This is a genomic window from Blautia glucerasea (assembly GCF_013304385.1).
GTDB classification, from domain to species: Bacteria; Bacillota; Clostridia; order Lachnospirales; family Lachnospiraceae; genus Blautia_A; species Blautia_A ammoniilytica.
This window is the reverse complement of sequence record NZ_JAAITU010000011.1, coordinates 1-88921: the sequence shown is the minus strand read 5'-3', so window position 1 is coordinate 88921 and position 88921 is coordinate 1. Positions and strand designations below refer to the sequence as shown.

Annotated in this window: 71 protein-coding genes, 1 tRNA gene, 1 pseudogene and 1 riboswitch; of the genes and pseudogenes, 9 read left to right on the top strand and 64 right to left on the bottom strand. The window is 44.6% G+C overall.

Annotated elements, in window-relative coordinates; all coding sequences use genetic code 11:
- Positions 1-169: 169 nt before the first annotated feature.
- The 3 genes from G5B11_RS06495 (at position 170) to G5B11_RS06485 (ending at position 4219) form a co-directional block, all read left to right on the top strand.
- A complete protein-coding gene (locus tag G5B11_RS06495; protein WP_173727280.1) occupies positions 170-1192 on the top strand; it encodes an ABC transporter substrate-binding protein in 1023 nt (340 codons plus the stop codon).
- Between the two features lie 228 nt (positions 1193-1420).
- Positions 1421-2533 (top strand): ABC transporter ATP-binding protein, encoded by a 1113-nt coding sequence (locus G5B11_RS06490; protein WP_158421442.1) that lies wholly within the window; start codon positions 1421-1423, stop codon positions 2531-2533.
- Between the two features lie 600 nt (positions 2534-3133).
- Positions 3134-4219, top strand: coding sequence for a PucR family transcriptional regulator (locus tag G5B11_RS06485; protein WP_173727279.1), 1086 nt, complete (start codon positions 3134-3136; stop codon positions 4217-4219).
- 36 nt (positions 4220-4255) lie between these two features.
- Here G5B11_RS06485 and G5B11_RS06480 read toward each other — a convergent pair whose 3' ends face one another.
- The 3 genes from G5B11_RS06480 to modA are packed head-to-tail and all read right to left on the bottom strand — an operon-like array spanning position 4256 to position 6794.
- A complete protein-coding gene (locus tag G5B11_RS06480; RefSeq protein ID WP_173727278.1) occupies positions 4256-5311 on the bottom strand; it encodes a sulfate/molybdate ABC transporter ATP-binding protein in 1056 nt (351 codons plus the stop codon).
- A complete protein-coding gene (modB, locus tag G5B11_RS06475) occupies positions 5312-5998 on the bottom strand; it encodes a molybdate ABC transporter permease subunit (RefSeq protein ID WP_330382907.1) in 687 nt (228 codons plus the stop codon).
- Positions 5982-6794: a molybdate ABC transporter substrate-binding protein gene (gene modA, locus G5B11_RS06470; RefSeq protein ID WP_173727277.1), complete on the bottom strand. Its 813-nt coding sequence runs from the start codon at positions 6792-6794 to the stop codon at positions 5982-5984. Before modA ends, modB begins: the two co-directional genes overlap by 17 nt.
- A gap of 127 nt (positions 6795-6921) precedes the next feature.
- Here modA and G5B11_RS06465 point away from each other — a divergent pair, with 127 nt between their 5' ends.
- Together G5B11_RS06465 and G5B11_RS06460 are read left to right on the top strand one after the other, a co-directional pair.
- Positions 6922-7134, top strand: coding sequence for a TOBE domain-containing protein (locus tag G5B11_RS06465; protein ID WP_158421437.1), 213 nt, complete (start codon positions 6922-6924; stop codon positions 7132-7134).
- Positions 7127-8044, top strand: a complete 918-nt coding sequence (locus tag G5B11_RS06460) for a helix-turn-helix transcriptional regulator (RefSeq protein WP_173727276.1) — start codon at positions 7127-7129, stop codon at positions 8042-8044. Before G5B11_RS06465 ends, G5B11_RS06460 begins: the two co-directional genes overlap by 8 nt.
- 127 nt (positions 8045-8171) lie before the next feature.
- On the opposite strand, the gene G5B11_RS18940 is transcribed toward G5B11_RS06460, so the two are convergent.
- The 15 genes from G5B11_RS18940 to G5B11_RS06385 all read right to left on the bottom strand — a co-directional run bounded on the left by G5B11_RS18940 (position 8172) and on the right by G5B11_RS06385 (position 28240).
- Positions 8172-9098, bottom strand: a complete 927-nt coding sequence (locus G5B11_RS18940) for a hypothetical protein (RefSeq protein ID WP_191868068.1) — start codon at positions 9096-9098, stop codon at positions 8172-8174.
- Positions 9099-9143: 45 nt separating this feature from the next.
- Complete coding sequence (gene glpK, locus G5B11_RS06450) at positions 9144-10637, bottom strand: glycerol kinase GlpK (RefSeq protein WP_173727275.1); 1494 nt, start codon at positions 10635-10637, stop codon at positions 9144-9146.
- A gap of 15 nt (positions 10638-10652) precedes the next feature.
- Positions 10653-11555, bottom strand: a complete 903-nt coding sequence (locus tag G5B11_RS06445; RefSeq protein ID WP_173727274.1) for an undecaprenyl-diphosphate phosphatase — start codon at positions 11553-11555, stop codon at positions 10653-10655.
- Between the two features lie 214 nt (positions 11556-11769).
- Positions 11770-14985: a carbamoyl-phosphate synthase large subunit gene (gene carB, locus G5B11_RS06440; RefSeq protein ID WP_173727273.1), complete on the bottom strand. Its 3216-nt coding sequence runs from the start codon at positions 14983-14985 to the stop codon at positions 11770-11772.
- Positions 14985-16061: a carbamoyl phosphate synthase small subunit gene (locus G5B11_RS06435; RefSeq protein ID WP_158421431.1), complete on the bottom strand. Its 1077-nt coding sequence runs from the start codon at positions 16059-16061 to the stop codon at positions 14985-14987. The genes carB and G5B11_RS06435 overlap by 1 nt, the downstream gene beginning before the upstream one ends.
- Positions 16062-16410: 349 nt before the next feature.
- Positions 16411-16494 (bottom strand) — tRNA-Leu (locus G5B11_RS06430).
- Between the two features lie 64 nt (positions 16495-16558).
- Positions 16559-17059 carry a signal peptidase II gene (locus tag G5B11_RS06425; protein ID WP_173727272.1) on the bottom strand — a complete coding sequence of 167 codons (501 nt, stop codon included), beginning with the start codon at positions 17057-17059 and terminating at the stop codon, positions 16559-16561.
- Positions 17060-17116: 57 nt separating this feature from the next.
- Positions 17117-17650: a zinc ribbon domain-containing protein gene (locus G5B11_RS06420; RefSeq protein ID WP_173727271.1), complete on the bottom strand. Its 534-nt coding sequence runs from the start codon at positions 17648-17650 to the stop codon at positions 17117-17119.
- Between the two features lie 81 nt (positions 17651-17731).
- Positions 17732-19225: an ATP-dependent Clp protease ATP-binding subunit ClpX gene (gene clpX / locus G5B11_RS06415; RefSeq protein ID WP_158421428.1), complete on the bottom strand. Its 1494-nt coding sequence runs from the start codon at positions 19223-19225 to the stop codon at positions 17732-17734.
- Between the two features lie 210 nt (positions 19226-19435).
- Positions 19436-20941, bottom strand: coding sequence for a S1C family serine protease (locus G5B11_RS06410; protein WP_158421427.1), 1506 nt, complete (start codon positions 20939-20941; stop codon positions 19436-19438).
- Positions 20942-21124: 183 nt separating this feature from the next.
- Entirely contained in the window at positions 21125-22048 is a 924-nt protein-coding gene (locus tag G5B11_RS06405) for a glycosyltransferase family 2 protein (RefSeq protein ID WP_158421426.1), read from the bottom strand.
- 133 nt (positions 22049-22181) lie between these two features.
- A complete protein-coding gene (locus tag G5B11_RS06400; RefSeq protein ID WP_158421425.1) occupies positions 22182-23783 on the bottom strand; it encodes an LCP family protein in 1602 nt (533 codons plus the stop codon).
- 45 nt (positions 23784-23828) lie between these two features.
- Entirely contained in the window at positions 23829-25232 is a 1404-nt protein-coding gene (locus G5B11_RS06395; RefSeq protein WP_158421424.1) for an undecaprenyl-phosphate glucose phosphotransferase, read from the bottom strand.
- A 169-nt stretch (positions 25233-25401) separates the two neighbouring features.
- The gene (locus G5B11_RS06390; RefSeq protein ID WP_173727270.1) at positions 25402-26364 is read right to left on the bottom strand and encodes a glycosyltransferase family 2 protein; all 963 of its coding nucleotides are present in this window, start codon (positions 26362-26364) and stop codon (positions 25402-25404) included.
- Between the two features lie 10 nt (positions 26365-26374).
- A complete protein-coding gene (locus G5B11_RS06385) occupies positions 26375-28240 on the bottom strand; it encodes a glycosyltransferase family 2 protein (protein WP_173727269.1) in 1866 nt (621 codons plus the stop codon).
- A 185-nt stretch (positions 28241-28425) separates the two neighbouring features.
- Here G5B11_RS06385 and G5B11_RS06380 point away from each other — a divergent pair, with 185 nt between their 5' ends.
- Positions 28426-29697, top strand: a complete 1272-nt coding sequence (locus tag G5B11_RS06380; RefSeq protein WP_173727268.1) for a D-alanyl-D-alanine carboxypeptidase family protein — start codon at positions 28426-28428, stop codon at positions 29695-29697.
- Positions 29698-29839: 142 nt separating this feature from the next.
- Here the strand turns inward: G5B11_RS06380 and G5B11_RS06375 are convergent, their stop codons facing one another.
- The 31 genes from G5B11_RS06375 to gpr all read right to left on the bottom strand — a co-directional run bounded on the left by G5B11_RS06375 (position 29840) and on the right by gpr (position 70692).
- Complete coding sequence (locus G5B11_RS06375) at positions 29840-30415, bottom strand: hypothetical protein (protein ID WP_244092934.1); 576 nt, start codon at positions 30413-30415, stop codon at positions 29840-29842.
- A 50-nt stretch (positions 30416-30465) separates the two neighbouring features.
- Positions 30466-31752: a sirohydrochlorin cobaltochelatase gene (locus tag G5B11_RS06370; protein ID WP_173727267.1), complete on the bottom strand. Its 1287-nt coding sequence runs from the start codon at positions 31750-31752 to the stop codon at positions 30466-30468.
- Positions 31753-31948: 196 nt separating this feature from the next.
- Positions 31949-32123, bottom strand: a riboswitch (cobalamin riboswitch).
- Positions 32124-32152: 29 nt separating this feature from the next.
- The gene (locus G5B11_RS06365) at positions 32153-34615 is read right to left on the bottom strand and encodes a YfhO family protein (protein WP_173727266.1); all 2463 of its coding nucleotides are present in this window, start codon (positions 34613-34615) and stop codon (positions 32153-32155) included.
- Positions 34616-34620: 5 nt separating this feature from the next.
- Positions 34621-37065 carry a glycosyltransferase family 2 protein gene (locus tag G5B11_RS06360; protein ID WP_173727265.1) on the bottom strand — a complete coding sequence of 815 codons (2445 nt, stop codon included), beginning with the start codon at positions 37063-37065 and terminating at the stop codon, positions 34621-34623.
- 1 nt (position 37066) lies between these two features.
- Positions 37067-39589: a glycosyltransferase family 2 protein gene (locus G5B11_RS06355; RefSeq protein ID WP_173727264.1), complete on the bottom strand. Its 2523-nt coding sequence runs from the start codon at positions 39587-39589 to the stop codon at positions 37067-37069.
- Positions 39590-39593: 4 nt separating this feature from the next.
- Positions 39594-41828: a class I SAM-dependent methyltransferase gene (locus G5B11_RS06350; protein ID WP_173727263.1), complete on the bottom strand. Its 2235-nt coding sequence runs from the start codon at positions 41826-41828 to the stop codon at positions 39594-39596.
- Entirely contained in the window at positions 41825-43105 is a 1281-nt protein-coding gene (locus tag G5B11_RS06345; protein WP_158421415.1) for an ABC transporter ATP-binding protein, read from the bottom strand. Before G5B11_RS06345 ends, G5B11_RS06350 begins: the two co-directional genes overlap by 4 nt.
- A 17-nt stretch (positions 43106-43122) precedes the next feature.
- Entirely contained in the window at positions 43123-43938 is an 816-nt protein-coding gene (locus G5B11_RS06340; protein ID WP_158421414.1) for an ABC transporter permease, read from the bottom strand.
- A gap of 10 nt (positions 43939-43948) precedes the next feature.
- Positions 43949-44503 carry a dTDP-4-dehydrorhamnose 3,5-epimerase gene (gene rfbC, locus G5B11_RS06335; RefSeq protein WP_158421413.1) on the bottom strand — a complete coding sequence of 185 codons (555 nt, stop codon included), beginning with the start codon at positions 44501-44503 and terminating at the stop codon, positions 43949-43951.
- A gap of 65 nt (positions 44504-44568) precedes the next feature.
- Positions 44569-45699, bottom strand: coding sequence for a dTDP-4-amino-4,6-dideoxygalactose transaminase (rffA, locus tag G5B11_RS06330; RefSeq protein ID WP_173727282.1), 1131 nt, complete (start codon positions 45697-45699; stop codon positions 44569-44571).
- Positions 45692-46708, bottom strand: a complete 1017-nt coding sequence (locus G5B11_RS06325; protein WP_173727262.1) for a glycosyltransferase family 2 protein — start codon at positions 46706-46708, stop codon at positions 45692-45694. Before G5B11_RS06325 ends, rffA begins: the two co-directional genes overlap by 8 nt.
- An 11-nt stretch (positions 46709-46719) precedes the next feature.
- Entirely contained in the window at positions 46720-47064 is a 345-nt protein-coding gene (locus G5B11_RS06320; protein ID WP_173727261.1) for an EamA family transporter, read from the bottom strand.
- The gene (locus G5B11_RS06315) at positions 47057-47413 is read right to left on the bottom strand and encodes an EamA family transporter (RefSeq protein WP_158421410.1); all 357 of its coding nucleotides are present in this window, start codon (positions 47411-47413) and stop codon (positions 47057-47059) included. The genes G5B11_RS06320 and G5B11_RS06315 overlap by 8 nt, the downstream gene beginning before the upstream one ends.
- 15 nt (positions 47414-47428) lie before the next feature.
- Positions 47429-48616, bottom strand: a complete 1188-nt coding sequence (locus tag G5B11_RS06310) for an ATP-grasp domain-containing protein (protein WP_173727260.1) — start codon at positions 48614-48616, stop codon at positions 47429-47431.
- Between the two features lie 84 nt (positions 48617-48700).
- Positions 48701-49840 carry an ATP-grasp domain-containing protein gene (locus G5B11_RS06305; protein WP_173727259.1) on the bottom strand — a complete coding sequence of 380 codons (1140 nt, stop codon included), beginning with the start codon at positions 49838-49840 and terminating at the stop codon, positions 48701-48703.
- Positions 49841-49913: 73 nt separating this feature from the next.
- Positions 49914-51473 carry a GH25 family lysozyme gene (locus tag G5B11_RS06300; protein ID WP_173727258.1) on the bottom strand — a complete coding sequence of 520 codons (1560 nt, stop codon included), beginning with the start codon at positions 51471-51473 and terminating at the stop codon, positions 49914-49916.
- A gap of 298 nt (positions 51474-51771) precedes the next feature.
- Positions 51772-53880, bottom strand: a complete 2109-nt coding sequence (locus G5B11_RS19400; protein WP_173727257.1) for a L,D-transpeptidase family protein — start codon at positions 53878-53880, stop codon at positions 51772-51774.
- Positions 53881-53891: 11 nt separating this feature from the next.
- On the bottom strand, positions 53892-54155 hold the full coding sequence (locus G5B11_RS06290) for an HPr family phosphocarrier protein (protein ID WP_158421405.1): 264 nt from the start codon (positions 54153-54155) through the stop codon (positions 53892-53894).
- An 11-nt stretch (positions 54156-54166) separates the two neighbouring features.
- Positions 54167-55468, bottom strand: coding sequence for a CdaR family protein (locus tag G5B11_RS06285; protein ID WP_173727256.1), 1302 nt, complete (start codon positions 55466-55468; stop codon positions 54167-54169).
- Positions 55458-56333, bottom strand: a complete 876-nt coding sequence (cdaA, locus tag G5B11_RS06280; RefSeq protein WP_158421403.1) for a diadenylate cyclase CdaA — start codon at positions 56331-56333, stop codon at positions 55458-55460. Before cdaA ends, G5B11_RS06285 begins: the two co-directional genes overlap by 11 nt.
- A 111-nt stretch (positions 56334-56444) precedes the next feature.
- A complete protein-coding gene (locus G5B11_RS06275) occupies positions 56445-57566 on the bottom strand; it encodes a hypothetical protein (RefSeq protein WP_158421402.1) in 1122 nt (373 codons plus the stop codon).
- Positions 57563-57997: a hypothetical protein gene (locus tag G5B11_RS06270; protein WP_173727255.1), complete on the bottom strand. Its 435-nt coding sequence runs from the start codon at positions 57995-57997 to the stop codon at positions 57563-57565. Before G5B11_RS06270 ends, G5B11_RS06275 begins: the two co-directional genes overlap by 4 nt.
- A gap of 97 nt (positions 57998-58094) precedes the next feature.
- A complete protein-coding gene (locus G5B11_RS06265; protein WP_158421400.1) occupies positions 58095-58733 on the bottom strand; it encodes a ComF family protein in 639 nt (212 codons plus the stop codon).
- The gene (gene recD2, locus G5B11_RS06260) at positions 58696-60999 is read right to left on the bottom strand and encodes an SF1B family DNA helicase RecD2 (protein WP_173727254.1); all 2304 of its coding nucleotides are present in this window, start codon (positions 60997-60999) and stop codon (positions 58696-58698) included. The genes G5B11_RS06265 and recD2 overlap by 38 nt, the downstream gene beginning before the upstream one ends.
- Before the next feature lie 5 nt (positions 61000-61004).
- A complete protein-coding gene (locus G5B11_RS06255; RefSeq protein WP_158421398.1) occupies positions 61005-61994 on the bottom strand; it encodes a rod shape-determining protein in 990 nt (329 codons plus the stop codon).
- Between the two features lie 108 nt (positions 61995-62102).
- Positions 62103-64946: an excinuclease ABC subunit UvrA gene (uvrA, locus tag G5B11_RS06250; protein WP_173727253.1), complete on the bottom strand. Its 2844-nt coding sequence runs from the start codon at positions 64944-64946 to the stop codon at positions 62103-62105.
- A gap of 112 nt (positions 64947-65058) precedes the next feature.
- Positions 65059-66198, bottom strand: a complete 1140-nt coding sequence (gene hemW / locus G5B11_RS06245; protein ID WP_173727252.1) for a radical SAM family heme chaperone HemW — start codon at positions 66196-66198, stop codon at positions 65059-65061.
- Positions 66185-66610: a hypothetical protein gene (locus G5B11_RS06240; protein ID WP_173727251.1), complete on the bottom strand. Its 426-nt coding sequence runs from the start codon at positions 66608-66610 to the stop codon at positions 66185-66187. Before G5B11_RS06240 ends, hemW begins: the two co-directional genes overlap by 14 nt.
- 18 nt (positions 66611-66628) lie before the next feature.
- The gene (lepA, locus tag G5B11_RS06235) at positions 66629-68437 is read right to left on the bottom strand and encodes a translation elongation factor 4 (protein WP_158421395.1); all 1809 of its coding nucleotides are present in this window, start codon (positions 68435-68437) and stop codon (positions 66629-66631) included.
- Positions 68438-68492: 55 nt separating this feature from the next.
- Entirely contained in the window at positions 68493-69722 is a 1230-nt protein-coding gene (locus G5B11_RS06230; protein ID WP_330603083.1) for a stage II sporulation protein P, read from the bottom strand.
- Positions 69723-69780: 58 nt separating this feature from the next.
- On the bottom strand, positions 69781-70692 hold the full coding sequence (gene gpr / locus G5B11_RS06225; RefSeq protein WP_158421394.1) for a GPR endopeptidase: 912 nt from the start codon (positions 70690-70692) through the stop codon (positions 69781-69783).
- Positions 70693-70943: 251 nt separating this feature from the next.
- On the opposite strand from gpr, the gene rpsT reads away from it, so the two are divergent.
- A complete protein-coding gene (gene rpsT, locus G5B11_RS06220) occupies positions 70944-71207 on the top strand; it encodes a 30S ribosomal protein S20 (protein ID WP_330382905.1) in 264 nt (87 codons plus the stop codon).
- A 90-nt stretch (positions 71208-71297) separates the two neighbouring features.
- A complete protein-coding gene (gene holA, locus G5B11_RS06215; protein ID WP_173727250.1) occupies positions 71298-72284 on the top strand; it encodes a DNA polymerase III subunit delta in 987 nt (328 codons plus the stop codon).
- Between the two features lie 102 nt (positions 72285-72386).
- On the opposite strand, the gene G5B11_RS06210 is transcribed toward holA, so the two are convergent.
- The 14 genes from G5B11_RS06210 to G5B11_RS06145 form a co-directional block, all read right to left on the bottom strand.
- Positions 72387-74051 (bottom strand): carboxylesterase/lipase family protein, encoded by a 1665-nt coding sequence (locus G5B11_RS06210; RefSeq protein ID WP_158421391.1) that lies wholly within the window; start codon positions 74049-74051, stop codon positions 72387-72389.
- Between the two features lie 198 nt (positions 74052-74249).
- Entirely contained in the window at positions 74250-74525 is a 276-nt protein-coding gene (locus G5B11_RS06205) for a hypothetical protein (RefSeq protein ID WP_173727249.1), read from the bottom strand.
- Positions 74512-75303: a ParA family protein gene (locus G5B11_RS06200; RefSeq protein ID WP_173727248.1), complete on the bottom strand. Its 792-nt coding sequence runs from the start codon at positions 75301-75303 to the stop codon at positions 74512-74514. The genes G5B11_RS06205 and G5B11_RS06200 overlap by 14 nt, the downstream gene beginning before the upstream one ends.
- A gap of 91 nt (positions 75304-75394) precedes the next feature.
- Entirely contained in the window at positions 75395-77860 is a 2466-nt protein-coding gene (locus tag G5B11_RS06195; RefSeq protein WP_173727247.1) for a DNA internalization-related competence protein ComEC/Rec2, read from the bottom strand.
- An 11-nt stretch (positions 77861-77871) separates the two neighbouring features.
- The gene (locus tag G5B11_RS06190; RefSeq protein ID WP_173727246.1) at positions 77872-78810 is read right to left on the bottom strand and encodes a GerMN domain-containing protein; all 939 of its coding nucleotides are present in this window, start codon (positions 78808-78810) and stop codon (positions 77872-77874) included.
- Between the two features lie 10 nt (positions 78811-78820).
- A complete protein-coding gene (locus G5B11_RS06185) occupies positions 78821-80248 on the bottom strand; it encodes a sensor histidine kinase (protein ID WP_158421386.1) in 1428 nt (475 codons plus the stop codon).
- 3 nt (positions 80249-80251) lie between these two features.
- Complete coding sequence (locus tag G5B11_RS06180) at positions 80252-80941, bottom strand: response regulator transcription factor (protein WP_173727245.1); 690 nt, start codon at positions 80939-80941, stop codon at positions 80252-80254.
- Positions 80942-80995: 54 nt separating this feature from the next.
- Positions 80996-81748, bottom strand: a complete 753-nt coding sequence (locus G5B11_RS06175; protein ID WP_173727244.1) for a ComEA family DNA-binding protein — start codon at positions 81746-81748, stop codon at positions 80996-80998.
- Between the two features lie 92 nt (positions 81749-81840).
- Positions 81841-82275, bottom strand: coding sequence for a DMT family transporter (locus tag G5B11_RS06170; protein ID WP_173727243.1), 435 nt, complete (start codon positions 82273-82275; stop codon positions 81841-81843).
- A 135-nt stretch (positions 82276-82410) separates the two neighbouring features.
- Positions 82411-83640: an ABC transporter permease gene (locus tag G5B11_RS06165; RefSeq protein WP_173727242.1), complete on the bottom strand. Its 1230-nt coding sequence runs from the start codon at positions 83638-83640 to the stop codon at positions 82411-82413.
- Positions 83637-84554 (bottom strand): ABC transporter ATP-binding protein, encoded by a 918-nt coding sequence (locus G5B11_RS06160; protein ID WP_173727241.1) that lies wholly within the window; start codon positions 84552-84554, stop codon positions 83637-83639. The genes G5B11_RS06165 and G5B11_RS06160 overlap by 4 nt, the downstream gene beginning before the upstream one ends.
- Positions 84529-85740, bottom strand: a complete 1212-nt coding sequence (locus tag G5B11_RS06155; RefSeq protein WP_173727240.1) for a site-2 protease family protein — start codon at positions 85738-85740, stop codon at positions 84529-84531. The genes G5B11_RS06160 and G5B11_RS06155 overlap by 26 nt, the downstream gene beginning before the upstream one ends.
- A 50-nt stretch (positions 85741-85790) precedes the next feature.
- Positions 85791-86603: a DUF3169 family protein gene (locus tag G5B11_RS06150; RefSeq protein WP_173727239.1), complete on the bottom strand. Its 813-nt coding sequence runs from the start codon at positions 86601-86603 to the stop codon at positions 85791-85793.
- A complete protein-coding gene (locus G5B11_RS06145) occupies positions 86590-86808 on the bottom strand; it encodes a helix-turn-helix transcriptional regulator (RefSeq protein WP_173727238.1) in 219 nt (72 codons plus the stop codon). Before G5B11_RS06145 ends, G5B11_RS06150 begins: the two co-directional genes overlap by 14 nt.
- A 418-nt stretch (positions 86809-87226) precedes the next feature.
- Between G5B11_RS06145 and G5B11_RS06140 the strand changes: the two genes are divergently transcribed.
- Complete coding sequence (locus G5B11_RS06140) at positions 87227-88522, top strand: ATP-binding protein (RefSeq protein ID WP_173727237.1); 1296 nt, start codon at positions 87227-87229, stop codon at positions 88520-88522.
- Positions 88523-88667: 145 nt separating this feature from the next.
- Here G5B11_RS06140 and G5B11_RS06135 read toward each other — a convergent pair.
- Positions 88668-88921, bottom strand: a pseudogene (locus G5B11_RS06135) (RNA-guided endonuclease InsQ/TnpB family protein); the annotation flags it as partial.

The window sequence follows — 88921 nt, the reverse complement described above, 5'->3', positions numbered from 1 at the left end:
CGAGAGATTTTGCTTAAAAATCTCTCGTAAAAACAACAAAATTTAAAGTGCTGTGAAATTTACTTTTGCACTGGAATTTACTTTTTCAAGTCACATTGAATAGTCTGCGCATACACCATTTAAGATTTACGGCATATCTTAACAGCAGAAGTCAAAAAGGAGTATCTGTATGAGAAAATTAAAATGGATCGCACTGGCAGCTGCTGTTATGATGACTATTACTGCACTGCCAGTAACAGCATTAGCAAAGAAAAAAGACAGTACAGAAGATAAAACGCTTAGCAAGGTTACTTTAAATGAAGTAGCACATTCAATCTTTTATGCACCGCAATACGTGGCAATTGAAGAGGGCTATTTTGAAGAAGAAGGGCTGGATCTCACACTTGTCACAGGATTTGGTGCGGATAAGACTATGACTGCTGTCATTTCCGGTGAAGCAGATATTGGCTTTATGGGGGCTGAGGCATCTATCTATACCTATCAGGAAGGAGCTACGGATCCGGTTATGAATTTTGCCCAGCTAACCCAACGGGCTGGAAATTTCCTTGTGGCAAGGAAAGAAATGCCGGATTTTACATGGGATGACCTAAAAGGAAAGAAAGTTCTGGGTGGCCGAAAAGGCGGCATGCCGGAAATGGTATTTGAATATATTCTGAAAAATAACGGTCTTGATCCGGAAACAGATCTTACCATAGACCAAAGTATTGATTTTGGCTCAACAGCAGCTGCCTTCACAGGGGATACCTCTGCGGATTTCACCGTGGAATTTGAACCCTCTGCTACTTTGCTGGAGCAGGAAAGGACCGGATATGTGGTAGCATCCCTTGGTACAGATTCCGGATACGTACCGTATACCTCTTACAGTGCTAAAGCCAGCTTTTTAGAAGATCATCCGAAAACCATACAAAAATTCACAAATGCCCTGCAAAAAGGTATGGATTATGTAAGCACCCATTCACCAGAAGAAATTGCCACTGTGATTGCCCCTCAGTTCCCGGAAACTGACCTTGCAACCGTAACTGCTATCGTAACCCGATACTATCAGCAGGATACCTGGAAAGATAACCTTATTTTTAATGAGGAAAGCTTTCAGCTGCTCCAGGATATCCTTCAGGATGCAGGGGAGCTTTCCTGGCGTACAGAATATACAGATCTTGTAACTACCAGCTTTGCCCAAAAGGCTGCTTCATAAATTACACTGACTTTATTTTCCATTTTGCCGAAACCTTATTAGTTTCTTTTCGTCAGATTGACAAGAAACCGCCAAAAACTTTGTATGATTCTTCCCTAGCCCTTCCAAAAGGTTTTCGCTATACTATCACTATAAAAGAACGCAAATTCATGTAACTAAATAATAAAAACAAAAATAACTGTGAGGATACCAAACAGTTATAAACCAAAGGATGTTGGAGGAAGAATCATGGCAAGCTTATCATTACAGCACATTAACAAAACTTATCCAAACGGCTTTCAGGCTGTTAAGGATTTTAACCTTGAAATCGAAGACAAAGAGTTCATCATCTTTGTAGGACCTTCCGGATGTGGTAAATCTACTACTCTTCGTATGGTTGCAGGCCTTGAGGAGATCACCAGTGGTACATTAAAGATTGGTGATAAGGTTATGAACGATGTTGAGCCTAAAGATCGTGATATCGCAATGGTATTCCAGAACTACGCTCTGTATCCTCACATGACCGTATATGATAACATGGCTTTTGGACTGAAGCTTCGTAAAGTTCCGAAGGATCAGATTGACAAAGCAGTTAAAGAAGCAGCAAGGATCCTTGACCTTGAGAAACTTCTTGACCGTAAACCAAAGGCTCTTTCCGGTGGACAGAGACAGCGTGTTGCTATGGGTCGTGCAATTGTTCGTAATCCTAAGGTATTCCTTATGGATGAGCCTCTTTCCAACCTGGATGCAAAACTTCGTGTACAGATGCGTATCGAGATCTCCAAGATCCATCAGAGACTGGGTGCTACAATCATCTATGTAACACATGACCAGACAGAGGCTATGACTCTTGGTACCAGAATCGTAGTTATGAAAGATGGTGTTGTTCAGCAGGTTGATACACCACAGAACCTGTATGAGAAACCAGGCAACCTGTTCGTAGCAGGATTCATGGGATCCCCGCAGATGAACTTCCTGGACGCACAGATCGTAGAAAAAGGTAATAACCTGATCGCCAAGATCGGTGACAATGATGTTGTTATTCCAGCAGCTAAGGCTAAAGTTCTTAAAGAGAGTGGCTATGTAGGAAAGACTGTTGTACTTGGTATCCGTCCAGAGGATATTCATGATTCCCAGATGTTCATCGAGGCTTCTCCAAGCGCTCCAATGACATCCACAGTTAAAGTATATGAGCTTCTTGGTGCTGAAGTATTCCTGTACTTCGATGTAAACGGCACACAGGTAACAGCACGAGTTGACCCACGTACTACTTCCAAGACAGGCGACGCTATCAAATTTGCATTTGATATGGAGAAATCTCATTTCTTCGATAAAGAGACAGAGCTTGTGATCTGCAACTAATACAATTGATTTAGCTATCAATATAAACCTATGATAAAGGCGGTTGTACCTGTTCGTGACATTCACGAAAAGACAGGTACAGCCGTTTTTTACTATAAAAGTCCCGGACAGCAGTCATGAATGAGCCATGCTCGCATGCGCTCATTCATGGATATTGGACGGGCTAAACTGTATGAGTAAGTAGGGTGACAGCCCGGATTACGAATACAGTGGGCAGCTGTGAGAGCGCCAAAGGCGCGAAGCAGCTGACTTTTAAAAGTCCCGGACAGCAGCCATGAATGAGCCATGCTCGCATGCGCTCATTCATGGATATTGGACGGGCTAAACTGTATGAGTAAGTAGGGTGACAGCCCGGATTACGAATACAGTGGGCAGCTGTGAGAGCGCCAAAGGCGCGAAGCAGCTGACTTTTAAAAGTCCCGGACAGCAGCCATGAATGAGCCATGCTTGCATGTGCGAATTCATGGAAATTGGACGGGCTAAACTGTATGAGCCATAATTCCTGTGTTTTTTCTTTTTTGATCCATTATTTTATGATATACTATGCTCACAAGGTTCAAAACCCTGTATTCAATCCGCTAAAAAGTGAGGACACACCTGATGAAAGTATTTCAAGTTTTACAGAAATGCCTGAATGACTGGAAGAATATTAGCCACCTTGATTTCTGTCTGGTGGATTCAGATGATAAAGTATGTGTGACTACCTGCAGCCGTCAGCTTCCTTCATCCAAAAAATTAGAAGATTTCCGAGAAAGCGATGCGCTTTGTCTTTCCAATACCAGCTGTTCCCTGTACAAAATCATGGATAATCAGCAGTTGGTCTACATCCTGATCCTATGGGGAACAGATCCTTCTGCCTCCACCATTGGAGAACTGGCTGTCTGCCAGATTGAAAGCCTGCTCACCGCATATGCCGAAAAAAGCGACAAAAATGTATTTATGCAGAATCTCCTTCTTGGTAATTACGGCGAGATCGATGCATTTAATAAAGCCAAAAAGCTGCATATCTCCACCTCTGTCAGAAGATGCATTTTCCTTGCAGAAACAAAGCAGAACAAAGACGAGAATGTACTTGCTACCATCCGCAACATTTTTTCTGCACGTACCAGAGATTTTATCACTGCCTTAGATGATTCAGGGATCATTATCATCCATGAGCTGCAGTCCACTGAAGAATTCCAGGATATGCGGCGTGTGGCACATATGCTGGTAGATATGCTGAATACAGAGGCCATGACATCTGCCTGGGTATCCTACAGCAATCTGACAGACAACATCCATCACCTGCCCTCAGCTTACAAAGAAGCCAAAACAGCTTTGGAAGTAGGTAAGATCTTTTATGCCCAGAAAAATGTTTTTGGCTATAACCGTCTTGGGATCGGCCGTCTGATCTATCAGCTTCCTGTAGAAATCTGCGAAATGTTTATAGATGAATTTTTCAAGGAAGAAACCCTGGATTCCATTGATGACGAAACACTTGCTACCATCCGCACTTTTTTTGAAAACAATCTGAATCTTTCTGAAACCTCAAGACAGCTTTACGTCCACAGAAATACTCTGGTCTACCGTTTTGAGAAGCTCCAGAAAAAGTTTGGCCTGGATATCCGCACCTTTGAGGATGCGCTTACCTTTAAGCTGGCCATGATGGTGGTAGATTATATTAAATATTCCCAAAACCTCAAATGATCTTTAAGCAAAAAGGACTGGCAATATACCAGTCCCTTATTTTTTCAGAAGCATCAGATGTTCCGGTGGCAAATATAAATATGTGGGAAGATTCTTTCCTGGGTCCTCTTCAAAAGAATTCTTTGGACGCATCCACCACAGGCTTCCTCCATCTTTCAGCCTAGGATTCTGCACCAGGCACTGATGCTCAAAGGTAGTTTCTATGTATTCTGTTACTTTCACAGGCATGCAGTTCTCGCCGTCTTCTTCTCTTGGCTTGAGCCAGTGCCCACGGATCCCTACCCAGGAAATATCAGTGGGTACCTGCTGCACGGTCCGAAGGCTGATCCCCCAGTCTGCTGCAAAAATATGGTGGCTGTCGATCCTTTCTGCAGCAGAATAATTCTTACATCCTGTAAGCCTGGCTGCTTCTATCAGTCCTGGATCCTCAAAGATCTGACGGGTATTTCCTATTGTGAGAGTCTTCCCATCCTTTAACAGGATCAACTGGTCACAAAATCTAAAAGCCTCATCCCTGCTATGGGTAACAAGAAGCATATCTCCGGGATAATCCTTTAAAAATGTCTGCATATCTCTCTGAAGCACATCCTTTAAATAACCATCCAATGCAGAAAAAGGTTCATCCAGAAGAATCATCTCAGGCTCCCCTGTCATCATCCTGGCAAGTGCCACTCTCTGCTGCTGTCCGCCGGAAAGCTGAGAAGGCAGATGATCCTCCAGTCCTTCCAGATGGTATCTTGTAATATAATCCTGAACCTTTTTATCCCGTTCCTGTTTATCTTTTCCTCTATATCCACAGGCAATATTCTCTTTGACTGTCATAGTTGGAAAAAGGGCATAATTCTGAAATAAATATCCGATTCTGCGCTGCTGGGGCTTCAGATTGATCTTCTGGTCTGAATCGAAGATCGTCCTTCCATTTACAACTATCCTGCCTCTGTCCGGTGTCTCGATCCCGGCAATACAACGCAGCGTTATGCTTTTCCCACTTCCGGACGCTCCCAGGATCCCCATGGTGGCACAGGTGCTGTCAAACTTCACACGCAGGGAAAAGCCTTTAAAGTCTTTTTCGATGTCAATACTTACCGCCATTTATATCCACCTTCTTGTCTGCATTCCCTTACCGGAAATAATATTGATCACTGCAACGATCACAAAGGAAAGTACAAGAATGATCGCTACCCAGAAACCTGCTTTATCGTAATTGCCAGCTGCTGTTTCTGCAGCAATAGCCACAGAAACCGTCCTGGTCTTTCCCAGAATATTCCCTGCCAGCATGGATGTGGCACCATATTCTCCGATAGCTCTCGCAAAAGCCAATACCGTACCGGAAGCGATTCCGGGCCTTGCAGCAGGCATGATCACCTTCCAGAATATCCTACTTTCGCTCATCCCAAGGGTACGGCCTGCATAGATCAGATTTACATCTACCTGTTCAAATGCGGCTCTTGCATTACGGTACATCAAAGGAAAGGCGATCACAGACGCAGCGATCACACATCCGGCCCAGCTCTGTACGATCCGTATATCAAAGCTGTCCATCAGAAACTTTCCAAAAGGACGGCGCAAACTAAAAAGCATCAGCAAAAAGAATCCGGCAACTGTAGGGGGAAGCACCAGTGGCATTGTAAGGATCCCATCCCAGATCCCTTTGGCCGCCGGACGCAGTTTCATGATCTTCCTGGCACAGAATACACCTGCAAAAAAGGCAATCACTGTAGCTGCAAATCCGGTTTTTAAAGAGATCCACAATGGACTCCAGTTAATGTTCTGCAACATATGGGGTAAATCCATACTCTTCAAAAACTTTCAGTGCATTCTCAGTCTGAAGGTATGCATAGAATGCTTCTGCAGCTGCCTTCTCATCATCATCTGCACTTTCGTTCTTGATCAGACCAATAGGATAAAGAACAGGTGTATCCAGACTGTCTTCCGGAGCTTCTGCAATAATCTCTACAGAATCTCCCATAGAAGCAGCATCTGTAGCGTAAACAATGCCTACTTCATTACTTCCCTCGCTAACAGCAGTAAGCACTTCTGTTACGTTCCTGCCTTCATTAATCTCCATCTTCTCCACATCATCCATAATACCCAGATTAGTAAAGATCTCTCTTGCGTACTGGCCTACCGGTACATCCTCTCCTGCAAGTGCAATATTCTCTGCCTGGGTAATATTCTCAAAACCTGTCACCTTAGTCTCGCTGTCCTTAGGTTTGATCAGAACAACTTTATTCTCAAGAAGATCTACAACAGAATCCTTGTCAGCAAGCTCTTCATCCACAAGTGCATTCATCTGCTTGTCTGCTGCTGAAAAGAAAAGATCACAAGGAGCTCCGCTCTCAATCTGAGTCTGAAGTGTGCCTGAACTGTCTGCATTGTACTTAATGGACACCTCCGGATGAAGCTTTTCAAAATCCTTCTGGATCTCTTCCATGGAATTACTCAGGCTGGCTGCTATAAATGCATATACATCTCCCTTCAGTTCATCAGAGTCAGATGCTGCCATTACGTTTCCCGGCATAAGACCTATACACATCACACCTGTCAGCATAGCCGCTATCATCTTTTTTCTCATGTCATTCTCCCTTTGTTGTGTTTTATTTAGTTTAGTTCTGTTTCATTCATTTTAAACAATTATCAAATCCTTGTCAATTCATTTTGACCGTGTTATCATAAAACAAAACAGAAAATGAGGGATCATTATGAAACTTAGTGCACGAAATCAGTTAAAAGGAAAAGTAATCAATATCAACAAGGGAGCTGTAAATTCCATTGTTTCCATCGACATCGGAGGAGGGAATATTATCACAGCTACCATCTCCTGTGCTGCAGTAGAAGAATTAAATCTGAAAGTAGGCTCAGACGCTTATGCGGTGATCAAGGCAACAAATGTAATGGTGGGAATTGATGAGTAAATTCTATACAGCCTTAGAAATTGCAGAAAAGTTAAAAATAAAAAAGACAACCGTATATGAACTGATCAAGAGAGGAGATCTGCAGTCTTCCAAAGTAGGAAAGCAGCTCCGTATCAGTGAAGAACAGCTGGATGAATATTTAAACAGGACAGAAACCAGGGAACCTTTGCATGTTCCCACTTTTCAGCCTGAAAGTTCCGTGCTGAAAAGAGATTACCTTCTCCATTCCAGTGGTCTGATCCTCAGCGGGCAGACAACCCCTGCCTTGGAACTGCTTCTTTCCCGTATGGCAGCCCATCCTCAGGGAATGCCGGTTCTTCAGTCTCACCTGAATTCCTACAATGGACTATATTCCCTGTATTTTGGAAAGGTTCATGCAGCTGCTGTAAGTATGAAGCCAGAAGAAGCTTCCTGCCTTGTTCCCGGAGTCCCGCTGGCCTTTGTATGCCTGTACCATTTTCCGATAGGTTTTTATGTTCTTCAGGATAATCCCAAGGGAATCTTTACCTTTCAGGATCTTGACCGTGAAGATGTGATCCTTGCCAACCGTGAAAAAGGCAGTACCCGCAGGATTTTTCTGGACCATTCCCTTATGGAGGCAGGTGTGGACACTGACAATATTTCAGGATATCTGAATGAACTGGTATCTGATCTTTCCACTGCCTCTGCTGTTCTTTCCAGACGGGCGGATGTAGCACTTGGGGAAGAAGCGGTAGCCAGAACCACTCCCGGCCTTTCCTTCCTGCCCATGGGAATACTGCCTATGTACCTTGTCCTGGAAGCTTCTTCTCTGGATAAACCAGGCTTTACAGCGCTTCTGGAGATCATCCGGTCTGAAAGTTTCCTGTCTGACCTTTTTGGTCAGACAGGCTACGATGTAACTCATACCGGCGAAATTTTATATCTTTAAATCCTATGTGTGAATCATCGATCTGCTGTTCCTGTATTACAGGATATACAGACCATCATTTTGCATATATAGTATTACAGCCCCACACTTCCTGTGTGGGGCTGATTTATACGATCACATCTGTTATTTACTGCCAGTTTCCATCTTCGTCCCAGATAATATTGTCAGTCCAGTTCTCAGATCCGTCACTGCCGTCACCAGGGTCATAATCAATATCACCACCGCCCTGATTAGCGTCACCACCTGTACTGCCACTGTTGTCTGTACCGGTATTACCGCCCTGGCTGTTTCCGCCTGTGGTGCCACTACTGTCCGGTGTATTCTGTCCGCTATTGCCGCTATTATCTGTGGTTCCCTGACTGCCATTACCACTGTTGTCGCCAGACTGGCTGCCACCGCTATTGCTGGAATCCCCACCATTAGAAGAACCATTGCTCTGATTGTAATAATAAATACCTTGTTCCGAAGAACTCACATCCATACCGGAGGTATCTTCAGTACCTGTGCTGGATGAACTGTCCTTTGTATTCTTCTCACTGTTGGAGCTTTTACTTACATAAGTCAGATATACGATCCCCTGATCAGTATCCAGACGCAGGGATGCAGTCTCCATATCAGACAGATCTGCTCCATCAATCTCATATGTATTACCATTCTCATCTGTAAGGCGCATATCATAAGTAACCCCTTCGCCTGTCTGAGGAGCATAATACATCCTTACTTTCTCTGAAGCATGCACAGAAGATTCACTTGGAATCAGACTGTTCCCCCAAACCTCATTGCCGGATACCCGAAGATACAGCTTACGGAACTGTTTATCTGTATTGTTGGAAAGGTAAATAAACTTGGCCTCTGCAGTCTTCTTTCCAATCATTTTAGGTGCCGGTGTAACCGTAGGCGTAGGTGCCGGTGTTGGAGTCGAGGTAGGTGCAGGGGTAGCCGTAGGTGCCGGGGTTGGTGTTGGATCTGCCACAGGCTCACTTTTTCCACAACCTGAAGCCGCCGCCAGCATAGTCCCTACGGTAAGCAGAACAACGATTTTTTTGCGTTTCATTATGATCACTCCTCTTTATATATCCAGGGCTGTCGCATTCAGTCCTTATTCTTTTGCCCATCCTAAAACACAGGAAACCGCCTTTTTCCAGGTCTTAAGAAGCTGTTCTCTTTTTTCTTCGGTAATAGATGGTGAAAAAGTCTTCTCCATATTCCAGTTCTTCTGTATCTCGCTGCTGCCCTTCCAGAATCCGGTGGCAAGGCCTGCCAGATAAGCAGCCCCCAGGGCAGTTGTCTCTATACATCCTGGACGTACTACCTGTGCATCCAGAAGATCTGCCTGAAACTGCATCAGGAAATTGTTGGCGCTGGCCCCGCCATCTACCTTCAATGTATTCAGATGGATCCCGGAATCCTTCTCCATAGCAAGGATCACGTCGTGCACCTGATAGGCCAGGGATTCTACTGTAGCACGGATCAGATGTGCTTTCCCGGCTCCTCTGGTCAGTCCCAGGATCGCACCTCTTGCATACTGGTCCCAGTAAGGAGCTCCAAGTCCTGTAAAAGCAGGAACTACGTACACTCCATTGGTATCTGACACAGACAGACAGTATTTCTCTGAAGCAGCAGCATTCTCCAAAAGCCCTGCTTCATCTCTGAGCCACTGGATAGCAGCCCCTGCTACAAATACACTGCCCTCAAGGGCATATCCTGGCGTACCATCTGCATTCACTGCCATAGTAGTCAGAAGTCCGTGACTAGACTCTACCATCTGATCTCCTGTGTGCATCAGAAGAAAGCATCCTGTGCCATATGTATTCTTAACATCTCCCGGTTTGAAACAGCACTGGCCGAACAAAGCTGCCTGCTGATCTCCTGCGGCTCCTGCAATAGGGATCCTGCCACCGATCAGCTTCTCATTAGTATAACCATAGATACAGCTGCTTGGCCGTACCTGTGGAAGTATGGAAAATGGTATCCTAAAATAATCCAGGATTTCCTGATCCCAGTGCTTCTCATGGATGTTAAACAACATTGTTCTGGAAGCATTGGTGTAATCCGTTACATGTACTTCCCCTTTGGTCAGCTTCCATATCAGCCAGGTATCTACTGTGCCAAACAAAAGATTACCCTTCTGTGCTTCTTCTCTTGCCCCTTCCGTATGATCCAGGATCCAGCAGATCTTGGTAGCAGAAAAATAAGCATCCGGAATCAGTCCTGTCTTATGTCGGATCACATCTGAGAAGCCTTCCTTTTCCAGCTTCTCGATCATATCTGCAGTACGTCTGCACTGCCATACGATTGCCGGATAAACCGGCTTCCCTGTACGTTTGTCCCAAACGATGGTCGTTTCACGCTGATTGGTAATACCAATGGAATGAATATCCTCTGCATCTGCGCCGATCTGCCCCATTGCCTCTATGGCAACCGACAGCTGAGATGACCAGATCTCCATAGGATCATGCTCCACCCAGCCTGGCTGAGGATAATGCTGTGTATATTCTTTCTGGGCAACACTGCACATCCTGCCCTCTCTGTCAAACAGGATACACCGTGAACTGGTCGTTCCCTGATCCAGTGCCATAATATATTTCCCCATTGCAGGATAACCTCCTTATGCCAGAAGTGTTTTACCGATAAAGTAGCCAAGCACCAATACGCCAAGAACGATCCTGTACCAGCCAAAGGCTTTGAAATCGTGGCGTTTGATATATCCCATCAGAAATTTGATAGCCAGAATGGAAACCACAAATGCCACTACCATTCCTGTAAGCAGGATAATTACCTCTGTGGAGGTAAATTCAAAACCAAATTTCACAATTTTCAGAAGGCTGGCTCCAAACATAACTGGTATCCCCAGGAAAAATGTAAACTCAGCAGCTACAGTCCTGGAAGTCCCCAAAAGAATCCCGCCAATAATGGTAGATCCTGATCTGGAAGTACCAGGAATCAGGGACAGCACCTGGAAGCAGCCAATGAGAAAGGCTGTCTTAAAAGACATCTCCTCAAGACTGGTACAGGATGCTTTTCTGTTCTTATTGTAGTTCTCAATTACAATAAAAAGTATACCATACACAATAAGCGCAATGGCTACCACCACATAATTCATAAATTTCTCTTCGATCAGATCATCAAAGGGAAGACCAATGATAATAGCAGGAAGGCAGGCAACAATGATCTTGAACCACAGAACCCATTTTTCCTTGTCACAGAATCTTTCCCTGAAAATAAGAATAGGTTGTGCCCATCCCGGCTTGTGGCTGATAGCTGCCCTGGTTCGCTTTGACAGTGTCTTATTATAAAAAGGCCACAGCTTATGCCAGTACAAAACCACAACAGCAAGAATGGCACCCAGCTGAATCACAACCAGGAAAAGATCCTTAAAATCCTTGGTTACGTTCAGATTAACAAATTCATCTACAAGGATCATGTGCCCGGTACTGCTGATGGGCAGCCACTCTGTGATCCCTTCAACAATCCCAAGGATCACTACTTTGAAAAATTCAATGATATCCATATGCTCCCCTTTCCGTTGTCTTCCTGAAAATAACGATCTGTCAGTTCATGGAAAAACGCCTGTCAAACAGTTATCTTAAAGTACAATAAGGACGGAGATAATTGGTTCCCCGTCCTTTTTGTTTATATTACATCATATTTCTTCTGTAAACCTGTAATTTGGATTTTTCGTAATCGTTTAGTGCCTTTACTGTTGCAATTATCTTTAATCTGCTTTATCTTTTTGCGATAGTAGCGATATCTACCAGGGAAAGATTATGCACATCTGTATTTTCAAGACTGGTTACCAGCGCTTCTGCAGTATCAAGGCTGGTAAGCACATTCACACCTGTTTCAATGGCATTTCGACGGATCACAAATCCGTCTTTCTGATGATCGATACCCTGTGGCGGAATATCAATTACCACATCGATCTTATGGCCCAGGATCAAATCCATCAGGTTGGGTGCCGGCTGCTCCAGCTTGTTGGTACGGATCACACGGATACCATTTTCCTTTAAGGTTCTTGCAGTTCCTCTGGTAGCGTAAATCCTATAGCCTAAAGCTTCAAATCTTCTTGCGATAGGCACTACATCCTGCTGCTCCTCATCCCTGACGGTAATGATCATATTCTTATGCTTCGGAAGGCGGATGCCAGCACCAAGGAATGCTTTGTAAAGCGCCTCATTAAATGTTTCTGCAATTCCCAGACACTCTCCTGTGGATTTCATCTCAGGTCCAAGGCTGATATCTGCACCACGAATCTTTTCAAAGGAAAATACCGGCATCTTGATGGCAATATGTTTTGCCTCAGGCTGCAGACCTGGTGTATATCCCATCTCTTTCAGCTTATATCCAAGGATCACCTTGGTAGCCAGCGGTACGATCGGAATCCCTGTTACCTTGCTGATATAAGGAACTGTACGGCTGGATCTTGGGTTTACCTCGATCACATATACCTCATCCCCCAGTACAATAAACTGGATATTGATCATACCGATCACATGAAGGGCTCTTGCCAGCCGCCTTGTATACTCTGCAATGGTTCCTTTTGCTTTTTCACTGATGGTTCTTGCCGGATACACGGAAATACTGTCACCGGAGTGGATACCTGCACGCTCGATATGCTCCATGATTCCAGGGATCAGAATGTCCTCGCCATCACAAACCGCATCTACCTCGATCTCTTTTCCCATCAGATACTTATCCACCAGGATCGGATGCTCCTGTGCGATCTGGTTGATGATGCCGATGTATTCTTCCACATCCTCATCACTGACTGCAATACGCATACCCTGGCCGCCCAGAACATAGGAAGGACGAACCAGTACCGGATACCCAAGCTGGTTTGCCGCCTTTTTCGCTTCCTCTGCAGTAAATACCGTATGACCCTTTGGTCTTGGGATCTGGCATTTTTCAAGGATCTCATCGAACAGCTCCCTATCCTCTGCAGCATCTACATTCTCTGCAGAAGTTCCCAGGATCTTCACACCCATTTTGGTAAGGGCTTCTGTCAGCTTAATGGCTGTCTGACCACCAAACTGTACCACAGCTCCATCCGGTTTTTCAATGTTTACCACATTCTCCACATCTTCAGGAGTCAGCGGTTCAAAATACAGCTTATCTGCAATATCAAAGTCTGTACTTACTGTTTCCGGATTGTTATTTATAATGATGGTCTCATAGCCTTCTTTTGCAAATGCCCAGGTACAATGTACAGAGCAAAAGTCAAACTCAATACCCTGGCCAATACGGATAGGTCCTGAACCAAGAACAAGGATTTTCTTTTTGTCAGGTGTGGCAACAGCCTCATTCTCTGTGCCTTCATCTCCATACACGGAATAATAATATGGTGTTTCTGCTGCAAACTCCGCTGCACAGGTATCAACCATCTTATAAGCTGCACGGATGCCATATTCTGCACGGAGCTCTTTGATCTGTGCCTCTGTCTTTCCTGTCAGACGGGCAACAATATAGTCCGGAAATTCCAGTCGTTTTGCCTCAAGCAGAAGCTCTTTTGTAAGCTTTCTGGTCTTCAGGGCTGTCTCCATACCTACAAGGATTGCCAGCTTATCAATAAACCAGATATCAATCTGGGTTATATCATGAAGCATGGACTGTGGCATACCACGACGGATTGCTTCTGCCAGCTTCCAGATCCTGCGGTCATCTACGATCTCCAGCTCCTCCAGAAGCTCTTCATCTGTCAGCTGTGTAAAATCGTAAGACATCAGACTATCCACATGCTGCTCCAGGGAACGGATTGCTTTCATCAGGGCGCCTTCAAAATTATGGCAGATACTCATAACCTCTCCGGTGGCTTTCATCTGGGTAGTCAGCGTTCTCTTTGCAGTAATAAATTTATCAAATGGAAGCCTTGGGATCTTAACTACACAGTAATCAAGCATTGGCTCAAAGCTTGCATAGGTTTTGCCAGTAATGGCATTTGGGATCTCATCCAGTGTATATCCAAGGGCGATCTTAGCAGCAACCTTTGCTATGGGATATCCAGTAGCCTTACTTGCAAGTGCTGAAGAACGGCTAACACGTGGATTTACCTCAATAACACAGTATTCAAAGCTGTCTGGCTTCAGAGCATACTGCACATTACATCCGCCGGTAATGCCCAGCTCTGTAATAATATTCAGTGCAGAAGTACGAAGCATCTGATATTCTTTATCTCCCAATGTCTGTGACGGAGCAACTACGATAGAGTCACCTGTATGCACACCAACCGGGTCAATATTCTCCATGTTGCAGACAGTAATGCAGTTCCCTGCACTATCTCTCATTACCTCATACTCGATCTCTTTCCATCCGGCAATGCACCGCTCTACCAGTACCTCACCTACACGGGAAAGACGAAGACCATTCTCAAGAATCTCTCTCAGTTCATACTCATTGTGGGCAATACCGCCGCCACTTCCGCCAAGTGTATATGCTGGACGAAGTACTACCGGATAACCGATGGTATTTGTAAATGCCAGACCATCTTCTACAGTAGTTACCACCTTAGATGCTGCAACCGGCTCCCCGATCTTTTCCATGGTATCTTTAAATTCCTGTCTGTCCTCTGCTTTACGGATCGTCTGGGCAGTAGTTCCGATCAGACGCACATTATGCTCTTTTAAAAAGCCTTTTTCGTCCAGTTCCATTGCAAGGTTCAAGCCTGCCTGGCCTCCCAGTGTAGGCAGCACGCTGTCCGGCTTCTCTTTCAGGATCAGCTGCTCTACCACCTCTACAGTAAGCGGCTCTATATATACACGATCTGCAATGTCCTTATCTGTCATAATAGTAGCTGGATTGGAGTTCAGAAGAACAACCTCCATCCCTTCTTCTTTCAGGGAACGGCATGCCTGGGTTCCGGCGTAGTCAAACTCTGCAGCCTGCCCAATGATGATCGGTCCGGAACCGATTACAAGTACCTTTTTTATGTCTTTGTTTCTTGGCATCAGTCATTTCCTCCCATCATTTTCATAAAACGGTCAAACAGATAACCTGAATCCTGTGGTCCGGGGCAGGCCTCCGGATGGAACTGTACAGTGAAAATATTCTTCCCAACGTATGCCATGCCTTCATTGGTACCGTCATTAACATTGATAAATGCCGGCTGGGCAATATTTTTCTCTTCAAGTCCTTTTGCATCTACCACATATCCATGGTTCTGGGATGAAATATACACTCTGCCAGTTGTCAGATCCTTAACCGGGTGATTACCTCCTCTGTGTCCGTATTTCATCTTGTAGGTATCTCCGCCGGTAGCCAGTGCCATCAGCTGATGTCCCAGGCAGATTGCAAAAATCGGCACATCTGAATCATACAGTTTTTTTACTTCTTTTATAATAGAAGTACATTCCTTTGGATCTCCAGGGCCATTACTGAGCATGATCCCATCTGGCTTAGCAGCCAGAATTTCCTCTGCGCTTGTAAGTGCCGGATAGATCGTCACCTCACAGCCACGCTGGTTCAGTGAACGGGCAATATTTCTTTTTGCGCCAAAATCAAGAAGTGCCACCTTTGGACCGTTTCCTGGCAGGATCTGCTTCTCACGGCATGTTACTTTCTCTACAACCTTACCTGTAGTATATTTTTTTAATCTGGGGAGAATTGTGTCTAGGTCATAATTTTCATTGACTGTGATCATACCGTTCATTGTACCTTTCTCGCGAAGGATCCTGGTCAATGCCCTGGTATCAATTCCGGCTATACCGGGAATATCATGTTTGCTTAAGAAATGCTGTATTGTATCCACGCTTCGGAAATTACTTGGGATACGGGATAATTCACGTACAATAAAACCATCGATCCATGGCTGTCCTGATTCCTGGTCCTCATAGCAGATACCATAATTACCAATCAGGGGATAAGTCATACATACGGCCTGTCCGGCATAGGAAGGATCCGTCATTACTTCCAGATAACCTGTCATGGAAGTGTTGAAGACGATTTCACTGATAACTTCCCGGGTAGAACCAATACTCGTCCCTGTAAAAACATGGCCGTCTTCTAATATCAGAAATGCTTTCATACAATCTCCCTTTCTGTCGTCATACATATTCAAGAATACCTGCGCATTCTTGCTGCTCACCACCTGTAAAGGCGGGCGTCATTTCACATCTGATTTATCCTAAATCTTCAAGATTGTATCATAAGCCTTATCTTTTTTCAACAAAATTCAGGGCTAAAAATAATTCAGCTATGCCCAAAATAATATTGGAAATCCCCTGAAAACTGTACCTGTAGTTTTCAGGGGACACTGGTATCATCTTATTATATTCAAGTCGAGCAGCCGGAGATTGGACTCCCACTGAGACGAACTTGCTGTTACTCACCGCCTGAAAGAGGTGGGAGTCTTCTCGACTGAGATAAAAAAAGAATGCAGGAGATGGGACTTGAACCCACACGATCTTGCGACCACAGGCACCTGAAGCCTGCGCGTCTGCCAATTCCGCCACTCCTGCATTTCATATCTTTCAGTCGCTCTTTGCGACTGCCTGATTATAATACCTCATTCCATTTGGAATGTCAACATCTTTTTTTATTTTTTTTAGATTTTATTGTTTTATTTTTATGGGATGGCAATAAACCAGACAAAAGCCACAGGCCGGTCCCAGCAATAATACAGACATCAGACAGATTAAAGACTATTTTTTGCAATTTCTTATGACTGGTACGAAAGCTGATATAATCTGTCACATACCCTTTTTCGCACCGATCCATATAATTAGACAGACCTCCGCCCATAACCATACCAAGACCAATTCTGCTAATCATAGGCTTCTGCTGAATATTCTGCCGCAGATATTCTCCTGCAGCAGCCCCTAAGGCTGCTGCGGAAATACCCTGACAGTTCTTTTGATCTTTCGGTCCTATACCAAGGGCCATACCTTCATTGTGACAGTTACACAGATATATCCTTCCACCAGGAATTTCCTTTCTGGTGCCCTGAAGGATATTGCTGTCCACCTGTTCCTTTATTTTTTTATCCAGCAGGTAGATCCATGCTGTAAGTCCAAGTCCTGTCATATCTGTCCTCTTCCCCATAACTGTCCATACATCTTATGAAACGAAGGAGTGTATCTCTTACTCCTGGGTATCCTCTGAAGAAGTCTCTGCTTCCGGTGCGCTTTCATCAGTTACATCCTCAGAAGTCACTGCTGCTGGCTCTTCTCCAAGTGTATCATCTTCTGCAACTGTTTCTGTTGCTTCTTCTGCTGTAGCCTCAGCAACAACTTCCTCTTTCGGCTCCGGATTAGGGCATGCAGTTCCACAGAATGGGCAGAAAGACACATCCTTCTCCACTGCCCGCTTACAGGATGGGCAAATCTTGCGTCCTTTCAGATCTGCTGCAGCATCCTTGTACTCTGCGATAGCATCCATATGCTGACGAATCTCCTGACAAAGATTCTGAAGCTCTTCGTCCATCTGGACACCTCCGCTATAACGGCTGAAAACAAGATTACCAATATCACATTTCAGCTTCTCCACCATATGTTCCTCACTGGACACCTTACTCTGAATTTTCTGTGTCTCATAAATCTGTCCAGCCTTCTTGCTAAGATCCTTAGTTGTTCTTGTCAATGTTTCACTTAAACCATCAAAAAAGCCTTTTCTCATAACGCATTTCTCCTTTTCTTTTATTTGCTGCATGAATATATGTTAGATATTGGGGCAAAAAAGCCCCAACCAGTTGCCGTCTCAGGCCAGCAACGGCACTTCCTGCCCTCTTAAGAGGATTCTTGGTCCTCCGTTACCGTCTATATATTCTTTTGTAATGATCACCTGACCAATACTGTCATCCTTAGGGATCTCATACATGATATCCAGCATATATTCTTCAAGAATGGCACGAAGCCCTCTGGCTCCTGTATTACGTTCCATGGCTCTGGCTGCAATAGAATGCAGTGCTCCATCCTCAAACTCCAGACGAACCTCATCCATGGCAAGAAGCTTCTTATACTGCTTCAGTATGGCATTCTTAGGCTCCTGCAGGATCTCTACCAGCATGTCCTCATTCAGTCCATCCAATGTAAAGATTACCGGAAGTCGGCCGATAAATTCAGGGATCATCCCGAAATTGCGAATGTCCTCTACTGTTACTTTTGAAAGTATATGCGGATCTCTATCGTATTTATCCTTCAAATCTGCATAAAATCCAATGGATGCCTGCTTATTCAGCCTTTCCTTGATGATCTCGTCCAGATCTGGAAATGCACCGCCGCATATAAACAGGATATTCCTGGTATCTACAGTCACCATAGGCACCATGGCATTCTTGCTGTTGGCTCCTACCGGCACCTCTACCTGGCTGCCTTCCAGCAGCTTCAGAAGTCCCTGCTGGACAGCCTCTCCGCTTACATCCCTTTGGTTTGCGTTCTTTTTCTTTGCGATCTTGTCTATCTCATCTATAAAAATAATACCATGCTCTGCCCGTTCTACGTCATTGTCTGCTGCTGCCAAAAGCTTGGATACAACGCTCTCAATATCGTCTCCAATATATCCTGCCTCTGTCAAAGATGTAGCGTCTGCAATAGCAAGGGGTACGTCCAGAAGTCTGGCCAGTGTCTTTACAAGATACGTCTTACCACAGCCGGTAGGCCCGATCATCAGCATGTTGGACTTCTCGATCTCCACATCATCTTTCATGTCTGATGCCACTCTTTTATAATGGTTATACACAGCCACTGACATAACTTTCTTTGCTTTTTCCTGGCCGATCACATATTCATCCAGAGTGGCTTTGATCTTATGTGGTGCAGGGATCTTCTTCAGATCCAGCACAGGTTTTGCTTCCTGGGCTGCCTTTTTCTTACGGATCTTTTTTGGCTGTGGTCCCATGTTCAGGTTCCCCAGGTCGATCATACTGACGCCTGGCATATTCAGCAGGTCGCCGTAATTCATGTTGCTGTTGTTGATCTGGCTGTTCATAGTGTTAAAGCTTTTCTGCATACAGTCTGTGCAGATATGTATATCATTCGGAAGTTCGATCATCTTCCCTGCCTGACTTTCCGGACGGCGGCACAGGAAGCAGAAGTGCTCGTATCCGTCTTCCTGGTGGTCTGCATCATCCCCTGCACCAGCTGCAGATGAATCAGCTGTTGTGGATGGATCCGTTGTGTCTGCTGCTGTATCTTTCTCTCCGGCAGTATCTACTTCTCTGAAATCTTCGTAATCGTCAATATGCTGTGACATATTATTTCCTTTCTGTTGTTGTATTCCATTTGGATTATAGCACATATTTTCACACTATTGAAATAAAGTTTTTATAAAGTCTTTTTCATACATTCTACTGCAGGATGCAGGAAGAGCTGCCGTAACGTATCTGAAACTCAGATCCGCCAACGCAGCTCTCATGAAATGTCCTATAGGTAAGATTTTGATGTCAAAACACCAGAGGCCATATCAGGCATTATTATGTCCCTGGTTGTCTCTGGATGCAAGGGTAACGCTGATGGTCTGTTCTTTATATTCGCCATCATCCGGCCGTGCAACCACCACATCTATCGTTTCTCCGGCAGTATAATAAGACAGCTTCTCCACCAGATCTGAGCGTCCGCTCACTGTTTGTCCGTCAAATTTTACAATAATGTCGTTTTTCTGGATACCTGCCTGCTCCGCTGCGCCGCCTGGTGTAACTCTCATAACAAAAGCACCGGATGGCATATTGTACATCTGGATGGCACCTGCAGTAAGATCTGTCACCTCCACATCCAGATATCCGGCTTTGGAGGAACCGGACACCTTATCCCTTGTCTTCCGGTTCATAAGATCTTCTAAGATGGGCTGAGCCTCGGAAATAGGAATAGCGTACCCTGTACCTTCCACATCACTGGATGCATATTTTGCACAGTTGATCCCGATCAGTTCGCCCTTCATATTCAAGAGGGCACCACCGCTGTTACCAGGATTGATAGCTGCATCTGTCTGGATCAAATTGGAAGCGGTGCTTCCTCCTTCCAAGGTAATGGTACGATTCAGGGCACTTACCCATCCGGAAGTGACTGTCTGACCATAACCAAGGGCATTTCCTATGGCAACTACCTGCTCTCCTACCACAAGATCATCAGAACTGCCTAACTGTGCAATCTTGATCTCACTCATAGTATCTTCTGGGATATCCTTTTTCTCTACAGCAATCACTGCCAAGTCATTAGTTTCATCGGTTCCTTTAATCTTTGCAGAGACAGCATCGTCAATATTAATATCTCCGTCACCGCTGGCTACATTCCTTGTCTCTTTTTCTGCATTCACCACATCATCCCCGATAAAGCACACACTCAAGGTAGTAGCCCCCTCGATCACATGATTGTTGGTAGCGATCAGAAGCTCATCATCATTTTCTCCTACAATGATCCCTGACCCACTGCCTGTGCTTGGATATTCCATGCCATATCCAAAAAAGCTGGTAATCTCCTGAATGCTTACAGACGTAATAGCAACCACTGAAGGCATGGTAGCTTTTGCTACGGCTGCCACTGTGCCTTTTTCATTAGCTGTATCCTGCACTGAGGAAGTATCTGTGGTATTGTCTGAAGCTGCCACTGTCTCCGGAACTGATTCTGTAGTGGATACTTTTGTATCTGTGGCAGATGCTGTGCCAAAATATTTCTGAGACAGGATATTGGTTGCCTGAAAAACAGTTCCTGCTACCAGTCCGAATATCACTGCCAGTACTATCGTAGCTGCCAGCTTTTTCTTAAAAGGTACTGGCTTTCTGTCTTTGTCTTCTAACGTAACTTTCACCTTGCTGGTGTCTTCTTCATCCTGATCTTCTCTGGTCGTTTGCTGTTCTTCATGGAACCGATACTGTCCATATTGTGGTCTTGTATAGTGATAGGTTACATCCCCGGAGCTGTCATTTACTGTATTTTCCTGGGAATCTGTCCCCCGGCTTTTCTCCTCGTCCATATCCATCTGCTCCCTTCTGTCTTTCTCGCTATGGTAAAATAATCCCCAAGTCGTTTCCCCGTCCTTGCGTAATCACAAGTGGGTTCAGACCTTTTGACACTGTAATCATTACATAAAAAAAGTGTAACAATGAAATGTGTTTAATTTGTGATGGATATTTAAAAAAACAGTGACAGAAACCAACTATTCTTTTCTTTTCCAATATTCCCGATTCATTGTGCACTTAAGAACCGTTTTGGGCGACAGTTTTATATATCCCTTTCCCATTTTGTACCCCAGGTACTTGCTGCCACTTTGGAGCACCAGCTGCGGAATCAGCCATATATGTCCGCTTTTCAGAAGATAACCCAAAGTCTGCTTTACCAGCTTCATCCCCTCCCCTTCGGAAGGAACAGAGTCGAAGATCTCCGGATGCTCTGCCTGGGACACGCCCAGATCAAAATTTCTATGGAACTGCTGGCTACAGGAATAATTATGAGAATGGTACACACAGGCATCTGCCTGATATGCGATTCCATATCCTTTTTTAGCCATATTGCCTGCATAGATCATATCTTCATTAAAAATGGCCCGATCCACGAATCCACCTACTTCTTTGTAAATCTCCTTATTGTAAGCTGCACATACATTGGAGCAAAAATATGTCTTGATCCCGTATATGCCTGTATCCTTCTCCCATTTTACAGAAGAAACCGATGGATAATTAAAAGATCTGGTATAGCATTCTATAAAGCGGCAGTCCTGTTTGGGCAGCTGTCTTGCATATGCTGCCCCCACCTTTTCATCTGCTTCAAGAGGCTTTAAAAGATGCTCCACCAGGTATTCATCTGCCGGAAGGGCGTCCTGGGTCATAAAGATCATAAAATCAGCCAAAGACAGCTCTGCCGCCTTTTTCCTGGTGCCGCCATGATCAAAGTCAGACTTTTGAAGATGGTAAACCTGCAGCTGGCTGAACTCCTTTTCCCATTCCGGCTTCCAGCCGCTTTCTTCTGTATTCATCACAAGTATTCTGTGAATCGGTCTGGTCTGCTGATCCAGCCTTTTCAGAAGCTGATAAAAATCCTTTCCCGGATGGTACGTGGGAATGATCACATCTACATTTTTCATTCTTTTTCCTTTCCCATTGAATTGAAATAAAAAGGGCTGCTGCATAAATACACTTGTCAGGAATAATATACTGCCTTTTAGGAATATATATTCATTCACTGCAGATGCTTTATGCAACAGCCTACTTTATCTGTTAAGCGCCTTCCACGCTTTCATAATCAACGATCACATCATCCTGGATCACATCACCGCCGCCGGCATCTCCACCGCTGGTATCTCCTCCACCGCTGACATCACCGCCGCCACTGGCATCTCCTCCACCGGTAGTATCTCCGCCGGTGCCAGGATCTACATAGTCACCGCCTGTATTGCCTCCACCGGTAGTATCTCCGCCGCCGGTAGTATCTCCACCGCCGGTTCCAGGATCCACATAATCACCGCCTGTATTACCGCCGCCGCTGGTATCTCCTCCACCGGTAGTATCTCCGCCGGTGCCGGGATCTACATAATCACCGCCGGTGCTGCCATTATCACCACCACCGGAACTGTCTCCTCCGCCAGTAGTTCCTCCATTATTTGGATCCGAATAGCCGCCGTTTCCGTTATCCCAGGCATTGCCGCCGCTACCGTCATCCTGCCAGAAGAATTCATTATTTCCGCTGCCGTCATCCTCACTGACTGCAGGAGCCTCATCCTGAAGCTTGTCAGCGCCTCCTACGATATCAATGATCTTGGCACTTGCATCAAGAATATTCTGTGAAGGTGTATAATTCTCGGAAGAACCATACAGGAACTCATGAAGCTGCTTTACATTGGACTCCAGGGAATCCGCCACAATAATACTTCCTCTTACATTGGAGAACTTATAATTAAGCGGGAAACCTGTAGTCTGATCCACATGATATCCAAGAAGTGTTGGAATCATATTCAGGATCTCGGTCTTGGTAAGAGATGTTTCCACCATTGGGAACACCTCATCCATAATATTGAAAATAGTAGTCAGACCGGCTTTCTTCAGCTTCTGGGTCAACATCTGAATCACCTTACGCTGACGCTCTGTACGTCCCATATCCAGGCTGGCTGTATAGCGGATACGGCAGTAAGAAGTAACCTGCACACCATTCAAATGGTAAATATTATAAATAGCTTCCTCATCTTCAGGCTTAGGATCCGGAAGTTCTACCGGTGTATATTCCTTATCTGTTTCCTCTGATGTTTCTTTACAGTAACTGTTCATATGAACCATCTCTGCATAGGAAAGAGGGATCTCCAGGCCGCCAACTGCGTCCACTGCTGCAGTCAGTGCATTAAAATCTACAGTAGCATAATCCGTAATATTCAGATCCAGGTTGGTATTCAGCATGGAAATAGCCTGCTCCGGACCACCGTATGCATAAGCTGCATTTGCCTTGGCATAAGTACCATTGCCAATATTCAGAAGTGTATCACGGTAAATAGATACCAGACGTACCTCCTGTGTATCATTGTTAATGCTGGCAATGATCATGGTATCGCTGTTCTCAGAACCCAAAGAAGCATTCTTAGATCTGTGGTCAATACCGAACAGTGCATATGTTCTGTAGCCTGTCATCTTGGGAGCTGTATCATTAGTAACTATCTTAGAATCATCGAAAGCTGCCCGTTCGCCGGAAGATTCTGTTACTTTGTTCTTTACAAGCTTGTCCATCCTGGCTGAAATCTGTCCATACACATACAGTCCGCCAATAAACAGCAGAAGAACAATGATCTCAATTGCGAAGAGGATTCTCTTCTTCTTTTTTCCTTTTCCTGCCATACTCTTTTCCCTTCTTGGTTATTCTGCATCCCTTAGTATTCTCTGTTAGTATGCATTTTTATTAATAAATCCCTTAAAAAATGTAAGGAACAATATTTTGATATCAAAGCTAACGGTCCAGTTCTCAATGTAATATAAGTCACACTCAATCCTTTTACGGATGGATGTATCTCCCCTGTAGCCGTTTACCTGTGCCCATCCGGTCAGTCCCGGACGTACCTGGTGCTTCACCATATATCTGGGAATTTCTTCCCTGAACTTCTCCACAAAGAAAGGCCTCTCGGGCCTTGGGCCTACCAGGCTCATATCCCCTTTCAGGATATTGAACAGCTGGGGCAGCTCATCTATGCTTGTTCGTCTCATGAATTTACCAATGCCGGTAACTCTGGGATCATTCTTCACTGTCCAGGCTTTCTTCTCTTCTGACTCCGGCTGTACCTCCATGGATCTGAACTTATACATCCAGAATGTCTTATTGTGAAGCCCTACCCGCTCCTGCTTATAGATCAGCGGTCCCCTGGATGTGGCCTTGATCAGTATGCACATCAGCAACATCACAGGAGAAGCAACAATAATAGCTGCAATAGAGCCCAGAACATCCATGATCCTCTTTACCATTGCATTAAAAGTGTTGCTTAGCGGCACATAACGTATATTGATCACCGGAAGTCCCAGTATATCTTCTGTATATGGCTTGGTGGGTATAATGGTACTGTAGTCCGGAATAAATTTGGTATGAACTCCTGACTTCTCACACATGGCAACGATCTGCTCCAGCCGGTAATACTCAGAAAGGCCAAGAGTAATCGCAATCTCGTCCAGTCTGTTTGCAGGCAGTATCACCATCAGGTTTGCGATCCTTCCAATGACTTTGATCCCTTTGTAAACAGTACCTGCTTCTACGTTGTCATCCAGAATCCCCCGCACAATATAACCCCACTGAGGATTTTGCTGGATACGGTCAATGTATTCTTCTGCTGCGCGGCTGTATCCCACAAGCAGCACCTGTTTCTGATTCAAGCCTTTCTTACGCATGTTGCGCAGGATATAATATACTGCCATCCTGGCACTAAAATCCAGGAAAATATTGATGCAGTAAAACATGATCAGCATGGAACGGGAAATATCCCCTTCCTCAATATAATACAGTACAAATGTGGTCAGAAGAATACCAAGAGTGTTGGCCTTGATCACACTGGCAAGCACAAGACGCCTGCCCTGCATACGCATTGGCTCATAAAGAGAAAATGCATGATACATCATCAGGTATGCCGGAACAATAAAAAGCAGTGCGAACATGTACTGTTCAAAGGATCGGGTACGCACTGCTGTCGCTGCAAAGGGGCCTATAAATCGTAATGCCCAGGCAAAAATATACGCCAGGATAATCATACAGGCATCTATTGCCACATGGAGAAGACTGAAATTTTTCTGGTTGTCCTTAATCAATTCCTGTCACCTCATTTTTTCGCTCTACTTATCTTATAATAGATGCAACATAATTGCAATAAAATCTTGAAATACAATTTATAAAAATTTCATGAAAAAGGATAACTATTCAACAGATAGTAACGGTGAGGATACCGAACAGTTACGAAGCAGTTAAGTTTTCCCTTATTTATCCACGGAACCTGCGTATGATGTTTACCCATAATTCCAGTTGTATCTTCAGATAATTTGGCAGATTCTTTATGGAAAAACGTACTTTACGGTCTTTCTTGCTGATCTGGAAACCATTCTTGATCCCTGCCAGATATTCCCGTCCCATACCTTTTAAGGTAAAAAACAGGATCTTTACCACAAAGCCCGGGATCATAAAAGGAAGATTCAGAATAATCTGCAGAACCGGCATATTTTTATAGATCAGATAAATATTATTTCTTGATGAATATCTTGTTTTGAACTGATTATACCTGGAACCGCTGGTGCCGCTGCCTACATGGTAGACCACTGCCTTTGGTGCATACCAGTTCTCATAGCCCATGATCCTTGCACGGTAGCACACATCCAGATCCTCCAGATATGCAAAATGCTCTTCATCAAAATATCCGGTCTTATCCAGGAATTCCCTTCTGTAAATGGCAGCTCCGGCACAGGTAGCAAACACCTGCTCCTCCTGATCATAAGTATGGATACTCTTGCCCTTTCCTCTTGCAAAAGCCCAGCCAAGCGCACAATAATAATTGCCTGCGTCATCCAGCTTGTCCCGGTCATTAAACTGAACCATTTTGCCTGCACAGGAAAAAGCATTGCTATGCCTTTTGATGGCAGACAGCATCTCATTTACAAAATCCTTTTCAACTTCTGTATCATTATTCAAAAGCAGCACATATTCTGCTGCAGACGCTTTTATCCCTTCATTGACAGCACGGCTGAACCCATAATTATCTGGAAGCTCGATCACCCGTACCCAGGGATAACTGGCTGCTGCAAAGGATGTACTTCCGTCAGCAGAACCATTATCCACCAGGATCACCTCAAAATCCCGGAATGTCTGGCATTCCAGGCTTGACAATACACCATCCAGATATGCCATCCCATTATAATTGGGTATTACCACTGAAACTTCAACTTCCTGCATGTATTCCTCCTTATTGCCCTTTCCTGTTCTTCATCCCCGGAAGTGGTTTCAGGGAATAGTTCCACTTTGTAAGAGACAGATTCTTATTGTAATAAGGATCCCCCTTTTTCAGGATCTGGATCCAGTGGCTTCTCATATATTCGATCTCAGTCTGAAAGCGCCTTACTTTGTCTTTACTGTCCTCCAGACCTCTTGTTTTGGACTCCATATGATAAAGCTTTGCATAAGGATCATACACCACCAGGTATCCTTCCCTGCGTATTTTCAAACAAAGATCCACATCATTAAAAGCTACCGCAAGTTCCTTTGTAAAACCGCCAGCCTTTTCAAAAGCATCTCTTTTTACCATCATGCAGGCTGCCGTCACTGCACTCATGTCCTGAAGAAGAGATGCTTTATGCAGATATCCTGTCCTCTCGGCTGGCATATCTACAAACATATGGCCTGCAATGCCTCCCATACCTACCACACAGCCTGCATGCTGGATGGTATTATCCGGATAAAGAAGCTTCACGCCTACAGCTCCCACTTCCCGTCTCTGGCAGACACCCAGCATTTCCTCCATCCAATCCGGTGTGATCACTGTAATGTCATTATTCAGGAAAAGGAAATAATCCCCTCTGGCATTTTTTGCTCCAAAATCATTAATAGCTGAATAATTGAAAACTCCATTCCAGTGCAGGATCCTTACATCCGGCTCCTTTGACAGCTGCTTATAGTATTCAAATATCTCATCAGTGGTACTGTTATTCTCAACGATCAGGATCTCATAATGCTTATAAGAGGTATTCTCACGGATAGACCGGATACAGGCCTGAAGCGTATCCTTTTCATCCTTATTGGGAATGATCACAGACACAAGGGGAGAACCCTGTACCGGGTACTTCACTCTGTAGAAACCCAGATCCTTGGTATGGCTTACCACACCCGGCGTGCCGGTTCTTTCAAGGTGAGCCTCAATCGCCCGTTTGCCTGCATCAAAGGCATACATCTTACTTGCAGGATTGTCAGCAGTAGATGCTTTATGTGTCCTCCAGTGATATAAAATCTCCGGTACATGCGCCACACAGCCTGCAGCCTCCACACATCGGAAAATAAAATCATAATCCTGGGCACCATCGTATTCCCTGCGAAATCCGCCAACCTTCTCCATAATAGCCCGGGATACAGTAAAAAAATGGCAGATATAATTATTGGAGCGTAAAAGATCCAGGTTAAAATCCGGCTTCAGATGAGGCTGAAAATGTTCCTTCAGATCCATGGTCACCTTATCTTCGTCTGTATATACAACCTCTGGTCTGGGATCTGTATTGAGAGCCTGTACCACTTCAAACAAAGCATTGGGAGCCAGCAGATCATCATGATCCATCAGTCCGATATAGTCGCCCTGTGCCATTTCAAAAGCGGCATTTGTATTTTCTGCGATCCCCAGGTTGGCCTTCAATGGCTGCCAGCGTATCCTCGGATCCTGTGTCTGGTATCCATCCAGGATCTGACACATCTCCTTGTCCTCTGGGCTGCCATTTGCAATGCAAAGCTCCCAGTTAGCATAAGTCTGTGCAAGGACCGACTCCAGCATCTGTTTTAAAAAGACAGACGGTGTACGGTAAGCAGGTACTACTACACTGATCTTAGGCGCATAGGCAAAAGAATGCTTTCTCTGCTTCTCCAGCGCTGTCTCATCTGGAATATATGCTTCATACCAGGGATCGTAAGGAACCTCCTCAGGCTCAAACCGTTCGTGAAGACGGATCCAGAACTCCCTGGGGCCATAATGCTTCAGATAGCGAAACCCTTTCTGGATGGTATAGGGAGACAGCTTCTTCAGAAGACGCCCCCATTGGATCTTCATCCCTGATGATTTTTGTTTACTCATATTTTCTTTTTACCTCTGTTTTATTATTACTGTCCATTTTAACATTCTACTATATTTTTTGCAAGAAATGGAGTAAATGTGATATACTATTTCTGATTGCAGATATGCTATGATAAAAATATTAAGCTGTAAATGTCTGAAACAGCTGACAAATAATAAAAATACAACAGGAGATAATCTATACAATGAAAAAGCAAAAGAAATCCCCCTGCAGAAAACGGACTGTTTTTTCCCTTCTGCTCTCTGCCGGGCTGTCTGCTTCCCTGATCCTGGGGAGCCCTGCATTTGCAGAAGAGGCTGCTACAGATACTGCCGCCTCAAGTATCACCACCAACCAGATTTCAGGATGGCCCCAAGGGCCTGAGATCACTTCCGAAGCCGCTGTGATCCTTGAAGACAGTACCGGTACTACCCTGTACGCCAAGAATATGGATGAGGTTCTTTATCCCGGGAGCACTGTCAAGATCATGACCTGTCTTCTTGCTTTAGAGAACAGTAATCTTACAGATGAAGTGACCATGACAGCTACCGGCGTTTCCGGTGTTACCGATGGAGGTGCCAATATTTCTGCACAGCTGGACGAAGTTTTTACCATGGAACAATGCCTGTATGCCATCATGGTTGCCTCTGCCAATGATATCGCCCTTCAGGTTGCAGAACATATAGGCGGGTCCGTTGAAAACTTTGTTGCCATGATGAATACCAGGGCTGCCCAGCTTGGCTGTACCAACACAGTGTTCACCAACCCTACCGGGCTTCCTGATGAGAATCAGCATACCACAGCCCATGATATGGCATTGATCATGAAGGCAGCTACAGAGAATCCTTCCTTTTCTCCTATTGCCAGCGCAAATACCTACACCATTCCGGCAACCAATGTATCCGGCGGAGCCAGATCACTTACCAGTAAATTCACCATGACCAACAACAGTTCAGATGCTTACTACCAGGGCTGTCTTGGCGGCAAGGAAGGATTTACAGAAGCTTCCCAAAGCACGCTTGTATGCAGTGCACAGCGTAATGATGTCACATTGATCTGCGTTATTTTAAAAGGAGCCTCCAGCCAGACAGATGATGAAGCCATCACTCTTCTGGATTATGGATTTTCCAATTTCCAGCTTCTTACCTTAGGTCAGGATGATTTTTCCCTGATGTCCGGAGGTCAGGTGATCGTACCTGCCGGTGCCTCAGCGGACAGCCTGACGATCCAGGACACACCTGCAGGCGACCAGGTGAACCGCACTTACTTCTACAGCGGTGTGCAGGTTGGTACTGCTGTGATGGAGCCGGAACAGGAACAGGACACCTCTCTTTATACCAACGGACAGGCGAATATGGAAGCCGCAAAGGCCTATTCCCAGTCCACCTCCTATGTGCCTTATGCAGTGATCGGAGGCGTGGCATTCCTGATCCTTCTTCTGTTATTTATTAAAATGATCAAGATCATCAAGTCCTGATATCAGGGTGCAAAAGTGTAAGCCCCTGTGCCTGTTCAATCAGTAAAGGATGCATCATAAAGCGAATATATCCACCATAATAAAAGCCAGCCGAAACACGATCGGCTGGCTTTCATATACGGTGGATATATCTGTTTAATGATTATTCTGCATCCTCTGTATCTTCTGCTGCATTCTCGGTATCTTCTGCCTCATCTTCAGCAACCTCTACAGGAAGCTTGTTGTCATCATTCATCTCCTCCGGATTGCTTACGCTTACTATATGATCATACCATTTGCCCTTAGTACCGATAATAGCAAGGTCAAAATCCTGATCAAGAGCCTCTACAGGAACATCAAAGCCATACACTTCATCTGATAAACCATCCTTATAGGTAACCGTATCTGTGGTAGGCTGAAGCAGCTCTGCGTCATCCTTCTGTGCATCCTCAGCAAGCCCTGGGAAAAGATTCACAATGTTCTTGGATACAAGAGAGATATGAAGGGTCATTTTGCCGTCTTCTACAGTAAGCTGGCCTTTGCCCTCGCATGCCTCATTTGTGTGGAACATGCTGCTGTCTGTATTAAAGTCAACAATGTAAACTCCATCCTCCAGATCCTGTGTATCGGATGCTTCTTCTTTGGTGTCTGCTGCCTCTGCCCATACCGGCAGTGTCATAGGAACTGTCATAGCAGAAATACTTAATGCTGATACTAAAATGGCTAATGAACGCTTCATAACTTTCTTTTCTCCTTTATGGTGATGTGGTCAAATGGCCACATGTCCGTTTATTTTGCTAAGCTGTCGATAGCTGCTTTTGTATGCTCTACATACAGCTGTTCTACTGCATCGATTCTTCCAAGTCCTTCGATCTGGCAGTCTACGCTGTCAAATTCTCCGGATGCCTCAAACATGCTCTTCCAGGAATCGTCGTCATCTCCAGCCATATCATTGTTTGCATGATCACCTGCAACAACCATCAGCGGACGAAGAACAACTTTCTTGAATCCAGCATCTTTTACTTTAGCGATTACAGCATCGCAGGCTGTGTCTTCCGGCTTACCCTCTACAGTACCGATGAATGCGTTTGTAAATCCAAGGTTCTCCATCTGTGTCTGCATCTGGTCATAAGTAACATTTGCTGTATGGGATGTTCCATGACCCATAAATACGAATGCTGTACCATCTTCAGCTGCAGCTTCCATACTGTCATAGCCTGCAGTCTTAACAGCCTCATCTGTGATAGCTTTCGCTACAGCTTCTTTGTCCTCATTGATCACTGTAGCATCATCTCCAACCTCACCCAGCATTGGCTCTGCAATAGCTACAGACTCGAATTTGTCTTTATATTCCTCAATAGCAGCTGTCATCTCATCATACTCTGCGCCATGCATCAGGTGTGTAGGCTGTACAACCAGATTCTTAACTCCGTTTGCAACTGCACGGTCAAGTGCCTGCTGCATATTATCGATATGCTCATCATCTCTTGCCTGTACATGGTTGATGATGATCTGAGCTGTAAATGCTCTTCTTACAGACCAGTCCGGATATGCTTCCTGAAGTGCATCCTCGATACCCTTGATATCCTGTGCACGGCTATCATTAAAAGAAGTACCAAAGCTTACAACCAGAAGCTCATTCTCACCGATCTCATCCTGGTTTCTCGGATCATCCTTGGAAGCGTCTCCTGTATCTCTTCCGAAATACTCAGGGCTTGCCTCTTCTCCCTCTACCAGTTCCTTCTGTGCATCTGTCAGTGCATCCCATGCTTCTTTTGCTTCTGTACACTGTGCATCTGTATCGTCTGTTCTCTCCTGTACGTAGATCGCATCAATAAGAGCTGCCACTTTATCTGCTGCCTCCTGGTCTGCGTCCTCAGCAGATGCATCATCTGTTTCCTCTGCATCGTCTGCTGCTTCTGCGTCGTCTGTTGCTTCTGCGTCGTCTGCTGCTTCTGTGTCGTCTGTTGTCTCTGCTGCGTCTTCTGTCTCTGCAAATGCTGCTGTTGCTGCACATGTCATACTTGCTGCCATAGATACAGACAGGATCAGTGCCATAATTGTTTTGCGCTTCATTATTTTTTCCTCTTTTTTTCGTATTTCCGGACGAACTATGCATAAAAACAGCGGTCACATTTCTGCGACCGCAATGCTTCTCATCAACACATTCGTTCCTTTTGCCAGATGCTTCTCCCTCTTCGCAGAAGTATACCGACAGTAAACTATATGATCATATAATGTTATGAGAATACTGGTTCTGTGTCCCGCAGATCCACAATCCCACGCAAAGGCAGTTCTCCTGACTTCGTTCTACACTGCTTCCCCTTCCCGGTCTCCCAGTGGGCTCTGAAGCAGCTCCCTTACACAGTGACGGCATCGTTCCGGATTCACACCGGATTCTCTTTTACGCATCATGAAATGATGCTACCTGTACGCTACAACTTTATACATATTCAATTCGGATATCTAATAGTTATCATATAATTGTGTCTTTTCTATGAACAAAAAATGTATATATAGTAAACATAAGATAGATAATCCAGAATGCCAGACTTAGCAGGATTCCTTCTTTCAGCAATGGTGCATGATAAGTAAGGGTAAGGGCATGATTTCCTTCTTTTACTTTACATGCAAGGAAGCCTAAGTCCCCTTTCTGCAGCTTTGTGTCTTCTCCATCGATCTTAAGGCTCCATCCATCCTCATAAGGAATCATAAAAAGTACATATCCATCTGAAGCCGCTTGGATACTGCCTGTTACCAGTGTGTCCTTCCGAGGAGCATCCAGCACAACCTTTGATCCCTTCTTTGCCTGGGATTTCCCAAGGCCTGCCGCACTTTCCCTGTCTTCTCCATCCTCCAGCACAATGGCATTACTTAAAAACTTCTTCCGGATCTTTTTATCCGCTTCCCGCAGGCTGTTTTCTGATACCGTTTCATCATAAAACCTTGCCACATCGCTTTCCCGTACATTTTGATACAGATACATACTGCCAAACTGACGGATCAGCGTATATTTGCTGCTATCCAGGCTGCTATTCTTGGAGATCAGGTATCTTACCCCTGTAAAGGCTGCAAACCAGTTGTTCATAGCATTATCCCAAAAGGTATACCTGTTCCGGTCTGCATAATAAAAGCTTGGGATACAGGTGTTTACAAAATCCTTTACATTGCTGTTCATTACAGAATTATAGGTGCTGACCCCTCTGTACCCCTGAGCCAGGGAATCCATGGAAATCGTCGCAGACGAAAAGTCCTTTTCCACCCTGTAAAAGCTTTTGTCTGTTTCCCTTAAAAATCCCAGAATGTCCTGGATGTCCTGACTGTAAAGCTCCCGGAAATATGCCTGGGGCTTGTCAATAAAATCTCTTGCCTGCTGCTCGGACGGATCCTCAACGATCTTCTCAAGATAATCATCCGTTACCTGCACCACTGTTTCTGCCGGTGTATCCTCTTTTTTCAGGGACATTCTGTCTTCATAGCCAACAGTTCCCTCACAGATCACATTCGCAGCCATAGCCAGTGCCAAAAGGCTAAAAAGCACCTGCTCCCCTTTTACTTTCAACCGGTTCACCAGCAAAAGTACAACTGCCATTACTGTTCCGGTTACAGCCGTGATCACTGCGTTCTGTCTGTATTCAGCAAAAAGACTGTCCTCATAGCCCATCCTGCAGGCTTTATACATAAAGATACAAACCAGAACCACACCTATAATGCTGGCTCTGCCGCCCTTTTTCAGATAATCCCAGGTCCAGGCTGCTGCCAGAAGAATCATAGGGAGCAGCAGGAAAGTATATCTGTATGTAACCGTAGCAAAAGCATTAAAGGCATAACCGCCTACAGGAAAGATCATCAGAAGCAACATAAACAAGGCTGCACCATAAGCAGTCCTTCTGGTACGCTTTGTCTCATTGCTTTTCCAGAACAAAAGCAGAAACTGCACTACCAGGAAAACTGCCAGAACAGAAACAAACAGCACCGGATCCTCATAATAATTCCAGAAGCCATAGTATTTCTTGTCTCCCAGTTCCTGCAGATTCTGGAAATTCGTGGAAAAAGGACGAAGCAGAAGGGTTTCATAATATTCCTGCTTATTCAGGGTAAAACACCTTTTTAAAAGATCTGCCAGGGTCCTCTTCTGCTCCACTCTGGATGTTACATTTAAAAGAATGGATGCCATAGGAAGAAAAACTGCAAAGCTCATCCCAAGTCCCAACAGCATAAGCAGGCAGCCGCCTGCAAATTTCCCCATCCTCTGCCGGATGGTAAGCCCATTCAGGGAGATTACCCGGAACAGTAGATACAGACCGGTTCCCGCCAGGCACATATATGTGAAATACACACTATAGATCCCACAAAAAAATACCATTACCGGAAACAGCTTCCATTTTTTCTCTTTTCTTAAAAATTTCTCGCAGAATAAAAGTAATAGTGGAAAATACACCGTTACCATTCCAAACTGGTAATGCTGTCCCCAAACAAGAAGATAACCGCTAAGTCCATAGGCAAAGCTGAATATAAATTTGCTCTGCCTGCTAAAGGAAAATTCTGACAGGAACCAGTAAAAAACCCAGCCTGCTGCCAGGATCCTTCCAATCTGTATCCATACCAGGAAAAACAGCATGTGTGCAGGTCCAAGGATCACTCCCAGGGCATACAGCACCATTAGGGACGGGTCAAACAGATTCAGGTTAAACATACTGGTTCCAAAGCCATTATTAAAATCCCACAGAGAAAAATTTCCTTCACGAAGATGATTGACTATGGTTGCATAATGCATGGTATACTGCTCCAGGGTATCTCCCCCTACATCGCTGAACACCAGCAACTCATTTCCGAAAATGTAATTTCTGTAAACGATCAGGCCGCTGACAAACAATACCAGCAGGAGCAGAAGTCTTGTCTTCTGCTCCCGGCTTATTCTATTTATAAGTTTTTTCATATCATTTAAATCCTCTTCAGGGAAAAATCCTGGCTCTTTAAAGTAAGATTTGGATTGTAGTAGGGATCTCCGTCACGAAGGATCTCCGGCCATTTTTTCTCAAACACAGCCATTTCCCTGTTAAATCTGGCCACCTTTTCAGGTGTGTCCTCAAGGCCTCTTGATTTTGACTCATAATGATACAGCTCTGCATAAGGATTGTATACGATCAGATAACCGGCCTTCCGCAGTTTCAGGCAGAAATCAATATCATTAAATGCAACTGCCAGATCTTCGCTTAAACCGCCCACCTTTTCAAAGGCTTCTTTTTTTACCATCATACAGGCTGCTGTAACAGCACTGTAATCCTGGGCACAGATGATCCTGTGGCAATAGCCTGTAGTCCCTCTTGGCTGCATCACAAAGCAGTGTCCTGCAATCCCGCCAAAGCCGATCACCACTCCTGCATGCTGGATGGTATCATCCTCATAGTAAAGTCTTGCGCCTACACCACCTACATCCGGACGCATACAATAGCCAAGCAATTCTTCCAGACAATCCGGGTTAATGATCTCCGTATCATTATTCAGAAGCAGAAAATATTCTCCTCTTGCATACTTTGCCCCAAAGTTATTGATCGCTGAGAAATTAAATGGACCATCCCAGTACACCACACGAGCCTTTGGATTTTCCTTTTCCAGATCTTTATAGTACTGGAAGGTAGCCGGATCTGTACTGTTGTTTTCAACAATCACATACTCATAGTTCTTATAAGTAGATTTACTGTCAATGGCATTCATGCACCGTTTCAGATCATCAATATGATCTTTATTAGGAATGATGATAGAGATCAACGGATCCCTGTCCCGAAGGAACCTGGTACGGTAAAGTCCAGGAAATTCTCCAGGAAATACCTGTGCCGAAATGCCGATACGTTCATAATGAGCCTCAATGGCCCTCTTCCCGGCTTCAAAAGCATAGCCTTTGCTTTCCGGATTCTCTGCTGTAGAGTCCTCATGGCATCTCCAGTGATACAGAATCTTAGGGATATGATAAATCTCCTGGTCCTTCACTGCCTCCACACACCGGAATACAAAATCGTAGTCCTGTGCCCCGTCATAAGCACTGCGAAGCATACCAACCTGATCCAGCAGCTCCCGCTTCACCACAAATAAATGGCAGATGTAATTGACTGTACAAAGAAGATCTGGGTTATAATCCGGCTTAAAATGAGGCTGAAAAAATTTGTGCCCATCCATGGACATTTTATCTTCGTCAGAATAAAGCACCCGTATTCCCGGATGTTCATTTAACGCCTTTACACAGGAAAACAACGCATGAGGAGTCAATTCGTCATCATGGTCTGCAAAAGCAATGAAATCTCCTTGTGCAACTGCCAGCGCCTGATTGGTATTTTCAGAAATCTGCAAGGGCTTTTCACTGAAAACGACCTTGATCCTTTCATCCTGGGCTGCCAGCTCCTGCAGCAGCTTCCTGATAGGAGAATCTGCCCCGCTTCCATCAGAGATGCAAAGCTGCCAGTTAGGATATGTCTGCTCTTTTACACATTCTGCCAGTCTGCGCAGATATTTTTCCGGTGTTTTGTAAGCAGGAACCACAATAGAGATCATTGGCTGGAAATCAAATTTTGTACGCCGCTCCTTTTCCAGTTCTCCCTTTGTGGGAAGATGCCTCTCGATCCATTTAGAATAAGGGATTTCCCTGGTGGAAACAGTTTTCACCTTAGATACTGTCTTATTCCATAACGCAGCAGGGCCTTGATATTTCAAATATTTCATGCCCTTTTTCGCATATTTTTCCACCTTATTTGCCAGGATCACCGGTTTTTGCAGATGCACTACATAAACTGACTTTTTGCCTTTACATTCAAAAACCAGATACATTACTTTACCAGAAAACCCGGTTATTTCTGCAAAAAACCCTGTTTTTCCAGGATCCTTTGCTTCCTCATAAAGCTGTTCCACATCCACCCGTGCAGTCCTTTGGATATCTGCCTGGACAGGCTTTTTGTTTTCATCAAAAATATGGACCGAAACCGGTCCGTCAGCAATGGTCCAGCCCCTTAAACGGACACAGCCTGCCTGCACCTTTTCCTCTTCCATATAATACTGTGGCTTTCCTCTTTTTTTCTCCAGATCCTTCACCGGAATGGAAAACCACAATTCCTTTTTATCTGGTGTGTCTGCATAGATCTTCAGCTTATGGTAGCCCTTCAGATCCTGTGGAAGCTGTATCGTTGCTGTGATCCGTTCTCCCCGGATCCTGTCTGGATCCTTGAAGCGCTCCATGGCGCTAACGATCTCTAGCTTCTGGATATCTGCCTTTAACTGGCTGTTATCCAGAAAAGCCAGCATTTTTCCTTCTTTGGGCCAGGTTCCCTGCAGAACATACCGTGTAGGATCCTGTAAATGGAACCGTTCTTTCGTTACCTCAAATATTTCCTTATACATTTTAAACCTCTCTTAAGGAACAGTCTCCTTCTGTCACTGATAAATTCGGGCTATAATAAGGATCTCCTTTGGCCAGCTCTTTTCCCCATTTTTTCTCAAAAAGCAGGGTTTCTTTCTTAAAGCGAAGCTGCTTCTCCGGTGTATCCTCCATGCCTCTGGACTTAGACTCGTAATGATACAGCTGTGCGTAAGGCGTAAATACTACCTTTTTCTTATGCTGTCCAAGCTTCATGCAGAAATCAATATCATTAAATGCAACTACAAACTCCGGATCAAAACCATCTACCAGCAGAAAATCCTCTTTCTTAACCAGCATACAGGCAGCTGTCACTGCGCTGTATTCCTGTACGCTTACCAATCGTCCCATATAGCCATCTGCACTGCCGGACGCCCTGCAGAAAATATGTCCTGCAATGCCTCCCAGGCCGATCACCACACCTGCATGTTGGATGGTATCATCTGGGTAAAACAGCTTTGCCCCTACCGCGCCTACGTCCTTCTGCTGACAAAGCATCAGCATTTCCTGGATCCAGTTGGGAGTAAGCACCTCCACGTCGTTGTTCAGAAATAGGAAATATTCCCCATTCGCCAGGGCTGCTGCAAAATTATTGATAGCAGAAAAATTAAAACCTTCTTTCCATGTGAGAAGCCTTACAAAAGAATACTTTCGGGTCATTTTCTCATAATATTCAAAGGTTTCCGGATGGTTGCTGTTATTTTCCACAACCAGTACTTCAAAATTTCGGTAGGTACTTTTCTTATCAATAGAAGAAATACACAGTTCCAGATCCTTTACATGATCTTTATTTGGTATGATAATGGAGATCAAGGGCTGTCCCTTTATCTTCACCTGGCTTCTGTACCAGCCTGGCCTCTTTGTCATCTCCACTTCTGCCTGGATCCCCATTCTTTTGTAATGTGCTTCCAGTGCTCTTTTCCCTGCTTCATAGGCATAAGCCTTGCTTGCAGGATCTGCTGCTGTAGACTCCATATGACACCTCCAATGATACAGTACCCTTGGAATGTGCACTATGTTTTCCGCCTTTTCGCAGCACCGCAAGATCAGGTCATAATCCTGTGCTCCATCATAATCTGATGAAAAAAGTCCAACCTGCTTTAACAATTCTTTCTTTACCACAAAAATGTGACAAATATAATTATTCTCCCTTAAACGGAAAAGATTATAATCCGGCTTAAAATTTGGTTCAAAATAATGGGCACCATCCATACTGATCTTATCTTCATCAGTGTACAGTGCATCTGCCGGACGATCACCTTTTTGAATACTTTCATTGATGGCTTTTACAATATGAAAAAGTGCATCCGGTGCTACCACATCGTCATGGTCTGCAAGAAGGATATAATCCCCTTTAGCCATTTTTACTGCCGCATTAGTATTCTCTGAAATACCCCCGTTCTTTTCCAGTTTTTTATAGCAGATCCTTAGATCCCTGCCATAATGCTTATGAATATAACTGGTAAGCTCATCTCCTGTACTTCCGTCCGCCAGGCAAAGCTGCCAGTTCTTGTAGGTTTGCTTTACGATAGAATCCACCGCCTCCTTCAGATAAGGTAATGGTGTATTATAAAGAGGGATCACAATACTGATCTTAGGTTCATAAGGAAAATGGGTTTTCCGCTGGGCCATCAGCTCTTTTCTCCCGGCTTTGTGACGCATCAGCCACTGCTCATAGTCTCCGGTCACGATTCCGGCTTTTGCATCCACATATTTCAAAAATCCACGGATTCCCTTCTTTCGCAGGCATTCCAGATTCTCTTTCCGATTTTCCCAGGCCAGCACCTTTTTACGTCTGCCGGCAGGTGAATTTTCCGCCTGAAGCTTTTTCAGGTCGATTTCCACTTGTTTTCGGATCTCTTCCCTGCCTGTATTCCCAATGAAAACCAACACCAGCCTGCCTCCGGCCACATCTGCCAGTTTGCCGCTGATCTGAAATCCCAGTTCTTTTTCTTTATATTCTGTGCCAAGCGCCAGACTTTCCACCACATCCGGCCTGCGTCCACGGCTCAGCTTCAAGGATACCGGATTCCCCTTACCGTCCTGAAGCAGGATCCGGTCAGTACCTTTCTGGCAAAGTACCCAGCCCTCTGCAGCGATCATGGTGCGGTACAGCACCTCCTGTCGGTCTATGTGTACCTCCATCATCTGATCCTTACAAAAATCATAAAGCTGCTGTGGATCTGTTTCCCACAAAATGGCTTTTTCTTTTCCATCTGTAACCACAAGCCTCAGCTTTTCATGCTTCTTTACAAGCGCTTCTGCATTGGGGATCCTTATTGTAAAACCGCATTGCTTTGTCCCTGATGTCTCCGGATATCCGGCTTCCACATCCGGTCTGGCAAAGCGCACCGGCTCCTCCATCGGGAGCTGCTCCCCTGCCGGATCTGTAAGAAGGAAACGTAAGGGCTGGCTGTCCCTTTGAAAGGCCCACCCTTCCAGAATCAGGGATTTTTCATTCTTCTCCTGGTATTTACGGTCATCTACACTCCACACTAACTGTTCCATCCGGTTACTCCTGCTTCTTTGATGAAGCCCCTTTTCCTTCCGGCTTCAGCTTTCTGTATAACTTCCATGCCTTTGTATTTTCCATTTCATGGATCTGGGCTTCTTTTTGCTTCAGCTGAGCCTTCAGATCCTGGATCTGAGCATTTTTTTCATTTTCTTCCCGTGCAAATCTGCTCCAGAATTCCTTTACTGCTTCCTGTTCCTTTAAGGCCTCCAGCTCCAGGGTGAGGATCTCTGCTTCCCTTGGCACATTTTCCAAAATGATCTGCGGATCTCCGCCGCCGAAATAGTAGCAGTGATCACCAAGTGCAAACCCATTGGTATGGAAGGCTGCCTTTCCCAGATCTCTCCACCGGATCCTGCAGATTTTAAAACCTCCCGGCACTTCACCAGGATCAAGACGCATCCGTCTTGTGCCTGCAGGTACAGGGATATCAATACATAGCCCTCTCCTGGTCATAGGATACTTAAAAGAGTCTCTTTCCTGAAAATCCTGTCCCCTGTCGAAAAATACCTGAAGCTTTCTCTCATCTCCACAGCCCCGGATCCTGTCATAATATTCCATCACATCCAGCTTGCCTGGAGAAATCTCATCATACAGAGACAGCATAGGGATATGCTTTCCGACCATGTATTTCTGGAAATGCTGCTCCATCTTCGCATATATTTCCTGTTCTTCCCGGCTGATCCCAGCCTTTTCATAAAGGTCTCTGTTTTTCAGCACATGACGCTTTCCGTCACTTTCCAGATAATAATGAAGCATACGATACATGATAAAGTGTGCAGGCACGCAAAAATCAAAGGTCCACTCGTAATCCAGCACCCAGTCCTTGCCTTTTCCAAGAAGGATATTGGCCGGAACCAGATCAATATCTGCAAGCCTGCCGCCCTTTAAGCCTTCTGGAAGCCCAGCCTGGCCAAACACCTGTATAAACTCCGGTGATTTCTTAAAATCCTGGCTGCCGTAAAGCCGTTCTGCCTTATGAAGATAAGTAAATAAAAGGCTTTCTGCCTCATCTAACTGTCCTTCTTTTAGAAGTGTATCCAGTTTCTCCTCCAGGGAAATCCCTTCCAGATATTCCAGTTTTACCCCATATGATACTTTTTCGCAGGAGTTGACATAAAGCTTTTCTTTTTCAAAAAGTGGGGCTAAAGCCTGTCCTTTATCATAAATATTACTTACATGAGCTTCTGCTTTTAACCCAGTCGGAAGCTTCTGTACATAACGGCTGCCATCTGGTTTCTGGCAGATCTGGGTAAGGATATTAAATCTTGGATCTCTTTCATTGGAATACTTGATATAGGCTGTCTCTGTTTCAAATTTATCCTGCCCGATCACTACCAGGAAGGAATTGGCAAACTGAGGATACAGATCATTATCCAAAATGGAATCATACACTGCTGATTCCTGAAAAAGTTCCATACGCAGCCTGTCAAAATTATATTCTGTACGATTCAGTTCCCCACGCCTTGGCAGTCTTCTGTCCGAATAAATGGTCATAGGGAATTTATAATCCGGGAATGGATAATACCAGGTACTTTCAAAGCCGCCTGCTTCCCGGAAGATCTTTTTCAGTTCTTTTACAGTAAAGGTCTTTACGCCCTTTGTGGATGGATACCCCTGGATTCCTTCAAATAAAGTACCAAAATGGTCTTCTGTACATCCAGCCCAGTACTTCAAACCAAAACGGTTCTCAATGGCGATCACGATCTTCCCGTCTGGCTTCAGATGCTTTCGGATAATCTTCAGGAAATCCACATAAGGATCCTGGCTCTGGATATAGGCCTCTCCATATTCAAATACACCGATCAAAGTAATATAATCATATTTCTCTGTCAGTTTCTTCTCCACATCCTGAAAATTTCCCACAAGAATCTTCAGCTTCTCACTGTCTCTGTGTCTCCACGCATTGATCTCACTGCGCTTCATGGACAGATCGATACAAGTCACTTCACCTGCTCCGCCAAGAAGGGCACCTGTAACAGCACCGCATCCGGAACCGATTTCCAGCACCTTTTCCTTGCCTGTAAAAGGCATCCAGCTAAGGATATTCTCTCTGATATGTGAAAAATGATAGAGAATGGGCCAACTTTTCTTTTCCCCGATCATCTTATTAAATCTGTCTGGACTTACATTTCTGGCAATCTCCAGCATTTCATCCTCAATAGCACCATCTGTATATAAATCCCTGCCCTGATAGCAGGTATCATCCAGGATCACATTACCGATCTTCCTCATATATCATCCTCCTGAACCGTTACAGTCGAATTCATATCAAAAAAGCCTACCGTATTCTTGGCAGAAATAACGGTAATATTGCACGCATCATACAATCTGTGGAACACCTTGAATTCCCCGTCCTTATAGCCGGTACAGCCAAAGGACAGAAGATATTCCCCACCCTGCAGATCCATTTTCTGTGTAAAGGTAACTGTGCAGCATCCTCCAGGAGCAGGTTCCGGCACTTCTGCTTTCTCAAAAAGGGTGTTGGTGCCTGTCAGCTCTGTTCCCCTAATATTCTTAAAGGTATAAGCCATGATCGGCTCCTGGATCTGCTCATTAAATCGAACCTTCATAAGGATCTGGAAGGTGCTTCCCTTTTCTATGGTATTGGTGAACATCCCCTTATCATCCTTAATTGCAAAATCCACGATCTCCGCCTGCTTGTCCCCATACTCCAGAGTATTAGGATTTGGCAGAAAATGTTCATGGCTGATGGACGCTACGGCTGCTTTTGCAAGGTCCTCGCCCCCATCTGTTTTTTGTTTCACAGGCTCCTGTCCTACCAGCAGCTGCTTGTACAGATCCACCATTTCCTTTGGTGAGCCTTCATCCAGCTTAACACCTTTGTTAAGAAGGATCACACGGTCACAATATTTGGACACGCTGCTTAAGTCATGGGTAACAAAAAGAATGGTTTTTCCCTGTTTCTTAAACTCTTCAAATTTATGATAGCATTTTGCCTGGAAAAATACATCACCAACAGACAGTGCCTCATCTACAATCAGGATCTCAGGATCGATATTGATGGCAACTGCAAAGGCAAGACGTACAAACATACCGCTGGAATAGGTTTTCACCGGCTGATGGATATAATCTCCGATATCTGCAAAAGCAAGGATATCATCCAGCTTTGCGTCGATCTCTTCCTCAGAAAAACCGATCATGGTACCGTTCAGATACACATTCTCAAGCCCGGAATATTCCATATTAAAACCGGCTCCCAGCTCCAGAAGGGCAGAAATACGTCCATTGACCTTCACTTCCCCTGTGGTAGGTGCCAGCACTCCTGTGATGATCTTAAGAATCGTGGACTTCCCGGAACCGTTCACTCCGATGATCCCTACACATTCTCCTTCGTGAATATTAAAATTCACATCATGAAGGGCATAATGCTCCCTGTATTTTTTCTTTCTGGACAGGCCAAGAGACTCTTTCAGACGGTCAGAGGGCTTGTCATACAGCTTATACATTTTTGATAAATGCTGGACTGAAATCACATTTTTATCACTCAAAACAGGTTGATTCCTTTCTATAGTACGTCTGCGAAATGGATCCGCAGTCTTTTAAATACCCAGTTTCCGAAGCAGAAACAAACCAGGGTAAAGAGCCAGAAATATAAGGTCCATAATGGTCTTTCAAAAAACCACCTTTTTACAACAAATGCATCCCTGTAACCGGAAACAATATAATACATAGGGTTCAGCTGAAGGATCTTCTGGATCAGCGGATGGTCCTTCAAAGCTGTATCTGCCACCCACATAATGGGTGTAAGCCATACGCCTACCTGCAGGCCGATGTTGATGATCTGGGTCAGGTCACGGAAAAATACCACCACTGCACAGCTAATGTAAACCAGGCTTAAGGACAATATAAATACACAAATACTGTAATACAGGATCTGCAGATAATACCAGTCCGGAAATCTTCCATAGAAGGCATACAAAATAATTGTAAAGACCACGAAAAAGCCGTGTACAAACAGTGCGGAAATGATCTTCACAACAGGAAGCACACTGATGTTAAAAACGACTTTTTTTACAAGGTAATTATATTCAAGAAGAGCGTTGGTCCCGCCTACTAGGGCATCCTGGAAAAAGAACCAGGGAACAATCCCAGCTACCAGATACAGTACAAAAGGAATCCCGATCCCATCTGTATTCTGGCGGAAGCCAACAGAAAATACAAACCAGTACACCATAATGGTAACAATGGGCTGCACAAATGCCCAGAAGGTTCCAAAATAGGAACCTGCGTATCTGGTCTTAAAATCATTTTTAGCCAGTTTCATAACCAGCCGGCGGTTTTTGTATACATCCGCCGGCAGGGAAAATATCGTCTTAAGCATTCATTCTCTCCTATCTATGGAACTCCTTAAAGCTCCCCCATTTCTGGTCTTTGTCAGAGAAAGTAAGCTCCATACCTTCAGGGATCGGCCATTCTACTCCAATATCCGGATCATTCCAGATCAGGCCGCCTTCGTCTCCCGGATGATAGAAGTCAGAGCATTTATAGGTGAACTCTGCACTTTCGGAAAGTACCAGAAATCCATGAGCAAATCCCTTTGGAATAAAGAACTGTTTTTTATTTTCTGCTGAAAGCACAACACCAAACCATTTGCCGTAGGTTTTGGAGCCTTCTCGTAAATCTACTGCCACATCAAACACTTCACCGTTTACCACACGAACCAGCTTATCCTGAGGATAATTGATCTGGAAATGAAGACCTCTTAATACTCCGTAGTGGGAACTGGACTGATTGTCCTGCACAAACTCCACATCAATCCCTGCTTCCTTGAAATCATTGTAATTGTAGGTTTCCATAAAATAACCACGGGCATCTCCAAAAACAGTTGGCTCGATTACCTTCAATCCTTCAATATCTCCACATGGTGTCACTTTGATCTTTCCCATTTTGATTTCCTTTCTGCCTTTTTTGGCTTTCCATTTTCTATATTTTGGTCACAAATCCAACTTGCTTAATACTCCTTAAAGGACTTCAGCTGCTCTGTAACATACTCCACATCCTTCATGTCCAGGTTGTAGAACATAGGCAGCCTTAACAGTTTCTCGCTTTCCTTTGTAGTATATCGGTCCTCTCCTGCAAAACGGCCAAACTTCTGTCCTGCCGGTGCTGTATGCAGAGGAATATAATGAAATACACTGCAGATACCTTTTTCCCGAAGATAATGGATCAGCTTAGTACGAACTTCCATATCCCGCACTTTCAAATAGTACATATGAGCATTATGGATACATCCTTCCGGTATCACAGGCCGTGTAATCTTGCCTTCTTTCTCAAGAGCTTCCAGCTCTCGATGATAATAATTCCAGATTTCCATCCTTTTATCCTGGATCTGGTCACAAACCTCCAGCTGTGCGTAAAGATAGGCTGCATTCAGTTCACTTGGAAGATAGGAGGAACCATAATCCATCCACCGGTATTTGTCCACCTGGCCTCTGAAAAACTTACTTCTGTCAGTTCCCTTTTCCCTGAGGATCTCTGCTTTTTCCTGATACTCGTCTTTATCAAATAAAATAGCGCCGCCCTCTCCCATGGTATAATTCTTTGTTTCATGGAAGCTATAGCAGCCAAAATCACCAATAGTTCCCAGTGCCATGCCCTTATAATAGGCATTTACGCCCTGGGCAGCATCCTCTACTACCTTCAGTCCATATTTGTGTGCGATCTGAAGAATCTTATCCATCTCACAGGACACTCCTGCATAATGGACCACTACGATTGCCTTTGTCTTCTCTGTAATGGCCGGCTCGATCAAATTCTCATCAATGTTCATGGTATCCGGACGGATATCCACAAATACGATCCTGGCGCCACGAAGTACAAACGCATCTGCTGTAGACACAAAGGTATATGCAGGCATGATCACCTCATCCCCGGGCTGTATATCGGACAGATAAGCAGCCATCTCCAGTGCATGGGTACAGGAAGTGGTAAGCATTACATGTGCTGTATGAAACCTTTCCTCCATCCATCTGGAGCACCGTTTGGTATATTCCCCGTCACCGCACAGCATGCCTCTTTGTACAGCATCCTGAATATATTCCATTTCTTTGCCTGTATAGGCAGGCCTGTTAAAATCAATCATCAGCTTTTCCATGTCCTTTTTTCTGTATAATTTCTGCCGGTTCCTGAGCATCTGACTTCTGAACACTTATCTTCTGAGCATCTGCCTTCTGAACATTTACTGTTTCCCGTATTACATACTGAGGAGTTTTATTCTGGTTCAGAATCATCTTACCGATATATTCTCCCATAACTCCAAGCATCAGAAATGTAATACCGAAGAAGATCAGCATGGCACACATCAGGGAAGACCAGCCCATAGCCACATCAGGATTGGACAGCTTCTGGATCAGCACAGCCACTGCCAGTATAAATCCGGTAAGGGAAAACAGAACTCCCATCACCTCTGCTGCCCGAAGAGGGATCACTGTATAATTCAGAAAAGACATAAACAAGCGGAACGCCTTTTTAAAATTATAATTGGAGCTTCCTTCTTCTCTTGAAAAATGCTGGATCTCAATATTGGCAATATTGGAAGTAGTTCGATAAAACAGGATCTGCAGGTAAAGATTGTAACCTTCATACTTCACGATCTCATCCCGCACATACCTGCGGCAGCACCAGTAATTGCTAGCCTCCAGTCCCTTAGGCCGCTCTACCATATGCCATACAATAAATGAAGCAATCTTGCTGGTCAGATTCTTCATGAAACTGAATTTTCTTTTCTTATATATTCCAAAGACTACATCATAGCCCTCTTCCATCGCCTTAATAAAGGCAGGGATCTGCGACGGGTGGGTCTGCATATCATCATCCATTCCCATGATATAATCCCCTTTTGCCTCATGAAGTCCTGCCATGATGGCATTATGCTGACCAAAATTCTTAGCCAGATTAATTCCCTTTACATTCGGATATTTGATGCCCAGCCTGCGGATAGCTTCAAAGGTATCATCCGGGGAACAATCATTCACCAGGATAAATTCACAGTCCAGTCCGGGGATCGTCCGAATCACCTCCATGCTCATCTCCACCACCTTCTCAATGGTATGGGCAGATCTGTAGCAGGGGATCACAATTGATAAAAGCATTTTTTCTCCTTTTATAATGAGAATACCAGGATCCCCACAAGGATCACCAGCAGTCCCAGAAGTTTTCTCTTGGTAAACCGTTCCTTCAACACCAGATATCCCATCAGGGACACAAATATATAGCTGCTGGACTCAATCACAGGCGACAGAGAAAGGGGTACTTTCTTTAATGCCACCATTGTAAGAAGTGTTGACAGGAACAAAAGTCCGTATCCTGTGATCACATAAGGATTCAGATATTCGTGAAGTCTGTCCCTGTATGTCTTATTGGCAGATATCTTCAGCAATATCTGGGAAAGGGATGCCACAAATACGGATACGATCAGAATACATATATAAATCTGCAGTTCATTCATCAGCAGTCACCACCAGGTAAATTCCTCCAAAAATGATCAGTGCCCCAAGGATCATATTCCAGGTGATCTTCTCACCAAAAATAAAGGTACCCCAGATCATCCCCCAGATCAAGCTTACCGGCTTATTAGCATAAGCCACCGTCAATGGCAGATGCTTCAGGATCTGCTGCCAGATCAGGGCATACAAAGCCATGATCAGAAGAACGCCTCCATACCATAAAGCAAAGCCGATCAAACTTTTCTGATTGGCTGCCATTTTGGAACATACACCGCTTAAAGAACTCATCAGAAGGCTTACATGCAGAACCAGAAAAAGTCCTGCTGTCTTTTGCTTTCCATTCTCTTTCATGCTATTTTCCCATAATTATTCCATAAATTCAATGTGTATTTTTGATAAAACTTCCTGAAGTCTCTTTCTGCATTCTGTAAGTATGCTGCCCTTCAGGATCACCTGCCCCAGCCTGTCCCTGCCATTACGATATCTGTGTATCTCTTCTCCAGGGCAAATGTTGAAAGAAAGATCCAGGATATCCCCGGATGGTGCATTGTCATTCCTGATCTCTTTTACGATCCCATCACGTAAAGATAACAGAGTATGTGACAAAACAGCAGGATGTTCTCCATCCAGATGGAACATCTCTTCAACTCCAAGATCCAGAGCCAGCCTTACAATGGCTTCATAATAATTTATACCAAAAAACTCTCCTACAATCTCCGGCAGACAAGTAGCTCCTGCCCTGGCAGTGATCTCGACCACATAAACCCTGCCATCCTTCCAGATCAGGTCACAATTCACAGGACAATTATCAAGTCCCAGGGCTTTTACTGCTTTGCCCACCTGCTCCCTGGCCTGCGCGCCAAGAGCTTCCTCTTCATCAAAAGGCACAGAATGTCCTACCGGTGTAGGCACTGCGCTGATGAAAGCTTCTGTATTATCCAGAAGGCAATACAAAAACTTTCCGTCCTTCAGCATAGCTTCTGCCCCAAATAAAGTGCCTTCTATAAATTCTTCTACAAGGCAGTAATCCTTCCCTGTAGCTTCCATAGTAAGCCTGTAATTGGCTCTTGCTTCTTCTTTTGTATTGCTGCGAAAAATCCCTCTGCTCCCCATCAGGTCTACTGCCTTCAGGATCACAGGAAAGGTAAGCTGGGAAAGGGCGGCTTCCAGTTCTTCCTCAGATCTTACACGGATATGCCGTGCTGTCTGTACCCCTGCCTTTACAAAGGCTTCTTTCATTTTCCATTTATCAGAGGCTGTCTGTGCAGGAATGGCTTTTGGCCCGGTAAGCCCCATAGCTTCACACACAGTCCCTATAGCCGGTACTCCTGTATCAAGACAACAGGTGGTGATCCCCTGGATCTGTGTGCGTCTTGCCTCTGCCAGCACTGCCTGTGGATCTGATATGTCTGTATAGGAACATTCGTCTGCTTCTGCAAAACCTGGCCAGCTGCCTGGTGTGCTGCAGACAATGGTATAAATCCCCAGCCTTTTCGCCGCCTGGATCAGTGGCATCTGAGAGTAACTGGCTCCCAGGATCATCAGTTTCTTCATGGAATCCCTACCTCTTCTTAAAAATCAGGGCATGAACCGCCCGGTTATCGCTGTATCATATCATAGCGTTTTTGTCCGATACTGTCAACTGACGGAGCCCAGGATTTTGCGCGCCTGCTCCAGAGAATCGGTCTGCACAATATAATACCCATATCTGGAGCCACTGTCTGTAATAGGATGGGAGCCAGGCTGACTGTCCAGCACAAACTCCCGGATGATCTCAGGGCACGTTTCTTTTAATTGGTAATAAGCCTGAAGATCTTTTTCATCCATGATAAAACGAATGGCTGCATACATTCCTTCCTGCTTCCGGGCAAATTTGGGCGCATTCCCTAATGCTATGTCCACCACCATTCCTACAAAATCCTGTCCTGTGGACAAAGGCACCAGATGTGAGCCGATACAGTCCCCGCCCATTCTGGATCCGATCTCAATAATGTGGATATCACCCTTTTCATCAATACGGAATTCGCTGTGACCGGCGCCATTTTTCACCTGCAGGGCATCCAAAGCTGCAAAAATCATTTTCTTTGCTTTTTCTTCTGTTTCAGTATGAAGAGGTGCAGGCTGCAAATGACCTGTTTCAATAAAATGAGGAGTTCCTGTGGTATATTTCTTTGTAATAGCCAGACAATGATGCTGTCCTGCAAAGCTTATGGTTTCCATGCTATATTCATCCCCGGAAAGATAGCCTTCCACAATGGCTTTCTTTTCAAAGGACTGACTGACTGCGGCAGTGATAGCAGCCTTCAGCTCCCTTGAGTTGTTTACCTTTGTGATGGCCCTGCTCCCGGAACGGTCTGTAGGCTTTACGATCACCGGATATTCCGGTATCTGTACCTTGTCCTCTTCTTCCACGCTCGTAAAAAAAGGTACAGGGATCCCAGCCAGAAGAAAGGCCTTCCGCATGGCATACTTATTGGTAGAGTTTTTGATACACTCTTCCGAATTGCCTGGAAGTCCCAGCCTTTCAGCCAGATACTGTACCGTTATATTTGCCAGGTCAGAGCCAATAGTCGCTACTCCATCCGGCTGGATCTGTTTACAGATCTCCAATATTTTTTCTTTTTCAGTAATACTGATCTCATAAAAGTAATCTGCATCTGCCGCACCTGTAGCGCCTTCTCTCCATGCAAAGACATGGGTCTGATAACCCATGTCCTTGGCTTTTCTTATGAGCGGGCGCTGAAAATCATTTGCTCCGATGATCACAATTTTCTTCATAGTCCCTGTTTATCCTTATTTGCGTATATTTTCCTTAGCTTTTTGTTTACAGGCTGTATTGACCTGTTTCTCTTTATTTCCGCTTATATCGTCTCACATAGACACCGTTTTTATCAAACACGTAGATCATTCCGCTGGCTGTCCGGATTCTTGTATGCTTTGCACATACACCTGCTTTGTCACCAGAAGGATAGAAATAATATTTCTTACCGTTTAATCTCAGCCAGCCCTTCTTTGCCTGTCCGTTCTTCTGGAAATAATAGGTATTATACGCTCCATTTTCCCGGATGGTCTTAAATCCTCCGTTAAATCTTACACCATTATTTCCGAAATAGAAGATCCTTCCATTCCTTACCAGCTTTTTATTCCTGTACATGATCCTGGTGTCCAGATCAAAGAAATAATATTTTCCTTTGATCCTCTGGCTGCCCTTTAAGGCAATGCCCTTGCTGCCAATATAATATTTGTTGCCGCTTTTTGTTACCCAGCGTTTGGCCGTACGTACACCATTTTTGTCCACATAATACACTACACCATTTACTTTTACAAGGCTGTTCACGTACATATTACCGGATACTGGATGGAAGTAATAGTATTTACCATTAATCTGCTTCCAGCCCTTTACACGCTCATCATTGATGTAATAACACTGTCTGCCATTTTCTGTATACCAGCCGTTTTTTACAGATATATCAGATGTAGATGCTTCTGTTGCAGGGGTATATCCTTCCCTCGCTGACCATCTGGGCGTCACACGTGTAGTATAATCTACAAAGCCATAATTCAGGTCCACATTATTTTCTTTAGGAATACCTGCTACCAGCCCTTTGGTAGTACGCATGTAAGAGCCTTCTCCAAGATTCCCGGCTGTACACTGCCAGATCCCATAATTGTATACACTTCTGTCTGGTGCAGGATTCTTATCACTGTAGCTTGCGATCCATACGTCAAGACCGGACAGCATACTCATATTTACCTTTTCTTTATACCAGTGGGTATTCATATAAACCATTGGCGTATATCCGGCAGCCTTCACTTCATTGCAGAAGGCAAGGGTCATTCTTGCGATCTGGTTCTTAGATAAAGATTCCATTTTGGAATATTCAATATCATATACAACCGGATAGGAAACCTTGTAGCCGTTCATCTTACTGATGGCCAGCTGTGCTTCCTTTAAAGCTGCAGTGGTAGTGGTGGCTTTGCTGTATACGTAAGTTCCAACCGGAAGGTCTGCTTCATTCGCAGAACTCATATTATAATCATAATACTTATCCATATAATCTGTACCAGAGGAAATACGGATAAAAGCAAAATCAATGTCTGAATTTTTCACTTTCTGCCAGTTGATCTTCCCCTGCCATTCTGATACATCGATACCTCTTGTTACCACTCCGGGAATCTCTGCGCCGCTGCCATTGTAACACACACCGTTGATCCGTCTCCATGCACGTTTGTCCACAGCAGAAGAGCTGGTAGCCCCTACCTGCGGAACCTCTTCTCCTTCCGCTACGTTCTGCCGCAGTAATGCCGGATTCACACTTTCTGCTTTTACATCCTTCGTTCCAGAAATCCCTGCTGTTCCCAATGCCATTGCAAGCATCCCGCAGGTCAGCCACTTTTTCCAGTTTTTCATTTATACCCTCCAAATCCTTTCTTAACAAAACTCCTCACAATTGACGCCTTCCCAGCCTGAGCTTAAAAGACTCTCCTGAGGAATCAGCACCAAACCTTATCAAAATTATTACATTTTTGTTACTTGTTTATTATACATAGGAATCCCCTGAATTTCAACAAGATTTTCCACGCCGTTCCAAACTATCACACCTAATCACCCCAAAGATACTGGACAGAAAACAAACATAGGCAAAATAGTATCACTGGTTGCATTGTAAAAAAGGAGATGCTGCCGCAGCAACATCTCCCATTGTAATTTATTTTGTAATAGAAGGATCTGTAGGATCAAAAGTGTATGGCGCACGCAGAGCTACCAGCGGATTGCGTCCCAACGGTCCCTTGAATACTTCTTCGCTCCTGGCTGTGCCATCAAAAATAGTAATCGCAGATCCATTGCAGTTCTCATAAACCCACTTGGCATCTGCTACACATACACGGATACATCCATGGGAAGCAGGCTCTCCAAGCATATTGTAAAATCCTGCCGGAAGTGCATATACATCCGGGCTGCCTCCTGGTACGGAATGCACAAGAACATTGCCAGTTACATGTGTCCCATACTGTCCCCAGGAATTACCCATCAACGGCTGCCATCTGGCGCTGCGGCTAAGCCTGAATGTACCTACCGGGGTAGGTGTGGATGGTAGTCCAACAGAAACGCGGATACTCTTTACCGGAATGGTGCGATTGGAATTATATACAGTCATAACCCCATTCACACGGTCTACTGTAACAGAATATGGTCCAGCCACCCGATCAGTCACATCATTGATCCTGTAACCGTCTGCATCAAAGTAATAACGCAGACCATCGATCACACAGGATGTATTCTTCACAAAGCCTTTCTTAGATGGGTCAATATACCGAACCAGATTCTTTGAATCATTTTCAATCACCCATCCTGTTGTAAATCTTCCTGTATTGTCCAGATATCCGTATGTACTTCCTTTTTTGATAAATGTATTGCGAACTGCTTTGTAATTCTTGAAGTAATAGGAATTGCCCTTCACCTTCTGCCAGCCGCTCTTGCGAAGTACACCAGTCTTATATGCATAATACCAGTTGGTACCGTCTGTTGCCAGACGTCCCTTAACCATCTTGCCATTCCTTTTGGATGAGGTACTTGGTGTAAAGAAGTATGTCTTCTTCCCAACCTTATACATGCCGCCGGCAAGCTTTCCGTTTTCTCTGAAATAGTAACCGGACTTCAGCAGCTTGTTCTTATAATGGTTTCCATTCTTTGTAAAATAGAACCATCCATAAAATTTACCATTTACAGTTACCTTCTGCCAGCCAGTCTTTTTGACGATCTTGCCAGGTGTTTTACCGAAATAATACATCCGGTTCCCCGCACCTGTACAGCGATGCCAGCAATTCTTCCATGTTGCACGGCTGCCATACTTGCCCACATAATACTTGCTGCCTTTATAGGTGACGATCTTATTGATATAGATCTGCCCCTGGGCATCCGTCAGATAATACTTACCATTCTCAGCCTTCTTCATGGCATTTTTAAGGATATAGCCATTCTTATCCAGAAGATAAGATCTGTCTCCTTTTACAGCCGGATCCAGTTTGGTAACAATGGTTCCATGCTCATATAGCTTACCCAGATCGGCCACATTGTCTCTGCCAGTATTAAAAAACTGCCACTTCTCACCCTGATCTGTCTGCCGGCAAAGCCATCCGCCATAGAACATTCTGCCTGCAATACCATAAGCATCTTTTTCTTCCTGGAAATAATAGGTGGAAGTCACACCGTTCGCAGTAAGCTGGATCATACCTGTACGTGGAACTCCATGCTCATCCAGGCAGTAATAATTTCCATCGATCAGATAATATCCTGTGTATTTTCCCTGCGCCTGGTATTCCTGATCCAATTGAGGCAGAGCCACCTGTTTCCCTGATGGGTCGTAGTAGGAAAAAGCGCCTGATGCCTGATCCCAACGCCAGCTTCCGGCAGTATTACCTGCTTCCTGTGCTGAAAGATCCTCACCAGCAAAAACATTCCCATCATTAAACAGACTTTCCTGGCTGTCTGCATCCAGTCCGGACGCATCAGCGGACGGCTCCTCCTGTACAGTGCTCTCCTGCACATCTGCTCCCGTCAGTTCATCCTGGCCAATATCAGTAATCTCTGTAGTAGTCTCCGTTTCAGTCTCTGTTTCAGTCCCTGTCACAGTTTCTGACTCAGTTCCTGTTTCACCTGCCTCCTTTGATGGTACAGCAGTTAAATCCTCAAACCCCTCATCTGACCCTTCTGCAGCAGTCTCTGTAAAAGAATCCACTTCCATAGCATAAGCAGACGGCGCAGCTGTCATACACATAGCTGCACACAAAAGCATAGATACAATTCTTTTTTTCACTTAAGATCTCCTTATTCCCCTAATCCGCCTTCAATTGCCTTTACCAATGCTTCCAGTGCTTCCTTTTCATCTGCACCTTCGCACACCAGTTCAATCTCATCTCCGCACTTCACACATGCCCCAAGCACGCTCAGTACGCTTTTGGCGTTTGCAGTTCCCCCACTGAATGTAAATGTAATCAATGATTTGAATTTGATTGCCTCCTTACACAGGATTCCTGCCGGACGCAGATGCAGTCCTGATGGATTATTCACAATTACTTTCTGACTTACCATTTTATCACCCCTTATCCATTATTATCTTCCACATTGGAGATCTCGGAGATCGTCACATCTGTGGTCACATCCTCAAGAAGCTCATAGCCCTTTGGCAGCTTCACTGTCACAGGCACTTCATAGCTTCCTTCCGTCTTTCCATCCAGATCAATGGATGCCTTAATATCCGAAACATCAAACTCATCAATATCCCCGTCTACAGCCTTTACCTTCACACTGATACTATCTGTGTCAAAAGCGAACTGCAGATCAGAAGGTTTGTTATCCACTTCGATCTCATTAGCAGGAAGACTGAATGTACGACTGCCAACAGGCAGGATAGATACCCGCACCAGCACATCCTCGCTGGCTCCACTTGTAAGCTTGGTATCCTCAGGAAGCACATCCTTCAGGCTTACCTTCTTTTCCATATCACCCTTCTCACCGGAGATATCTACACCATCTCCTGAGATCCACAATGTATTATCTTCCAGTCTCAGCTTCTCTAATGCCTCATCCGTACCTGCAATGCTGATGGTGTCAGGCACTGTAGTCACACTGTCTACCTGATAACCATCTGCCGCTTCTCCTGTATAACCGGCACGCAGCTTCACACCTGTACGGATCTTCCAAAACTTGGTGGTAACTGTTACCTTAGGATTGTCAATGGTCAGATATGCCATCTTGCCGTCAGTAAGACTGTCCTGGTTCTTATCAATAATCTGAAGATTAACATCTTCTGTCACATCTTTTGTTTTGCCGTCCACATTCACGGTAGCATTTACTTTATCAATTTTATTGATCAGCGACTTTGGTCCTGTGATCCTTACTTTTTCCGGGCTTGCAGTCTGAGCACCTACCTCATAGCCTTTCCCCGGTGTACTGGTGCCATAATTAGCATTCACCAAGAAATCCTGGGAGGCTTTTTCTTCCAGACGCACCTCCAGATACTGAGGTGTCACTTTTATGTTATCAGCAGAAACACTACTGCAGCTTGCTGTAATAGGAACCATCACCGGCTTTGTATCAAGATTCCCTGCCTGCTGCAGGTCAGCTACTACGGATATATCAGAAGCCGTCAGACGTGCAAGGGTCTTGCGCTCTGCAGTCACAGAAACCCTTACAGGATCCGGATTGTCATCCTGCATAACCATCTTATTGTCACTGTCCACGTATGCCTTATTGATCACTTCCACGTTCTCCCCTGGAATAATGATCGTCCTGGTCTTAATAGGATTATCCACATTGACAACCAAAAGCCATACCAGGATCCCCACCAGGATGGACATGATTTTCAATGGAATATTTGCTGTAAGCTTCCTATTATTGTTCATGTTTCGCCCTCCCCTTCAGCAGATGGCGTAATTTACCGTTATCAACAACCTTCTTATTCTGTGCTTTTACAAGTGCTTCCCGAAGCTGGGCACTGGTCAGCCCTCTGGAAAGCTTTCCGCCCTTCGCTACAGATACCTGTCCTGTTTCCTCTGACACGATAATCGTCAGAGAATCACTAACTTCACTGATCCCTACACCTGCTCTATGGCGGGTTCCCAGCTGTTTGCTCAGTTCCATATTATCAGAAAGCGGCAGATAGCAGGTCGCAGCCACGATACGATTGCCTCTTACAAGAACCGCTCCGTCATGAAGAGGCGTATTATGCTCAAAAATATTGATCAGAAGCTGGCTGGTAAGCACTGCATCTACATTAATACCAGTCCGCTCATATTCTGTAAGACGGATATTCTGCTCGATCACGATCAAAGCACCGGTCTTGACTTCTCCCATATCAAAGCAGGCCTTGACCAGTTCATTTACAGTCTTGTCTGTAAAACGCTCCTGTACTTCCTTGCTTGTATCAAACAATGGGATCGCAGACATGATCTTTTTCTGTCCAAGCTGTTCCAGCACTTTACGAAGCTCTGGCTGAAAAATAATGATCACTGCAGTGATCAGCACAGTAGACAAATTCTTTACGATCCAGAGAATGGTGCTCATCTGGAAAACATATGCAATAAAAATAAACCCAAGAACTATCAGGATACCCTTCAGCAGTGTATATGCACGGGTGAATTTGATCCAAACCATGAACTGATATACGAAAAATGATATCAGGGCAATTTCGATCACATCAGTGATTCCAACCTGCGGTAATGCCAGCTTAGGAAGATACCTGGCAAGCATAACTGCAATATCCTGCATAACGGTCTCCTTTCATTTATTGTAATCAGCGCTGCTTTGGCGCCGGTTTGGTTTACAGTTACAGGTAATAACAATTCAGCATCCTTGTAATCACCGACTGCTGAATTGTTATTACAGATCTTTCAAAGACTCTTCCAGTTTCTTCTCAAAGTCAATTTCATCCATATCGTCTTCCTTTGAAACCGGCTTTGCCTTTCTTGGCGTAGGTGCAGGCGCTGTCCTTCGTTTCTTTGGTTTGTCACTTACAGCCTGCGTAGGCTCTGTGAAAGATACCGCTTTCTTTTCTTCGGAACGTCTCTCTTCCCTTATAGGCTCTCCGTTGATCTTCTTGATGCTTCTTTCGGAAGTAGATACAGACGCCTTGGGAACAGCCTTTACATAGTAAAAATATTCATCATCCTCATATTCCAGTCTCTCTGTACGGCTGTAATCCCCTCCAAATACAAAGAATTCCAGAATAATGGCAAATACCACTGACAAAACTGCACAGGTAATCAGTGCCGGCATGGAAACAGTTGCGTTCAGGAAAAGACTTCCTCCCAGCATCACAAGCACATAAGTCACACCGCCTGCAACAATAGCGATCCTCCATGCATAATCAAAAGCACGGGTACGAATCAGATAAACAACAAGGACCACAAGAACAAAAGCAACTACTGTGATCCACATACCCCAATTCTGTGCAAGCCCGTCTGCAAGAAGCTGCAGCTTGTCTGCCACTTCCAGGTCTGTGTTCATCAGTGAAGCGGACTGTCTTTTGATAAATCGGATAAAATAAAACAATACCACACTGCATCCTGCCGGAATAGCGGATACTGCATTGCCCATAAGGCCGCTGCCAATAGGCAGGATCGCCGGAACATTAAACATAAAGGTGATCGGTGTAAAAGCCATCACAGTATTCTGTCCGCCGCTGAATCTAAGGAAAAAGATCACCATTACCAGAATCAGTACCAGCATAAACCCTGCAGTCTCCAGGCTCAAGGCATAGCTGTGAAGGATCATCAGGATAAATCCTGCATATACTGTCACAACAGATGGCAGTATAGAACAGATCAGAGCCAGGATCAGCACAACAAACATACTGTTCAGCTGGCTCATATATCCCATATTTTCATTGATCCAGGTAAAATACAGCATGGCAAGAACAAATTTGAATACAGGAAGAAGATAAAGTTCATATTGCCCATACAGGTTTTTAATTTTCTGTTTTAATTCAAGTAGTGCTGTCATCTTTTACGTCCTCCTGTGATTTCCCGTCCGGAATTCTTTTTCTCTTCACGACCGTAGATCCTCTCCAGTTTGGTCAGTTCTTCATAATACTTCTTAACACTTTTCTTGGCACAGTGATATTTCACAGTATATGCAATATAAGTAAGAACCGAATAACTGATCAGCACCACCACATAACCGCCAACCACTTTCATGCCCAGACTGACCAGATCCATCTGATTAATATTATTCATAAGATATTCTGAATAATATACAGCTACTGCTGCAAGAACCAAGGCATATCCAATAGTAACCAGAAAAAAATTTTTAATTAATGCAAGCCCGATATAATCGCTGCGGTAATATCTGCTGACAGGCAGATACTTCTTCCCGCCCCGCTTTTCATACATTGCAAGCCTGTTCATTATCTTGACTTTCTCTTCGTTGATCATAAATGACTCCTTGCTTTTGATACTATAAACGCATTTTAACCATATAGATTGATTGTATCATATATCCTATGCTGTGAAAAGCATTTTTTGCCATGAATCAATGGATCCCACTGCACAGAGTGAGAAAAAACACTGCCTCTGCCCCGCTTTTTTTCAGGCATCCGGCAATCTCATCCATGGTACTGCCTGTAGTATACACATCATCAATGATCAAAATACGCATTCCGTCAATTCTTCTGGTAATTTCAAAAGCACCTTTCAGATTACGGCGCCGTCCTGCTGCATCCTGCTCCTTCTGAGCATCTGTATGTCTGATCTTTTGTACAAGCCCGGTATCCAAAGGAAGCTTCATCCACGCAGCAACGATCCCTGCCAGATCCACTGCCTGATTAAATCCTCTCTGCCGCAGCTTTGCGGCAGTCATAGGGACAGGTACGATCAGATCCGGTGACCATCTGCGAATGGAATCCGCACCATAGACACACATGGCTCTTCCGAAAAAACGTCCATATTCTCGGCATCCGCTGTACTTATACTTCATCATGGAAGCCTTCATCCTGTCATCGTAAAGAAAAATCCCTTTTCCCGCTGTAAATGCGCCCGGATGAGATCTGCAGTCTGCACAGTATTCTTCTCCTTCTTTGATCGGTTTCCCACAGTGATAACATCTTGGGCCGGTAATAGGATGAAGATCCTTTTCACATTCCGGACAAATCAGCCGCCTTTGTTCCTTCATTACCTGATGGCACAAAGGACATCGTCTGGGATAAAGAAGATTCAGCAAGCTCCCGGATACGCATGTCCAGAGAGCTGTAACGCTTCTGCTGCTTTTCATTGCGGATCATCTCCCCAAAAGTTTCTTCACTTCCCACTACAGTTACACATTTCCTTGCCCTGGTAACAGCTGTATACAAAAGATTACGGTTCAGAAGCATCCTTGGTCCTGACAGGATCGGAAGGATCACTGCCGGATATTCTGACCCCTGGGACTTATGGATGGTAATGGCATAAGCCAGTTCCAGTTCCTCCAGCTGCTTAAAAGAATACTCTGCCCATCTTCCATCTTCAAATTCCACGGATGCAATCTCTGAAAATTCATTGATTTCCTTCAGTATCCCGGTGTCTCCGTTAAATACGCCTACTCCCTTTTCTACAGGAATGCCATATTTGCCCCGCACTTCCCATTCCATCTGATAATTATTTTTAACCTGCATCACCTTGTCCCCTTCACGGAACATCTGCTGCCCGGCTTCATACTCCCGTTTACCCGAATCCGGCGGATTCAGATATCTCTGCAGGATCTGATTTAGCCGCTCCACACCCAGAAGTCCTTTACGCATAGGGGTAAGCACCTGTATCTCAAAGGGTCTGGCTTCCACATATCTGGGCATCTTCTCCTGGATCAATGCGATCACCACGCGGATGATAATATCTGCATCATATCGCTTCAGAAAAAAGAAATCCCTGCTTTTGTTATCTAAGGATACCTGTTCTCCACGGTTGATCTTATGGGCATTCACCACAATATCGCTCTCAGACGCCTGCCGGAAGATCTTGGTAAGTTCCACCACAGGAAATACCTGGCTGCGGATAATGTCTCGCAGTACATTCCCGGGGCCTACGCTTGGCAGCTGATTTTCATCTCCTACAAGAATCAGCCTTGTGCCGGCAGTGATGGCCTGAAGCAGAGAATGCATCAGAAAAATATCCACCATGGACATTTCATCAATAATGATCACATCCGCATCTAGCGGATTCTGAGCATTTCTGTCAAAATGAATAGCCTGGTTGTCATGCTCTTCATCCGGAACACCGTTCAGTTCCAAAAGCCTGTGGATCGTCTGTGCTTCATATCCGGTGGTCTCCGTCATTCTTTTGGCCGCTCTGCCTGTAGGCGCAGCAAGTCGAAGTTCTGCTCCCTCCCCTTCAAAAAAGCGGATAATAGCATTAATGGTGGTGGTCTTTCCTGTGCCAGGACCTCCTGTAAGAATGAACAGGCCATTTTCTGCTGCTTCTTTTACTGCTTTTTTCTGCATTTCATCCAGGACAGTACCTGTTTCCTTCTGTATCTGGACCAATCTGCGCTCTACCAGTTTTTCATTCTCAGGACATTTAATATTCAGTTCATTCAGCATTCTGGCTGTATTCAGCTCAATCTGATAATATTTGCTGGGATAAACCAGAGTAGCCTCTTTTGTTTCTTTTAATACAAGTTTCCGGTCAATAGCCATATCCATCAGATGCTTTTCCATATAGGAGGGATCCACATCCAGCAGTCTGGAAGCTCTTTCAAAAAGCTCTTTTTGGGGCAGATAAATATGGCCTTCACCTGAAGCCTGCATAAGAGTATACAACATACCGCTGCGAATCCTGTAATCCGAATCTGTATGTATACCGATCCTGGATGCAATCTCATCTGCGATCTTAAATCCCACGCCAGAAATGTCTTCGGCCAGGCGGTACGGATTCTCCTGAAGCACACCGTAAACAGCCTGGCCATATTTCTGGTATATTTTTGCGCCAAGATTCAGGGATATCCCGTATTTCTGCAGAAAGATCATGGCTCTCCTCATATCTGCCTTTTCTGTAACCTGGGCAGCAATCTCCCGCGCTTTTTTCTCACTGATCCCTTTGACTTCTGAAAGACGTTCTGGCTCCTCCTCTACGATCCGAAGTGTATCTTCTCCAAAATGCCGAACGATCCTGGCAGCCAGTGCCGCCCCGATTCCTTTGATGGCTCCTGATCCAAGATATCTTTCCATTGCAAGGCTGTCTTCCGGCATCTTTTCTGTATAACTTTGTATCTGAAACTGCTTTCCGTAAACAGGATGAGTAGTGTAAGTGCCTTCCGCCTCTATAGTCACGCCCTGGCTAATAGAAGGAAAACTGCCTACACAAGTCAGTTCTTCCTCCTTTGTGCCTTTCACCACCATAACTGTATATCCATTGTCATTATTACGGAAAACCACATGGTCAATATAACCGGTAATCTTCTCACTCATTCTTTCTAATCATCCATCCTCGACATGATCTCTGCATATTTTCCTGTTCCTGCAGCAACTACCATGATGGCATCCTGTACAGTCAGCGTATTTACACCTGTTTTCTGTTCAATCAGGTTATCTATGCCATGAAGCAATGCACCTCCGCCGGTAAGCACGATCCCCCGGTCTACAATATCAGCGGCAAGTTCCGGCGGTGTTTTCTCCAGAACTCCATGTACAGCCTCTACAATCTGTCCTGTAGCCTCCCTAAGAGCCATCCTTACTTCTTCAGAGGTAAGGGTCACTGTCTTGGGCAGTCCGGTGATCACATTGCGCCCTTTCACCTCCATAGTCCTGGGAGATGCTTCTTCGATGGCAGTACCGATCTTTATCTTGATTCTTTCTGCTGCATCCTCCCCTATAAACAGATTGTGGGCTTTCCGCACATAACCCATAATGGCCTGATTAAAATTATCTCCTGCCACCTTAATGGAACTGGATACCACAACTCCTGCCATAGAAATCACTGCAATATCTGTAGTACCTGCACCAATATCCACGATCAGATTGCCAAACGGTTTTGTAACATCCACACCTGCACCAATAGCAGCGGCAATCGGCTCATCTGCAAGAAAAACCTCTCTGGCTCCTGCCTGGTAGGTTGCTTCTTCGATAGCCTTTTTTTCGATTTCAGTGGTCCCGCTGGGAATACAGATGCTGATCCTTGGCTTGCGGAAAGCTCTGCGTCCCATTGCCCTTGAAATGAAGAACTTCAGCATTTTCTCCATAACTGTGTAATCTATAATCACACCTTGGCGAATGGGCCAGATAATCTCCATATTGGAAGAAACATGCCCTGCCATCTGCTTTGCTTCCTCTCCCATTGCCTTTATTTTTTCTGAATCTTTATCATATACTGCTACTGTAGGCTCCATCAGCACAAGGCCTTTCCCGGTAGAATATACCTGGCTGTTTCTGGTTCCAAGATCAATTCCTATATCGCTTGCCGGCATTGTGAACCTCCCTTTAATTCCTGTTTATTTTCCCAGAACTGTAACTGTTAAAAACACAGTTACGTTTTTCTTATTATACGCAATTCCCCTCCAAAAAGAAAGCTCTTGTCACCGTAAATATTTGGCTACGTACTGGCCGGTGTAGGAGGACGGGTTGGCTGCAACCTGCTCCGGCGTACCAAAGGCAACCACAGTGCCGCCCCTGTCGCCGCCCTCCGGGCCTATATCTATAATATAATCTGCAGTCTTGATCACATCCAGATTGTGCTCGATCACTACCACAGTATTTCCTCCTTCAGACAGGCGCTTCAGGATCTCCACCAGCTTGTGCACATCTGCGAAGTGAAGACCTGTGGTCGGCTCATCCAAAATATAAATAGTCTTTCCGGTACTGCGTTTGCTCAGCTCTGCAGCCAGCTTAATCCGCTGGGCTTCTCCTCCGGAAAGAGTAGTAGAAGGCTGTCCAAGCCGGATATAAGAAAGTCCTACATCATATAAAGTCTCTATCTTTCTGCGGATGGACGGAATATTTTCAAAAAACGGAAGCGCTTCTTCTACAGTCATATTCAGTACATCATATATGCTTTTGCCCTTATATTTCACTTCCAATGTTTCACGATTATACCGCTTACCCTTGCAGACCTCGCAGGGCACATATACATCCGGAAGAAAATGCATCTCAATCTTAATAATACCATCTCCGCTGCAGGCCTCACAACGCCCGCCCTTTACGTTGAAGCTGAATCTGCCCTTCTTATAGCCTTTGGCCTTGGCATCGGCAGTGGCAGCAAACAGGTCACGGATCTGATCAAAAACGCCGGTATAAGTAGCCGGATTGGAACGTGGAGTCCTTCCAATAGGAGACTGGTCAATATTAATCACCTTATCCAGCTGCTGGATCCCCAGGATATCACTGTGCTTTCCAGGAATCACCCTGGCTCTGTTCAGATCCCTGGCAAGACGCTTATACAGGATCTCATTCACCAGGGAGCTTTTCCCGGATCCGGACACACCGGTCACACAAGTCATCACCCCTAGCGGAATGTCCACATTGATCTTCTTCAGATTATTCTCAGCTGCGCCACGGATCTTCAGGAAACCGGTTGGTGTTCTCCGTTCCTTTGGTACCGGGATCTTAAGCTTGCCGCTAAGATATGCACCTGTAACAGATCTTTCATTCTTCATCAGATCTTCTGCAGTACCGATACCCACAAGCTCTCCGCCATGCTCCCCTGCTCCGGGGCCAATATCAACTACACAATCTGCAGCACGCATGGTATCCTCATCATGCTCTACTACGATCAATGTATTGCCCAGGTCACGAAGATGCATCAACGCTCGAAGCAGCCGGTCATTATCCCTCTGGTGAAGCCCGATACTTGGTTCATCCAGAATATAAGCAACTCCTACAAGACCTGACCCGATCTGAGTCGCCAGACGGATCCTCTGAGCCTCTCCTCCGGAAAGAGTGGCAGTTGCCCTTGCAAGAGATAGGTAATCCAGCCCAACATCTGAAAGAAAGCCTACTCTGGCAACAATCTCCTTCAGGATCTGCCGGCCGATCAGCATCTGCTGAGGTGTAAGCTGGATATCCGAAAGAAACTCTTTCAGTTTTTCGATTGATAAATTGGTGATCTCATAAATGTTCTTATCTGCCACAGTAACTGACAAGGATTCTTTCTTCAGTCTCTGACCTTTACAAGTGGTACATGGTGTAATCCTCATAAAGCTTTCATATTCCTGCTTCATGGTCTCCGAACCTGTCTCCCTGTACCGCTGCTCCACATTACGGATCAGTCCCGGGAAAGCCACATCATAAACCCCTTCCCCTCGCTGTCCCTTATAGTATACCTTTACGGAGCGTCCTTCCGTACCATTCACAAGAATATCCTGAATCTTCTGAGGATATTCCTGAAATGGCGTATCCAGGCTGAAATCATATTCCCTTGCCAGGGCAGAAAGGATCGCATAGGTAAAGCTGCCTTTATCTGTACAGGACTGCCATCCGGTAACTGCAATGGCTCCATTTGCGATGCTTAAAGACTTGTCCGGGATCATCAGGTCTATATCAAACTCCATCTTATAGCCTAATCCCAGGCAGTCCGGGCAGGCACCAAAAGGATTATTAAAGGAAAAGCTTCTTGGTTCGATCTCGTCAATGCTGATCCCACAGTCCGGGCAGGAAAAGCTTTGGCTGAAATTAAGATATTTACCGTCCATAGTATCTACCACAAGCAGACCATCAGAAAGCCCCAGCACTGTCTCAATAGAATCTGCAAGCCGCTTCTGGATCCCATCCTTTACGATCAGCCTGTCTACAATAATGGCAATGGTATGCTTAATATTCTTATCCAGCTTGATCTCCTCAGACAGCTCATAAACACTGCCATCGATCTCTGCCCGCACATATCCGCTTTTCTTTGCCTGCTCCAGAAGCTTGGCATGAGTGCCCTTTCTCCCACGGACGACTGGCGCTAGCAGCTGGATCTTTGTACGCTCCGGAAGCATCAGGATCTGATCCACCATCTGATCTACCGTCTGCTTCCTGATCTCCTTACCACATTTGGGACAATGAGGAATTCCTACCCTGGCATACAGCAGCCTGAAATAATCATAGATCTCTGTCACAGTGCCTACTGTAGAACGAGGGTTCCTGTTGGTAGACTTCTGGTCAATGGATATGGCCGGAGGCAGGCCTTCTATGCTTTCTACATCAGGCTTCTCCATCTGTCCCAGAAACTGCCGGGCATAGGATGACAAAGATTCCATATATCTTCTTTGTCCTTCTGCATAAATGGTATCAAAAGCAAGGGAGGATTTACCGGATCCGCTCAGTCCGGTCAACACTACAAATTCCCCTCTTGGGATATCTACATTCAGGTTCTTCAGGTTATTTTCATTAGCTCCTCGAATGCGGATAAACTGTTTTTTATTATTCTGATCTATGGCCATATCTGCCTCCTGTTTTCCAGTTCTTCAAGTAAAAACAAATGTTCGAGTTGTACTTCGTTTAGCATAGCACACGAACATCTGTTTTTCAAGGGGTCTGCTTAGTTTTCCATATCTACAGCAAAAAATCCGCCATCACTGTATTGCTTACATGGATGCCATGTCTGGAAAGGAAAATCCGCCCATTTTCTTCTTGCAGCAAAGCAAGTTCTTTATATCTGCGGATCACATCCCCATAAATCTCCTCTATAGGGATACCAAACCTCTTTGCGAACTCAGCCTTTGAAATACCCGATCTAAGCCTTAGCCCAAGAAACATAAATTCCTCCATCTGCTCCTGACGGGTCAGCTTGATCAGATCTTTCCTGATATTGTCAGGAAAATCCGGCTTTCTGCTGGCTGTTGTATACCTTTCCAGAGAGGTTGTATTGGTAAATCTACAGCCATCCATCAGAGAAGCTGCCCCCAATCCCAAGCCAAGATAAGAAACACCTGTCCAGTAACCAATATTATGGATACAGGCTTTGCCGCCTCTGGCATAATTGGAAATCTCATATTGTTCAAAGCCATATTCCCCAAGAATACGTGCCGTATCTTCATACATCTGATACTCGGTGTCTTCATCTGGAAGCGCCAGGTTTCTTGCAGCAAAAGGTGTCCCTTCTTCGATGATCAGACTATAAGCCGAAATATGTTCCGGATTTAAGGCTGCTACAATGCGCAAGCTCTTTTCCCAGCCATCCCTTGTCTGGCCCGGAATTCCAAACATCAGATCCACATTTACATTGTGAAAGCCTGCCTCCCTGGCCATCTGATAGCTTTCCAGAAACTGTTGGTAATCATGGATCCTGCCCAAACTGGCAAGTTCTGTGTCATCCGGTGACTGAAGTCCCAGACTTAACCGGTTCACACCATTTTCCCTGCAGATCCTCAGTTTTTCCAAGGTAAGCGTACCAGGATTGGCTTCCATGGTTACTTCTGCTTCTTTTTCTATATAAAAACATCGATACAAAGCCTTTAATATCTTCTCCAGCAGATCTGCTTCTAATATAGAAGGCGTCCCTCCCCCAATAAAAACAGAGGCCACAGGTTCTTTACGCCTGCCGCCTTCTGTCTGGATCTCATGTAGAAGTGCCTGTACATACTGTTCCTGTGTATCCCTTCCTGCCGGGGCAGAAAGGAAATCGCAATAATCACATTTCTTCACACAGAAAGGAATATGAACATATAGTTCTATTTTTTTATTCTGTTCCATCTGTACTGCCGTCTCCATTTGTTCCTGAAGTATCGCTACCCTCTCCGCTGCCATTATTATCTGTGGCACTGCTGTTATCTGCCTTTGTGCTGCTGTCATTTCCTTTCTGCACCAGATATTCATTGACCATGGTAACATTGCCATTGGTAACAGCTGCATCACTGCTTACCTGCCTTGGAACCTCAGTCGGCGTGGGAGACGGAGCCACGGTAATGGTCATAACCCCCATGGAGCTTTCATCCTGGGTTCCGGCTGGCTTCTTGCTGCAGGCACATTTACCGATAAAGATCACGATCACCAGCAGACCTACAGCCATGATCCCGCCGCGGATCCACAGCTGCCGGTTTCGCCTTATGCTCTTTTTCACCGAATATGAAATCCGTTTCAGGATTTGCAGGATTTTTTCTTTCATTAGTATTCCTCCAGAGCCTTAATTCTCATCCAGCTTTAAAACACTCATAAATGCTTTCTGCGGTATCTCTACATTTCCTACCTGACGCATTCTCTTCTTACCTTCCTTCTGCTTTTCAAGAAGCTTCTTCTTACGGGAAATATCACCGCCATAACACTTGGCAAGCACATCCTTACGCATGGCTTTTACTGTCTCTCTTGCAATGATCTTACTGCCGATAGCTGCCTGGATCGGAATTTCAAAAAGCTGTCTTGGAATCTCGTCCTTCAGCTTTTCACACATCTTCCTGCCTCTCTCATAAGCAGTATCTGCATGGACAATAAAGGATAATGCGTCCACTTCTTCTTTATTTACCAGGATATCAAGCTTCACAAGCTCACTTCGCTCATATCCGCAAAGCTCGTAATCCAGGGAAGCGTAGCCCCTGGAACGTGATTTCAATGCATCAAAGAAATCATAAATGATCTCATTCAGCGGCAGCTTGTACTTCAAAAGTGCCCTTGTCTCCTCCATATACTCCATGCCACCGTACTGTCCGCGGCGTTCCTGGCACAGATCCATGATCGCACCAATAAACTCCGTAGTCACCATGATCTCAGCCTGAACCATTGGTTCTTCCATAAATTCGATCTCCGATGGATCCGGAAGATTAGTTGGGTTGGTCAGATCGATCACCTCTCCGTTGGTCTTATGGACTTTGTAAATAACACTGGGCGCAGTTGTAACCAGATCAAGATTATATTCTCTTTCCAGACGCTCCTGGATGATTTCCAGATGGAGCAGTCCCAGAAATCCGCAGCGGAATCCAAAGCCCAAAGCAACAGAAGTCTCAGGCTCATAAAACAAAGATGCGTCATTCAGCTGCAGTTTTTCCAGTGCATCCCTCAGATCTCCGTATTTAGCTCCGTCAGCCGGATACAATCCGCAGTAAACCATAGGATTTACTTTCTTATATCCGGGCAGTGCTTCCTTACAGGGACGGTTATGATCTGTCACTGTATCACCAACACGGGTATCCCTTACATTCTTAATGCTTGCAGTAATATATCCTACCATACCTGCACTCAGTTCTTCGCAGGGAATAAACTGCCCCGGTCCAAAATATCCAACTTCCACAACCTCTGCTGTAAAACCGGTAGCCATCATACGGATAGTAGTCCCCTTACGCACACGCCCGTCCATCAGACGGCAAAATACAATAACTCCTTTATAGGCATCATAAACAGAATCAAAGATCAACGCCTTCAGCGGTGCATCCGGATCTCCCTCAGGTGCAGGGATCTTCTCCACAATACTCTCCAGTACCTGGTCCACATTCAGTCCTGTTTTGGCTGAGATCTTAGGTGCATCCTGGGCTTCAAGTCCGATCACATCCTCGATCTCATTGATCACTCGCTCTGGCTGGGCACTTGGCAGATCGATCTTATTGATCACAGGGATCACCTCCAGATCATGATCCAGCGCCATATATACATTAGCAAGTGTCTGTGCCTCGATCCCCTGTGCTGCATCTACCACAAGGATTGCACCATCACAGGCTGCCAGGCTTCTGGAAACCTCATAGTTAAAATCCACATGCCCTGGTGTATCGATCAGGTTAAAAATATACTCTTCTCCATCTTTTGCTTTATATACAATACGCACTGCCTGGGATTTGATGGTAATGCCCCGCTCGCGTTCAAGGTCCATGTTGTCAAGAACCTGCGCCTGCATCTCACGCTCTGTAAGAAGGCCGGTCATCTCAATGATCCGGTCTGCCAGTGTGGATTTCCCATGGTCTATATGTGCGATAATACAAAAATTCCGTATCTTACTCTGGTCTGTCATTCCAGACGATCCTCCTCTTTTTTACGCTCTTTTTTGATTATATCACAGCTTCTGCTTATTTGTCACTGCCTTTTAAAACCCGATTCAGAATATCCCCCAAAGGCTCCATGGCGTTTTTCACCTCCTGTACAGTGTTGGTCTGCGCCCCTGCTTCCACCAGCAGCGCCCTTGGTCTTAAATGCAGATTATACCGCAGCCCTGCCAGATAAATACATCTGTAAAATCCAGGATAATATTCTGCCGCTGTATACTCCAGTTGAAAAGAAAAAGCCAGATTCTCTTCAATATATGGATTTGGCAGATAGCTTATTTTCCCCTGATTTACAGTATAGCTTAAACCGTTATAAAACATGATCTGTGCTGTATCCCTGCCTCCGATTTTTGTTACCAGCCTTTTCCCCTCCGGCACCCCATCTCTGTGAAGATCGATCAGAACCTGAACTGTTGGATTCTCCTCCAGCACTTTTTCCACATATTCTCTGGCAAAATCGTATGCCCGGCTTCTGTCGATTTCTCCGCCTATCACATCAAAATGCTCCCTTACATGGATTACCTGATAGCCATACTTTTGCTCCAGGATTTCTGTCAGATAATCTCCTACTCCAACCACTGTATCTGCTTCTTCTCCTGTTCTTGAATCCGCAAAGGTTTCCTGGGAATGGCTGTGGTAAATCAATATCTGCGGCTGATCTTTTTCCGGCTTAAGTGTCATATCCTTTGCCAGATATTCGGCTGCATTCAGGGAAGCCGCCTCTGCTGTTGTAGCTGCATCTACCACAAAAAAATGTTCCAAAAGATAGTTTTTATCTGCCAGCTTTTCCGGTGAAAGGTCGATCACAGGATGGGGCTGCACAGTTTCTGCCACCTGCGGGGAATCTGTCATCTGCGGAGGTTCTGTAACCTGTAATTTCTCTGTGATTTGGGGTTTCTCTGTCATCTGCGGAAATTCTGTTACCTGTGGTTTCTTTGTTATCTGTGGAAACTCTGTTACCTGTGGTTCCTTTGTCATCTGCGGAAACTCCGTTACCTGTGGTTCCTTTGTCTGCTGTGCCTGAGTTGATTCCAGTAGTTGTCCCACGTATTCTGCATTTTCTTCTATCAATTTTTCTTCTGTCCGCCAGTCTGCTTCCAGATATGTATCTCTGGCTTTTTGTTCTGCAAAACGATAAATAGGAAACTGCCGGTATATATTTTCCAGACGGGAAAAAGGCTCTGGCATTACTGCCAGAACCAGAAAGAAACACAGACATAAAATAACGCAGAACCCCTTCTGGAATTTTGTCACCGAACCACCTCTTTATGCTATCCTATGAAGCAAAATCGGCAGTTATGATTTTCATCTTTTATTCCTGCTGTGCAAAAGCCATATTCAGTCCTTCAGAAATGGTAAATCCCAGATATCTTACAGTTTCATCCACATCCTTGGGCGTTACAAACATGGTATGGAGATGAGGCGAAATAATTTCTTCCAGAAATTCCTTCTGTTCTGTTTCTTCCAAAGTCTCCAGCAGATGAGACATAGCATCGTAAACAATCGTGGCTGCATCCACAACAGTGGGAACACCGATCCCGATCACTTTCACATGAAGATTTTCTTTTGAAAGCCCCACTCTGTGATTACCCACTCCGGATCCCGGACTGATTCCAGTATCTGTGATCTGAATTGTCCTGTTAAGTCTTTTCGTGCTTCTTGCTGCCAGTGCATCAATTGCGATCACCACATCCGGATTTGTGGCCGATACGATTCCCTGGATGATCTCCCAGGTTTCCATACCTGTCTGGGCCATCACTCCTGGAATGATTCCACTGATCCTGTGCAGCTTTTCATTTTTCAGTCCCATCAGTCCGTATTCCCTGATAATATGCCTTGTCATATGAAGATTTCCCACCACCTGCGGACCAAGAGCATCTGCTGTAATGTTTTGATTTCCCAGGCCTACCACCAGAATGGACTGCTCTTTTTTCAGATTGATCAGCTGAGTCAGATGGGCTGCGATCTCTTCTGACACTTCCCTGTGATAACCTTCGTCCGGCGAAGACAGATTAGGTGCTTCTATAGTAATGTAGTTGCCCTGAGGACGTCCCATGGCCTTTGCTCCGTTTTCCGTAAAAATTTTCACAACCGTTGTCCGGATTTCCTTTTCCTGGTCATAGGTTTCCTTCACTTCCACTCCCCGCAATTCCACATTTTTTTCATCAAACCGTTCTCTTGCCTCTAATGCCAGGTCTGTGCGGATCTTATAATCGCCCAACATGCACTCCTCCTTTGAAATATCTTTGATTACGGTTCTACCGTCTTTCATTCACTTACGGTCAATCCACCATATGGATCCAGACCTTTTACAGTAGCCATCATACTATATTTTTTCTCCTTTTTCCTGAATTATGTATTGACATTCCATGGTAAATATACTAAACTATATAAGCATGTTTCATAGAGGCGCCCGTGTCTGTTTCTATGAAAGAAAATATTTTCACGATTATCTAGGAATTGGAGGTGTACGAATTGGCTAACATTAAATCCGCAAAGAAAAGAATTTTAGTTACAAGAACTAAAGCTGCGAGAAACAAATCCATCAAATCTGCTGTTAAGACTTCCATCAGAAAGGTAGATGCAGCAGTCGCACAGAAGGACAAAGCAGCAGCAGAGGCAGCACTTACAGAGGCTATTGCTACTATCAGCAAAGCAACATCCAAAGGTGTTTACCACAAGAACAACTGCGCTAGAAAAGTTTCCCGTTTAACAAAAGCCGTTAATAGCATCGGTTAATAGAGAATTTTATTTTTAGTTATAAGCTTATAAGTGAAAATATGGCAGTCGCACCGTCAGCGGCTGCCTTTTTCAGTAGGAGAAACTATTTTGAAAAATATTCAGGAAGATATTAAATCAGGCAATTTCAAACCTGCATATCTGCTTTACGGAACCGAAGCCTACCTGAAGCAGCAGTACAAGCACAATCTGGTAAAAGCACTGAACCCTGATGGGGACACCATGAATTTTACCCGTTTTGAAGGAAAAGGGATTGAAATAAAAGAATTGATCGACTTATGCGAAACCATGCCTTTTTTTGCTGACCGGAGAGTGATCCTTCTGGAAGATACCGGATTTTTCAAAAACAAATGTGACGAGCTGGCAGATTATATGAAATCCCTGCCTGATTATCTCTGTCTCATATTCGCAGAGTCCGAAGTAGATAAACGAAGCCGGATGTACAAGGCGGTCAAAGCTGCTGGCCGGATCTGTGAATTTCTCCCACAGGATGAGAAAACCCTGATGCGCTGGGCTGCCGGCCTTCTTGGCAAAGAAGGAAAAAAGATCACCCAGCGTGACATGGAACTGCTTCTCACAAAAACAGGAGCTGATATGGGGAATCTCCGCATGGAACTGGAAAAGCTGATCAATTACACCAGCGGCAGGGATGTTGTTACAGCAGCTGATATTGAGGCAGTGTGTGTGACGCGTACCCAGAATAAGATCTTTGATATGGTACAGGCAGTAGCCGATAAGAACCAGAAAAAGGCTCTTGATCTTTATTATGACCTGCTCACCCTGAAGGAACCTCCTATGCGGATCCTGTTTCTTCTTGCGAAACAGTTCCGGCAGCTTTTTCTAGCAAAACAATTTGTACAGGAAGGGCTGGCACAGGCAGAAATGGCTTCCCGCCTTGGTGTCCCGGCCTTTGTTGTCCGGAAGATCCTTGCCTGCGCCCGGTCCTATTCCCTGGATGAGCTTCAACAGGCAGTAGCTGATTTTGTAGATGCAGAAGAAGCTGTTAAAACCGGACGTCTTCAGGATACCTTAAGCGTAGAACTGCTGATCGTAAAATACAGCTGCGGCATCAATTAACAAATTTAGGGAGGATGTGACTCAGTGCAAGTCACACCCTCCCTGTTTTAGAACTGCCTGCTTTCCGGCAGCCCTTACTTGTGAGTAATAGTCTGTTTATTATTATTCAGCTGCAGGAAAATTGAAATAGCTGGTTGTATAATCCATCATCAGTTTTTCCAGATCTGTCAGTTCATCTTCATGTGTACTGATTCCGTCTCCTAACTGAATATATCCCATATTTTCATCTGCCACTGGCCAGTATGCAAGTCCGTCTCCATTCGGATCTCCGGTTTTGATAAAGTTTGACCAATACTGATTCATTTTTTCTGCCAGCTCATAATCCCAGTCAGTCCACTGTCTTACCGCCGGAACACCCTCACGCAGAGAATTAAACGCATACCACATTTCACCTGTATGCCATGCCCACTGGTTAGCCCAGCCTCTGTCCGTTCCTAAATCTGTAATGCTCTCAGGTGTAGCGTGGCTGAATAAGTATGTATAGTTTGCAACTTTTCCATCTGTTCTTTCTGACATCATTTTTCCGTACAGTCGATTAACCATAAGGCTTCTGCTGACATTTGTGCCAAGACCATAAGTTCCTAACTGACGGCTGATCATAGCAGCTGTACTGTCATCAACTTTTACCAGATTTTCAAAATCGTACTGGTCATACAAATCACCAAGAGCTTCTTTATATTGAGCATAGAAATCATCTGCTGTGGATACCTTCGGATAGCTTCCCTCGCCAAGATTTGTTCCGGACAATATAGAAACCTCATCAAAAGCTCCGTCATTAATAGAATCCTGAATGTTTTCATAGGTGACATACAAACCATCCAGATTCATGCTTCCCGGATAATTGGAGCTGGTACTGTCGATCAGTTTTTCAGCATCCACGTTTCTCAGATCCTCAAGTGTGGCACTTTCATCAAGCCCCAGATCTCCCAGATATGCAGTTCCTGTTTCTTCAGCACTTTCCTGAGTCTGGAATTCCATATTGTACTTTAAGCCGCTTTCCAGGATCAATTTATCAACTTTCACATCCATTTTAGGAGAAGCAGTCATTGCCATTGCCTTCGTGGTACCGCCGGATTGTCCGCCAACAGTTATATTCTCAGGGTCTCCACCAAAGTTAGCTATATTCTCTTTGATCCATTCCATTGCTTTAATCTGATCCATCAGACCATAATTTCCGCTCTGCCCCTGTTCCTCAGTAAGCTGTGGCAATGACAGATACCCAAAGACGCCAAGACGCTGTTCCACTGTTACCACAACAATTCCATTCTTTGCAAAAGCTTCTCCGTTTCCTTCCGGCTCAAAGGTATAGCAGCTGTTCAGTCCACCTCCATGGAACCAGACATATACCGGTTTCTTTTCTGTAGAAGAAAGTGAATCTTCTGTTGTCATTACATTCAGATACAGACAGTCTTCACTCATTTCAGGAACTCCATCGTAATAAATATCCGATTTATATGGTTCCACCTCTGCTCCACCCAATACCTGCATAGGAATATCTTTGTAAGTGTCGCACACAAGTACATCATCCCATTTTTCCGGATCTACAGGTGCTTTCCAGCGCAAATCACCCACCGGCGGTGCTGCATAGGGAATTCCACGAAACTCTACAACATTCTCATAAGTTTCATCCGTACTGTTGATACCTTGAACTTTTCCGTATGCTGTTTCAACAATATTCTTTTCATTTTCCTCTGCATACACATGAACACTTCCCAAAAGTGTGGAGCAGGCCAATAATGCAGCCACTGCGATTATTCTTTTCTTCATATAAACAGAACCTCCTTTTTGATAAAATCATTTTAGGATTTCAAAAAGACAAACGCTATAAATTATTTTCTTTTTGAATATCACTTTTTTGATTTTTCTCTTTCCAGAGCAGGATATTCTGAATACATCATGCCACAGGATTCTCAAAAAATCTGAGACTGTTTATATTGTAAAAAGCTATATTAACCCAAATTATTATCAGAGCAGATAAACCGGCAGGTCCTCTGCGATCTTTACAGGCTTTCCCTCTTCTGCCGGCCTGTTGCCTGAAAGAAATTTTAATTGTATTTCCTGGGAATCCATAGGCGTTGCCACAGACTGTGTTACTTTCTTTGGTGCTGCCTTTGCAGCAGCTCGCCCTGTTGTTTTCCCGGCTGCTGTTTTATTTGCTGTTTTTGTTGCTGCTTTTGTTGTTTTTGCTTCAGCTGTGTTTTTAGCTGCTGCCCTTTGAATGCTTGCTTTACCTACTGACACGATTCATTACCTCCTCTGCAAGTTCTGTATATTCTTTTGCACTTCTGCTGCTTTTCTTAAACTCTACCACCGGGGCACTGGCATCCTGTGCCCACTCAATGGAGCTGTCCACCCGGATCACAGAATCCAACAGCCGGATCCCGTCCATATCCTTTAAGGTCTCCAGCGTCTGTTTAAAATATGCTTTTCTTGTGTCTGCCTTGGTGATCACGATCCCCAGCACCTGAAGCTCCGGTGCGATCTCCTTTACTTCATCCAGAAAATCAAACATATTGGCCAGTCCAAACATCCCCCACGGGCTTGCCTCTACCGGTACAAGCACCCGGTCTGAAGCACACAAAATATTCATCACCCAGCCTCCCAGTGTAGGTGGTGCATCAATCAGGATATAATCATAAGTCCCTGCTGCTTTGATCTTCTGCAAACATTTTTTCAGGATAAATTCCCTCTGCCATTTTGTAAAAAGCTCATACTCAATGGAACTCATCTGAGTAGAAGAAGGAATCAGATCCAGCCCCTCATATGGAGTATGTACAATGTAATCTGTCAGATCCTTCTGTCCCCCAATGGCGTGGTATAGATTCATCTCCCCTGCTGCCATTTCCAGTACTTTTTCCTCTGAGAAAAAGGACAGGGACAGATTCAGCTGCATGTCTCCGTCCACCAGCAGTACCTTTTTTCCTGCCCGTGCCATTGCTGCTCCCACATTGGAGCATGTGGTGGATTTGCCGCTTCCTCCTTTGTTGTTGGTAAAACATATGGTAACTGTTTTCTTCATGGCCGCCCCTCTTCCCTCTTTTGTATGCCGGACACCACCGGCCTTTGAAAGCATTATAATATATCCTGTTGGCAAAAACAAGGAGTGGCAGCTATAACTCGCTACTTAAAAAGCCTTCCATTTTCACATGTTTCCCATCTGTGTATACAGTCACTGCACCGCTTATCATGGTATATGCCACCTCACATCCATGCTCTCTCAGACGCTGGATCGTTTCCGACGAAGGGTGTCCATAAGTATTTGTTTCTGAGCAGGAAATCACTCCATTTTCAGGTTTTATCTTTTCCAAAAAAACACTGCTGGTAGAATATTTTGATCCATGATGCCCTACCTTCAGAAAATCCACATCCTTCAGATATGGAAGCAGCTCTTTTTCTGTTTTTTCACCGATATCACCTGTAAAAAGGCCGGAAAATCTTGCATATTCAAGCTGTATCACCATGCCATCCTCATTTACGTTTTCTCCTTTTGCCCCATCTTCCGGTGCCAGGAAACAAAGCTTCATTTTCCCGGACTGGAGAATATCTCCTCTCTTTACAGTATAGATCCGGACGCCTGCCTGTCTGCCCAGTTTCTCCAGATTATTCCAGTTTTCCGGAGGATCCTGCCATTTAGGCAGATACAGACTGCTTACATATACCGAGGTCAGCCCCTGTGCCTGCAATTCCAGGATTTCCCGAACTCCGCTGATATGATCCTCATCAACATGAGATATAAAAATCCCATCAATCCGGCTGATTCCCCTTGACTTCAAAAAGGGAAGCATCTGATATCTGCCAGTACTGGTTTTACTGCTGCTTCCTCCATCAATCAGATAGTTTTTCCCTTCCGGCGTCTGGATCGCAATTCCATCTCCCTGCCCCACATCCAGACAAGTGATCTGCAGGTAGGCTGAGGGCCAGACTCGGATCACCAGGAGACTGACCACTACTCCTGCTGCCAGAATTGCCCAGTAAACTATTCCTGAAATTTTTATCATTCTCAGTGGCATTTCTTCATATTTTTCTTTATATCCGGTTCGCCATTTGCTTTTCTGTGAATATAAGAAAAGGAGTGTTCCCAAGATCAAATAGTACAGTACGATCTGCCACAGCTTTGGCTGGCCTGCCACCCAGGTAACAGGAATTCTTAGATTTCCTATAGACAGACTGCCTGCTGCACCACATAGCATTTCATAAAGCCATAACAGGAATTTTCCAGGGAAAATCAGTATTTTGGCGCCTGTCATCCAGAAACAGCCCACCAGCATTCCTGCAAGACCACTGACCAGAACCACCGCTACTGACGGAATCACTAACAGGTTCAACATCAATCCAGCCACAGAAACCTCCCCAAAGAAATAAAGGCTCACCGGAAGCATAGTCAACTGCACTCCCAGCGAGGCCAGAAACATGGCCGTTCCCTTTTTGCAAACTGCTTTTACCTTTCTGTTTACCGTCTTTCTATTTTCTGTTTTTCTGTTTTCTTTCTTTCCCCTTTTGTCTGCCTTCTTTTCCAGATAAGGATAAATGATCCCTGCCCCGAACACTGCAGAAAAGGAAAGAAGAAAACCGCTGCTGTACAAATAAGCCGGCGATTCCAGAAGGATCAGTACTGCAGATGCAGCCAGTGCTGTAGGCAGATCATAGATCCTGCCAAGAATCCTCGCCCCTGCAGCCATGAGAAACATGCACACAGCCCGCATAACAGACACGCTGCCTCCTGTCATCATCCCATACTGGATCATAAAAACCAAGGCGATCATACCGGCAGTCCAGTTTCCCAGATAACATTTTTTCAAAAACCGGTAAAAGCCCATGCCGATAATACTGATATGGAGTCCCGAAATCGCCAGTATATGCAGTATCCCGCCCATTTGGTAGCGCAGCTTTGTTTCATCCTCCAAACCGGTTTTATCCCCCAGCACAATGGCCTTTAATACTTCTCCTTCTTCTCCTGCGGCCTGGCACAAAATGTCCCCCAGATACTGCTGCAGATCCACCAGAAATTGTCCATAAACAGAATAACTGAATGATTTTTCCTTGATCACAGCTTTCTTCATCACATAATAGATATGCTGGCATGCATAATACTGACGGCTGTCAAACTCTCCAGGATTTCGTTTGCCCTGGATTTCTTCCAGCCTTCCTTTTACACGAACCATCATCCCTTTATACAGGACATCCTTATCTGTATCCACAGATACTCCACACTTATCCCCCAAACCCTTATCTGCATTCACAGAACTTCGTCCCTTTACAGAGGATCTGACATTCGCCACAGACTTGGCTTTAGAAAATGTTTCCTGATTTTTCAAAAAGACTCTTACATTTTTTATTGGAATTTTCTTAGATTGATAGATAAAATAGACATCTTTAAGATAGACTGATTTTGAATTTTCACTTTCTGCGCACCGTTCCACCTCCCCGCAGATGGTGGTCCCCGGATGCTTTTTTAAATATTCTGAAACAGATTTCGGCAGAGGATTCCCCCTGATCAGGGGCATCCCCAGCAAATCTGCCATGGCCATCGCCAACATCAGGAGAAGGCACGCAAGACATAAGGGACGTCTTGCCATCCATTTCCTCCTTACTCTTTGTCCTGGATCAAATCAGTATTCCAGCCAAAGAAATTATAAAGAGAGGTATTCTCTCCAAAGCTTACATCATCCTGTCCGTTCAGGCTGATCTGAACTTTGTCTGCATCCACAGCAGCCAGTACGGAATTAACTACAGAATAAATAATTGTTTTCTCCGGAATATCAAGAGCTGCATCAGAAAACGCCTGGCTGAAGTTCACATAACATACACGATCAGAAGTTGTTACAGACATAACCTCTGTATTCTCCGGAAGAGTAGGATAATGTCCTTTTTCCATAGGCCCCTTGATCAGCTGCTCCAGGATCACCCGTTCCCTTGGAAGACTTCGCTTATAATAAACGCTTCTTTCTTCCTCAACCAGTTTTTCCCCTGTGCTGTCAGTAAAATACAAGGTAAAAGTATCATACCGGTAAGCATCCCGATCATCACCCCGCAGTTCCACAAAACTGGAATTATCCATGGTGCCTATTGGATTTCCTTTAGAATCTGTAAGCTCTGTATTTCCTACATAGAATTTCACACCGGAAATCCCCGGAACCTGAAGAAAGCTTCGTACAACTCCAGCCCGTACCAGAATCTCCCTGGTACTTCCCATACTGGTATATCCACTATTAAAATAAACAAGCAGGGATGTATCGTCCAGCACACAGGACTGTATCTGTACTTCTTTTGGGAAAAGCGCCTGATAATCTCCGCTGGTTTCTCTGTCATTCAGCTTCTGCTCCAGCTCATCGATCATATCCTGGGGACTTTCCTTCTCAGGCACATAACTTTCTCTCTGCAGCTTTGTTTCTTCCTGATTTGTATAGTAAAAATAATATTGATTGCCTCCGCTGTCCTTAAGGCCAGACTGTCCTGTATCAGCGCAACCGCCAAGAACTCCTGCAATCAGCGCCACACTCAGCAGCAATATAAGTAACTTTTTCATCTGGTGCCTCCTAAGGAATATATGACAACGGGATACGAACGGTAAAGGTAGTTCCTTCTCCCTCTTTGCTGAATACCTTAATGGTGCCATGATGCATGGCTATGGCACTTCTTGTAATGGCAAGTCCAAGACCTGTACCGCCAATCTCCCTGGAATGGGACTTGTCCACACGGTAGAACCTTTCAAAAATGCGGTCAATGCTATCCTCAGGAATGCCCATGCCGGAATCTGCCACTGTCACATAAAAATATTTATGGTCTGCGTCCAGCGTTACCCTTACCCATCCGTCATCCACATTATATTTGATGCCATTTTCCACAAGATTGGTCACTGCCAAAGTGAATTTCACTTCATCCACATCAGCTTCTACTGGCCTGAAGCAATCAAGGATCAGGTCAATATTACGTCTGTCTGCAATGGGCCGAAGCCTCTTCAGGATATCCTCCAGTAACTGATTGATATCCATATGGGAAATATTTACATCTGCTGCCTTTTTGTCCATCTTTACAAGGGAAAGAAGATCTGTGATGATCTTATTCTCCCTATCAATCTCCGCAGTAATATCCCCCATAAACTCCTGGTAAAGTTCTTCTGGCACACCGCTTTGCCCTACAAGGGAATCAGCCAGCACCTTCATGGAAGTTAAAGGTGTCTTTAACTCATGGGACACATTGGATACAAATTCATTTCTGGACTCATCCAGGATCTTCATCCTTGCCAGCATCTTGTTAAATGCATCTGTGATCAGCTTTGTCTCTGTATAATCCGGAACGGAGATCTCATCATTCTGATATCCGTCTGTCAGATCTTCTATAGATTTGGTGATCCTCGCAAAAGGTTTTACAAGAATAGTGGAAAGTACATAACCAAGCAAAATGGCCAGTGCTACTATGAACCCGATGATCAGGATCTCCCTCTGCTCCAGCTCATCAATGGTAGAAGCGATCTCATTGGCTGAAACGCTTACCAGAAGTACCCCTTGCAGCTGCTTCACTTCAGGACTTTTTACCGGAACAACCATCTCTATCGACCGGTTCTTACGATTATACCAGCTGACTTCATCCCCTTTAAAGCAACGGATGACCATGGATGAAAGCAATGTCTTCCCTTCATCTATGCCATACGTATCCTTTACGATCCTGTAATCCCTGTCAACCAGCAAAAGTCTGCCGCTATATACATTAGACAACAACTCCAGCTTGCTGTTCACTACCTGCGAGCTGGAGTCATTAATATAATTCTCTTTGATTAACAGGTTGCACAAAATGTCACATTGATTCTTCACATTCTCAGTACGGAGAGCAATGGCCCGATCCGCATAGGTATTGATCACAATCTGTGTAACTATAACACTTGGCACGATTCCCAGAATGATCAGGATGATCAGGATACGAAAACGCAGGCTTTTAAAAAAGCTTGTCTTTGGCTTGTTGATCATAGCTTAAGCCTGGAAGTAATAACCCACACCCCATTTGGTGTGTACGTATTTCGGCTCACTGGGATTTGCCTCAATCTTCTCTCTAAGACGACGGATATGTACATCGACAGTACGCACATCTCCAGGATACTCGTATCCCCAAACAATATTCAGAAGGTTCTCACGGCTGTAAACCTTGTTGGGATTAAATACCAGAAGCTCCAGAACATCGAATTCCTTTGCTGTAAGGTTGATCTCACGGCCGGCAATAAATACCCGGCGGCTTTCGCAGTCCATCTTAAGGTCTCCCACCTCAATGGTCTTTGCCTTTTCTTTTTCTTCATGATTGCTGCCTGCTCTTCGCATAATTGCTTTGATCCTGGCCTTCACCTCAAGAATGTTAAACGGCTTTGTAATGTAATCATCAGCACCATACTCCAGTCCCAGGATCTTATCCATGTCCTCTCCTTTTGCTGTAAGCATCACAATCGGAACATTTGAAAATTCCCGGATCTGCTGGCAAACCTCAAGTCCGTCCATCTTTGGAAGCATCAGGTCTAAAAGAATGATATCGTATTTCTTTTCCTTGGCCTTCTCTACAGCTTCCTCACCATCATAGGCGCAGTCCACTTCCATACCGTCCTGTTCCAGGCTGAAGCGGATACCCTTGACGATCAGCTTTTCATCATCTACTACCAATACTTTCCTGCTCATGTATATTCTCCTTATTCTCGCCTGCCATCCATTCTCAACTACACACAGACGATATTAATCTACGGAAATCCTGTCTTTGATCCTGGCAAAAACACCTTCCTTGATCCCTTCCACATTCATGATCTCTTCAATGGAAGAAAATCCTCCCTGATCCTGACGATATGCAAGGATGGCATCTGCCTTGGAACTTCCCACACCAGGCAGTGTGGTCAGCAGCTCTTTGTCTGCTGTATTAATATTAACCTTCCCTGTACCGGTATCCTCTGATACCTGCCCTGTACCCTGTGACGTCTGTCCTGTTACAGATGACTGTGTACCCAGATCCCATAAATTTCCTGCATTGCTACCCGTGCCATTTCCAGCTACCACATCTTCTGCTTCCTGCACAGTAGGAACGTACACCTTCTGTCCATCTGAAAGCTCTGCTGCCTGGTTCAGACACACGGGGGCAGCTTCCGTTGTGCATCCTCCTGCTGCTTCTATAGCTTGAAATATCCGGCTGCCTGCATCCAGACAGTATACTCCCGGACTGACCACAGCACCAGAAACATCCACATAAATCTCTTCCGGTCCCTGAGAAACTTCTGCAAGTACAGCAGATTCTGTGATGGCTGCCTCCGAAACAGGAACCTGTGTATTTGCAGTCTCCTGGTCGGTGATCTGAAATTCTTCTTCATCGGCCATCTCCTGGGAACCCTCCTGGAAAAGATCATCTCTCCTGCTGCATCCTGTAAGTACACAGCTGATGAAAATCACACTGAAAAAAAAGCAGAAATATTTCCCCGGTTCTAAAGGTTTTCTTTTCATTTTCGGTTCTCCTCCCATAACAAAGCATGGCAGGCTCCCCGCTACTCATTCTTATTTTAACGAAAGATCTGTACTTTTACAATACCAATCTCTTAATTTTGCCACTTAAAAATAACGATTCCGGCTGCACAGATCAGCATTCCCATAATCTTTCTCCACTCAAAAGGCTGCTTTTCCACACCAAATATGCCCAACAATTCAATCATATATGCAACTGCCAGCTGAGATACAACAATCACCATAACTGCCTTAGCCGGACCAAGGGCTCCCATACTCTGGATCACGGTCACTGTAATAAATGCTCCGATCACGCCTCCAAGAAGCATATATTTAGGACTGACCTGCCACAAAACCGATACACTGTCTCTCCCCGAAAAAAGCCATGCTGCCACACATACCAGAAATGCTGAAAGCTGCACCCATCCGGTAGATACCCAAAGGCTGGATTGTTTGGTGACTTCTGTATTAAATACCCCCTGTATACTCATAAGTGCTCCTGACAACAGTGCTGCAAGAAATCCCCACATATTCCTTCCTCCACAGATCTTTAATGAAAGGGATGTCTGTAAAATCTTTTAACAGATTAAAACATCTGCGTGATCTTACAGCATCCCCTTTCATGACTCTGTTATCAGGATATGCTTATTTCAGCAATATATACCTTACATTTTCATATTTTTTAATGCAGTTGTGATCTTCAGAGGATTGCCATAATGAAGGGTCCCATACCGGAACAGTTTAGCAGCCAGCACTCCGGCCAATACGCAGGAAGCAACCAAAAGTCCACCGGAAAGGATGATTTCCCAAGCAGCCACACTACCCATAGCCACACGGATGAACATAGCATTTCCGGAGGTAAATGGTATAAATGAAGCTACTTTGATCATAAGCCCGTCACAGTCATTCATTCCAAAAATAGCTGCCAGGAAGGAAATCACATAAAGCATTGTCACTGGTCCGGATACCTTGCTGATATCCTCTGTCTTGGAAACAAGTGCTCCAAGTGCCCCAAACAAAAATGCGTATAACAGATAACTTGCAATTGCAAAGAATGCATAAGCAACAAATACTCTGGCCGGAATATCAAACAAAGGATCCAGGATCCCGCCCCACTTTTCCTTAACAGCTGCGTATGCTCCAAATGAACCACCAAGGATCACCAATGCCTGGACCAGGCCAGCAAGCGCACCTGCCAAAACCTTGCCAAAGATCAAACTGTTAGAATCTACACTTGTTACCAGGATCTCAATAGCACGGTTGCTTTTTTCGGAGGTAACGGATGTTGCGATCATCTGTCCATAAAAAATGATCAGGAAATATACAAGGAACACCAGGATATAAGTATATCCGTAATTGGATGCACTGTCTTTTCCCAAAATATCTGTAGTAACGTTTATATTTATGTTTTCAGCAGATACAATTTCTTCCTCTGAAAGTCCTTTTGCCATCAGATACTGCTGTGTCTCATAAGCCTCCAGTGTGCTGACAAAGGCATCCTGATAGCTGTCATACAGTTCCTTATTATTTACCACATAGGAAACATCTGAAAGACTGTTCAGGATAAAACCAGCCTGAACATCCTGGTCCTTTACAGCCTTTTTCAGGCTGCTCTCATCCTGATATGTTTCCCAATTCGCCCACATACCTGAAAGCAGGCTGTCTACGTCTGTAATCTGATCTGTCTTCACACAAATACCCAGTGTATCTGCCTGTTCACCTGAATCGGTGCTGCTTTCAGAAACTTTATCGTCTCCCAAAAGCCCCGGAACCATAGTTGGAACAATGATCACACCCATAAGCACCAGGGTAAGAAGTACCGTGACAGTCAGAAAACCTTTACTTTTAAAGTAATTGTTTAGCTCAAACCTTAATATAGTCCAAAATTTTTTCATGCCTCGTCACCTGCTTTCTCCACAAAAATGTCATTCAAAGACGGCTCATACATGCCGAAAAATTCCAGATCCACATCTTGCTCTACAAGCCTTTCCAGGATCTTAAGCTTTGCATCTGAAGCTTTTTTCCTGATGATCAGACGATCCTTCTGTACCTTTTCTACTTCAAGAAGATCGGCAAAAGTATCACGTAACCTGTGTGCCAGTTCCTCTGGTGTTTCTTCAAGACTGGATACCACCAGGCGGTCCCGCCCAAACTCCCTTTTGATCTCCTTCAATTCTCCGGACAAAACCACATCCCCATGATTCAGGATGGCGATCTGCTGGCAGAATTCCTCTACATAACTCATCTGATGGCTGGAAAAGATCACCAGCTTTCCCTGCTGGATCTGTTCACTGATCACATCTTTCAGGATCTGGGAATTTACCGGATCCAACCCTGAAAAAGGTTCATCCAGGATAATGATCTTTGGATCTGTGATCAGGGTCTGCGCCAGCTGTACCTTCTGCTGATTTCCTTTTGAAAGAGTTTCCAGCTTCCGGTTCTCATACTCTGACACCTCCATTTTAGCCAGCCATTTTTTCATATTTTCCTTGGCTTTCTTTGCGCTTAGGCCACGAAGCATTCCAAGATATATCAGCTGTTCACTAACGGTTTTCTTTGGGTATAATCCTCTCTCCTCTGGCATATATCCAATCTGGTGCTTTGCCGGGTCGAAGGACTTGCCATCCAGCAGAACTGATCCTGCATTTCCCTTAAATACGTTCATAAGAATACGGATAGTGGTTGTTTTCCCGGCTCCGTTCCTTCCCAGCAGCCCCAGTGCATTTCCGCTTTCCACAGAAAAAGAAATTCCATGCAGCACTTCATTTCCGCCAAAGCTTTTTCTAAGATCTCTTACTTCCAGTTTCATACATAATCTCCTTTTCCGGGCCGATCGTCTGCCCTGTTTGCTCTTTGAAGCTTATATCTATCTGATCCATCAGTTCTCTTTCAGACTGAATATCGGATTCATATGGATATACTTTTGCCTGTTTTTCAAACCTCTTCCGAAGCTCCTCTCCCTTTTCCGTGTCCTGGTCCTTCAAAAGCGCAAGTCCATACTGGGTGCGTGTCACAGACAGAAGGCTTTTCCCAAAAGCTTTCATAAACTTCAGCTGTTCTTTATCCAGAAGTCCATCCAGAACTCCTTCATTTCTCTCTCCTAACAGCTGACACAGGATCCCATCACAAGCCAACAGCTTTCTGTGCAGGTCAATGATCCCGTTTTCAGTGTGCAGCAACTTTTCTATCTGCTGATCTGCTTCTTCAAATCTATGTTCATCCATCAGCCTGTTGCATACAAAAACCCCAATTGCAGCAGACAAAGGATTTTGCATATCTTCATCTGACGGCATCTGAAACCATTCCTCCGGCAGTTCTTTCAGCCTTCTGCCTCTGGAAACCTCCTGGTTGATCTGCATCTGGATTCTGAAGGCACGCAAAGCCCCTGGAAACTTTCGGATCGTCCAGGCATTATAGCCATCATTGGGCATTCCCCCCATAACTGCTGGAATCCCATTCAAAAGTATAAAAGCGCACCCCATTAAGGCAATGATCAGGAGGCATTCTGCTGCATATGGATGCGGCTTCCAAAGTGCCAGACCGATCACAAAACAGATCAGGGACACCAGAAAATTCATCAAAACACCGCCCAAATTGTACAACACATACGGCATTTTCCCATTGATCAGCTCCGGTGGATCCAGCAGGCACTGCCCGGCTGTCCCTGGGATATGCAGCTTCTTCCATTGAAATCCCTGCTCTGTTTTTAACAGGATCCTGCTCCCGATCCTGAAAGAACTAAACTTATATCCGGTGAGCAGGCCAAATGCAAGATGACCTCCTTCATGCACCAGAATATGTAAAAACATACTGGCATAAATTGCCCCCAGCATGATCAAAATATTCAGCACAAATGTCCACATGCCCCCATTTCTAATACTGTCGGTTTTATCCGCTATCTTAACCATTAGAAGACCGCCTGCTGCACCCACAGCAAATCCAAGCAATCCACCTACAAACGTAGACAGCCATTTCTTTTTATTTTTCTTTTTCATTCCTTTTTCCTTCCTACAATATATTTATGGTTAATACCCATGATTGCCGCTTATCGAAGCTTCTCTCCCTTTTTCATCATACAACCTTTACAGTAGGTGATGCTCACCACCATCCAGACAATTGCCAGCATTACGATTGCCATGATCCCTGTATTCCAGATCATCTGGAATACCATCGCCAACGCTGTCAGGATGGGAAGCAGCCTGATAATACACATATAGGCCTTGTAGCTACCCTGGTAAATTGCTTCCTTTTCGGCCTCGTCACAGCTCTCCAGCCATTGCCGGGCAAACTTCCTTGATGCCGGATCCCCCTTCTTCTGAGGATAAATCCTCTGGATACGCTTAATTACCCTGATCTGGCCAATACCAATATATAAAAAAGTAATTACAAAAACTACCATCCCTGCTAACCAAAAATATGCCTGCCAGTCTTCCACTGTATCAATATAATGAGCGGAATAGCTGGTGCTTAAAATCAGAATGTCCAGGATCATAAAAATATTATGTACAATATTGGTAATGCCATAGATCCGATCCAGGTCATACTCCAACCGGTCATTCTCATCCTCTTCCTCTACGGCTTCCAGCCGCTGTTCGATTGCTTTCATCTGATGCAGTGCCCATTCATTCCAGATAATACAAGCAACAAACAGGATCAGAAGGATGAAAAACATCCTTTCACGAATCCCCAAAACAAGCATCTGTGCTGCATCCTGGATGGTCTGTCCCAATGGCGCCCCATGATTCAGATAGCTCATCCCACCGCCAAGAAAACCTCCGAAGATCATTGCCGCCAGCATGATCAGCCCATATTTCAAATAGGTATTCATCTTTCTTTTATTTACTTTATCCTTCTTCATCTTCATCCTCCAAATAGCTGAATATATCCTCCACCTGAACCTGACAGATCTGTGCCAGCTTCAGGGCAAGTGTTACCGATGGGGAATAGTCGCCTCTTTCGATCAGGCTGATGGTCTGTCGGGATACTCCTGCAAGCTTCCCCATCTGTGCCTGATTGATTCCAAGCCTGGCTCTTTGTTCCTTCAGGTGATTCACCAACGGCATTCATGTTCCTCCCTTCCCTTTCTTTTGTTCCTTTTCTTTTGTTCCTTTTCTTTTGTTCCTTTTCTTTTGTTCCTTTTCTTTTGTTGGTCTTTTCTTTTTCTTTTCTTTTGTTGTCTTCTATACATGACTTGTATTTTTGTCATTTTGACAACTTTTCTTGTCATTCAATATAACATTGACAAATATACTTGTCAACATGTTTTAATAAGGTTTTAATAATGGTTTTAATAATTTTTATGGTCCCTTCCAAAAAGCAATATCATATCTATGTGCATCGATTCTATCTTTCATGTCATTTAACGCATTTTTTTGATTGTTATTCGTGTATTATGGTGCTATTTTAGCTTTTTATTTTATTGATTTTCACACGAATATCTGATATGATATATTTGATACAATTAAACTGGGAGGGCTGATCATGTACAGAAAAATCACAAATTTCTTAGAATCCTGGAAAAAAAGCCAATATCGCAAGCCTCTTATTTTACAAGGTGCAAGGCAGGTTGGAAAAACTTACTCCATTCTCGAATTTGGACGTACCCACTATGAAAATGTGGCATATTTCAATTTTGAAACAAATCCGAAATTGAACGAAACATTTGACGAAAATATTAGTCCTGATTATCTGATACCCATTCTATCTCATATTGCAAACCAGACCATTGTAAAAGAAAAAACATTGATTGTATTCGATGAAGTTCAACTCTGCGAAAGAGCATTGACTTCTCTCAAATATTTTTGCGAAAATGCTCCTGATTATCACATTATCGTGGCTGGCAGTTTACTGGGCGTGGCAGTCAACAGGACTAAGTTCTCTTTTCCTGTAGGAAAGGTTGATATAAAAACTCTTTATCCTATGGATATGGAGGAATTTATGTTGGCTCTCGGTCAGAAAGATCTGGTGAAGCGGATTCAAAAATGTTTCAACACCAATACACCGTTACCCTCTGCCCTGCATGATATGGCAATTGAACTCTACCGCCAGTATCTTGTTGTTGGCGGTATGCCAGAATGTGTGATGCAGTTCGCCCAGACAACTGATTACATTCTTGTCCGGCACACACAGGATACAATACTTGCAAGTTATCTTAACGATATGAGTAAGTATAATAACTTAAATGAAATCAAGAAAACCCGACTTGTCTATGACAACATCACTGTTCAGCTTTCCAAAAAGAATACCCGTTTCCAATATAAGCTGATCAAAAAAGGGGGACGAGCTTCAGAATTTGAAAATGCCATTGAATGGCTTTGTTTATCCGGCATCGTGTCACAAGTTTACAAAACAGAACAAATCAAAAAACCTTTGGAAAACTATCGCGATATTGATTCATTCAAGATTTATGTCTCAGATTTAGGGCTTCTCTGTGCAAAAAAAGATTTAACTGCCACTGATATTCTTTATATGGTGGATGAAATTAACGATTTTAAAGGCGGTATGGCAGAAAATTATGCCAATGTACAACTTACCATTAATGGCTATAACACCTATTACTGGGAATCTGAACGTGGCGCAGAAGTTGACTTTGTTATCCAACGTAACGGCCAGCTCATCCCGATTGAGGTTAAATCTGCCGATAACACCAGAGCCAAAAGTTTAAGAATCTATATGAATACTTACAAACCTGAATATGCCATCAAACTTTCCACCAAGAACTTTGGACTGGAAGATAATAAAAAAATCGTGCCCCTTTATGCAGCATTTTGTATCTAGCGTCTGCTGATTAAACCGTTTCTGATTCAGAAGCAACAGTCACTAGTGAACTACTCGGCAACTTAGTTACCAGAGCATCTGAAATCTGGCGGGATACCGCCTTTTTCAGGGTGCGTCCATGACACCAATACTGCTTGCCTTCCGGCTATGCAGCTACTTTTATTATTTCTGGCTTTTTTAGTCCGGTTACGGACAGTTTCTTCTGTTTTCCGGATACGGAAAGATATTTCCGCAGGATATTAAACGCACCTACCGCATCTGCATTGTATCTTACTCCGTCAGTTATATACATACCCCGTTCTTTTCGGTTTGATGCTTCTGCATATCTTTTCGATACGTCTGGCGATAACGGGCTGCACTGGCTGGTATAGCTCTCTTCCTGTTTTATCAATTGAATCC

What these genes read in the sequence shown, in the direction of transcription:
- G5B11_RS06145 (WP_173727238.1), bottom strand. Translation starts at nt 86,808, where the DNA reads ATGCCGTTGGTGAATCACCTGAAGGAACAAAGAGCCAGGCTTGGAATC.
- G5B11_RS06380 (WP_173727268.1), top strand. Translation starts at nt 28,426, where the DNA reads ATGAAAAAGCAAAAGAAATCCCCCTGCAGAAAACGGACTGTTTTTTCC.
- G5B11_RS06465 (WP_158421437.1), top strand. Translation starts at nt 6,922, where the DNA reads ATGAAACTTAGTGCACGAAATCAGTTAAAAGGAAAAGTAATCAATATC.
- G5B11_RS06365 (WP_173727266.1), bottom strand. Translation starts at nt 34,615, where the DNA reads ATGAAAAAACTTATAAATAGAATAAGCCGGGAGCAGAAGACAAGACTT.
- G5B11_RS06420 (WP_173727271.1), bottom strand. Translation starts at nt 17,650, where the DNA reads ATGAGAAAAGGCTTTTTTGATGGTTTAAGTGAAACATTGACAAGAACA.
- G5B11_RS06340 (WP_158421414.1), bottom strand. Translation starts at nt 43,938, where the DNA reads ATGCTTAAGACGATATTTTCCCTGCCGGCGGATGTATACAAAAACCGC.
- G5B11_RS06435 (WP_158421431.1), bottom strand. Translation starts at nt 16,061, where the DNA reads ATGAAAGCATTTCTGATATTAGAAGACGGCCATGTTTTTACAGGGACG.
- G5B11_RS06170 (WP_173727243.1), bottom strand. Translation starts at nt 82,275, where the DNA reads ATGTGGGGATTTCTTGCAGCACTGTTGTCAGGAGCACTTATGAGTATA.
- G5B11_RS06495 (WP_173727280.1), top strand. Translation starts at nt 170, where the DNA reads ATGAGAAAATTAAAATGGATCGCACTGGCAGCTGCTGTTATGATGACT.
- gpr (WP_158421394.1), bottom strand. Translation starts at nt 70,692, where the DNA reads ATGTTGGGCGATTATAAGATCCGCACAGACCTGGCATTAGAGGCAAGA.
- glpK (WP_173727275.1), bottom strand. Translation starts at nt 10,637, where the DNA reads ATGGGGAAATATATTATGGCACTGGATCAGGGAACGACCAGTTCACGG.
- G5B11_RS06480 (WP_173727278.1), bottom strand. Translation starts at nt 5,311, where the DNA reads ATGGCGGTAAGTATTGACATCGAAAAAGACTTTAAAGGCTTTTCCCTG.
- G5B11_RS06360 (WP_173727265.1), bottom strand. Translation starts at nt 37,065, where the DNA reads ATGTATAAGGAAATATTTGAGGTAACGAAAGAACGGTTCCATTTACAG.
- G5B11_RS06445 (WP_173727274.1), bottom strand. Translation starts at nt 11,555, where the DNA reads ATGGATATCATTGAATTTTTCAAAGTAGTGATCCTTGGGATTGTTGAA.
- G5B11_RS06290 (WP_158421405.1), bottom strand. Translation starts at nt 54,155, where the DNA reads ATGGTAAGTCAGAAAGTAATTGTGAATAATCCATCAGGACTGCATCTG.
- G5B11_RS06185 (WP_158421386.1), bottom strand. Translation starts at nt 80,248, where the DNA reads ATGATCAACAAGCCAAAGACAAGCTTTTTTAAAAGCCTGCGTTTTCGT.
- G5B11_RS06325 (WP_173727262.1), bottom strand. Translation starts at nt 46,708, where the DNA reads ATGCTTTTATCAATTGTGATCCCCTGCTACAGATCTGCCCATACCATT.
- G5B11_RS06370 (WP_173727267.1), bottom strand. Translation starts at nt 31,752, where the DNA reads ATGAAGCGCAAAACAATTATGGCACTGATCCTGTCTGTATCTATGGCA.
- G5B11_RS06255 (WP_158421398.1), bottom strand. Translation starts at nt 61,994, where the DNA reads ATGCCGGCAAGCGATATAGGAATTGATCTTGGAACCAGAAACAGCCAG.
- G5B11_RS06390 (WP_173727270.1), bottom strand. Translation starts at nt 26,364, where the DNA reads ATGCAGGAAGTTGAAGTTTCAGTGGTAATACCCAATTATAATGGGATG.
- rffA (WP_173727282.1), bottom strand. Translation starts at nt 45,699, where the DNA reads ATGATTGATTTTAACAGGCCTGCCTATACAGGCAAAGAAATGGAATAT.
- G5B11_RS06150 (WP_173727239.1), bottom strand. Translation starts at nt 86,603, where the DNA reads ATGAAGAAGGATAAAGTAAATAAAAGAAAGATGAATACCTATTTGAAA.
- G5B11_RS06300 (WP_173727258.1), bottom strand. Translation starts at nt 51,473, where the DNA reads ATGAAAAACTGGAAAAAGTGGCTGACCTGCGGGATGCTTGCAATGGCA.
- G5B11_RS06485 (WP_173727279.1), top strand. Translation starts at nt 3,134, where the DNA reads ATGAAAGTATTTCAAGTTTTACAGAAATGCCTGAATGACTGGAAGAAT.
- G5B11_RS06320 (WP_173727261.1), bottom strand. Translation starts at nt 47,064, where the DNA reads ATGAATGAACTGCAGATTTATATATGTATTCTGATCGTATCCGTATTT.
- G5B11_RS06410 (WP_158421427.1), bottom strand. Translation starts at nt 20,941, where the DNA reads ATGGACGAGGAGAAAAGCCGGGGGACAGATTCCCAGGAAAATACAGTA.
- modA (WP_173727277.1), bottom strand. Translation starts at nt 6,794, where the DNA reads ATGAGAAAAAAGATGATAGCGGCTATGCTGACAGGTGTGATGTGTATA.
- hemW (WP_173727252.1), bottom strand. Translation starts at nt 66,198, where the DNA reads ATGGAACAGAATAAAAAAATAGAACTATATGTTCATATTCCTTTCTGT.
- G5B11_RS06270 (WP_173727255.1), bottom strand. Translation starts at nt 57,997, where the DNA reads ATGATCAACGAAGAGAAAGTCAAGATAATGAACAGGCTTGCAATGTAT.
- G5B11_RS06210 (WP_158421391.1), bottom strand. Translation starts at nt 74,051, where the DNA reads ATGAAGAAAAGAATAATCGCAGTGGCTGCATTATTGGCCTGCTCCACA.
- clpX (WP_158421428.1), bottom strand. Translation starts at nt 19,225, where the DNA reads ATGTCACAGCATATTGACGATTACGAAGATTTCAGAGAAGTAGATACT.
- G5B11_RS06305 (WP_173727259.1), bottom strand. Translation starts at nt 49,840, where the DNA reads ATGAAGAAAATTGTGATCATCGGAGCAAATGATTTTCAGCGCCCGCTC.
- recD2 (WP_173727254.1), bottom strand. Translation starts at nt 60,999, where the DNA reads ATGAGTGAGAAGATTACCGGTTATATTGACCATGTGGTTTTCCGTAAT.
- G5B11_RS06425 (WP_173727272.1), bottom strand. Translation starts at nt 17,059, where the DNA reads ATGACAGGACTTGGACTTACAGCATGGATCTACCTGCTGGATAAAAAA.
- G5B11_RS06405 (WP_158421426.1), bottom strand. Translation starts at nt 22,048, where the DNA reads ATGAAAAATGTAGATGTGATCATTCCCACGTACCATCCGGGAAAGGAT.
- cdaA (WP_158421403.1), bottom strand. Translation starts at nt 56,333, where the DNA reads ATGCAGGATATTGCAGTTATGCTTGCCAGGTATCTTCCTAAGCTGGCA.
- G5B11_RS06285 (WP_173727256.1), bottom strand. Translation starts at nt 55,468, where the DNA reads ATGAACAATAATAGGAAGCTTACAGCAAATATTCCATTGAAAATCATG.
- G5B11_RS18940 (WP_191868068.1), bottom strand. Translation starts at nt 9,098, where the DNA reads ATGAAACGCAAAAAAATCGTTGTTCTGCTTACCGTAGGGACTATGCTG.
- G5B11_RS06355 (WP_173727264.1), bottom strand. Translation starts at nt 39,589, where the DNA reads ATGGAACAGTTAGTGTGGAGTGTAGATGACCGTAAATACCAGGAGAAG.
- G5B11_RS06180 (WP_173727245.1), bottom strand. Translation starts at nt 80,941, where the DNA reads ATGAGCAGGAAAGTATTGGTAGTAGATGATGAAAAGCTGATCGTCAAG.
- G5B11_RS06190 (WP_173727246.1), bottom strand. Translation starts at nt 78,810, where the DNA reads ATGAAAAAGTTACTTATATTGCTGCTGAGTGTGGCGCTGATTGCAGGA.
- G5B11_RS06240 (WP_173727251.1), bottom strand. Translation starts at nt 66,610, where the DNA reads ATGAAAGAAAAAATCCTGCAAATCCTGAAACGGATTTCATATTCGGTG.
- uvrA (WP_173727253.1), bottom strand. Translation starts at nt 64,946, where the DNA reads ATGGCCATAGATCAGAATAATAAAAAACAGTTTATCCGCATTCGAGGA.
- modB (WP_330382907.1), bottom strand. Translation starts at nt 5,998, where the DNA reads ATGTTGCAGAACATTAACTGGAGTCCATTGTGGATCTCTTTAAAAACC.
- G5B11_RS06400 (WP_158421425.1), bottom strand. Translation starts at nt 23,783, where the DNA reads ATGGCAGGAAAAGGAAAAAAGAAGAAGAGAATCCTCTTCGCAATTGAG.
- G5B11_RS06200 (WP_173727248.1), bottom strand. Translation starts at nt 75,303, where the DNA reads ATGAAGAAAACAGTTACCATATGTTTTACCAACAACAAAGGAGGAAGC.
- G5B11_RS06350 (WP_173727263.1), bottom strand. Translation starts at nt 41,828, where the DNA reads ATGAGGAAGATCGGTAATGTGATCCTGGATGATACCTGCTATCAGGGC.
- rfbC (WP_158421413.1), bottom strand. Translation starts at nt 44,503, where the DNA reads ATGGGAAAGATCAAAGTGACACCATGTGGAGATATTGAAGGATTGAAG.
- G5B11_RS06385 (WP_173727269.1), bottom strand. Translation starts at nt 28,240, where the DNA reads ATGAGTAAACAAAAATCATCAGGGATGAAGATCCAATGGGGGCGTCTT.
- G5B11_RS06275 (WP_158421402.1), bottom strand. Translation starts at nt 57,566, where the DNA reads ATGACAGCACTACTTGAATTAAAACAGAAAATTAAAAACCTGTATGGG.
- G5B11_RS06165 (WP_173727242.1), bottom strand. Translation starts at nt 83,640, where the DNA reads ATGAAAAAATTTTGGACTATATTAAGGTTTGAGCTAAACAATTACTTT.
- G5B11_RS06460 (WP_173727276.1), top strand. Translation starts at nt 7,127, where the DNA reads ATGAGTAAATTCTATACAGCCTTAGAAATTGCAGAAAAGTTAAAAATA.
- G5B11_RS06195 (WP_173727247.1), bottom strand. Translation starts at nt 77,860, where the DNA reads ATGGCAAGACGTCCCTTATGTCTTGCGTGCCTTCTCCTGATGTTGGCG.
- G5B11_RS06375 (WP_244092934.1), bottom strand. Translation starts at nt 30,415, where the DNA reads ATGAAGCGTTCATTAGCCATTTTAGTATCAGCATTAAGTATTTCTGCT.
- G5B11_RS06160 (WP_173727241.1), bottom strand. Translation starts at nt 84,554, where the DNA reads ATGAAACTGGAAGTAAGAGATCTTAGAAAAAGCTTTGGCGGAAATGAA.
- G5B11_RS06315 (WP_158421410.1), bottom strand. Translation starts at nt 47,413, where the DNA reads ATGAAAGAGAATGGAAAGCAAAAGACAGCAGGACTTTTTCTGGTTCTG.
- G5B11_RS06310 (WP_173727260.1), bottom strand. Translation starts at nt 48,616, where the DNA reads ATGAAGAAACTGATGATCCTGGGAGCCAGTTACTCTCAGATGCCACTG.
- G5B11_RS06490 (WP_158421442.1), top strand. Translation starts at nt 1,421, where the DNA reads ATGGCAAGCTTATCATTACAGCACATTAACAAAACTTATCCAAACGGC.
- G5B11_RS06265 (WP_158421400.1), bottom strand. Translation starts at nt 58,733, where the DNA reads ATGAAGGAACAAAGGCGGCTGATTTGTCCGGAATGTGAAAAGGATCTT.
- carB (WP_173727273.1), bottom strand. Translation starts at nt 14,985, where the DNA reads ATGCCAAGAAACAAAGACATAAAAAAGGTACTTGTAATCGGTTCCGGA.
- G5B11_RS06155 (WP_173727240.1), bottom strand. Translation starts at nt 85,740, where the DNA reads ATGAAAAAGAAAAATAAAAAGAAATGGCTGTCTACGTTTGTAGGTGGA.
- G5B11_RS06175 (WP_173727244.1), bottom strand. Translation starts at nt 81,748, where the DNA reads ATGAAAAGAAAACCTTTAGAACCGGGGAAATATTTCTGCTTTTTTTTC.
- lepA (WP_158421395.1), bottom strand. Translation starts at nt 68,437, where the DNA reads ATGACAGACCAGAGTAAGATACGGAATTTTTGTATTATCGCACATATA.
- G5B11_RS06140 (WP_173727237.1), top strand. Translation starts at nt 87,227, where the DNA reads ATGTACAGAAAAATCACAAATTTCTTAGAATCCTGGAAAAAAAGCCAA.